The sequence below is a fragment of the Microbacterium hibisci genome (genome assembly GCF_015278255.1).
Classification (GTDB): Bacteria; Actinomycetota; Actinomycetes; order Actinomycetales; family Microbacteriaceae; genus Microbacterium; species Microbacterium hibisci.
This window is the reverse complement of the sequence record NZ_JADIJC010000001.1, coordinates 395,753-511,095: the sequence shown is the minus strand read 5'-3', so window position 1 is coordinate 511,095 and position 115,343 is coordinate 395,753. Positions and strand designations below refer to the sequence as shown.

98 protein-coding genes, 6 tRNA genes and 1 other RNA gene (2 of these 105 running past the window's edge) are annotated in these 115,343 nt (G+C 70.0%); 67 read left to right on the top strand and 38 right to left on the bottom strand.

Features of this window, described 5'->3' with window-relative positions:
• Positions 1-930 carry the 3' portion of a DMT family transporter gene (locus IM770_RS02430; protein ID WP_203579521.1) on the top strand. Its footprint begins 156 nt before the window's first position, so the window shows 930 of its 1,086 coding nt (coding positions 157-1,086); its start codon lies beyond the left edge, outside the window; it ends in the stop codon at positions 928-930.
• Positions 931-993: 63 nt separating this feature from the next.
• Here the strand turns inward: IM770_RS02430 and IM770_RS02425 are convergent.
• A tRNA-Ile gene (locus IM770_RS02425) sits at positions 994-1,067 on the bottom strand.
• Between the two features lie 158 nt (positions 1,068-1,225).
• Here IM770_RS02425 and nagE point away from each other — a divergent pair.
• Positions 1,226-3,163 (top strand): N-acetylglucosamine-specific PTS transporter subunit IIBC, encoded by a 1,938-nt coding sequence (gene nagE / locus IM770_RS02420; protein WP_203579520.1) that lies wholly within the window; start codon positions 1,226-1,228, stop codon positions 3,161-3,163.
• Between the two features lie 63 nt (positions 3,164-3,226).
• On the opposite strand, the gene IM770_RS02415 is transcribed toward nagE, so the two are convergent.
• Positions 3,227-5,233 carry a DUF262 domain-containing protein gene (locus tag IM770_RS02415; RefSeq protein WP_203579519.1) on the bottom strand — a complete coding sequence of 669 codons (2,007 nt, stop codon included), beginning with the start codon at positions 5,231-5,233 and terminating at the stop codon, positions 3,227-3,229.
• A gap of 162 nt (positions 5,234-5,395) precedes the next feature.
• Between IM770_RS02415 and IM770_RS02410 the strand changes: the two genes are divergently transcribed.
• Both IM770_RS02410 and IM770_RS02405 read left to right on the top strand, forming a co-directional pair.
• On the top strand, positions 5,396-6,169 hold the full coding sequence (locus IM770_RS02410; RefSeq protein WP_203579518.1) for a hypothetical protein: 774 nt from the start codon (positions 5,396-5,398) through the stop codon (positions 6,167-6,169).
• A gap of 154 nt (positions 6,170-6,323) precedes the next feature.
• Positions 6,324-6,827, top strand: coding sequence for a DUF3145 domain-containing protein (locus tag IM770_RS02405; RefSeq protein ID WP_203579517.1), 504 nt, complete (start codon positions 6,324-6,326; stop codon positions 6,825-6,827).
• 182 nt (positions 6,828-7,009) lie between these two features.
• Here IM770_RS02405 and IM770_RS02400 read toward each other — a convergent pair whose 3' ends face one another.
• From IM770_RS02400 to aceE, 6 genes are all read right to left on the bottom strand, one after another.
• Positions 7,010-8,248: a beta-ketoacyl-[acyl-carrier-protein] synthase family protein gene (locus tag IM770_RS02400; protein WP_203579516.1), complete on the bottom strand. Its 1,239-nt coding sequence runs from the start codon at positions 8,246-8,248 to the stop codon at positions 7,010-7,012.
• Between the two features lie 102 nt (positions 8,249-8,350).
• A complete protein-coding gene (locus tag IM770_RS02395) occupies positions 8,351-8,599 on the bottom strand; it encodes an acyl carrier protein (protein WP_013586517.1) in 249 nt (82 codons plus the stop codon).
• An 80-nt stretch (positions 8,600-8,679) separates the two neighbouring features.
• Complete coding sequence (locus tag IM770_RS02390; RefSeq protein ID WP_203579515.1) at positions 8,680-9,681, bottom strand: beta-ketoacyl-ACP synthase III; 1,002 nt, start codon at positions 9,679-9,681, stop codon at positions 8,680-8,682.
• Positions 9,682-9,694: 13 nt separating this feature from the next.
• Positions 9,695-10,603 (bottom strand): ACP S-malonyltransferase, encoded by a 909-nt coding sequence (locus tag IM770_RS02385; protein WP_203579514.1) that lies wholly within the window; start codon positions 10,601-10,603, stop codon positions 9,695-9,697.
• Positions 10,604-10,705: 102 nt separating this feature from the next.
• Positions 10,706-11,926 carry a PucR family transcriptional regulator gene (locus tag IM770_RS02380; RefSeq protein ID WP_372430627.1) on the bottom strand — a complete coding sequence of 407 codons (1,221 nt, stop codon included), beginning with the start codon at positions 11,924-11,926 and terminating at the stop codon, positions 10,706-10,708.
• Positions 11,927-11,933: 7 nt separating this feature from the next.
• Complete coding sequence (aceE, locus tag IM770_RS02375; protein ID WP_203579513.1) at positions 11,934-14,663, bottom strand: pyruvate dehydrogenase (acetyl-transferring), homodimeric type; 2,730 nt, start codon at positions 14,661-14,663, stop codon at positions 11,934-11,936.
• Positions 14,664-14,805: 142 nt separating this feature from the next.
• Between aceE and IM770_RS02370 the strand changes: the two genes are divergently transcribed.
• A tRNA-Val gene (locus IM770_RS02370) sits at positions 14,806-14,878 on the top strand.
• A 3-nt stretch (positions 14,879-14,881) separates the two neighbouring features.
• Here the strand turns inward: IM770_RS02370 and IM770_RS02365 are convergent.
• The gene (locus tag IM770_RS02365; protein ID WP_203579512.1) at positions 14,882-16,420 is read right to left on the bottom strand and encodes an amino acid permease; all 1,539 of its coding nucleotides are present in this window, start codon (positions 16,418-16,420) and stop codon (positions 14,882-14,884) included.
• 89 nt (positions 16,421-16,509) lie between these two features.
• On the opposite strand from IM770_RS02365, the gene IM770_RS02360 reads away from it, so the two are divergent.
• The 3 genes from IM770_RS02360 (at position 16,510) to rnpB (ending at position 19,444) form a co-directional block, all read left to right on the top strand.
• Positions 16,510-17,241: a zinc ribbon domain-containing protein gene (locus IM770_RS02360; protein ID WP_203579511.1), complete on the top strand. Its 732-nt coding sequence runs from the start codon at positions 16,510-16,512 to the stop codon at positions 17,239-17,241.
• Between the two features lie 38 nt (positions 17,242-17,279).
• The gene (locus tag IM770_RS02355; RefSeq protein WP_203579510.1) at positions 17,280-19,010 is read left to right on the top strand and encodes a bifunctional 3'-5' exonuclease/DNA polymerase; all 1,731 of its coding nucleotides are present in this window, start codon (positions 17,280-17,282) and stop codon (positions 19,008-19,010) included.
• 46 nt (positions 19,011-19,056) lie between these two features.
• Positions 19,057-19,444, top strand: an RNA gene (rnpB, locus tag IM770_RS02350) — RNase P RNA component class A.
• Between the two features lie 123 nt (positions 19,445-19,567).
• Here rnpB and ppgK read toward each other — a convergent pair.
• Positions 19,568-20,332, bottom strand: coding sequence for a polyphosphate--glucose phosphotransferase (ppgK, locus tag IM770_RS02345; protein ID WP_203579509.1), 765 nt, complete (start codon positions 20,330-20,332; stop codon positions 19,568-19,570).
• Positions 20,333-20,430: 98 nt separating this feature from the next.
• Between ppgK and IM770_RS02340 the strand changes: the two genes are divergently transcribed.
• Genes IM770_RS02340 through IM770_RS02330 form a run of 3 tightly spaced genes read left to right on the top strand, consistent with a single transcriptional unit; the run spans position 20,431 to position 25,072 of the window.
• Positions 20,431-20,658 carry an SPOR domain-containing protein gene (locus tag IM770_RS02340; RefSeq protein WP_203579508.1) on the top strand — a complete coding sequence of 76 codons (228 nt, stop codon included), beginning with the start codon at positions 20,431-20,433 and terminating at the stop codon, positions 20,656-20,658.
• Between the two features lie 60 nt (positions 20,659-20,718).
• Positions 20,719-22,056 carry a type I glutamate--ammonia ligase gene (glnA, locus tag IM770_RS02335; protein WP_203579507.1) on the top strand — a complete coding sequence of 446 codons (1,338 nt, stop codon included), beginning with the start codon at positions 20,719-20,721 and terminating at the stop codon, positions 22,054-22,056.
• 13 nt (positions 22,057-22,069) lie between these two features.
• Entirely contained in the window at positions 22,070-25,072 is a 3,003-nt protein-coding gene (locus tag IM770_RS02330) for a bifunctional [glutamine synthetase] adenylyltransferase/[glutamine synthetase]-adenylyl-L-tyrosine phosphorylase (protein WP_203579506.1), read from the top strand.
• A gap of 63 nt (positions 25,073-25,135) precedes the next feature.
• Here the strand turns inward: IM770_RS02330 and IM770_RS02325 are convergent, their stop codons facing one another.
• Complete coding sequence (locus IM770_RS02325) at positions 25,136-25,885, bottom strand: peptidase M23 (protein ID WP_203579505.1); 750 nt, start codon at positions 25,883-25,885, stop codon at positions 25,136-25,138.
• 573 nt (positions 25,886-26,458) lie between these two features.
• On the opposite strand from IM770_RS02325, the gene IM770_RS02320 reads away from it, so the two are divergent.
• From IM770_RS02320 to IM770_RS02305, 4 genes are all read left to right on the top strand, one after another.
• Positions 26,459-27,781 carry a tyrosine-type recombinase/integrase gene (locus tag IM770_RS02320; RefSeq protein WP_203579504.1) on the top strand — a complete coding sequence of 441 codons (1,323 nt, stop codon included), beginning with the start codon at positions 26,459-26,461 and terminating at the stop codon, positions 27,779-27,781.
• Between the two features lie 29 nt (positions 27,782-27,810).
• Positions 27,811-28,083 carry a hypothetical protein gene (locus tag IM770_RS02315; RefSeq protein ID WP_203579503.1) on the top strand — a complete coding sequence of 91 codons (273 nt, stop codon included), beginning with the start codon at positions 27,811-27,813 and terminating at the stop codon, positions 28,081-28,083.
• Between the two features lie 19 nt (positions 28,084-28,102).
• On the top strand, positions 28,103-28,741 hold the full coding sequence (locus IM770_RS02310) for a phage integrase central domain-containing protein (protein ID WP_203579502.1): 639 nt from the start codon (positions 28,103-28,105) through the stop codon (positions 28,739-28,741).
• A gap of 268 nt (positions 28,742-29,009) precedes the next feature.
• Complete coding sequence (locus IM770_RS02305) at positions 29,010-30,134, top strand: M24 family metallopeptidase (RefSeq protein ID WP_239065608.1); 1,125 nt, start codon at positions 29,010-29,012, stop codon at positions 30,132-30,134.
• A 62-nt stretch (positions 30,135-30,196) separates the two neighbouring features.
• On the opposite strand, the gene IM770_RS02300 is transcribed toward IM770_RS02305, so the two are convergent.
• Entirely contained in the window at positions 30,197-31,795 is a 1,599-nt protein-coding gene (locus IM770_RS02300; RefSeq protein ID WP_239065607.1) for an MFS transporter, read from the bottom strand.
• 226 nt (positions 31,796-32,021) lie between these two features.
• Here IM770_RS02300 and gadC point away from each other — a divergent pair, with 226 nt between their 5' ends.
• The 3 genes from gadC to IM770_RS02285 are packed head-to-tail and all read left to right on the top strand — an operon-like array spanning position 32,022 to position 35,217.
• Complete coding sequence (gene gadC / locus IM770_RS02295; RefSeq protein ID WP_372430632.1) at positions 32,022-33,425, top strand: glutamate/gamma-aminobutyrate antiporter GadC; 1,404 nt, start codon at positions 32,022-32,024, stop codon at positions 33,423-33,425.
• Entirely contained in the window at positions 33,422-33,871 is a 450-nt protein-coding gene (locus tag IM770_RS02290; protein WP_203579500.1) for a hypothetical protein, read from the top strand. Before gadC ends, IM770_RS02290 begins: the two co-directional genes overlap by 4 nt.
• Positions 33,868-35,217, top strand: coding sequence for a dipeptidase (locus IM770_RS02285; protein ID WP_307785348.1), 1,350 nt, complete (start codon positions 33,868-33,870; stop codon positions 35,215-35,217). Before IM770_RS02290 ends, IM770_RS02285 begins: the two co-directional genes overlap by 4 nt.
• A 14-nt stretch (positions 35,218-35,231) precedes the next feature.
• Here IM770_RS02285 and IM770_RS02280 read toward each other — a convergent pair whose 3' ends face one another.
• Positions 35,232-36,575 carry a threonine/serine exporter family protein gene (locus tag IM770_RS02280; RefSeq protein ID WP_203579499.1) on the bottom strand — a complete coding sequence of 448 codons (1,344 nt, stop codon included), beginning with the start codon at positions 36,573-36,575 and terminating at the stop codon, positions 35,232-35,234.
• Positions 36,576-37,131: 556 nt separating this feature from the next.
• Between IM770_RS02280 and IM770_RS02275 the strand changes: the two genes are divergently transcribed.
• Positions 37,132-37,683 carry a dihydrofolate reductase family protein gene (locus tag IM770_RS02275; RefSeq protein WP_239065715.1) on the top strand — a complete coding sequence of 184 codons (552 nt, stop codon included), beginning with the start codon at positions 37,132-37,134 and terminating at the stop codon, positions 37,681-37,683.
• Positions 37,684-38,012: 329 nt separating this feature from the next.
• Here the strand turns inward: IM770_RS02275 and IM770_RS02270 are convergent, their stop codons facing one another.
• Positions 38,013-38,540, bottom strand: a complete 528-nt coding sequence (locus IM770_RS02270) for a DUF1269 domain-containing protein (protein WP_203579497.1) — start codon at positions 38,538-38,540, stop codon at positions 38,013-38,015.
• Between the two features lie 169 nt (positions 38,541-38,709).
• Complete coding sequence (locus IM770_RS02265; RefSeq protein WP_203579496.1) at positions 38,710-39,372, bottom strand: DUF2238 domain-containing protein; 663 nt, start codon at positions 39,370-39,372, stop codon at positions 38,710-38,712.
• A 256-nt stretch (positions 39,373-39,628) separates the two neighbouring features.
• Here IM770_RS02265 and adhP point away from each other — a divergent pair, with 256 nt between their 5' ends.
• Complete coding sequence (gene adhP, locus IM770_RS02260) at positions 39,629-40,639, top strand: alcohol dehydrogenase AdhP (RefSeq protein WP_203579495.1); 1,011 nt, start codon at positions 39,629-39,631, stop codon at positions 40,637-40,639.
• A gap of 362 nt (positions 40,640-41,001) precedes the next feature.
• Here the strand turns inward: adhP and glnA (IM770_RS02255) are convergent, their stop codons facing one another.
• The gene (glnA, locus tag IM770_RS02255) at positions 41,002-42,426 is read right to left on the bottom strand and encodes a type I glutamate--ammonia ligase (protein ID WP_203579494.1); all 1,425 of its coding nucleotides are present in this window, start codon (positions 42,424-42,426) and stop codon (positions 41,002-41,004) included.
• A gap of 132 nt (positions 42,427-42,558) precedes the next feature.
• Between glnA (IM770_RS02255) and IM770_RS02250 the strand changes: the two genes are divergently transcribed.
• On the top strand, positions 42,559-42,951 hold the full coding sequence (locus IM770_RS02250; RefSeq protein ID WP_307785347.1) for an RDD family protein: 393 nt from the start codon (positions 42,559-42,561) through the stop codon (positions 42,949-42,951).
• 50 nt (positions 42,952-43,001) lie between these two features.
• Here IM770_RS02250 and IM770_RS02245 read toward each other — a convergent pair whose 3' ends face one another.
• A complete protein-coding gene (locus IM770_RS02245; RefSeq protein ID WP_203579492.1) occupies positions 43,002-43,712 on the bottom strand; it encodes a DUF4191 domain-containing protein in 711 nt (236 codons plus the stop codon).
• 124 nt (positions 43,713-43,836) lie between these two features.
• On the opposite strand from IM770_RS02245, the gene IM770_RS02240 reads away from it, so the two are divergent.
• Entirely contained in the window at positions 43,837-45,198 is a 1,362-nt protein-coding gene (locus IM770_RS02240) for a hypothetical protein (RefSeq protein ID WP_203579491.1), read from the top strand.
• A 19-nt stretch (positions 45,199-45,217) separates the two neighbouring features.
• Here IM770_RS02240 and sucB read toward each other — a convergent pair whose 3' ends face one another.
• The 3 genes from sucB to IM770_RS02225 form a co-directional block, all read right to left on the bottom strand.
• Positions 45,218-47,041 (bottom strand): 2-oxoglutarate dehydrogenase, E2 component, dihydrolipoamide succinyltransferase, encoded by a 1,824-nt coding sequence (gene sucB / locus IM770_RS02235; RefSeq protein ID WP_203579490.1) that lies wholly within the window; start codon positions 47,039-47,041, stop codon positions 45,218-45,220.
• Between the two features lie 62 nt (positions 47,042-47,103).
• Entirely contained in the window at positions 47,104-48,477 is a 1,374-nt protein-coding gene (gene lpdA, locus IM770_RS02230; RefSeq protein ID WP_203579489.1) for a dihydrolipoyl dehydrogenase, read from the bottom strand.
• Positions 48,474-49,961 (bottom strand): leucyl aminopeptidase, encoded by a 1,488-nt coding sequence (locus IM770_RS02225; RefSeq protein ID WP_203579488.1) that lies wholly within the window; start codon positions 49,959-49,961, stop codon positions 48,474-48,476. Before IM770_RS02225 ends, lpdA begins: the two co-directional genes overlap by 4 nt.
• 85 nt (positions 49,962-50,046) lie before the next feature.
• Here IM770_RS02225 and IM770_RS02220 point away from each other — a divergent pair, with 85 nt between their 5' ends.
• The 3 genes from IM770_RS02220 to IM770_RS02210 all read left to right on the top strand — a co-directional run bounded on the left by IM770_RS02220 (position 50,047) and on the right by IM770_RS02210 (position 53,248).
• Positions 50,047-50,967 carry a proteasome assembly chaperone family protein gene (locus tag IM770_RS02220; protein WP_203579487.1) on the top strand — a complete coding sequence of 307 codons (921 nt, stop codon included), beginning with the start codon at positions 50,047-50,049 and terminating at the stop codon, positions 50,965-50,967.
• 248 nt (positions 50,968-51,215) lie between these two features.
• Positions 51,216-52,556, top strand: a complete 1,341-nt coding sequence (locus IM770_RS02215; protein WP_203579486.1) for an RNA polymerase sigma factor — start codon at positions 51,216-51,218, stop codon at positions 52,554-52,556.
• A complete protein-coding gene (locus tag IM770_RS02210; protein ID WP_203579485.1) occupies positions 52,553-53,248 on the top strand; it encodes a coenzyme F420-0:L-glutamate ligase in 696 nt (231 codons plus the stop codon). Before IM770_RS02215 ends, IM770_RS02210 begins: the two co-directional genes overlap by 4 nt.
• 71 nt (positions 53,249-53,319) lie before the next feature.
• Here the strand turns inward: IM770_RS02210 and IM770_RS02205 are convergent, their stop codons facing one another.
• Positions 53,320-54,342 carry a sugar-transfer associated ATP-grasp domain-containing protein gene (locus tag IM770_RS02205; protein WP_203579484.1) on the bottom strand — a complete coding sequence of 341 codons (1,023 nt, stop codon included), beginning with the start codon at positions 54,340-54,342 and terminating at the stop codon, positions 53,320-53,322.
• Between the two features lie 45 nt (positions 54,343-54,387).
• Here IM770_RS02205 and IM770_RS02200 point away from each other — a divergent pair, with 45 nt between their 5' ends.
• Both IM770_RS02200 and IM770_RS02195 read left to right on the top strand, forming a co-directional pair.
• Positions 54,388-55,119 (top strand): alanine racemase C-terminal domain-containing protein, encoded by a 732-nt coding sequence (locus IM770_RS02200; protein WP_203579483.1) that lies wholly within the window; start codon positions 54,388-54,390, stop codon positions 55,117-55,119.
• Positions 55,116-56,165: an alanine racemase gene (locus IM770_RS02195; RefSeq protein WP_203579482.1), complete on the top strand. Its 1,050-nt coding sequence runs from the start codon at positions 55,116-55,118 to the stop codon at positions 56,163-56,165. Before IM770_RS02200 ends, IM770_RS02195 begins: the two co-directional genes overlap by 4 nt.
• 30 nt (positions 56,166-56,195) lie before the next feature.
• Here the strand turns inward: IM770_RS02195 and IM770_RS02190 are convergent, their stop codons facing one another.
• Complete coding sequence (locus IM770_RS02190) at positions 56,196-56,414, bottom strand: DUF7455 domain-containing protein (RefSeq protein ID WP_109212204.1); 219 nt, start codon at positions 56,412-56,414, stop codon at positions 56,196-56,198.
• 168 nt (positions 56,415-56,582) lie between these two features.
• Between IM770_RS02190 and IM770_RS02185 the strand changes: the two genes are divergently transcribed.
• Positions 56,583-58,664 carry a DNA gyrase/topoisomerase IV subunit B gene (locus tag IM770_RS02185; protein ID WP_372430626.1) on the top strand — a complete coding sequence of 694 codons (2,082 nt, stop codon included), beginning with the start codon at positions 56,583-56,585 and terminating at the stop codon, positions 58,662-58,664.
• A gap of 124 nt (positions 58,665-58,788) precedes the next feature.
• Here the strand turns inward: IM770_RS02185 and IM770_RS02180 are convergent, their stop codons facing one another.
• On the bottom strand, positions 58,789-61,245 hold the full coding sequence (locus tag IM770_RS02180) for a DNA gyrase/topoisomerase IV subunit A (protein WP_203579481.1): 2,457 nt from the start codon (positions 61,243-61,245) through the stop codon (positions 58,789-58,791).
• A gap of 68 nt (positions 61,246-61,313) precedes the next feature.
• Here IM770_RS02180 and IM770_RS02175 point away from each other — a divergent pair, with 68 nt between their 5' ends.
• Positions 61,314-62,435, top strand: a complete 1,122-nt coding sequence (locus tag IM770_RS02175) for an alkaline phosphatase family protein (protein WP_203579480.1) — start codon at positions 61,314-61,316, stop codon at positions 62,433-62,435.
• Between the two features lie 31 nt (positions 62,436-62,466).
• Here the strand turns inward: IM770_RS02175 and sepH are convergent, their stop codons facing one another.
• Positions 62,467-63,510 carry a septation protein SepH gene (gene sepH / locus IM770_RS02170; protein ID WP_203579479.1) on the bottom strand — a complete coding sequence of 348 codons (1,044 nt, stop codon included), beginning with the start codon at positions 63,508-63,510 and terminating at the stop codon, positions 62,467-62,469.
• Between the two features lie 261 nt (positions 63,511-63,771).
• Here sepH and IM770_RS02165 point away from each other — a divergent pair, with 261 nt between their 5' ends.
• A complete protein-coding gene (locus tag IM770_RS02165) occupies positions 63,772-64,065 on the top strand; it encodes a DUF4193 domain-containing protein (protein ID WP_109212200.1) in 294 nt (97 codons plus the stop codon).
• Here the strand turns inward: IM770_RS02165 and IM770_RS02160 are convergent.
• On the bottom strand, positions 64,040-64,543 hold the full coding sequence (locus tag IM770_RS02160; protein WP_203579478.1) for a DUF3093 domain-containing protein: 504 nt from the start codon (positions 64,541-64,543) through the stop codon (positions 64,040-64,042). The two genes, IM770_RS02165 and IM770_RS02160, sit on opposite strands and share 26 nt — an antisense overlap.
• Positions 64,544-64,555: 12 nt before the next feature.
• Between IM770_RS02160 and dut the strand changes: the two genes are divergently transcribed.
• From dut to dxs, 5 genes are all read left to right on the top strand, one after another.
• Complete coding sequence (gene dut / locus IM770_RS02155) at positions 64,556-65,074, top strand: dUTP diphosphatase (protein WP_203579477.1); 519 nt, start codon at positions 64,556-64,558, stop codon at positions 65,072-65,074.
• Positions 65,071-65,670: a DUF3710 domain-containing protein gene (locus tag IM770_RS02150; protein ID WP_203579476.1), complete on the top strand. Its 600-nt coding sequence runs from the start codon at positions 65,071-65,073 to the stop codon at positions 65,668-65,670. The genes dut and IM770_RS02150 overlap by 4 nt, the downstream gene beginning before the upstream one ends.
• A complete protein-coding gene (locus IM770_RS02145; protein ID WP_307785346.1) occupies positions 65,667-66,470 on the top strand; it encodes a DUF3159 domain-containing protein in 804 nt (267 codons plus the stop codon). The genes IM770_RS02150 and IM770_RS02145 overlap by 4 nt, the downstream gene beginning before the upstream one ends.
• 88 nt (positions 66,471-66,558) lie before the next feature.
• Positions 66,559-69,438 (top strand): aconitate hydratase, encoded by a 2,880-nt coding sequence (locus IM770_RS02140; RefSeq protein WP_203579475.1) that lies wholly within the window; start codon positions 66,559-66,561, stop codon positions 69,436-69,438.
• Positions 69,439-69,536: 98 nt separating this feature from the next.
• Entirely contained in the window at positions 69,537-71,495 is a 1,959-nt protein-coding gene (gene dxs / locus IM770_RS02135; protein ID WP_203579474.1) for a 1-deoxy-D-xylulose-5-phosphate synthase, read from the top strand.
• A 172-nt stretch (positions 71,496-71,667) separates the two neighbouring features.
• Here dxs and IM770_RS02130 read toward each other — a convergent pair whose 3' ends face one another.
• From IM770_RS02130 to IM770_RS02115, 4 genes are all read right to left on the bottom strand, one after another.
• The gene (locus IM770_RS02130) at positions 71,668-73,812 is read right to left on the bottom strand and encodes a 3-hydroxyacyl-CoA dehydrogenase NAD-binding domain-containing protein (protein ID WP_203579473.1); all 2,145 of its coding nucleotides are present in this window, start codon (positions 73,810-73,812) and stop codon (positions 71,668-71,670) included.
• Between the two features lie 7 nt (positions 73,813-73,819).
• On the bottom strand, positions 73,820-75,025 hold the full coding sequence (locus IM770_RS02125; RefSeq protein WP_203579472.1) for a thiolase family protein: 1,206 nt from the start codon (positions 75,023-75,025) through the stop codon (positions 73,820-73,822).
• Between the two features lie 72 nt (positions 75,026-75,097).
• Complete coding sequence (locus IM770_RS02120) at positions 75,098-76,297, bottom strand: ribonuclease D (protein WP_203579471.1); 1,200 nt, start codon at positions 76,295-76,297, stop codon at positions 75,098-75,100.
• Positions 76,290-76,880: a DUF3000 domain-containing protein gene (locus tag IM770_RS02115; protein ID WP_203579470.1), complete on the bottom strand. Its 591-nt coding sequence runs from the start codon at positions 76,878-76,880 to the stop codon at positions 76,290-76,292. Before IM770_RS02115 ends, IM770_RS02120 begins: the two co-directional genes overlap by 8 nt.
• Positions 76,881-76,905: 25 nt before the next feature.
• Between IM770_RS02115 and IM770_RS02110 the strand changes: the two genes are divergently transcribed.
• A complete protein-coding gene (locus tag IM770_RS02110) occupies positions 76,906-78,135 on the top strand; it encodes an alpha/beta hydrolase family protein (protein ID WP_203579469.1) in 1,230 nt (409 codons plus the stop codon).
• An 11-nt stretch (positions 78,136-78,146) separates the two neighbouring features.
• Here the strand turns inward: IM770_RS02110 and IM770_RS02105 are convergent, their stop codons facing one another.
• Together IM770_RS02105 and IM770_RS02100 are read right to left on the bottom strand one after the other, a co-directional pair.
• Positions 78,147-78,584: a SufE family protein gene (locus tag IM770_RS02105; protein ID WP_203579468.1), complete on the bottom strand. Its 438-nt coding sequence runs from the start codon at positions 78,582-78,584 to the stop codon at positions 78,147-78,149.
• A gap of 35 nt (positions 78,585-78,619) precedes the next feature.
• On the bottom strand, positions 78,620-79,525 hold the full coding sequence (locus IM770_RS02100; RefSeq protein WP_203579467.1) for a sulfurtransferase: 906 nt from the start codon (positions 79,523-79,525) through the stop codon (positions 78,620-78,622).
• Between the two features lie 202 nt (positions 79,526-79,727).
• Between IM770_RS02100 and zapE the strand changes: the two genes are divergently transcribed.
• The 3 genes from zapE to IM770_RS02085 all read left to right on the top strand — a co-directional run bounded on the left by zapE (position 79,728) and on the right by IM770_RS02085 (position 82,836).
• On the top strand, positions 79,728-80,756 hold the full coding sequence (zapE, locus tag IM770_RS02095; protein ID WP_203579466.1) for a cell division protein ZapE: 1,029 nt from the start codon (positions 79,728-79,730) through the stop codon (positions 80,754-80,756).
• A 181-nt stretch (positions 80,757-80,937) separates the two neighbouring features.
• Positions 80,938-82,206: an ammonium transporter gene (locus IM770_RS02090; protein WP_203579465.1), complete on the top strand. Its 1,269-nt coding sequence runs from the start codon at positions 80,938-80,940 to the stop codon at positions 82,204-82,206.
• Between the two features lie 90 nt (positions 82,207-82,296).
• Positions 82,297-82,836 (top strand): type II toxin-antitoxin system PemK/MazF family toxin, encoded by a 540-nt coding sequence (locus IM770_RS02085; protein ID WP_203579464.1) that lies wholly within the window; start codon positions 82,297-82,299, stop codon positions 82,834-82,836.
• Positions 82,837-82,899: 63 nt separating this feature from the next.
• On the opposite strand, the gene IM770_RS02080 is transcribed toward IM770_RS02085, so the two are convergent.
• A tRNA-Val gene (locus IM770_RS02080) sits at positions 82,900-82,972 on the bottom strand.
• Positions 82,973-83,129: 157 nt separating this feature from the next.
• Here IM770_RS02080 and IM770_RS02075 point away from each other — a divergent pair.
• The 3 genes from IM770_RS02075 (at position 83,130) to IM770_RS02065 (ending at position 83,431) form a co-directional block, all read left to right on the top strand.
• Positions 83,130-83,202: transfer RNA gene (locus IM770_RS02075), tRNA-Gly, on the top strand.
• Between the two features lie 53 nt (positions 83,203-83,255).
• Positions 83,256-83,329: transfer RNA gene (locus IM770_RS02070), tRNA-Cys, on the top strand.
• A 27-nt stretch (positions 83,330-83,356) separates the two neighbouring features.
• A tRNA-Val gene (locus tag IM770_RS02065) sits at positions 83,357-83,431 on the top strand.
• A gap of 41 nt (positions 83,432-83,472) precedes the next feature.
• On the opposite strand, the gene IM770_RS02060 is transcribed toward IM770_RS02065, so the two are convergent.
• Positions 83,473-83,688, bottom strand: a complete 216-nt coding sequence (locus IM770_RS02060; RefSeq protein ID WP_203579463.1) for a KTSC domain-containing protein — start codon at positions 83,686-83,688, stop codon at positions 83,473-83,475.
• 57 nt (positions 83,689-83,745) lie between these two features.
• Between IM770_RS02060 and IM770_RS02055 the strand changes: the two genes are divergently transcribed.
• The 3 genes from IM770_RS02055 (at position 83,746) to IM770_RS02045 (ending at position 87,166) form a co-directional block, all read left to right on the top strand.
• On the top strand, positions 83,746-84,447 hold the full coding sequence (locus IM770_RS02055) for a DNA alkylation repair protein (RefSeq protein ID WP_203579462.1): 702 nt from the start codon (positions 83,746-83,748) through the stop codon (positions 84,445-84,447).
• A 143-nt stretch (positions 84,448-84,590) separates the two neighbouring features.
• The gene (thrS, locus tag IM770_RS02050) at positions 84,591-86,585 is read left to right on the top strand and encodes a threonine--tRNA ligase (RefSeq protein WP_307785342.1); all 1,995 of its coding nucleotides are present in this window, start codon (positions 84,591-84,593) and stop codon (positions 86,583-86,585) included.
• On the top strand, positions 86,582-87,166 hold the full coding sequence (locus IM770_RS02045) for an HIT family protein (RefSeq protein ID WP_203579461.1): 585 nt from the start codon (positions 86,582-86,584) through the stop codon (positions 87,164-87,166). The genes thrS and IM770_RS02045 overlap by 4 nt, the downstream gene beginning before the upstream one ends.
• Positions 87,167-87,220: 54 nt before the next feature.
• Here IM770_RS02045 and pdxY read toward each other — a convergent pair whose 3' ends face one another.
• Both pdxY and IM770_RS02035 read right to left on the bottom strand, forming a co-directional pair.
• Entirely contained in the window at positions 87,221-88,072 is an 852-nt protein-coding gene (pdxY, locus tag IM770_RS02040) for a pyridoxal kinase PdxY (RefSeq protein ID WP_203579460.1), read from the bottom strand.
• A 7-nt stretch (positions 88,073-88,079) separates the two neighbouring features.
• Positions 88,080-89,423, bottom strand: coding sequence for an aminotransferase class I/II-fold pyridoxal phosphate-dependent enzyme (locus tag IM770_RS02035; protein ID WP_203579459.1), 1,344 nt, complete (start codon positions 89,421-89,423; stop codon positions 88,080-88,082).
• Between the two features lie 128 nt (positions 89,424-89,551).
• Here IM770_RS02035 and pdxS point away from each other — a divergent pair, with 128 nt between their 5' ends.
• The 11 genes from pdxS (at position 89,552) to IM770_RS01980 (ending at position 100,415) form a co-directional block, all read left to right on the top strand.
• Complete coding sequence (pdxS, locus tag IM770_RS02030; protein WP_203579458.1) at positions 89,552-90,445, top strand: pyridoxal 5'-phosphate synthase lyase subunit PdxS; 894 nt, start codon at positions 89,552-89,554, stop codon at positions 90,443-90,445.
• Positions 90,439-91,044 (top strand): pyridoxal 5'-phosphate synthase glutaminase subunit PdxT, encoded by a 606-nt coding sequence (gene pdxT, locus IM770_RS02025; RefSeq protein ID WP_203579863.1) that lies wholly within the window; start codon positions 90,439-90,441, stop codon positions 91,042-91,044. The genes pdxS and pdxT overlap by 7 nt, the downstream gene beginning before the upstream one ends.
• A gap of 37 nt (positions 91,045-91,081) precedes the next feature.
• On the top strand, positions 91,082-91,603 hold the full coding sequence (locus IM770_RS02020) for a hypothetical protein (protein WP_203579457.1): 522 nt from the start codon (positions 91,082-91,084) through the stop codon (positions 91,601-91,603).
• 74 nt (positions 91,604-91,677) lie between these two features.
• Complete coding sequence (locus IM770_RS02015; protein ID WP_203579456.1) at positions 91,678-92,439, top strand: YebC/PmpR family DNA-binding transcriptional regulator; 762 nt, start codon at positions 91,678-91,680, stop codon at positions 92,437-92,439.
• Between the two features lie 69 nt (positions 92,440-92,508).
• Entirely contained in the window at positions 92,509-93,087 is a 579-nt protein-coding gene (gene ruvC, locus IM770_RS02010) for a crossover junction endodeoxyribonuclease RuvC (RefSeq protein ID WP_203579455.1), read from the top strand.
• A gap of 83 nt (positions 93,088-93,170) precedes the next feature.
• Positions 93,171-93,797, top strand: coding sequence for a Holliday junction branch migration protein RuvA (gene ruvA, locus IM770_RS02005; RefSeq protein ID WP_203579454.1), 627 nt, complete (start codon positions 93,171-93,173; stop codon positions 93,795-93,797).
• Positions 93,790-94,815, top strand: coding sequence for a Holliday junction branch migration DNA helicase RuvB (gene ruvB / locus IM770_RS02000; RefSeq protein ID WP_203579453.1), 1,026 nt, complete (start codon positions 93,790-93,792; stop codon positions 94,813-94,815). The genes ruvA and ruvB overlap by 8 nt, the downstream gene beginning before the upstream one ends.
• Positions 94,816-94,899: 84 nt before the next feature.
• On the top strand, positions 94,900-95,355 hold the full coding sequence (locus tag IM770_RS01995) for a preprotein translocase subunit YajC (RefSeq protein WP_203579452.1): 456 nt from the start codon (positions 94,900-94,902) through the stop codon (positions 95,353-95,355).
• Positions 95,356-95,400: 45 nt separating this feature from the next.
• Positions 95,401-97,119, top strand: a complete 1,719-nt coding sequence (gene secD / locus IM770_RS01990) for a protein translocase subunit SecD (RefSeq protein WP_203579451.1) — start codon at positions 95,401-95,403, stop codon at positions 97,117-97,119.
• Positions 97,119-98,111 (top strand): protein translocase subunit SecF, encoded by a 993-nt coding sequence (gene secF, locus IM770_RS01985; protein ID WP_203579450.1) that lies wholly within the window; start codon positions 97,119-97,121, stop codon positions 98,109-98,111. The genes secD and secF overlap by 1 nt, the downstream gene beginning before the upstream one ends.
• Positions 98,112-98,165: 54 nt before the next feature.
• The gene (locus tag IM770_RS01980) at positions 98,166-100,415 is read left to right on the top strand and encodes a RelA/SpoT family protein (protein WP_203579449.1); all 2,250 of its coding nucleotides are present in this window, start codon (positions 98,166-98,168) and stop codon (positions 100,413-100,415) included.
• Here the strand turns inward: IM770_RS01980 and IM770_RS01975 are convergent.
• The 3 genes from IM770_RS01975 to IM770_RS01965 form a co-directional block, all read right to left on the bottom strand.
• Positions 100,402-100,950, bottom strand: a complete 549-nt coding sequence (locus IM770_RS01975; protein WP_203579448.1) for a type IV toxin-antitoxin system AbiEi family antitoxin — start codon at positions 100,948-100,950, stop codon at positions 100,402-100,404. The two genes, IM770_RS01980 and IM770_RS01975, sit on opposite strands and share 14 nt — an antisense overlap.
• Before the next feature lie 100 nt (positions 100,951-101,050).
• Positions 101,051-102,763, bottom strand: coding sequence for a DUF349 domain-containing protein (locus IM770_RS01970; RefSeq protein ID WP_307785341.1), 1,713 nt, complete (start codon positions 102,761-102,763; stop codon positions 101,051-101,053).
• A 109-nt stretch (positions 102,764-102,872) separates the two neighbouring features.
• Positions 102,873-103,193, bottom strand: a complete 321-nt coding sequence (locus tag IM770_RS01965; protein WP_203579447.1) for a dioxygenase — start codon at positions 103,191-103,193, stop codon at positions 102,873-102,875.
• Between the two features lie 214 nt (positions 103,194-103,407).
• Between IM770_RS01965 and IM770_RS01960 the strand changes: the two genes are divergently transcribed.
• The 11 genes from IM770_RS01960 to IM770_RS01910 all read left to right on the top strand — a co-directional run.
• Positions 103,408-104,706, top strand: a complete 1,299-nt coding sequence (locus IM770_RS01960; protein ID WP_239065702.1) for a replication-associated recombination protein A — start codon at positions 103,408-103,410, stop codon at positions 104,704-104,706.
• 185 nt (positions 104,707-104,891) lie between these two features.
• Positions 104,892-105,521, top strand: coding sequence for a 30S ribosomal protein S4 (gene rpsD, locus IM770_RS01955; RefSeq protein WP_018170803.1), 630 nt, complete (start codon positions 104,892-104,894; stop codon positions 105,519-105,521).
• A gap of 173 nt (positions 105,522-105,694) precedes the next feature.
• Entirely contained in the window at positions 105,695-105,991 is a 297-nt protein-coding gene (locus tag IM770_RS01950; protein WP_203579445.1) for an ATPase, read from the top strand.
• Positions 105,992-106,079: 88 nt separating this feature from the next.
• Positions 106,080-108,737 (top strand): alanine--tRNA ligase, encoded by a 2,658-nt coding sequence (gene alaS, locus IM770_RS01945; RefSeq protein ID WP_203579444.1) that lies wholly within the window; start codon positions 106,080-106,082, stop codon positions 108,735-108,737.
• A 14-nt stretch (positions 108,738-108,751) separates the two neighbouring features.
• Positions 108,752-109,219, top strand: coding sequence for a Holliday junction resolvase RuvX (gene ruvX / locus IM770_RS01940; RefSeq protein ID WP_203579861.1), 468 nt, complete (start codon positions 108,752-108,754; stop codon positions 109,217-109,219).
• Positions 109,219-111,072, top strand: coding sequence for an endolytic transglycosylase MltG (gene mltG / locus IM770_RS01935; protein WP_203579443.1), 1,854 nt, complete (start codon positions 109,219-109,221; stop codon positions 111,070-111,072). The genes ruvX and mltG overlap by 1 nt, the downstream gene beginning before the upstream one ends.
• Positions 111,042-111,917 carry a shikimate dehydrogenase gene (locus tag IM770_RS01930; protein ID WP_372430625.1) on the top strand — a complete coding sequence of 292 codons (876 nt, stop codon included), beginning with the start codon at positions 111,042-111,044 and terminating at the stop codon, positions 111,915-111,917. Before mltG ends, IM770_RS01930 begins: the two co-directional genes overlap by 31 nt.
• 30 nt (positions 111,918-111,947) lie before the next feature.
• Positions 111,948-113,177: a chorismate synthase gene (gene aroC / locus IM770_RS01925; RefSeq protein ID WP_203579441.1), complete on the top strand. Its 1,230-nt coding sequence runs from the start codon at positions 111,948-111,950 to the stop codon at positions 113,175-113,177.
• Positions 113,161-113,724: a shikimate kinase gene (locus IM770_RS01920; RefSeq protein ID WP_203579440.1), complete on the top strand. Its 564-nt coding sequence runs from the start codon at positions 113,161-113,163 to the stop codon at positions 113,722-113,724. The genes aroC and IM770_RS01920 overlap by 17 nt, the downstream gene beginning before the upstream one ends.
• Positions 113,721-114,797, top strand: a complete 1,077-nt coding sequence (gene aroB / locus IM770_RS01915) for a 3-dehydroquinate synthase (RefSeq protein WP_203579439.1) — start codon at positions 113,721-113,723, stop codon at positions 114,795-114,797. Before IM770_RS01920 ends, aroB begins: the two co-directional genes overlap by 4 nt.
• 34 nt (positions 114,798-114,831) lie before the next feature.
• Positions 114,832-115,343, top strand: the 5' portion of a protein-coding gene (locus IM770_RS01910) for a GNAT family N-acetyltransferase (protein ID WP_307785340.1). The gene runs 37 nt beyond the window's last position; 512 of the gene's 549 nt are visible here — the first part of the coding sequence; the start codon lies at positions 114,832-114,834; its stop codon lies off the right edge, out of view.

The following is a 115,343-nucleotide window of genomic DNA, read 5'->3' as shown; positions in this document are numbered from 1 at the left end:
GAGCGCATGAGCGGGGGGCACTCGGCGGAGGGCCTGGGCGTCAGTCACCTGCTCAAGCTGCTCGCGCGCCCCTCGTGGGTGATCGGCACGGTGATGCTGGGCCTCGCCATCGTGTGCCAGCTCTCGGCGCTCGCCTTCGCGCCCCTCATCGTGGTGCAGCCGCTGGGCGCGATCGCGCTCGTCATCACGACGCTGCTGAATGCCCAGATCAGCGGGCACAAGCCGACGAGGCGCTCGCTCACCGCGATCGGCGCCTGTGTCGGCGGCATCTTCATCTTCGTCACGATCGCAGCGCTCTTCGCCACCGAGAAGCCCGTCGCGAACTGGCAGCTCATCACGATCCTGGTGCTGCTGGCGGTGGTCACGCTCGTGTTCGCGGGGCTGTGGATCTGGTTCCGCACCCGAATGGGAGCCCTCTTCTACATCGTCGCCGCGGGAGTCATCTACGGCTTCGTGGCCACCCTCGCGAAGGTGGTCATCGAGCGCTTCAAGGAAGGCAACCTCAACTGGCTGACCTTCCTGTGCCTCGCCGCCCTCATCGGCGGGGCGATCGTGGGCGCGTACTTCGTGCAGAGCGCCTACGCCTCGGGTCCGCCGGATCTCGTCGTCGCCGGCCTCACCGTCATCGATCCGATCGTGGCGATCATCATCGGCCTGACCGTGCTGCAGGAGGCGGCGGGTGCGCCGCTGTGGGTCTACATCGCCTTCGGCGTGGTGGGGGCCATCGCGGTCTGGGGCGTGTTCCAGCTCGCGCGCCATCACCCTCAGGTGGTCAGCGAGAGCCAGGAGCTGCCTATCCAGCGGGGGAGCAGCGGGAAGACGGATGCCGCGCACCCGCACACCGCGTCCATCAAGGTCACCGAGGCCGTCGCGAAGGTCTGGCCCGAGCCGCCGGTCAAGGACCCGGCGGACGAGCCCGACAAGCGCTGACGCGCTGCGCCGGGACTCCGGAGGACCGCCGCGCCCGTCCGGGACGCGGCAGTCCTCCAGCGGTAGGGCGGGTGGGACTTGAACCCACGATCGTCGGGTTATGAGCCCGCTGCCTTGACCAGCTTGGCCACCGCCCCCTGCGCGCCGAAGCCGCGGAGAAGAGCCTACCCGCCCGGCGCCGTGGGCATGTTTCGTTCACACCCCTAACTTTCGGAGGGGAAACACCTGCGGACGCGCCCTGTTTGGCGGTAGCGTCATCGACGAATAGTGTCCCTGGTTCCTCGCGGAGGCGACGATGAAGTTCTTTCAGAGGCTCGGCCGATCGATCATGCTCCCGGTGGCTGTGCTGCCGGTCGCCGCGATCCTGTCGGGCATCGGCTACTGGATCAAGATGGCGGCGGGCGACAACCTCGCGTCCACATTCCTGGCGGCCGCGGGCGGCTCGCTCCTCGACAACATGGCACTCCTGTTCGCCGTCGGAATCGCGCTCGGCATGGCGAACAAGTCCGACGGCACCTCGGCGCTGGCCGGACTCGTCTCGTGGCTCGTCATCACAACGCTGCTGAAGCCCGAGACAGTGGCGCTCTTCACGGGCGTCGATGACGTCAACGAGGTCGACGCGGCCTTCCTGAAGGTGCAGAACGTGTTCGTCGGCATCATCTGCGGCCTCATCGGCGCGTGGTGCTACAACCGCTTCAAGGACACGAAGCTGCCCGATGCGCTCTCGTTCTTCAGCGGCAAGCGATCGGTCGCCATCGTCACCGCGGGCGTCTCGCTCGTGGTCGCGATCGTGCTGTTCTTCGTGTGGCCGTGGGTGTACGGCGGCCTGGTCGGGTTCGGCGAGTGGATCGTCACCCTGGGCGCCTTCGGCACGGGCATCTACGGCTTCCTGAACCGTCTGCTGATCCCGGTCGGCCTGCACCACGCCCTGAACTCCGTGTTCTGGTTCGACGTCGCCGGCATCAACGACCTGAACAACTTCCTCGCCGGCGAGGGCACGTACGGCGTGACCGGCCAGTACATGACCGGCTTCTTCCCGATCATGATGTTCGGCCTGCCCGGTGCGGCACTCGCGATGTACCTCACGGCCAGGACCACGCGCAAGAAGCTGGCGTACGGCATCCTCTTCTCGGGTGCGATCGCGTCGTTCTTCGTCGGCGTGACCGAGCCGCTCGAGTTCTCGTTCATGTTCCTCGCGCCGGTGCTCTACCTCGTGCACGCGGTGTTCACGGGCATCTCGATGGCGATCAGCCAGATCCTCCCGGTGCGGATGGGCTTCGGCTTCTCCGGCGGCTTCATCGACCTCGTGCTGGGCTGGGCGAATCCCATGGCGCAGAACCCCTGGCTCATCCCGGTCATGGGCGTGTTCTGGTTCTTCATCTACTTCGTGGTGTTCTACTTCTTCATCAAGCGCTTCAACCTGAAGACGCCCGGCCGCGAGGACGACGACATCCTCGGCGAGGGCACCGAGTACGACACCCACGTGGCCGACGACAAGTACCTCGTCACGGGCAGCCGCTTCATCGACGCGCTCGGCGGCAGAGACAACATCCTCGAGCTCGAGAACTGCGCCACGCGCCTGCGGATGGAGATCGACGACGTGAGCAAGGTCGACGACACCGCGCTGAAGCGCGCCGGTGCGGCGGGCACGATGAAGCCGGGCGGCAAGTCGGTGCAGGTCATCTACGGCACCAATGTCCAGTTCGTGAAGGACGCGATGGAGCAGATCATCTCGGGTCAGGTCGAGGCGCCGACCGGCGCCGCGCCCGAGCCCGCCGTGGCTCCGGCTGCGGGCGGCACCGGCGTGCTCACCGACGCGCCGGCCACCACCATCGTCACGCTGCGTCAGCCGCTCGCCGGCACCGTGGTGCCCCTGGCCGCGGTGCCCGACCCGACCTTCGCTCAAGGCATTATGGGCCCGGGCCTCGCGATCGAACCCACCGGCGACACCGTCGTGGCGCCGGCAGACGGCACCATCGGCGCCACCTTCGACACGGGCCATGCGGTCGCCCTCGTCCTCGCGGACGGCACGGAACTGCTGATCCACGTCGGCATCGACACCGTGGGCATGAAGGGCGACGGGTTCCAGACCCTCGTCGAGAAGGGGCAGAAGGTCACGGCCGGCACTCCGCTGCTGCGCTTCGACCTGGCGAAGATCCAGGCCGCCGGTCACCCCTCGATCACGCCCGTGATCGTGCTCAACAACGAGAACGCGGCGGTCGCCTTCGAGTGATGCCGGATCCTCACCGGTGAAGCGGTGACGGATGCCTCGGCCCGAGGCATCCGTCACCGCTTCTCACATCGCGTTGCCGATGTAGGAGTACTTCACGAAGACCTCCGGGGCGAGGCCCGCCTCTTCGAGCACGCCCTGCACCGCGCTCAGCATGTAGCTGGAGTCCCAGCCCATGTACAGCGAGTGGTCGTCGTCGAGGCGGTCCCACTGGCCGTTCCACGACTGCGCCGTGTACACAGGGCCGCCGCGGCGGGCGCTGTAGGCCACGACCGCCGCGCGGTCATCCGCCCACAGCCGCTTGAACACGCGGTTGAAGAGGTACTTGACGTCGGGCACCTCCCAGTGCTCGCCGCAGTACTCGACGTATGCCCACTCGCGGTGCCAGCCCGGCGGCCAGCCCCGGCGGCGCACCGCGTCGAGGATGGGCGTCAGCCCGTCGTCGTCGATCGCCGGACCGCCCGGGCGCTGCCACACCTCGACGAACCGCTCGGTGAGCCGCTTGGATCGCTCGGCGATCGCCGCGGTGCCCCAGGCGGGCAGCTCCGCCAGTTCGGCCGTCGTCGGTACGGCGCTGCGGGCGTAGAGCCGCTGCTTGTCGGGGAACGACCGGTCGAACGCGCGGAGCGCCAGATCTTCCTCCAGCACCGCGAGGTTGCCGATCGTGTGGGCGAGCGCGCGGTGGCTGTTCTGCTCGTCGTCGCTGTACGACGCCCACTCCCGGCGCCCGTCGCCCGTCCAGCCGTCGCCCGGTGAGAGCGGGAAGATGTGCTCGACGTCGAGCGCGCCGGCACCGTCGACACCGGCGATGCGCCCGAGAACATACCGGGCGTGGGGAAGGTCGGAGTACTTCAGCGCCACCGCGACGCGCTCGTCGGAGGGGGTGATGCGGGAGATGGCCGTCACGAACGCCTCGGGGCCCTCCTCGCGCGCGCGGCAGAGACGCGCCACCAGGCGATCGGTACCCGTGCCTACGACGGACCGGCGCACCAGCAGCGACTGCAGCATCTCCAGCGTGTCGAGCAGCTCGTCCCGCCCGATGACATCGAGCTCGAAATCGCGGTACGCGCGCATGACCAGCGGGTACATGCCGTTGCCGAACGTGCCCAGATACGTCAGGTGGCGCGCGATCCCGTCATCGGGCGCCTCACCCGGCTGCAGCAGGATGCGGTACACGTTGGAGAAGGACCGCCATTCGTCGGCGTAGCGCATGAGGTCGGCGAACTCCAGGCGGGGGAACTCCTGCCGGAACGCGTCGTAGACGCCGCGTCCGCCCACGACGGTCACCTCGCGGCCGGTCCGCATGACCAGGTACTGGCGCCAGAACTCGGCGATCGCCTCGCCGGTGTTCTGCTCGATGGGCTGCCAGTACTCGGCCTCGATCTCGCGCTGCTCGGCGTGCGTGAGTCCCATCAGCACGTAGTTGTGGATGAGCTCGTGGTCGCGCAGCGGTTCGCCGGTCGAGTTGAGGCTCTCGAAGATCTGCTGGGCGTTCGCCCCCGTCCCGAGGGTGATCGCGACGTGCTCCAGCTTCTGCAGTCCTCGCCAGATGTGCGGTGCCTCGTCGAGGCTGATCTGACTGCGGAAGAACGCGTAGTTGTCGTCGAACCGGGAGTCGCGTTGCTCTCCGGGCGGCAGCGGCAGGTCGAGGACGACGCGCTCGAACACCGACGCCCATGCGCGGTGCGGCCGGAGCTTCGTTCGCGCGGCATCGTGCGAGTGCACCAGCACACGCTCGAGGCGATCCGCAAGCTCAGGGTCGGTCTCGCGCACGGTGTGATGCAGCGCCGCGACGAGCAGCATCAGCGTCGTCGTGCGCTGCTGGCCGTCGATGAGCACCAGCTCGGCGTCCTCGCCCTCCCCGCTCGCGGAGGAGAGGATCGAGCCGATGAAGTGCATGTGCCGGTCGTCGAGCTCGGCGACGGCGCGGATGTCGGCGAGGAGCTGCTCGCAGCCGCCGATGTCCCACCGGTACTGGCGCTGGTAGACCGGGACGACGATCGTCCAGTCCGCGGCCGACAGCCACCCGATCGTGTTGACAGCGGTCGCATCGACGTTCGTGGCAGTGACCATGGCGCGTCCAGTCTATTCGCGCGTCTCCCCGTGCCGGCCCGGCGCGGAGGCCGTCGCGTTATTCACGGCCCGCCCTCTCGGGTGCTCGAAACCGCCGAGGTAGGCTTGCCTAAGTTGAGCCTGTTAAAACGTGCTGGCTCACTGACCGAAAGGCAATCCGTCATGGGTTACATCAAGTCCGCCGCTCTCGATGAGACCGGCTTCGTGGTGCTCGACTCCTACAACGAGGAGATCGACCCGCAGGAGTGGCTGTCCATCGAGTACGTCGACTGGAAGTCGTCGGGTGACACGCGCTTCGCGCCGCTGGCCTCGGCCAAGGGCGAGATCGAGTGCAACGGCTTCTGGAACCACACGCCGCCGCGTACCGACAAGGACGGCGTCTGGATCCCCGAGCAGACCGAGAAGGCGCCCACGCTGACGCGCCGCGCGCAGGAGCCCGGCGCGAACGTCGGCCGCTGCCGCATCATCGAGCTGCAGCCGAACAGCTACGCCGACGCGCTCTACAACCTGCACCAGGACGACAACAACCGTCTCAACCCGGACGGCACCGGCTGGGTCGTGCGCGGCTTCTTCAACCTGACCGACGACAAGACCAGCTACTTCGTGCTGCGCGAGAACCGCACCGACCCGAGCATCGAGTACCGCGTCGCGCTGCCCGCGGGCGCGCAGCTGATCGTCGACACGCAGCGCCTGTGGCACGCCGTGCACCACGACGGCACCGAGCCCCGCTACTGCCTCATCACGTCGTGGGAGTCGGGCCCCGAGCTCGACGCCTACATGGAGAAGTACCACGCCGTGCCGACCGCACCGCAGTTCGAGGTCGCGCAGGAGGTGCTCGACGCCGGTCAGGCCGAGCAGGCGCGCCGCGACGCCGCGCGCGCCGCGTACTACGCCGCGAAGGGCAAGACCGAGGTTCAGGCCATGAGCGAGGCCTGAGCCCCGCTGCTCCAGGCATACCGAGGGGGCGGGGGAATCACAGTCTTGTGATTCCCCCGCCCTCTCGGCGATAATGGCCGCAGCACAACCGAACAGCACGTCGTGACACCGTCACAGGTCGTAGGGGAAGACGCACCTGAAGAACGGAGAGATCATGGCGACACAAAAAGCGCGTGGGGTGATCTTCATCCACTCCGCGCCACGCGCGTTGTGCCCCCACCTCGAGTGGGCGGCAGGGCGAGCCCTCGGCCGGGCGGTCAGCTTCGACTGGGCCGATCAGCCGGTTCTCGCCGGAAGCCGTCGCGCCGAGTTCTACTGGGAAGGCCCCGCGGGCACCGGCTCGGCGCTGGCCACCGCCATCCGCGGGTGGGAGCATCTCCGGTTCGAGGTGACCGAAGACCCCACGCCGCGCAGCGACGGCGGCCGGTGGCTTCACACGCCCGGGCTCGGCATCCACTACGCGCAGACCGACACCGCCGGCAACGTCGTCATCGGCGAGGACCGCATCCGCTACGCGATGGAGATCGCAGGGGGAGACGCGTTCGAGCTGCAGCGCGAACTCGACGTGGCGCTCGGCGCCGCGTGGGACGAGGAGCTCGAGCCGTTCCGGCACGCCAGCGACGACGCTCCGGTCGTCTGGCTCCACAAGGTGGGATAGCCCCTCGCAGACACAGGCGGTGCGAGGCGCCACTACCGAGACTCGGAGGCCGTGAATCCCGGGTCGCGGGAACGCGAACCACCGCCTGGCACGACAGACGCCCCCGGTCTCGGTCCCTGAGCTTGTCGAAGGGACCCCGGGGGCGTCTTCGCGTGCCTGAGCGGTTCGCTGCGGCCGCGGCCTCAGACCGATGCGAACGCGGCGACGGCGTTGTGGCCGCCGAAGCCGAACGAGTTGCTGATCGCCAGCTGCGGACCGTCGCCGAGCGGGATCGGAGTGCCGGAGATGCGGAACGGCACCTCGGGGTCCTGCGTCGTCAGGTTTATCGTCGGGGGAGCGACGCGATTCTGCAGGGCGAGCACCGTGAAAATCGCCTCGAGGGCCCCCGTGCCGCCGAGCAGGTGTCCGGTCGATGCCTTGGTGGCCGACACCGGGATGTCGTCGATGCGGTCACCGAAGACGGAGCGCAGCGCCGTGTACTCGTTGGGGTCGCCGACGGGCGTCGACGTGGCGTGCGCATTGATGTGGGTGACGTCGTCGACCGACGCATCCGCCATCTCGAGGGCCAGGCGCACCGCGCGCGACGCGCCGAGACCCTCGGGGTCGTTCGCCGTGATGTGGTACGAGTCGGCCGTGACGCCACCGCCGACGACGGCCGCGTAGATCTTCGCGCCGCGCGCGCGTGCGTGCTCCTCGGTCTCGAGGATGAGCACGGCGGCGCCCTCGCCCATGACGAAGCCGTCGCGGTCGACGCTGCACGGGCGCGATGCGGTGGCGGGGTCGTCGTTGCGCTTGGAGAGCGCCTGCATCGACGAGAACGCCGCGATGGTGACCGGGTGGATGACGGATTCCGTCCCGCCCGCGATCACCACGTCGGCGTAGCCGGCGCGGATGTGCTCGATGGCGTTCACGATCGACTCGGTGCTGGACGCACAGGCGCTCGCGACCGTGCGCGCGTAGGCGCGCGCGTTGAAGTGGAGGGAGAGGTTGCCGGCCGCGGCGTTCGGCATGAGCATCGGGACCGTCATCGGCAGGACGCGCCGCGCGCCCTTCTCCCGCAGGGTGTCCCACCCGTTGAGGAGCGTCCACAGCCCGCCGATGCCCGTGGCGAAGTCGACGCCGAGTCGGTCGGGGTCGATCTCGGGGCTGCCGGCGTCGGCCCAGGCCTCCATCGCCGCGACGAGCGCGAACTGCGACGAGGGGTCGAGCCGCTTGGCCACGGGACGCTCGAGCACGGTGTCGGGCCGCACCTTCGCCTCGGCGGCGAAGGTCACGGGCAGCTGATACTCCTCGACCCAGTCGTACTCCAGGGTGCGGGCGCCGGAGACGCCCTCCAGGAGTGCGGACCAGCTCTCGGGTGCCGTGCCGCCCAGCGGCGACGATGCGCCGATGCCGGTGACGACGATGCGGGAGTTGCTCATGTCGGTCTGAATCCTCGTGGTGTGCCGGTGGGGGCCGCAGCCCCCACCGGGGTGGTCTCGCGTCGGCGAGCCAGGAGGCGGGCGAGGCCCGCGGGGAACTGCTTACGCCTGGTTCGACGTGATGAAGGTGACGGCGTCGCCGACGGTCTTGAGGTTCTTCACCTCGTCGTCGGGGATGGTGACGCCGAACTTCTCCTCGGCGTTGACGACGATCGTCATCATCGAGATCGAGTCGATGTCGAGGTCGTCGGTGAACGACTTCTCGAGGGCGACCTCGTCGGCCGAGATGCCCGTCTCGTCGGTGATGAGCTCCGCGAGTCCGGCAAGGACCTCGTCGTTGGTGAATGCCATGGGATTCTCCTGTTTTTCTTGGGGTACGGGGGTAGGACCCGAGCGGGCCGCGTCTCAGTCTAGGGTCGCGGTTCTCCGCGTCAGGGGAGGACGACCACCTGCGCGCCGAAGACCAGTCCGGCGCCGAACCCGATCTGCAGCGCCAGTCCGCCGCTGAGCTCGGGGTGCTCCTCGAGCAGGCGGTGCGTCGCGAGCGGAATGGAGGCGGCGGAGGTGTTGCCGGTGGTCTCGATGTCGCGCCCGATCAGGACGGTGTCGGGAAGGCCGAGCTGCTTGGCGAACTCGTCGATGATGCGCATGTTGGCCTGGTGGGGGATGAACGCGGCGAGATCGGATGCCTCGACCCCGGCGGCCTCGAGCGCCTGGCGCGCGACCTTCACCATCTCCCAGACGGCCCACCGGAAGACGGTGGGGCCCTCCTGGCGCAGCGTGGGCCACGGCGCCGCTCCGTCGCGGAAGTCCGTGAGCGTGTGGTTCATGCCGACAGCGTCGGCCTTGGATCCGTCCGAGCCCCACACGGTGGGGCCGATGCCGGCCGTGTCGCTGGGACCGATCACCACGGCGCCGGCGCCGTCGCCGAGGAGGAAGGAGATGCTGCGATCGGTCGGGTCGACGATGTCGCTGAGCTTCTCGGTGCCGATGACGACCGCATAGTGGGCCGCGCCGGCGCGGATGAGGGCGTCGGCCTGTGCCACGCCGTACGCGAAGCCGGCGCACGCGGCGTTGACGTCGTACGCGGCGGCCGGGTTCGCCCCGACGCGGTCGGCGACGATCGCGGACACCGAGGGCGTCTGCTTCGGGTTGCTGATCGTCGCGACGATGACGGCGTCGACCTGGGACGCGTCGACGCCGGATCGCTCGATCGCCTCGCGCGCGGCATCCGTCGCCAGATCGATCGCGTCCGTCTCGGCGACCGCGCGCATGCGCGTCACGATGCCCGTGCGCTGGCGGATCCACTCGTCGCTCGAGTCGATCGGACCGACGAGGTCTTCGTTGGGCACGGCGATCTCGCCGCGTGCGGCGCCGTAGGCGTAGATGCGCGTGTGGGCGGCGCCGGTGGGCTGGACAAGGCTGCGGCTCATGGGAGTACTCCGATCAGGCGGCGGCGGCCAGCACGGTGGCGGCCTCCAGGTCGGCGGGTGTCTTGACGGCGACAGCCGGAACGCCGCGCAGGGCCCGCTTGGCGAGCCCGACCAGCGTCCCCGCGGGGGACAGCTCCACGATGCCCGAGACGCCCGCGGCGGCGAACGACGACATGCAGAGGTCCCAGCGGACCGGCGAGGCCACCTGGTTCACGAGCAGGTCGACGAAAGCGCGTCCCGATGTCACCGCAGAGCCGTCGCGGTTGGTCCAGAGGGTGACGCCGGGGTCGGACACGTCCACGTCGGCTGCGGCGGCGCGCAGCTTCTCGACGGCCGGCGCCATGTAGTCGGTGTGGAACGCGCCGGCGACCTGCAGCGGGATCACGCGCGTGCCCGCGACCGGCTCGGCAGCCAGCGTCTGAAGGGCCTCGAGCGCGCCCGCGACGACGAGCTGCCCGCCGCCGTTGTAGTTCGCGGGTGAGAGGCCGAGTTCTTCGAGGCGGGCGAGGACGGATGCCTCCTCCCCGCCGATCACTGCGCTCATGCCGGTCTCGGCCGCCGCGGCGGCTTCGGCCATCGCGCGGCCCCGGATGCCGACGAGCGTGAGCGCGGCCTCCTCGCTGAGGACACCGGACGCCGCCGCTGCGGCGAACTCGCCCACGGAGTGGCCGGCGACGCCCGCGAACGCCGCGCGTTCGGGCAAGGCGTTCCAGGACAGCAGGCTGGCCGCCACGATGAGCGGCTGGGCCACCTGGGTGTCGCGGATGCGGTCGGCATCCCACTCCGTGCCGGCGGCGACGAGGTCGACCCCCGACCACTCGGAGTACTGCGCGAGGCGATCGGCAGCGCCGTCGGATTCGAGCCAGGGAGCCAGGAAGCCGGGGGACTGGGAGCCCTGACCGGGGAAGACAGCGATCGTCACCGTTCCATCCTGCCAAGGATCACCCGGGGGCTTCTGGCGACACCGTCACAAGAATCCCGCCGTGCTTTGTGCGGGGCCCACACCGGCGACGGCCTGGCGGCCTCAGGCGGACGGCCGTCGAGTCGCCGACGGGCGCCGCCGTGAGGCATCCGTTCCCACCGATCCGAGGATCAGCGCCGTCTGCAGGATGAGCGCCTCGCGCGGGCCGGTGGCGTCCCACCCGATGACCTCCGACACGCGCTTGAGCCGATAGCGGACGGTGTTCGGGTGCACGAACAGCTCACGCGCGGTCGCCTCCAGCGACCGGCCGTTGTCGAGGTAGGCCCACAGCGTCGAGACGAGGTCGGCGCTGTGCGACTGCAGCGGGCGGTAGATGCGCTCGACGAGCGTCAGCTTGGCCAACGGGTCGCCGGCCAGCGCGCGCTCGGGCAGAAGGTCGTCGGCCTCGACCGGACGCGGTGCATGCCGCCACGCGCGGGCCACCGCGAAGCCGGCGAGGGCGGCACGAGCGCTCTGGCTTGCGTCCACGAGCGCAGGAACCGTCGGGCCGAGCACGAGGTAGCCGGTGCCGAAGCCCGGTTCGAGACGCCGTGCGATCTCGGCGAAGGGCAGGTCGGCCACCGCCTCGTCGGTGACCGCCGACGGCTCGGAGCGCCCCACGACGAGCACCAGGCGCGAGCCCTGTACGCCGATGAGCACGTCCACGCCGAGCTTTCGTGCCGTCCGCCGGAGCTGATCGACGTCGAACTGCGGGGGAGTGGTGCCCACGAGCACCGCGACCTCGCCGTGGCCGTGCCAGCCGAGCGCCGCGATGCGGCTCGGCAGCTCCTCGTCGGCCTCGCCGGTCAGGATCGAGTCGACCACCAGCGCCTCGAGGCGCGCATCCCACAGACCGCGCGCCTCCGCGGCGCGGGCGTAGACGTCGGCCGCGGCGAAGGCGACTTCGCGCGAGTAGAGGAGGATCGCCTCGCGCACATCCTCGCCCTTGCCGGCGACGCGCTCCTCGGTCACCTCGACGGTGACGCGGATGAGCTGCAGCGTCTGCTGCAGGCTCACGCTTCGCAGCAGCTCCCGCGGAGCCGCAGCGAAGATGTCGGACGCGATCCACGGCGTGGAGCCGGGGTCGTCGTACCACTGGATGAAGGATGTGATGCCGGCCTGGGCCACCAGCCCGACGGCGGAGCGTCGGGCCGGTGGCATCTCGGCGTACCAGGGCAGCGTCTCTTCGAGGCGCTTGATCGTGACGGTGGCGAGATCACCCGAGATGCGTCGCAGCCAGGCGAGCGTCTCGGGCTTGTCCATCACCTCGGCGGACTTGCCCATCGGAGGGTCAGCTCTCGCCGCCCGCGTTTCCGCTCGTACCGGCGGTCACGTCGTGCAGACGGTACTTCTGGATCGCCTGCGCGGAGAGGCTGCGGTCGACCGCCCCCTCCTCGGCGAGGGCCTGGAGCGTGCGGACCACGACCGACGGACCGTCGATCTTGAAGAACCGGCGTGCGGCCGCGCGGGTGTCGGAGAACCCGAAGCCGTCGGCGCCGAGGGTTGCGAAGCGATTCGGCACCCACGGACGGATCTGGTCCTGCACCGCGTGCATGAAGTCGCTCACGGCCACGACCGGGCCGTCCGCGCCCTGCAGCTTGGTGGTCAGGTACGCCGTCCGCGGCTCCTCCTCCGGGTGGAGGAAGTTGTGCTCGTCGGCGGCGAGACCGTCGCGACGGAGCTCGCTCCACGAGGTCACCGACCACACGTCCGCCTGCACGCCCCAGTCGTCGCGCAGCAGCTGCTGCGCCTCGAGCGCCCACGGCACGCCCACGCCCGAAGCGAGGATCTGCGCACGGGGCCCTTCGCCCTCGGACGTCGAGACGCGGTGGATGCCACGCACAATGCCGTCGACGTCCACATCCGCCGGCTCCGCAGGCTGCACGAGGGGCTCGTTGTACACGGTGAGGTAGTACATCACGTTGGGGTCGGGGTGGTTGCCGCCGTACATGCGCTCGATGCCCGAGCGGACGATGTGCGCGATCTCGTAGCCGTAGGCCGGGTCGTACGACACCGTCGCCGGGTTGGTCGAGGCGAGCAGGAGCGAGTGTCCGTCGGCGTGCTGGAGACCCTCACCGGTCAGCGTCGTGCGACCGGCCGTGGCGCCGATGATGAAGCCGCGCGCCATCTGGTCGCCGGCCGCCCACTGCGCGTCGCCGGTGCGCTGGAACCCGAACATCGAGTAGAAGACGTACACCGGGATGAGCGGCTCGCCGTGCGTGGAGTACGACGTGCCGGCGGCGGTGAACGCCGCCACGGCGCCGGCCTCGTTGATGCCGACGTGGAGGATCTGGCCCTGCGGGCTCTCCTTGTAGGCCAGGAGCAGCTCGCGGTCGACCGACGTGTAGTTCTGGCCGTGCGGGTTGTAGATCTTCGCGGTCGGGAAGTACGCGTCCATGCCGAACGTGCGCGCCTCGTCGGGGATGATCGGCACGATGCGGTGGCCGAAGTCCTTGGCTCGCAGGAGGTCCTTCAGGAGTCGGACGAACGCCATGGTGGTGGCGATCTCCTGCGTGCCCGAGCCCTTCTTCGGGAGCGCGTACGCCTCGTCGCCCGGCAGCTGCAGGCCGACGTGGTGCGAGCGCCGCTCGGGCAGGAAGCCGCCCAGCGCGCGACGGCGCTCCAGCATGTACTGGATCGTCTCGTCGTTGCCGCCGGGGTTGTAGTACGGCGGCAGGTAGGGGTTCTCCTCGAGCTGCGCGTCCGACACGGGGATCCGCATCGAGTCGCGGAAGTACTTGAGGTCCTGCAGCGTCATCTTCTTCATCTGGTGGGTCGCGTTGCGGCCCTCGAAGTGATGCCCCAGCCCGTAGCCCTTGATCGTCTTGGCGAGGATCACGGTCGGCTGGCCCTTGTGCTCGGAGGCGGCCTTGTAGGCGGCGTACACCTTGCGATAGTCCAGACCGCCGCGGCGGAGCTTGCCCCAGATGTCGTCGTCGGACCAGTCCTTCACGAGCGCGGCGGTGCGCTCGTCGCGCCCGAAGAAGTGCTCGCGGATGAAGGCGCCGTCCTCGGCGCGGTACGTCTGGAAGTCGCCGTCGGGCGTCGTGTTCATGAGGTGCACGAGCGCGCCGTCGGCATCCTGCGACAGCAGCTCGTCCCAGCCGCTGCCCCAGACCACCTTGATGACGTTCCAGCCGGCACCGCGGAAGAAGCTCTCGAGCTCCTGGATGATCTTGCCGTTGCCGCGCACCGGACCGTCGAGACGCTGCAGGTTGCAGTTGACGACGAAGGTGAGGTTGTCGAGTCCCTCGTTCGCCGCGACCTGGAGCTGGCCGCGGCTCTCGACCTCGTCCATCTCGCCGTCACCGAGGAAGGCCCACACACGCGAGTTGGAGAGGTCCTTGATCCCGCGGTTCGTGAGGTACTTGTTCGACATCGCCTGGTAGATGGCGTTGATCGGGCCGAGGCCCATCGACACCGTCGGGAACTGCCAGTACTCCGGCATGAGCCGCGGGTGCGGGTACGACGGGAGGGCGTTCGGCGCCTTCGACTTCTCCTGGCGGAAGCCGTCGAGCTGATCCTCGCTCAGGCGGCCCTCGAGGAAGGAGCGGGCGTAGATGCCGGGGGAGGCGTGGCCCTGGATGAAGATCTGGTCGCCGCCGGTCGGGTCGTCGAGACCGCGGAAGAAGTGGTTGAAGCCCACCTCGTAGAGCGAGGCCGACGAGGCGTACGTCGAGATGTGGCCGCCCACGCCGATGCCGGGGCGCTGCGCGCGGTGCACCGTGATCGCGGCGTTCCAGCGGATCCACCGGCGGTACCGGCGCTCGAGCTCCTCGTCGCCGGGGAACTCCGGCTCGTTGTCGGGGGCGATCGTGTTGATGTAATCCGTGGTCGGCACCTGCGGCACGTTCAGCTGCAGCTCGTGGGAGGTCTGCAGCAGGCTCAGCATGATCTCGCGGCCACGTCCGTGGCCCTTCGCCTGCACGAGCTGCTGGAGGGACTCCCGCCACTCGGAGGTCTCATCGGGATCGCTGTCGAGGGGTTCCTGCGAGTACGGATCCTGATCGTTGACAGTCACAGAAGACCTTTCGTCGTCTGGCAGATCGTGCCAGGGAATCGCTACCGGAGCGGCGCGGGCTTTGTCTGCCCTGCACAAACGCACCATCTGCCAGCCTAGCGAGTTCGGGAGGCTCCGGACGCACCTCGTAGACTGGCGGCGAGGGCCTTTAGCTCAGCTGGTAGAGCGCCACGTTTACACCGTGGATGTCGTCGGTTCGATCCCGGCAGGGCCCACCGTCATCCTCGCCGCGAGCGCGAGCGCGGGTCGTCGTCGCTGTCGTCGCGCTCGTGCGACACGACGTGCGGCAGCGCGAACTCCTCATACCCCGGCTGGCCGATCTTCGAGTGCCGCCGCGAGTAGGCGAAGTAGATGACGAAGCCGACCGCCAGCCACACCAGGAAGCGCAGCCACGTCTCGACCGTGAGGTTCAGCATCAGGTAGATGCACACGGCTGCTGAGAGCCCCGGCAACCAGGGATTGAGCGGCACCCGGAAGGTGCGCTTCAGATCCGGGCGCTTGCGCCGCAGGACGATCACCCCGATCGAGACCAGCACGAACGCCGACAGCGTGCCGATGTTGACCATCTCCTCCAGCAGGCCGATCGGCGTGAATCCGGCGACGACCGCGACGATGATCGTGACGACGATCGAGATGACCCACGGCGTGCGGAACCGCGGGTGCACCTTCGCCAGGCGCGCGGGCAGCAGCGCGTCGCGCGACATCGCGAAGATGATGCGCGTCGCGCCGATCAGGAGCGTGAGCACGACGGTCGTCAGACCCGCGACGGCGCCCGCCGAGATGAGCGTGGCCATCCAGGTCGCGCCGTGGAAGGCGAACGCGTTCGCGAGGGCGGCGGCGGGGTCGAGGTCCTGGTACGGCACCATGCCGGTCACGACGAAGGCGACGGCGCAGTACAGCAGGGTGCAGATGGCCAGCGAGGCGATGATGCCGATCGGCATGTCGCGCTGCGGGTTGCGCGTCTCCTCGGCGGTCGTGGCGACCACGTCGAACCCGATGTACGCGAAGAACACGAGGGCCGCGCCGGCGAAGATGCCGCCCACGCCGAACGCCGTCGGCTCGATGCCGGAGAAGAACTGCAGGAGGGGCTGGCTGAGCCCGGTCGCCGACTCCCGGGGAGCGGGTGCGGGAACGAAGGGAGACCAGTTCGCCGGGTTCACGAACAGCAGACCGGCGACGATCACGAACAGCACGATGAAGAGCTTCACGGCGACCAGCACCAGGTTGACCCGCAGCGACTCCTTGATCCCGAAGGTCATGAGGCCGCCCAGGACGAGCACCAGCAGGATGGCCATGAGGTCGACGGTGCCGCCGTATCCGATGGCGGCCGGGATCGGCATCCCGAGCTGCTCGAAGAGCGTCCCGAGATATGCGCTCCATCCCTGCGCGACGACACTCGCCCCCAGGAACATCTCGAGGATGAGGTCCCACCCGATGATCCAGGCGAACAGCTCGCCGAGCGACGAGTACGAGAAGGTGTACGCCGATCCCGACACCGGGACGGTCGAGGCGAACTCCGCGTAGCACAGCGCCGCGAGCGCGCAGGCGATCGCGGCGACGACGAAGCTCAGCACGATCGCGGGGCCGGCGACCTCGTGCGCCGCGCGCCCGGTGAGCGTGAAGATGCCGGCGCCGATGACGACGCCGATCCCGAACACCGTGAGGTCGAGGGCGGTCAGGGATTTCTTGAGTCGGAACTCCGGTTCGTCGGTGTCGGCGATCGATCGCTCGACGGACTTCGTACGCATGACGCTCATCGTTCGCGCCTCTCGTCGTCGGAAGGGCCGGTCGTCGAATGGTAGTCCTCGACGCTCGCCGCGTCGATGCCCCGCGATAGGTTGGTCACGTGAACGCCAGCCCTGCAGACCAGCGCCGCCTCGTCGAGGTGGCCCAGCTCGACGCCCGCATCCGCCAGGCCGACAACGCCCGCAAGAACCCCCCGCAGGCAGGCCGCGTGCAGGAGCTGCTCGGGCGCCGGCAGGAGCAGTCCCAGGAGCTCGGCATCCGCCTCGGCGCTCGCGACGACCTGCGCACCGAGCTGTCGCGCATCGAGTCCGATGTCGCGGTCGTCGACGCCCGCGCGGCGCGCGATTCCGAGCGCCTCGCGGCCTCCACCAACTCGAAGGAGGCGCAGGGGTTCGAGAGCGAGCTCGCGGCCCTCGCCCGGCGCAAGAGCGACCTCGAGGACGCCGAGCTGGCCGTCATGGAGCGGCTCGAGATCGCCGATGCGGCGGTCGCCGAGCAGGAGGCCGTCATCGCCGCGACGAACGCCGAGGGCGCCGAGCTCAGCGCCGAGGGCAAGCGCTCGGTCGCCGAGGCGACCGCCGCCTTCGACGCCGCGACCCGCGACCGCGCCGCGATCGCCGGCTCGCTCCCCGCGGATCTGATCGCCCTCTACGACCGTCTCTCCTCCCGCAGTGCCGGCGCCGCGCTGCTGCGGGCCCGCACGTGCGAAGGGTGCCACATGGTGCTGGCCGGCACCGACCTGCAGGTGCTGCGCCAGGCGGCCGAGGACGCCGTGGTCACGTGCCCCGAGTGCGGCTGCATCCTGGTGCGCGACGGCGAATCCGGGCTGTGACCCGCCACGCCCGATGAAGCGAACCGGGCGGTGCCGCGTTGGACGCCGGTGAAGCCCCCGCGTGGATCGTCCTCGGCCGCGACGACGGCTCGGTCACTGCGGTCCGGCTGAACGGCGATGCGAACGAGGAGGGCCGCGACGAGATCCCGGCGTCTGGGCTGACGACCTGGATCGCCGATGCCGAGGCACGCTGGGCGCCCCGGTGGGTGTGGCACGACACGCCGCAGTGGTACGCGGGTCTCCTCGCCGAGGGAGTGCGCGTCGCCCGCTGCCACGACCTGCGGCTGTGCCACGCGATCCTCCGCGATTCGGTGCTGGTCGCCGACACGGCAGCAGTCAAGCGTTCGCACGAGTGGGATGCCGCTCCACACGTCGACGCCGAGCCGGACACGCCCGCGCTGTTCGAACTGGACGACGCGCACCACGCGGTCGGACCACCCGCGGATGCCGACGCCGCACTCGCCGAGTTCGCGCGGCAGCGGTCCGCGATCCTCGCCGGTCCGCAGCCGGGCCGCCTGCGACTCCTGACGGCGGCCGAGTCGGCGGGCGCGCTGGTGGCGAGCGAGCTGCGCGCGGCGGGACTGCCGTGGGATGCCGAGGTTCATGACCGCATCCTGGTCGAGACGCTCGGCGACCGTCCTTCCTCCGGCGGTCCGCCGGCGAAGCTCGCGGCGTCGGCGGAGCGCGTGCGGTCGGCGCTCGGCGACCCGGCCGCGAGCCTCGACTCGCAGCCGAAGCTGCTGCGGTCGCTGCACCGCGTAGGTGTGCTGGTGGAATCCACCAGCCGGTGGGAGCTCGCCGAGCAGCGCCATCCCGTCATCGAGCCGCTGCTGGAGTACAAGAAGCTGTCTCGTCTGCTCTCGGCCAACGGCTGGGCCTGGCTGTCCGAGTGGGTCGCAGACGGACGGTTCCGCCCCGTGTTCGTCCCGGGCGGGGTCGTGACCGGCCGGTGGGCGTCCTCCGGCGGCGGCGCGCTGCAGCTCCCGCGGCAGCTGCGCGAGGCGGTGCGCGCCGACCCCGGCTGGCGACTGGTGGTCGCCGACGTGGCGCAGCTCGAACCCCGCGTCCTGGCGGCGATGTCAGGCGACACCGCCCTGGCGGCCGCCGCGCGCGGCCGTGACCTCTACGCCGGGATCGTCGAGAGCGGCGCCGTGGCCACCCGGCAGGAGGCGAAGATCGCGCTGCTGGGCGCGATGTACGGTGCGACCACCGGGGAGTCCGGCCGTCTGGTGCCGCGGCTCCGCCGCGCCTATCCGCGCGCCATGGGGCTCGTCGACGACGCCGCGCGCACGGGGGAGGACGGCGGGGTGGTCTCCACGTGGCTCGGCCGCACGTCGCCGCCGCCCTCTGAGGCGTGGACCGCGGCGCAGTCCCGTGCGACCGAGGCCGAGGCATCCGGAGCCGATGAGACGCGCGCGAGGCGCTGGGCCCGTGACCGCGGCCGGTTCACGCGCAACTTCGTCGTGCAGGGCACGGCCGCGGAGTGGGCACTCGCGTGGCTCGCCGATCTTCGCACCCGGCTGACGGCACTGCCTCCCGTGGACGCTGCGCAGTCCGCTCCTCGCTCGGGGCCGGCCTTCCAGCGGCAGCCCCATCTGGCGTTCTTCCTCCACGACGAGGTGATCGTGCACACGCCGCAGGAGCACGCGGATGCCGCGGCGCAGGCGGTGACGGATGCCGCGGCCGCCGCCGGGCGGTTGCTGTTCGGCGACTTCCCCCTCGATTTCCGGCTCGACGTGCGCGTGGCCGACACCGCGCTGAAGGACTGACGCGGAGCCGGCGTCCAGGACGCGGCGATAGACTCGCGGACGCGAATGGGTCGGCTGGACGGTCGCGTCGCGGGCGGTTCGCCGCCGCGCGCCGAGGAACGTCCGGGCTCCACAGGGCAGGGCGGTGGGTAACACCCACCCGGAGCGATCCGCGAGACAGTGCCACAGAGAGCAGACCGCCTCTCGGTTCCTGAGCTTGTCGAAGGGCCGAGAGGTAAGGGTGAAAGGGCGGTGTAAGAGACCACCGGGGTCGTGGTGACACGACCCGCACGGCAAACCTCGCCCGGAGCAAGGCCAGACAGGGGATGACGACGCGGCCCGCCGAGTCCCCGGGTAGGCCGCTGGAGCGGCACGGCAACGTGTCGCCGAGAGAGATGACCGTCCACGGGGCTCGCGCCCCCGGACAGAACCCGGCGTACAGGCCGGCCCATTCGCGCCCTCCGCCGCAGGTGAGCGCCGCAGCGCGAGTCCACGACCACGCGCGGACGGCGGGCGGCGCGGGATCCGCCTCAGCACGGGCTCAGCCGCAGTGTGGGCTCCGCCGCGGGCGAGCGCCCTCAGCCGCGCGCGAGCGCCGCGGCCCCGATGATCCCCGCGTTGTTGCGGTGCACCGCCGGCACGATCGGCGTCTTGAGGTCGAGCAGGTGCAGGAACTTGTCGGAGTGCTTCGACACGCCGCCCCCGACGACGAAGAGGTCGGGGCTGAAGAGGAACTCGATGTGGCTGTAGTACCACTGCAGCCGCTCGGCCCACTGCTCCCACGTCAGGCTGTGGCGCTCCATCGCCGAGTACGCGGCGTACGCCTCGGCGTCCTTGCCGTGCTTCGCGCGCTGAACATGACCGAGCTCCGAGTTGGGCACGAGCACGCCGTTGTAGAGGAGCGCCGAGCCGATCCCGGTGCCGAGCGTGGTGAGGATCGTGAGTCCCGCCTGATCCTTCGCGGCGCCGTAGCGGACTTCGGCGACCCCCGCGACGTCGGCGTCGTTGGCGAAGTGGATATCGCGACCGAGTCCCTCCTCGAAGAACTTCTCGGCCTCGAAGTCGATCCAGTCGTGCGAGACGTTCGCCGCCGAGAGCGTGCGGCCGTTCTTGACGATGGCCGGGAACGCGACGCCGAGCGGCACCGACGAGTCGTCCGCTACGCCGAGCGTCGAGAGCACCTCGGTGACCGCGGCGAGCACGTCCGGGGGGTGCGCGCCCTCCGGCGTGGCGACTTTGACCCGGTCACTGACCAGTTCGCCCCGCTCGAGGTCCACGATGCCGGCCTTGATGCCGGTGCCGCCGATGTCCACGCCGACGGCGCGTGCCGCGTCAGATGCCATGTCGACCAGCCTACCGACGACGGCCCGCGCCGCTGCGGAGCGCCGCGTCAGTAGGATCGTGCTGACGGCCACCGGCGACGCGATCCGAGGAGCGGGCGATGAGCAGCGGCAACGACAAGTACTGGTACAACCTCAAGACCGGCGAAGTCGAGAAGGGCTTCGAGTCACCGGCCCCCGACCGCGCGGGCCCGTTCGACACCCCCGAAGAGGCGGCGAAGGCTCCCGACGTCATCCGGGAGCGGTCGCGCGCCTGGGCCGCCGAGGAGGCCCGCGAGGACGCCTGGGGGTCCGACACGGTGTCCGAGGAGCCTCGCGACGACCAGTAGTCTGGCTTCGACCGCGATCGTACGGACACCTCGGGCGTAGGCGGCACCGGAGAGGACGCGATGGACAAGCAGCGTGACTTCGTTCTGAGGACCATCGAAGAACGAGGCGTGAAGTTCGTACGGCTGTGGTTCACAGACGTGATCGGCACGCTGAAGTCCGTCGCCATCGCGCCGGCCGAGGTCGAAGGCGCATTCAGCGAAGGGCTCGGCTTCGACGGCTCGGCGATCGAGGGCCTGACCCGATCGTACGAGTCGGATCTGCTGGCCCACCCCGACCCGACGACGTTCCAGATCCTCCCGTGGCGCGGCGAGATCGACCCCACGGCGCGCATGTTCTGTGACATCACGACGCCGGACGGCCAGCCCGCGGTCGCCGACCCGCGTCACGTACTCAAGCGCACCCTCGCGAAGGCCGCAGACGCCGGGTTCACGTTCTACACCCACCCCGAGATCGAGTTCTACCTGCTGAAGTCCTCGTCGTTCGGCACCGAGGGTCCCGAGCCGGTCGACTCGGCGGGCTACTTCGACAACGTGCCCGGAGGCACCGCGCACGACTTCCGCCGTCGCTCGGTCCGCATGCTGGAAGATCTCGGCATCTCGGTCGAGTTCAGCCACCACGAGGGCGGCCCCGGCCAGAACGAGATCGACCTGCGCTACGCGGACGCCCTCACCACCGCCGACAACATCATGACGTTCCGCACGGTGATCAAAGAGGTCGCGATCGAGCAGGGCGTCTACGCGACCTTCATGCCGAAGCCGATGACCGGCAAGCCGGGCAGCGGCATGCACACGCACATGTCGCTCTTCGAGGGCGATGTCAACGCCTTCTACGAAGAGGGCGCTCAGTACCAGCTGTCGAAGGTCGGTCGTCACTTCATCGCCGGCCTGCTGCGTCACGCGAACGAGATCTCGGCGGTCACCAACCAGTTCGTGAACTCGTACAAGCGCGTGTGGGGCGGCGACGAGGCCCCCAGCTTCATCTGCTGGGGCCACAACAACCGCTCGGCGCTCGTGCGCGTTCCGCTCTACAAGCCGAACAAGGGTCAGTCGTCGCGCGTGGAGTATCGCGCGCTGGACTCCGCCGCCAACCCCTACCTCTCGTACGCCCTCATGCTGGCCGCGGGTCTCAAGGGCATCGAGAACGAGTACGAGCTGCCTCCCGAGGCGGAGGACAACGTCTGGTCGCTGACGGATGCCGAGCGCCGGGCTCTCGGCTACGCACCGTTGCCCGCGAGTCTCGATCACGCGCTCGAGTACATGGAGGAGTCGGAGCTCGTCGCCGAGACGCTGGGCGAGCAGGTGTTCAACTACGTGCTCCTCAACAAGCGCCGCGAGTGGCAGGAGTACCGCTCGCAGGTCACCCCGTTCGAGCTCAAGAGCAACCTCGAGATGCTCTGAGACCGGCTGACGCATGACCGCGAGCGAAAGGCCGGGTTCCCTCACCCCGCTCGCACGCCTGGGCTTCAGCCGCCTCGCCGACGCCGAGGATCTCCTCGACGAGCTGTCGGCACTCATCGGCGCGCCGCGCGAGACGCTGCTCGACGCGGTCGCGGTGGCCGCCGACCCGGATGAAGCGCTGCACGCGCTCACCCGGCTGGCACGTCGCGACGCCGCTCCCGTCCGCCGGGCCCTGTCGCGGTCGTCGGCCTGGCGGGCACTGTGGGCCCTGCTGGGGGCGTCCACGGGATTCGGCGAGTTCTTCTTCCGGCACCCGTCCGAGGTCGATCAGCTCGGCGACGCGGGCGAGCGCCTGCCCACCGACGCGGAGCTCCGCAGCGAGCTGCTCGAATCCGTCGGCGCGGTCGAGGGCTTCGCCGCCGAAGGCGGTGAGAGCGCGTGGGTGGCGCTGCGGGTGCGCTACCGGCGGATGCTGGCGCGCATCGCCGCGTACGACCTCCTCAGCGGCTCTCCGGTCGACGAGATCGCGGCCGTCTCGGCGGCGCTGGCGGATGCCGCGGGCGCTGCCCTGGAAGCCTCGCTGGCGGTCGCCCGCACCCGTGTCTCGGGCGGCGCCGTCGGCGCCGGGCTCTTCCCGCGCGACCAGGTGGCGGCGACGAAGCTCTCGGTCATCGGCATGGGCAAGACGGGTGCGCGCGAACTGAACTACGTGAGCGACGTCGACGTCATCTTCGTCGGCGGGGGAGAGGACGCCGCGATCGAGGAGGTCGGCGAGAGCCGCATCGTCGACATCGCCACACGCCTCGCCGTGCAGACCATGCGCGGCATCTCGGGCGTCGAGATCGAACCGCCACTGTGGGAGGTCGACGCCAACCTGCGTCCGGAGGGCAAGCAGGGCGCCCTCGTCCGCACGCTCGACTCGCACCTGGCCTACTACGACCGGTGGGCCAAGAGCTGGGAGTTCCAGGCCCTGCTCAAGGCGCGCCCGATCGCGGGCGACGAAGAACTCGCTCAGGCCTACATCGACGCCGTCCAGCCCAAAGTGTGGACGAGCGCCGCCCGCGAGAACTTCGTCGACAGCGTGCAGCGCATGCGCGAACGCGTCACCGAGCACATCCCCGCCGCGGACGTGCCCTACCAGCTCAAGCTCGGCCCGGGCGGCATCCGAGACATCGAGTTCACGGTCCAGCTCCTCCAGCTCGTCCACGGCCTCTCCGACGACCGCATCCGTCAGCGCGGCACTCTCGCCGCGCTCGAGGCGCTGGTCGCCGAGGGGTACATCGGCCGGGCCGAGGCATCCGCCTTCTCACGCGACTATCGCGTGCTGCGCCTGCTCGAGCATCGCGTGCAGCTGCGTCAGCTGCGTCGCACGCACCTGATGCCCGCGCGCCCCGAAGACCTCCGGGTCCTCGCGCGGGCCACCGGTCTCGCCGAGACGGCCGAGGGCGTGTGGAACCTGTGGGAGTCGGTCAAGCGCGAGGTCCGCGACATCCACGTGCGGCTCTTCTACCGACCGCTGCTGTCGGCGGTCGCGGCGCTCCCCGCCGACGAGCGGCAGCTGTCGACCGAGCAGGCGCACGACCGCCTCGCCGCGATCGGCTTCGCCGACCCCGCCGGTGCCCTGCGGCACATCGCCGCCCTGACGACGGGCCTCAGCCGCAAGGCGACGATCCAGCGCCACCTGATGCCCGTCATGATCCGATGGTTCGCCGATGGCGTCGACCCGGACTACGGACTGCTGGCATTCCGCCGACTCAGCGAGCGCCTGGGCGACACCCACTGGTTCCTGCGCATGCTGCGCGACTCGTCCGGCGCCGCGGAGAGCCTTTCGCGGGTGCTGTCCGGCTCGCGCTACGTCGGCGAGCTCATCGAGTGGATCCCTGAATCGGCGGCCTGGCTCGACGATCCCGAGCTGCTGCGGCCGCGCTCGGGCACCGCCCTGCAGCAGGAGGCGCGGGCGATCCAGACCCGCCACCAGACCATCACCGACGCGATGCGCTCGGTGCGCGCGCTGCGCCGGCGCGAGCAGCTGCGGATCGCGATGGCCGCCATCCTCGGCAGCGTCACGATCGAAGAGGTCGCCGAGGCGCTGACGACCATCACCGAGGTGACGATCCAGGCGACGCTGCGTGCGGTGCGGCGCGAGGTCGTGCCGCCGGAGGATGCGGCACTCGACTTCTCGGTGATCGCGATGGGACGCTTCGGCGGCGCCGAGCTCGGGTTCGGCTCCGACGCCGACGTCATGTACGTCTACCGCCCGAACGGCGTGGACCCGCAGCGGGCGCACGAGCTCGCGCTCAAGCTGGTCGCCGCGTTGCGCACCCACTCGGAGGACCACCGCGTGCCGCTCGAGCTCGACGCCGACCTTCGCCCGGAAGGGCGCAACGGCCCCCTCGCGCGCTCCCTGGACGCGTACGCGGAGTACTATCGCCGGTGGGCGCTGTCGTGGGAGGCGCAGGCGCTGCTGCGCGCGCGCGGCGTCGCAGGCAGTGTCAAGCTCATCGGCGACTTCATGCGGCTCGCCGACCAGGTGCGCTACCCCGAGAAGGTGGATCTCGCGGCCACCCGCGAGATCAAGCGGATCAAGGCCCGCGTCGAGAGCGAGCGGCTGCCGCAGGGCGTCGACCCGTCGCGTCACCTCAAGCTGGGGCCCGGATCTCTGAGCGATGTCGAGTGGCTCGTGCAGCTGCTCCAGCTGCAGCACGCGCACGAGGTGCCGGGCATGCGCACGACCTCGACCCTCGACGCGCTGCGCGCCGCCGTGGACGCCGGCCTCCTCCCCGCGAGCTCCGCGGACAGGCTCGCCGAGGCGTGGCGGCTCGCGAGTCGCCTGCGCTCGGCCAACACGCTCCTGTCGGGGCAGACGAGCGATGTGCTCCCCGTCGACCGCAAGAAGCTCGACGGCATCGGCCGGCTGCTCGAGTACCCGCCGCGGTCGGCGACGCAGGTCGAGGAGGACTACCTCGGAGCGACGCGCCGCGCCCGCCGCGTCTTCGAGAAGCTCTTCTACGGATAGACGGATGCCGCAGCCCGGCGGGTCACCGCTCGCCGCGGTGTCGGACGACTCCGGCCGCGCGGGTCAGGCGGCAGGGCAGAGGGGGATGCCGTCGGTGCGGTCGCCCTCGAGCGGCGCCCCCGACACCGCGGCGACGACCCGCACTGCGCGGTCCCAGTACCGCGCGTAGTGATACGGGTCGGCGTTGATCTGGGTGTGGTGGGCGACGAGCGTGGGCTCCATCGCGGCACGGTCCGGCACCCGCTCCGCCATCGCCCGGTAGAACACGCTCGCGGCCGTGTAGGGGTCCAGGCGCGCTTCGCGCGGGCCCCACGAGTCCTGCTGCTGGAAGAGGCCGATCGACGTGGTGCGCGAGCCGTCCGGATTGGTCACGGCGCTCGTCTCCCAGTCGCCGTAGTCGATGTTGCGCAGCGACGACTCGCCCATCGCCGTCATCACCGCGATGGTCTGGTCCCGCTGGTCGAACCCCAGGTCCCTGCCGGCGGCGAGGATCGTGCACGCGTGGGCGAGCTGCTCGACGCCGTAGCCGGAGATTCGCGATTCGAGGATCGGCGGGGGAGGCTGCACGATCGGCTCCGCCGAGCGGAGGGAGAAGTCGCTCTCGAGAACACCGCGAAGTGCGCCGGCCAGGAGTGCGCCCCCGAGCAGGAGCGCGGCCACCTGTGCGACCGGCACCGCGATCGCGGCGATGACGAGACCCCCACGACGCGACTGACGCGCCCGTCGTGGCTGCGGCTTCCGGCCCCGCGATCCCGCCGGCCTCGCCCGGCGCGCGCGACGGGGTCGTGTCGTCGCGGCGGTTCGCGCGGGCATGCCGGGCTCGCTTTCGATCGGTCGGGGCGCGCAGGCGCCCGTACAGCATAGGCGCCCGCGCTGGGGCGCGCCCGGGGTGGCGGCATCCGTCAACAGGAAAGGGCCCTGGTCACCCAGGGCCCTTCCTCATGCCGGAACGTCAGACGCCGAAGTACAGCTCGGCTTTAGGATCTGAGATTCGGAGGGTGTTCCACAGGATCGTACTCCCTTGCAAACTCAGGGAAGTGCGATGCTGAGCATGGGGTGGGTCGCTGCTGCGGCTGTCCGAGAACCTGTCCGTTTTGCCGATTCTTGGCCGTCCTACGGGTCTTCCTGGGGGTCTACGGGAGGTGCCGCCTACCTGTTTGATATGAGCGCTGACCGCCCTCGCCTCTGGACTGCCCAGGAGCTTGCCGACTATACGGGCATCCCCATCAGGACGCTCGCTGACTGGCGGACGGAGCGCGCGCGCAGCCGAGGTCTCGGATTGCCGTTCGTCGCACTCTCGGCGCACAACGTCCGCTACCGCGATGAGGATATCGAGGCGTTCATCGCAGGGCGGATCGTGGCTCCGATGGATAGGGCGGCCGACTGATGGCGCGGCCGAAGCGCGCGCTCGGCGAACTCGGCAAGGTGACGTACACCGTTGAAGGGAGCGGTCTGGTCATCGCGCGAGGACGCGTCCACGACGGCAACGGGCGCGAGCGTCGTCCGAGCGGCAGCGGAGCGACCGAAGCCGAGGCGCTGGCCGCATTGCAGGAAGCGGCCGATGTTGCCGTCGGTCGAGTCCTGGCACGACGCACGCAGCTCATGACCGTCGCGGAGTTGGCGACGGCGTGGCTGAAGACGGCGTATCACGACGACGACCCGCGAGTGCTGCGCCAACGCCGCGAGCAGACCGTCGATGGCTACGCATCGGTGGTCCGAGCGCATGTCACCCCGCGCGCCGGAGCCATCCGTATCGCCGACATCACCGCTGATCGCGCCGACGGGCTGCTCATGGACATCGCACGGGAGAAGTCGGTGACGACCGCGAACAAGGTACGTAACGTGATGTCGCTCATGTTCGATTGGGCGATCCAGCAGGGACATTTCTCGGCTGCCGGGTCGATCCAGCAGACACGGTACGGAGCGGTTGTCGTGGCGAACCCCATCCGTGCGACCCGGCGAGCGGATGAGCCGAACACGGTGTACTTCGAACTTGACGCGGTGCAGGTCAAGTACATCCTCCACCTCATCCGCGACGTGTGGCCGGCGCGACACCGGGCGCGGTATCCGGTGGGCCGGCGGCCCAACTACAAGCTGCTCGCCGACTACATCCTCATCACGCTCGGCACTTCCGAGAGAACCGCGGAGCCGATTGCGATCCGGTTCCAGGACGTGCGGTTCGAGGCGGTGGAGCAGCCGGATGGAAGCCTCACGATGGAGGCGCTCGTCTGGGTCGGGGGGACGATGGTTCGCACGAAGTCCCGCGGCCTGTTCCGCCAGGACTCGCCCAAGGCGGAGCGGCAGAAGCGTTGGGTTCGCGTTCCGAAGTTCGCGGCCAAGGTGCTGAGCGAACTCATGGCCAGCCACGTTCCCGATCCAGAACGGAATCCCGACGACGTGCTGTTCACCACCGAGCGCGGCCGTCCGCGCGACCCCAGCGCAATCGGGGAGCTGCTACGGATGTTCCGCCGCGAGTTCCAACCGGAGCTCTTGGCTATTGGGGTCGACGCCGAGCACCTCACCTTCCGCAGCCTCCGCAAGGCCGTCGCCGCGGCGGTATCGAACACGGCCGGCGTCGAGGTCGCACGCGATCTGCTCGGGCACAGTGACGCGGCGATCACCGAAGGCCACTACGCGAAGCGCCCCGACCTCATTGTCGAAATCGCGGCCGACGCGCTCGATGAGGTGTTCGCGGGCATTGACGCATGAAAGGCCGCGAAGAGGAGAACTGACAACGCATGATTGTGAGCAACTACGAGCCGCTGCTGCGCACGTTCGTCGACGACAACGCTGCGGCTCTCACCACCCGGGGTGTCGATGTGGACGACTTCACGACACACCTGTATCGGCGCGCGACGGCGACATTCGTCGAGCGCCCCGCCGGAATCAGACTCGCTTCGCGGCTGCTCGGCCACGCGAACGAGCAGATCACGTGCGCGAGCTACGTCGTCTGCGCCGTCGAAGTCGACCCGATCACGATCGACATCCTCGACGAAGTTCTCGGATCCTGACAGTCAGGGAAGGTGCAACATGCGAACAGGGCGACCGCCGCTCGAACTCGGCACACACGGCACGATCACCACCCGCTCCGTCGGCACTGGGCGCACATGCGCCATCGCGCGACTGCGGCTGTGGGATGGAGAACTCCACCGAGTCACAGCCACCGCAGACACCGCGACGGACGCCCGCGCACGGCTGGAACTCCGAATCGCGGAGCGACTCCGGCTGTCGGAGCTCGATGCCTGGCGTTATCTCACTCCCGACGACCCCTTCGACGAACTCGCCTACGTGTGGCTCGGCGACCTCGCGTGGCTCTCCGATGTGAGCGAGGCTACGTACGCGCGGTGTGAACGGCTGGTTCGAACGCAGCTCACGCCGGCGTTCGGCGATTTGACGATCGGCGAGATCACCGCGGACCGGATCGAACATCACTTGGCTGCTCAGCGGGCCGCATCAGAGGAGGCCGCCGCCTCCTCGCGCGCCGCGATCCAGTTGCTTCTCGACTTTGCGGTCGGCGAGGGCGTGATCCGCTCGAACCCGATGGAGGTTGCGGCGGCAGATGGAGTGCCTGGGCGTCTCGGCGATCTGAGCGTCTACAGGGAGCTTGTTCGTGGACGCATAGAACTGCGCCGCGACGAGCGTCGGCGCGATGTGGGACATGACCGCTGACGGAGCTCGTCGCGGAACGCGCGGCTTCTTCGATACGGGCGCGCGCCGACCTCGGCGATGAAGCGCCAGCCGCTCCTTTAGCGCAGCACGAGAATTGAACCGGCATCAGGGGGTCAGAGGTTCGAGTTCCCTCAGGTCCACCAAAACTCCCGGTAAAGCCACGATTGAGACGATCCTCTTGCGCGTCCCCGCTCCCCACGGTCGAATGGAGCCGCGAGATCGAGCACGGATGTGCTCGATCGCTGCGCTCGGACCCGAGGGAGGCTCCATGGAAGCCATGGCCGTTCCGTTCACCCGTGAGGATTACCGGCACCGGATGCAGAGGGCCGCGGAGGACGCTGCGGCGGAGGGCCTCGACGGTCTTCTCGTGACTCCGGGACCCGACCTGCTGTGGCTCACGGGCTACCAACCCACGGCGATCACCGAGCGGCTCACCCTCCTCGTCCTCCGCGGCGACGCCGATCCTGAGTTGCTGGTGCCGAGGCTGGAACGCCCGGATGTCGAGTCCGCGGCAGGCGCGGAGGCCCTGGCGATCAGCGATTGGCGCGACGGCAGCGATCCTTACGAATCCGCGGCCGCGCTGCTGCGGGAGGAGGGGGCCTACGCCGTGTCCGACTCGGCCTGGGCGATGCACCTGCTCGGCCTGCAGAGGCGACTCCCCAAGAGCGGCTACTGGTCGGTTACCGATCGACTGCCGATGCTGCGTGCGGTGAAGGACGCCAACGAGCTCGCGCGAATGGAGTCGGCCGCCGAGGCCGCGGATGCCACGTTCCGCGAGATCGTGAAGGTGGCTTTCGCAGGGCGCAAGGAGACGGATGTCGCCGCCGACCTCGCACGCCTGCTGCATGAGTTCGGGCACGAGCAGGTCGACTTCACGGTCGTCGGTTCTGGGCCGAACGGCGCCAACCCGCACCACGAAGCGGGCGACCGTACGATCCTTGCGGGGGATATGGTCGTGCTCGACTTCGGCGGGCTGATGCAGGGGTACGGATCCGACACGTCGCGCACCGTCTGCGTCGGAGAACCCACGTCTCAGATGCGCGAGGTGCACGACATCGTGCGCACCGCCCAGCAGACGGCGTTCGAGGCGGTGCGCCCCGGCATCGCCTGCCAAGAGGTCGATCGCACTGCGCGCCGCGTCATCACGGAGGCCGGTTACGGCGATCATTTCGTTCATCGCACCGGCCACGGGATCGGAATGACCACGCACGAGCCGCCTTACATGGTGGAGGGCGAGGTCCGGCCTACAGTGCCCGGAATGTGCTTCTCGATCGAACCGGGGATCTATCTCGCCGGGCAATTCGGCGTCCGTATCGAGGACATCGTCACCGTCACCGAAGACGGCGGGCGTCGGTTGAACAACACGGACCGCCGGCTGGTCATCGTCGAGTGATGCCGGCCACGCCGCGAAGTGGGGCGTGCCATTCTTCGCACGCGGGCGTTGCAGACTCGGGCCTAGCCGATCTCTCCTGAACCGGAGGCGGTCGTCGGCAGTGTGTGGGCAAGAGCCGCGGCGGAAGCCGCGGCATCCTGCAGAGTCCCACGTGCCATTCGATGACGCTTCATGAGCACGGCCATGACCACGCCGGCGAAGCTCAGTCCCGCCATGACCCAGGAAGCGGTGGCCAGTCCGGACGCCAGCGCGTCGGACATCGGCGCGCCCGCATCGCTGTCCGTCTCGATCACGGACGCGTTGATGGTCGCCACGAGCGCCGTGGCGACGGCTGCGCCGATGTACCGGGCCATGTTGGAGACTCCCGAAGCCGATCCGACCTGTTCCTGGGGTACGGACGCGGTGGCGGCGGAGGATGAAGGGCCGTTGGACAGACCCATGCCGACCGCGATCGCAACCAGAGGCAGCACGAACGCGGCATAGTTCCATGACGACTGGACGAAGCCGACGACGGCGAACCCGATCGCGGTCACCAGGAATCCGAGACCGACGACCTGTCGGCCGCCGATCCGTGCGGCGAACTTCGGTACCAGGGGGGCGACGAGAACGAGACCGACGGTCGCGGGGAGCATGGCCAGTCCCGCCTGGAACGGCGTCAGCCCGAGCGCGTCGGGGTTCTGGAAGTAGAGGCTGAGGAGGTACATCAGCCCGTTGATCGTGCCGGATCCGATCAGGATGGCCACTGTCGACGCCACGAGCACCACGTTGCGCAGCAGAGCGAGGTCCAGCAGCGGGACCGCGACCCGCCGTTCCACCGCTACGAACGCGATGGCGCTGAGGATCGCCACCACGACGCATCCGAGGGTGGGGAGCGAAACCCATCCCCACTGCGCCCCCAGACTGGTGGCGAGGATGACGGGGGTCAACGTCAGGGCGATGAGAGCGGCGCCGAGGTAGTCGATCGACCGGGGGCGATTCTCATCGCGCGATTCGCTGACGCCCCTGGCGGTGAGCAGCACGCAGGCCAGGGCAACCGCCGCGTCGATCCAGAACAGCCCTTGCCAGCCGGTCACGTCCACAAGCACGCCGCCCAGCAGCGGCCCGACCGCGGCGCCGACGGCGGCGGCTGCTCCCCACAGCGACACCGCGCGCAACTGATCCTGGCCGCTATTGGCCACTGTGAGCAGGCTGAGCCCGCACGCCAGGATGGTGGCGCCCGCGGCTCCCTGGATGATCCGTCCGGCGATCACGGCGCCGCCCGTCGTGGACAGAGCGATGAACACGCATGAGGCGATGAAGAGGAGCAGCCCGAGTTGGAAGACCCGCTTGCGACCGAACACATCGCCCATCGCGCCCGCCGTGACGATGACCGCGGCGCCCATCAGCGAGTATCCGGTCACCGCCCACTGCAGCGTGTCGACGGACGTTCCGGTGTCTTCGCTGATCGCCGGCAGCAGGATGCTGACCGCTGACGTATTGGCGTTCACCACCAGTGTCGACAGGCACGTGGCCACCAGGACGGCGGTCCCGCCGGGGGCGGTGACGGCGTCCGCAGCTGTCGAATCACGCGCCACCGGCATCCTCCTGCGGCTATTGGTGTTCGCCGCAAAGCTATCCATGAGCGTGGTACACCGCAATGCTCTGTCCACGAGAGAACGCATGCCGGCACGGCCAATTCATTGCGCGAGGGATCCCTGATGATCGCCTATACCGCGCGCAGTCATACAGCGCTATCTTCAGGATTAATTCAATTCTGTATTGGTCTCGCCGCCAGCGACGGAAGGGATGCGCGATGCTGCAATCATCGACTTACCGAGGTGATCCCCGATGAGCGCGGCGGAAGGATCGAGTCGAGGACGGGACGCGGTTCGGGCCTCTGCGAAGGCGATCCCAGCGCCGGTCTGGATCTCTTGGATCGCGCTCGCGCTCATGACCACGAGTTCGGTCGCGAGTCTGCGACCGGCGCCCACGATGGCCGTGTACGGTCTCGCCGCGGTCTTCCTCTACCTGGTCCCGGCGATCGTGTTCCTGCTACCGACGTCGCTCGTCGCGGCGGAGCTTGCGTCCGGCTGGAAGGGTGGTGTCTACAAGTGGGTCTCCGAGGGAATCTCGAAGCCCATGGGGTTCCTGGCGATCTGGTGTCAGTTCGCGATGACGATCTTCTACTATCCGACGCTGCTCGGGTTCGTCGCGTCAACCCTCGCGTACGTCATCAACCCGGATCTCGCGTCGAACGGTGTGTGGACCGCCCTCGTGATCATGGTCTGCTACTGGGCGGGCGTGTTCGTGTCCTCTCGAGGCACGAAGGGTGTGGCAGGTCTCGCGAGCTGGGGTCTGATCATCGGCACGCTCATCCCCGGCGCCGTGCTGGTGATCCTCGGCGCGCTGTTCCTCGGGCAGGGCAACCCTTCGGCCGCGCCGATGACCGTCGACAATCTGCTGCCGCAGTGGGCGGGCCTTGCCAGCCTCGTGCTCATCGTGAACAACTTCCTCTCCTACAGCGGCATGGAGATGAACGCGGTGCACGTGTCGTCGCTGAAGAACCCGGGTAAGGAGTACCCGAGGGCGATCTTCCTCGCTATGGGGCTTGTGCTGCTGATCTTCATCCTCCCGGCGCTCGCGATCAGTTGGGTGGTTCCGGCCGAGCAGATCTCGCTGACGGCCGGCATCATGCAGGCGTTCGAGGCCGTGTTCGCGACGTTCGACATCTCGTGGCTGACCCCGATCGTCGGGATCATGCTCGTCGCGGCTTCGCTGGGTGGCATGCTCACGTGGCTGGCGGGGCCGTCGAAGGGTCTGCTGCTCATCTCACGCGAGGAGGGCTACCTGCCGCCGTTCCTGCAGAAGCTCAACAAGAACGGGGTGCAGCAGAACCTGCTGGTCACGCAGGGCATCATCACGTCGATTATCGCCCTGGGGTACGCGCTCATCCCGAACGTGTCGAGCGCGTACTGGATCTTCTCCGTCATCACGACGCAGGTGTACCTGATCATGTACCTGCTCATGTTCGTCGCGGCAGTGCGGTTGCGTCGCCTGCATCCCGACCACCCGCGCGGATACCGCGCCCCGATGTTGGTCGCGCTGTGCGGGGTCGGCTTCGCCGCGTCGCTCGCCGCGCTACTCGTCGGATTCATCCCGCCGTCGCAGTTCGGCGACAGCAGCCCCTGGATCTACCTGGTGATCGTCGGCGGAGGCGCCCTCGGGCTCGGCCTGCTCGTGCCGTTCCTCTTCTACCGGTTCCGCAAGCCCTCCTGGAAGCAGCCGGCTGCGACATCCGGAGGTGAATCATGAGCACGGACCTCGAAACGCAGAGCGGACGCGAACGAACGATCATCTCCCTCGTCGCCGTCACCATCCTCATCGTGCTCGCCGTGATCGCGACCGTCATGTTCGTCGGGGCCCGACAACAGGCCAAGGATGTCGACAAGGCGCAACAGTTGCTCGACGCGTTCGCCGACGCCGGCATCGCGGTCAGTTTCACCCCGGAGCAGGTCGCGGAGGTGCTCGGCGACGACGGTGGGGCGACCTGCGCCGACCCGAACTCCGCGCTCGCGCGCTCGACGCTGCTCGCCGGCCTGTCCAACGGCGCCGGCGGACCAGGCCTGCGCCCGACGCTGGTGGAATCCAGGCTGCTGCAGGGACAGCTTCTGATCATCCAGACCTACTGCCCGGACGAGGCCAAGGAGTTCCAGGAATTCGTGGACAGCCTCAACACGGTCGACGGCGACGGCTCGTGAGCGACGACATCCGCACGCGCGTCCGCGCGATGATGCCCGCCGCCCGCGGCGAGCTCGCCGAGCTCGTGGCTCTTCGATCCGTCGCCGACCCGCGGCAATTCCCCCCGGAGGAGTGCGCCAAGGCGGCCGAATGGGTTCGCGAACGATTCGCCGAGCTCGGTTTCGGTGACGCCCGGCTGGAGCGCACACCCGACGGCAGCGACGCCGTCATCGGCAGCCGCCGCGCGACGGACCCGGACGCGCCGACAGTCCTGCTGTACGCGCACTACGACGTCCAGCCTCCCCTGGAGGAATCGGCGTGGCGAACGCCGCCGTTCGTGCTCACCGACATCGACGGCCGATGGGCGGGCCGCGGAGCCGCGGATTGCAAGGGCAACATCCTGATGCACCTTCTCGCGCTGCGCGCCCTGCAGGGCGAGATCCCCGTCCATCTGAAACTCGTGGTCGAGGGCAGCGAAGAGCAAGGCACAGGCGGGCTGGAACGGTACGTCGCGGCGAACCCGGACGTGCTCGCCGCGGATGTGATCCTCGTGTGCGACACGGGCAACGCCGCTGTCGGCCGCCCCGCGGCGACAGTCTCGCTGCGCGGCTTCGCGAACGTCGTCGTCCGCGTCGAGACTCTCGCGTCGGAGATCCACTCCGGGATGTTCGGCGGTCCCGCACCTGATGCGCTTGCCGCGCTCGTCGAGGTCCTCGCCTCGTTGCGCGACGACGCCGGCAGCACGACGATCGACGGGCTTCCCCACGACGGGACCTGGACGGGCGAACCCTATGACGCCGGGCAGTTCCGCACCGACGCGGGCGTGCTCGACGGCGTCCGCCTCCTGGGCGACGGCACCGTGGCCGACGAGCTGTGGGCCCGGCCGGCCCTCACCGTGCTCGGCATCGACTGTCCGCCGGTGGTCGGCTCATCAGCATCCATCGTCCCGCGCGCGGCGGCGCGACTGAACTTGCGTATTCCACCTGGAGTGCGCTCGGAAGACGCGCACGATGCGCTTGTCGCGCACCTGCGCGATCATGCCCCGTGGGGCGTGCGGGTGGACGTCGAGACCGAGGCCGTGGGAGAACCGTTCCGCGCGGCCACCGACGGCCCCGCCTACCGTCGCTTCGCCGACGCGATGCACGCCGCGTACGGGATCGACATGACCCTGCTCGGGCAGGGCGGATCGATCCCCCTGTGCAATGTCTTCGCCGACACATACCCCGGCGCGGAGATAATCCTCATGGGCGTCGAGGAGCCCCTCGCCCTCATCCACGCACCCAACGAGAGCGTCGACCCGAGCGAGATCCAGAATCTCGCGATCGCCGAGGCGGCATTCCTCCGCTCGTTCGGAACCGCGCGGTGACCGCACGAGCCCGGTCAACGTGACTCCACGGGAGTGTCGTCCATCCAGTCCGCGGCGGGAGAATTGCGGAAGCCACGCACCGAGCCGGACGCGACCAACCCCACCAGCACTCCGAGCGCGATCGAGACCATCGTGGCGATCGTGGAGATGATCGTGTTCATTCCGGACGATCCGCCTTCGAGCACGCTCGCGACGCCGATGAGTCCGAGCGCGCCGGGCACCAGCAGCCAGAACGCGGGAAGGAAACTCACCAGGGCCGGGGGTCCGCTTCGCTGGCGTGCCACCACGACGGCCACCGGGGTCATCGCCGCAGCGCCCACGAGCGCCGACAGCACACCGTCGAAGAACACGTCTCCGATCACCTGAGCGCCATATGCGACGTAGAGGACGATCAGGATCCAACCAACGGATGAGGGTCGCGCGCACTGGTAGACGCTGATGCCGACGCCGAACACAGCGACGGCGACCCATGGGGCGACAGGGCCCAAGGGCCAGTGGGTCGCGGTGATCGCGGGGACACCGATGAGTGCGGCGGCCGCGACGATGCCAGTGGCGAGCAGGAGCAGCCGGATCGCGCCTGCAGCCAATCGAGCGGCTCCAGACACGATGTGGCCCGTGGCGAGTTCGATCACCGCGATCGTGAGCAGACCTCCCGGCAGCAGCATGATCAAGGGCGCGACGATCGCCGGCAGCACCCCCGGATCGACCAGATGCGCCACCGCGAGCACGGACAAGCCCACACCCAGCGAGGCGGCGACGACGACCAACGCCTGATACGCGGGCTCGAGTCGCTCAGTCGCGAGCAGCAGCGCCCCGACCCCCAGGCCGAGCACGCCAGCGACGACCACTCCCGGCCACGAGGACCCCAGCAGCACGCTCAGCGCAGCAGACAGAAGCGCGTAGGCGCCGATGCGCTGGGCACTCGTGAACGGCGGCGGCAACTCGGGGACGCGCGCGAGTTGCCGGCGCACCCAGTTCGCGCTGTTCGGTCGAGTTCGGGCGACGCCCGCGATCCGATCGACGGCGTCGACCTGGTAGAGCAGCGCGACGCTGTCGCCAGCGGCCACGGCGCGGGTCTGAGCGGAACCGGCATCGCCCGATGAGACGAGTATGGATGTCGGGAAAACCACGGCCTCCGCAGATGTCAGACCATTCGCTCTTGCCGTGTCATCGAGGGCGCTGCGGACCAGCCCGACGGGGTAGCCGCTGTCGATCATCGCCGTGCCCAGGGCCGCCATCGCGTCCAGCACGACGGGTGTCGCATTCTGGGCGACCTGGTCCGACACGGGTGGGGGTTCGCTTCGCGGGACTTCTCGCCGCAGCAATAGCCAGATCAGCACGCCCGCGGCGATCAGCACGCCGAGCGCGAGCGCCAGCGTCGGCCAGGCGATCGTCGAGCTGGTCACCGCCGGTGGGATGGCAGGCACCGTCGTCATCGTCGGCTCAGGAGTCGCGGTCGGTCCAGGCGTCGCCGTGGTCACCGGGGTCGGCGTCGCGTCGGGAGACCCTGTCGGCTGAGGAGTCGGCGTCGAGGAGTCGGAAGGCGTAGGTGTGGGAGTCGGTGTCGACGTCGGCGTAGGCGTAGGCGTCGGTTCGAACGGCGTCGGCGTGGGCGAATCGTTCGGCAGATCGGGAACCGCGAACGCGACCAGTTCGAGCGTGCCCGCTGGGCCCTGGATCGTCGACACATGTCCAACGGCACCCAGCAACGCGAGTACTGCGGTGCTCACCACAGCGCGCGACAGCGTGCCACGCCACCCGCGCCCCGCTGTCGTGCGCATCCACCCCATCAATCACACATGTTGGCACCCGAAGACAGCACGGCGGTAGGGTCAGCGCGCCGTTGGCCGTGCATCAACTTGCTCAGCCACCCGTATCGACGCGAAGGCAGTAGCGTACGGAGTTGTGGGCTCGATGATCTATTTCAACTCCTCCTCGCTCGACGGCTACATCGCGGGTCCTGATTTCGGATGGGAGTGGGCGACCCGCGATCAAGAGGTCCACTCCTTCGTCGACGAGCTCCTCGCACCCGTTCGTACTCACCTGTACAGCAGGAAGGTCTACGAGGCGCTGAAGATGTGGGACGACGTCCCGCTCGAGGATCTGTCGACTCCTGACCGCGAGTTCGCGCTCCGGTGGCGCAGTGTCGATAAGGTCGTCTACTCGCGCCACCTGAGGTCCGTCTCCACTCGCCGGACAGAGTTGCGCGACACATTCGACGCCGATGAGGCCCGCCGCATGAAAGACGCCTCGCGTGCGCCGCTTGCGGTGGGTGGTGGGCAGTTGGCGTCCATAGCCGCACGCGCCGGTGTGCTCGACGAGGTTCACGTCGTGGTGGCGCCCGCCGTCGTCGGTGGGGGCATCCGGCTCTTCGACAAGACGCTTCAGCTCGATCTTGAGCTGTTCGACGAGCACAGATTCGCATCCGGATTCGTACACCTCGGCTACCGAGTTCTCCACAGGTGATCCGCCGAGGCCGATCGGGTCATTGATGGCCTCCTCGGCGATGCGGGTCGGCCACGACGTTGCGTGGGAACGCCGTGATGCTCGGAGGTCTGATCCTTGATTCCGCGACGCGGGGTTTCGGTGCTCCACGCGCTGAGTAAGGAGAGGGGTCTTGCCCCTATGCTCGACAGTCACCGCCGGTCTCGGGCGAGGTTCCGGCGGTGAGGCCCGGCGCTCGCCCGCCGGGCTGCTCCCTCGGTGAACTGCGCCGCGAGTCGCAGCCCGGGCGGTGCGGCGGCGCCCCGCATGTCGTCGCGGGGCTCCACCGTTCTCTTGCCCGCGTCGGAAGGCTAGGAGTTGATCTGCTCGACGACGTCGTCGGCCGACTTCTCGATCGCCTCGCGAAGCTTCTCGTAGTCGTCGGAGTCGATCGCCTTGCTGATCCGCTTGTCGGCTCGCGCTAGTGCCTTTTCGACATTGTCGGCCCACCGGTCGTCGACGACCGCCACGACGGCCGAGGTCCCCCGAGCGAGGTACTCGTCGACGTCGACGCCGAACTGCTTCTCTTCTCGGTTCTTCTTGATCTTTCCGAGGATCGCGCCGATGCCCGCGCCGACCGCCGTCGCCGCCAACAGTGGCGGTGCGAAAAGCCCGACGACGACGCCCGCGCCGGCCCCCCAGGCCGCGCCATGGCCGACGGACTTGTCGCCGTGCTCCTTGACCTGGACCTTGCCGTCCTTGTCACGGACGAGCACGACCGCGCCGATGACCTCGTAGCCTCCCGCGTCCTGTCCGCTGCGGAGGGCCTGGTAGTCGTCCGACGCAGATTCGGTGTCATCGTACGAGCCGACCACCAGTGCGAGGTTCTTCGTAGCCATCGATATCTCCTTCGATATGTCTCGCGGCCTGGCAATCAGGTCGTCCGCGAGATCCGGGTCATCACGGTGCTGCGATCCTACGGCGCGTACTGCTCGCGGAGCGAGCGCGGGGTCCGACGCGTCGACTGCGATCTCGAAGCATCGTTGCTGCTCGGCGAAATGCGGAGCGTCAGCGGCGACGGCCGCCGCGAAGCAGTGACAGGGGTGCAACGGTGCGTGGTCGGCGGGCGACCATCAGCAGCGCGATCGCCAACAGCCCGCCGGCCGTGCCCGCGACGATGTCGAACATCGTGTCCTCGAGGCCGCTTTGAGAAGTTGTGCCGAGGACGACGTCGCTGACGAACTCGGAGATCTCCCACGCCCCGGCGAACGCCATCGGGATCGCCATCACGATGGTCAGCCCGAACCAGACGGGCAGCGGGACTCCCGCACGTTCTTCGGCACGCCGCACCGCGAGCATGCCGAGCCACGCGAGCATGACGCCCGAGTCGAAATGCACATACGCATCCCATCGGGGGATGGCGCTGTACACGTGCAGCACGCTCCCGGCCAGCGGACCGGCAACGATGAAGATCAGGTAGTGCAGCTGCAGTGCGCGGGGGATGGATGTGCGCAGAACGATCTCGACAAGGGCGGGGACGAACACCGTGCCGGCGAGGACGACTCCGAGGAGCGTCTCGACCTCGAAGCCCAGACCAGCCAGACCGAACACGACGAGGAGACTGGCAATCGCGAACGGAAGAGCGAACAGCGTCGAGGCGCGAGCCGAGCGTTGGGTCGATCGGTGGTCGTCGACCGACGGCAGTGGATGCCCTATGCCAGCGTCGCTCATACACGCTCCTGTTCCCCGGTCATAAGTCGATGCCAGAGTATCCCCCGGGGATGTGCCGGCGGCTCACGTCGGGTGCGTTCGAGCCCAGGCCCCGGGAAGATGGGGATCGTGCCGGCGACGGCTCAGATGTTCCGTCGGCGTTCCCGCAGGGGAGAGGCTGGCGGATGGCGCGGCGGGATGGAATGGTGACAGTGCGCAGGGAGTGCGCGGACCCTCGCCAAGGTGAACCGCCGCGCGACGATCTGAAGGATGCATCATGAAGGCCGCAGTCGTTTCATCGTTCACCTCACCGCTCGAGATCCTGCAGCGCGACATTCCGGTGCCTGATCCGGGCCAAGTTCTCGTCCGCCTCGAGACCTGCGGCTTGTGCCACACCGATATCCACGCCGCCCATGGCGACTGGCCGGTCAAGCCCGGACTCCCTTTCGTTCCCGGTCATGAAGGCGTCGGCATCGTCGAGCGTGTGGGCGCGGGTGTCGAGAACCGGTCCGTCGGTGACCGGGTCGCGATTCCGTGGCTCGGCTATGCGTGTGGCCATTGTCGCTACTGCATCGACGGGCGAGAGACGCTGTGCGAGCAGCAGCAGAACAGCGGCTACTCGGTCGACGGGGGATTCGCCGAGTACGCGGTCGCGAGCGCTTCGCATGTCGTGGAGGTCCCAGATGGGGTCACCCCGCTGGATGCTGCGCCCCTCACCTGTGCGGGTGTCACGACCTACAAGGCGCTGAAAGTCGCGTCCATCGTGCCGACGGAGAAGGTGGCGATCTTCGGCATCGGCGGTCTGGGCCATCTGGGCGTTCAATACGCGCGCATCATGGGCGGCTCAGTGATCGCCGTCGACGTCGAGGACGACAAGCTGGAACTCGCGAAGGAGCTCGGTGCCGAACACGTCGTGAACGCGGCCAGGGTCGATCCGGTCGCCGCTATCCAGTCGCTTGGCGGAGCCGATGTCGCCCTGGTCCTCGCGGCGTCGCCGAAGGTGTTCGAGCAGGCGTTCGCTTCACTCGCGCGTGGCGGCCGACTCATCTGCGTCGCCCTGCCCAAGGACCAGGAGATGAGCGTGTCGATCTTCGAGACCGTTCTGAAGGGTATTTCCATCATCGGGTCGATCGTCGGCACGCGGCAGGACCTAGGCGAGGTGTTCGCGCTGCACGCCGCCGGACACACGCGGATCATCGCCGAGGGCCGCAAGATCGAGCAGGTCAACGAAGCCATCGACGAGGTGCTCTCCGGCAAGGTGCTCGCCCGGCTGGTCTTCGAATATTAACCCAGACAGAGCGTCGCTCGGTTCGGCGGTCGGATGGTCACCGTGCGCATGAGCTTCCTCGCCGGGCGCGGGGGCGTACGACAGTGGGCAGCATGCCCACCTCACGAGCTGTGAGCGGGGAGTGCGTCGAGCCCATCAGTTGGTCTTGGTGAGTCACCAGGCCGCCGCCTGTGCCTCTCGCCGTCGCTGCGCGTGAGCGGAAGCGGTCATCCGCACACCGTCCGAAAACCTGTCCGTCTACTCCCCGTAGCCGTCCGTAAACGACCAGAGATAGACTGAGCCCCAGACGGCAGATGCCGCCTGGGGCTCAGCAAATGGCTGGCCTCGGAAACCGGGAGTGCGGTCCTCAAGACCCCTCGGAATCAGACGCCGAAGTACAGCTCGTACTCGAACGGGTGCGGACGCGCGTTGAGCGGCTGGATCTCGTTCTCGATCTTGTACTCGATCCACGTCTCGATGAGCTCGGGCGTGAAGACGCCGCCCTTGAGCAGGAACTCGTGGTCGGCGCGCAGCGCCTCGAGCGAGTCGAGCAGCGAGTTCGGAACCTGCGGGATGTTCTTCGCCTCCTCGGGGGGAAGCTCGTACAGGTCCTTGTCGACGGGCTCGTGCGGCTCGATGCGGTTCTGGATGCCGTCGAGGCCGGCCATGAGCTGGGCGGCGAAGGCGAGGTACGGGTTGCCCGAGGCATCAGGCGCGCGGAACTCGATGCGCTTGGCCTTGGGGTTGGAGCCCGTGATCGGGATGCGGATGGCCGCCGAGCGGTTGCCGGCCGAGTAGACGAGGTTGACCGGAGCCTCATAGCCCTTGACGAGACGCTTGTACGAGTTGAGCGTCGGGTTGGTGAACGCGAGCAGCGCCGGCGCGTGCGCCAGGATGCCGCCGATGTACCAGCGGGCCAGGTCGGAGAGCTGCGCGTAGCCCTTCTCGTCGTAGAACAGGGGCTTGCCCTCGAGCCACAGGGACTGGTGGGTGTGCATGCCCGAGCCGTTGTCGCCGAAGAGCGGCTTCGGCATGAAGGTCGCGACCTTGCCCCACTCGTTCGCCACGTTCTTGACGATGTACTTGAACTTCAGGATGTCGTCGGCCGCGTGGACCATCGTGTCGAAGCGGTAGTTGATCTCCTGCTGGCCGCCCGTGCCCACCTCGTGGTGCGCGCGCTCGAGCTGGAGGCCCGACTCGATGAGCCGCAGGCTGATGTCGTCACGCAGATCGGCGGTCTTGTCGACCGGCGAGACGGGGAAGTAGCCGCCCTTGTACGGGGTCTTGTTGGCGAGGTTGCCGCCGTCCTCGGCGCGGCCCGTGTTCCACGCGCCCTCTTCGGAGTCGACGGAGTAGAAGCTCGAGTTCTGCTTCACCTCGTAGCGGACGTCGTCGAAGATGTAGAACTCGGCCTCGGGGGCGAAGAACGCGGTGTCGGCGATGCCGGTCGAGGCGAGGTACTTCTCAGCCTTCTTGGCGACCTGGCGCGGGTCCTTCGAGTAGATCTCGCCGTTGCGCGGGTTGTAGATGTCGAAGACCATGATCAGGGTCTTCGCCTCGCGGAACGGGTCGAGGTACGCCGTCGACACATCCGGGATGAGCTGCATGTCCGATTCGTGGATGTTCGCGAATCCCCGGATGGAGGAGCCGTCGAACAGCTGGCCGACCGTGAAGAACTCTTCGTCGACGGTGGAGGCCGGGATGTTGAAGTGCTGCTGCACGCCAGGAAGGTCCGTGAAACGGATGTCGAGGAACTTGACGTCCTCGTCCTTGATGAACTTCAGCACCTCGGATGAATCTTTGAACATGAAGACTCCAGAGGTAGGGCATTCGGATCCGCCCGTGCGGGTCGGGCTCTCTGGCAAAGTACCCGCAGGGGATTGCCCGGGGGTATCTCTTGTGTTTCCGGGATGTTACGACGACCTGGATACGCTGGAGGGGTGACGCAGAGCACGCAGGACTACCCCGGAGAGCGACTCGGACGACCCCGCGAAGGCGCCGGATCGATCGGCCGGCTGGGCCGCCGAGTGGGCGCTCTCTTCGTCGACTACGGCGCCGCCTACCTGATCTCGGGCTTCTTCGGCTGGGATCCGCTCGCGATCCTCGCCATCTTCGCAGCGATCCAGCTCGTCTTCCTGCCGACCCTGCAGGGCAGCCCGGGCCACCGGCTGTTCGGCCTGCGACTGGTCCGCCTCGACGGCGCGTGGGTCGGGCTGTGGCGACCGATCGTGCGCACGGCGCTGCTCATCGTCGTGATCCCGGCGGTCATCTGGGACGCCGACCAGCGCGGACTGCACGACAAGGCCGCGGGCACGGTGCTCATCCGCTCCTGACAGACCAGTCGGGCCGCCCATGCGGACGGCCCGAGGTTCGAGGATTAAGGTCAGCGCGGTCGCGGCGCTCGCACCTTCGTGGGATCGATGCCCTTCGGGATGGGAAGCGACGTCAGTGACTGCGAGACGGAGTCGATGCGCTTGATGACGGCGGCCATCGTCGCGCGATCGATCTTCTTCGGCAGCGCCTTGATGGTCGAGGCGAGCTTGGCGATCGGAACTTCGCCCTCGCCGTGGCCGATGTAGATCACGGTGACCGGCACACCCGACGCGACGCGCTGCGCCTTCGAGCGCTCGTCATTCACCAGCCGGGTGAGGCGCCCACGGGCGCCCTCGCCCACGATCACGATGCCGCCTCGGCCGATCGCGCGGTAGACGGCCTCCTGGGTCTTGGGGTTGATGCCGACGGGCATCTCGCTCGCCTGCCACTTGCGGCCGAGCGACGTCGACAGGACGTGACCGGTGGCTCCCGGCATCCCGTCGATCTTCTTGTACATCGCGCGGGTCGACAGCCTCGTCATGGTCATCATCGAGGCGAGCACACCGAGCATGAGGCCCGTGAGGCCCCAGAGGATGATGCTCCACACGGCGATCGGCGGGATCGCGAAGCCCACGCCGACACCGGCGGCGATGCCGAGGAGGAGGATGCCGATCAGCAGGAACGGCAGCCAGCGGAACTCCTTCTGCGTGAAGGTGTACAGAGTGCGGATCTGGGAGAAGAATCCCGGTCGTTTCTCGGGGGCGGAACTGCGCGCGGCCATGCCTTCCAGACTACCTTTCCGACGGGTGCTCCTTGGTTCCTCCACAGCCCCGAGCGGCGCCGGGTGATCCACAGAGCTCCGGTGTGGGCCTCAGAGCCCGCTCGCGGCCGCCCACACTGGCGTGATGACGACGGACGACACGGCGCTGGGCCGACCGTACCGCGAGATCCGCAGCGTCCGCGCACGCGAAGACGGACCGTGGGCGGGCCTCCTCGTGCGGACGTCGGGCGGTGCTCGGGTGCTCGTCGACGCCGAGACCGTGGGGCCCGACTGGGCCGGGTGGGATGCCCCGGCCGACGGTCATGTGCTGGCACCGCTCGACGTCGCCCGCCACCCCGCCGGGCACCACGTCGTGCTGCCGGTGTGCACCGAGCGCGTGGAGGACTTCGTCCGCAGACGTGCCGGACGCATGCCGCTCTCACTGGGCGAGGCCGTGACCCTCGCCGTCAGCCTGCTCCGCGGCTGCGGCCAGCTGGCGCTCGCGCCCGAGACGCAGGGGGAGTGGTGGCTGGACGATTCCGGAAGGCCGGTGCTGGCGACGGATGCCGCATCCCGGCGCGCACGCGATGAGGCCGCGTCCGTCCTGAACCTGGTGGCCGTCGAGCCTCACGCGCAGCGCACGTGGGGCACCGCGCTGCGCGCGCTGGAGGCCGAGCGGCTGTCGGTCCACGAGCTGACCGCCGCGGAGGAGGCGCTCTTCGCGATCGCAACGCCGGAGCCGCTGAGCACCGTGATCCTCAGTCCGCGCAGCGCGTCCGAGAGCGCCGCCGGCACCGAGGCCGCCGCGCGCACCAGCTCGAGTCACGCGGCGGATCCGGCGCCCTCGTCGATGTGGCGGGCGCTCATCGCCGGAGTCGACGATGACCTGGCCGATACGGTCTCGCGGGCTACGACAGCGGTGTGGCGAGGGCTGCGTCGCCGTGAGTCGCCTGCCGCCGAGCGGCGCCGCCGGCGCGCGCCGTGGCTCGTGGGCGGCACGGTCGCGGCCGCCGTGCTGACCGGCGGTGCGCTCTGGCCCGCCGCGGGCGGCGTCGCCACGGAGGACTCGCCTGCGGCGTCGGTACAGACCGGGGCGGAACCGCCGGCGTCGAGAGCCGCGCCGACCGGGGAGGCGGAGTCGGACGCGCCGTCCGACACCGACGCGACCGCGCCGTCCGCAGAGGCGGAGTCCGAGGCGTCGTCCGGCGGCGAGGCGCCGACGGACCTCGCCCGCGTCACGGAAGCGCTGCTGGACGTGCGTCTGGCCTGCGCCGCAGACGCTGCCTGCCTCACGGGCGTCGTCGTCGACCCCGCTGCCCTCGCTCCCGGGGCGGTCGACCTGCCCGCGGCGCAGCGCACGGTCACGCTCCTCGACGAGTTCGGAGACCTCGCAGTGCTGCGCCTCGATCCGCAGGACGCCTCATCGACCCCTCAGATGATCGTCATCCTGCTCCGGGACGGAAAATGGCTGCTGCGCGACGTCTATGACGTCGCGCAGCAGCCGTAGGAGCAGAGGTGGCTCGAGATCAGATGCCGAGGTTCCCCTCGAACGACGCGGCCTCCAGGCGCGTCTTCACGGCGCCGAGGAAGCGGGCCGCATCGGCACCGTCGATCACGCGGTGGTCGTACGACAGCGCGAGGTAGACGTACGAGCGCACCGAGATCGCGTCCTTGCCGTCGACCGTCACGATGCCGGGGCGCTTGACGACGACGCCCGTGCCGAGGATGGCGGTCTGGGGCAGGAAGACGACCGGCGTGTCGAACAGCGCACCACGCGAACCGGTGTTGGTCAGCGTGAAGGTGCCGCCCGCCAGCTCGTCCGGCTTCAGCTTGTTGTCGCGCGTGCGCGCGGCGAGGTCGGCGATCTCGTGCGCGATCTGCGCGAGGTTCTTGCTCGCGGCGTCACGCAGCACCGGCGTCAGCAGGCCACGCTCGGTGTCGACCGCGATCGAGAGGTTCTCCGTCGCGGGGTACACGATCTGGTCGCCGTCCACCGTCGAGTTGATGACGGGGTAGGCCTGCAGCGCCTCGGCGGCAGCCAGTGCGAAGAACGGCAGGAACGACAGCTTGTCGCCGGTCTTGGCCTGGAAGTCGCCCTTCACCTGGTCGCGGAAGGTCGCGAGCTTCGTGACGTCGACCTCGACGACCGACGTCAGCTGGGCGGTCGACTGCATCGACTCGACCGCGCGCTGTGCGAGCACCTTGCGCAGACGCGACATCGGCTGGGTCGTGCCGCGCAGCGGCGAGACCTCGAGCGGGGCCGGGGCGGCGGCGGCAGCCGGAGCGGCGGGAGCCGATGCGGCCTCAGCGGCCTTCAGCACGTCCTCCTTGCGGATGCGACCGCCCACGCCGGTGCCCTTCACCGACGCGAGGTCGACGCCCTGCTGCTGCGCCAGGCGGCGGACCAGCGGCGTCACGTACGTGACGCTGTCGTCGTCGGCGCCTGCGGCCGGAGCCGGGGCAGCGGCCGGAGCAGGGGCGGCGGCCGGAGCCGGGGCAGCGGCCGGAGCAGCGGCCGGAGCCGGGGCAGCGGCCGGAGCCGGGGCAGCGGCCGGAGCAGCGGCCGGAGCCGGGGCAGCGGCCGGCGCAGGAGCGGCCGCCGGAGCCTCAGCGGGAGCGGCAGCCTCAGCGGGAGCGGGAGCCTCAGCGGGAGCGGGCGCCTCAGCGGCGGGAGCCGCAGCACCGGCCTCGCCGATGCGTGCCAGCGGTGAGCCGACCTCGACGGTCTCGTCCTCCTGGACGAGGATCTCCTGCAGCACCCCGGCGAACGGCGACGGAATCTCGGTGTCGACCTTGTCGGTGGAGATCTCGAGGAGCGGCTCGTCGACCGCGACCTCGTCGCCGACCTGCTTGAGCCAGCGGGTCACGGTGCCCTCCGTGACGCTCTCACCGAGTTCGGGAAGGACGACGTCCTTGCCGCCGGCGGCGGGCGCAGCGGAAGCCTCGGCGGCGGGCGCTGCGGACTCGGGCGCGGCGGGGGCTTCGGCGGCCGGAGCGGCGGGAGCCTCAGCCGCCGGGGCGGCAGCCTCAGCGGCGGGAGCCTCAGCCGCGGGGGCGGCCGGTGCCTCGGCCGCGGCGGCCTCGGGAGCCGGTGCGGCATCGGACGAGCCCGAGCCGTCGCCGATCTTGGCCAGCACGGCGCCGACCTCGACGGTCTCGTCCTCCTGGACGAGGATCTCCTCGATGACGCCGCTGACCGGCGAAGGGATCTCGGTGTCCACCTTGTCCGTGGAGATCTCGAGCAGGCCCTCGTCCGCCTGGACCGTATCGCCGACGTTCTTGAGCCAGCGGGTGACCGTTCCCTCGGTCACGCTCTCACCGAGAGCGGGGAGGACCACGGATGTGCTCATGAGGATGTCTCCTTCTGAAGAAATATCGGATCTAGCTTAGTGATGGGGGGCGGGCCGAAGGGTCACAGGGCGTGCAGCGGCTTGCCCGCGAGGGCGAGGAATGCTTCGCCGAGGGCCTCGGACTGCGTCGGGTGCGCGTGGATGAAGGGCGCGATGTCTTCGGGGTGGGCTTCCCAGCCCACGGCGAGCTGTCCTTCGGTGATGAGCTCGCCGACGCGGTCGCCGATGAGGTGCACGCCCAGGACGGGGCCGTCCTTCGCCCGCACGACCTTGACGAGGCCGCCGGCCCCGAGGATCTCGCTCTTGCCGTTGCCCGCCAGGTTGTACTCATAGGCGGCGATGGCGTCGGCGCCGTGCGCGTCAGCGGCCTGGGCTTCGGTGAGCCCCACCGACGCGACCTCGGGGTGGCTGTAGGTGACCTTCGGGATCTGGGAGTCGGGGATCACGACGGGGGAGAGCCCGGCGATCTCCTCGGCCACGAAGATGCCCTGCTGGAATCCGCGGTGGGCGAGCTGCAGGCCCGGGACGATGTCGCCCACGGCCCACACGTGCGCCACGCCGGTGCGCAGCCGCTCGTCGGTGATCACGAAGCCGCGATCGATCGTGACGCCGGCCTCCTCGTAGCCCAGCCCTGCGGTCGCGGGACCGCGCCCCACCGCCACCAGCAGATAGTCGGCGGTGAAGGTCTTGCCGTCCTCGAGGGCCACGGTCACGGCATCCGTCGTCTGCGTCGCGCTCTGGAAGCGCACCCCGAGCGAGTACTGGATGCCGCGGCGCCGGAACGCCCGCTCGAGGCCCTTGCTCAGCGCGATGTCCTCGTTGGGGACGAGGTGATCGAGCGCCTCGACGATCGTGACCTCGGCTCCGAACGAGCGCCACACGCTCGCGAACTCGACGCCGATGACGCCGCCGCCCAGGATCACGACGCTGGCGGGAACCTCGTCGAGCTCGAGCGCGTGCTCGCTGGTGAGGATGCGGCCGCCGATCTCCAGCCCCGGCAGCGTCCGGCTGTACGACCCGGTCGCGAGGATCACGTCGGCGCCGCGGAAGACGTCGTCCCCGACCCGGACCGCCGGCCCCTCCTCGAGGCGTCCCTCGCCGTTCACGACGGTGATGCCGCGCGCCTTCACGAGGCCTTCCAGCCCCTTGTACTTCTTCGCGACGATGCCCTCGCGGTAGGCGCGGACGCCCGCCGGGTCGACGCCCTCGAACGTGGCGCGGATGCCGGCGGACGCGGCATCCCGCGCCGTGTCGGCCACCTCAGCCGCGTGCAGCAGCGCCTTCGTCGGGATGCAGCCGCGATGCAGGCAGGTGCCGCCCACCTTGTCCTTCTCGATCAGCGCGACGGACTTGCCGAGCTCCGCAGCGCGCAGCGCCGCGGCGTAGCCGCCGCTGCCACCGCCCAGAATGACGAGATCGAAGGTGTGGTCGGTCATCGTGCCTCCTCATCGAGGTCTGCCAGGACGAAGCGGATCAGGCTGCGGACGGTGGCCGCAGTCGGTCCCTTGTCGGTGTAGCCGTACGGCGCGCCCTTGTGGGTCCCGCTGCCGGCGATGTCGAGATGCACCCACGGGATTCGTGGGGCATCGGCGTCGTCGGCGGTGCGGCCGACGAAGTGGCGCAGGAACAGTCCTGCGAAGAGCGAGCCGCCCGCGGGATCGCCGATCTTGGCGTTCTGCAGGTCGGCGATGGGGGAGTCGAGCTCCTCCACCATGTGCGGCGGAAGCGGCAGCTGCCACGCCGGCTCGCCGGCCTCGGCGGCCGCGGAAAGATACGCGGCGACGGCCTCGTCGTCACCCATGACACCGGTGTGCCGGGTGCCGAGGGCGATGAGGATCGCGCCCGTGAGGGTGGCGACGTCGACGATCACGTCGGGCTGCTCGCGGCTGGCCGCGACGAGGCCGTCGGCGAGGACCAGCCGGCCCTCGGCGTCGGTGTTGAGCACCTCGACGGTCGTGCCGTCGAGCAGACGCAGGACGTCACCGGGGCGGGTGGCGCGGCCCGACGGCATGTTGTCGGCGAGGCACAGCCACGCGGTGACCTTCACCGGTGCGCCGACGGATGCCGCGGCCCGCAGCACGGCGAGCACCGTGGCGGCGCCCGCCATGTCGTACTTCATGCCGACCATCGACGCGGCGGGCTTCAGCGACAGTCCGCCGGTGTCGAAGGTGATGCCCTTGCCCACGAGGGCGACGTGGCGCGCGGCATCGGCCGGCGCGTACTCCAGACGCACCAGCCGCGGCGGTCGGTCCGAGCCCTGCCCGACGCCGAGGATGCCGCCGTAGCCCTGCTCGCGCAGCGCCGCTTCATCGAGGATCTCGACGGTCACCGGCAGATCCGCGACGGCCTCGGCGGCCCGCTCCGCGACGTCCGCCGGTCCGAGCCACTCGGCGGGAACGTTCACGAGATCCTTCACGAGGGCGACGGATGCCGCGGTCTCGGTGACGAGCTTCAGCGCGGCGTCGTCGGCGTCCGCGGTGCCGTGCACGACGACCTTCGCCGCGCGCGCCTTGGGCGGGTCGGACTTGTAGCCGTCGAAGCGGTAGCCGCCGAGCGCGGCTCCCTCGGCGAGGGCCGGCCACAGCGCGGGGTCCGCGAACGGTGCGGCGACAGCCACCGTCGCGAAGCCGGTCAGCGAGCGGATCGCCGCACCCGCCGCATCGCGGAGCGCCGTCGCGTCCGGAGCGCCGCCCGTGCCGATGACCGCCAGCGGAAGCTTCGTGCTCTCGGGCGCGTACACACGCACGAGAGCGCCGGCGCCGCCGGTGAATCCGACCGCCGTGAGCGCGTCGCGCAGGCCGGGCCAGTCGGCGAGGTCGGGGGCCCCGTCACCGTCGAGCGGCGGAAGAGCGAGGAGGAGGAGGTCGGCATCGGACTCTCGGACGGGTGCAGTGCGGTACTCGAGGTCGGGAAACGACATGGTCTCCATCCTAGGGACGACCGCTGTTCGCTCTGAGCGCGACCGACGCGACCCGGCGTGCGCGGACGGCTCGTAGCATGGACCCATGCCCCTTCCCGGTCCGCTGTTCGAGCGCGCGGCTTCTGCGCCGCCCGTCCCGCGCGGACTGCCGCTGGTGATCGCCTTGACCGGGTTCACCGATGCCGGCAGCGCCGTGAGCCGTGTGATCGACTACTTCCGCGACGACCTCGACCCGTCGCCGCTGGCGGTCTTCTCCAATGACACGCTGCTGGACTACCGCGCCCGGCGGCCGATCGTCTCGTTCGAGAAGGACCATCTGACCGACTACCGCCCGCAGCGGCTGGAGCTCTCCTTCGCCCACGACGCGCTGGGCCAGCCGTTCCTGCTGCTGGCGGGCTACGAGCCCGATTTCGCGTGGGATGCCTTCGCCGAGGCGGTGCTCGATTTCACCAATATCTACGGCGTGTCGACGGTGACCTGGGTGCACGCCATCCCGATGCCCGTGCCGCACACGCGTCCCATCGGCACCACCGTGAGCGGCACGCGCGCCGAGCTGACGGAGGCGCACTCGGTGTGGCAGCCCCACACGCAGGTGCCCGCCACCGCGGGACACCTGCTCGAGTACCGGCTCGCCGCCGCCGGCGTGCGGATCGCCGGCTTCGTGCTGCTGATTCCCCACTACCTGGGCGACACCGAGTACCCCGCCGCGGCGCTCGCGGCCCTGGACAGCCTCACCGTGGCGACCGGCCTCGTGTTCGCCGGCGACGAGCTCCGCGACGAGAACCGGGACTACCTCGACAAGGTCGCCGAGCAGATCGAGGGCAGCGACGAACTGGCACGCATGGTCCAGGGCCTCGAGGAGCGCTACGACGCGTATATGGCCGGTTCGACGCTCGCGACCCCGATGATCCACACCGGCGATCTGCCCAGCGCCGACGAGCTCGCCGCCGAACTCGAGCGATTCCTCGCCACGCGACCCGCCGACGACGACAAGCGCGGCGCCTGACGGCGCAGATCCGTCGCCGCGCGGAATTCCCCCCGGCACCGGCGCGTTGATCTCTGTGATGGAGGTGCGCCCGACTCCGCGGGGCGATGCTGGCGGCGCACGGCAAGTATGAGATACTAGACGCTCTGACCCGTTGTCAACCGTCTTCGCAGGGCTCCCCTTCGAAGATCGGGACTTGACAAGGGTCTTACTAGTGTCCGAAACCGACCGGAGACGCGCAGGGCGCGTCGACCGGTGAAAGGCGAAACGTGACTCCAGGCACGAACACCAAGGCTCGCTCGGCCGCGAAGGACACCGAGACGGACGAGGCGAAGGCTCCGGCCACCAAGAAGGCTCCCGCGGCCAAGGGCGCGAAGGCGAAGGCCGCGCCCAAGACCGCGTCCAAGCGCGCGAAGAAGTCGGACGACGACTTCGAGGACGACGTCGAGGAGCTCGACGACGACGTCGAACTCGAGGGCGACATCGACGAGGACGCGTCGGACGACGCCGCCGAGGGCGCCGCCGCCAAGGACCCCAAGGCTGCGGGCACCGAGGAGACCGCTGCCGCCGAGGAAGAGGACGAGGAGGAGGAGAGCACCAAGCCCGCCTTCACCGAGCCGCTCCCGACCGGCGCGATCGTCATCTCGTCCAGCGACGAGGACGACGTCCCCGTCTACTCGACGCAGATCACCGGCGCCACGGCCGACCCCGTCAAGGACTACCTGAAGCAGATCGGCAAGGTGCCGCTGCTGAACGCGGCCGAAGAGGTCGAGCTCGCGATGCGCATCGAGGCGGGTCTCTTCGCCGAAGAGAAGCTGTCGCACATGTCGGCTGCGGAGAAGACCTCGCAGCTCGGCCTCGACCTGCAGTGGGTCGCTCGCGACGGACAGCGCGCGAAGAGCCACCTGCTCGGCGCCAACCTGCGTCTGGTCGTCTCGCTCGCCAAGCGCTACACCGGCCGTGGCATGCAGTTCCTGGACCTCATCCAGGAGGGCAACCTCGGTCTCATCCGCGCGGTGGAGAAGTTCGACTACACCAAGGGCTTCAAGTTCTCGACGTATGCGACGTGGTGGATCCGTCAGGCCATCACGCGCGCGATGGCCGACCAGGCGCGCACCATCCGCATCCCGGTGCACATGGTCGAGGTCATCAACAAGCTGGCTCGCGTGCAGCGTCAGATGCTCCAGGACCTCGGCCGCGAGCCCACGCCCGAAGAGCTCAGCCGCGAGCTCGACATGACCCCCGAGAAGGTCATCGAGGTGCAGAAGTACGGCCGCGAGCCGATCTCGCTGCACACACCCCTCGGCGAGGACGGCGACAGCGAGTTCGGCGACCTCATCGAAGACACCGAGGCCGTGGTCCCCGCCGACGCGGTGGGCTTCACGATGCTGCAGCGTCAGCTCGAGTCGCTCCTCGACTCGCTCTCCGAGCGCGAGGCGGGCGTCATCCGCATGCGCTTCGGTCTGGGCGACGGCCAGCCGAAGACGCTCGACCAGATCGGCGACACGTTCGGGGTGACCCGTGAGCGCATCCGCCAGATCGAGTCGAAGACGATGGCCAAGCTGCGGCATCCGTCCCGCTCGCAGTCGCTGCGGGACTACCTCGAGTGAGCGAGGCGAACGCCGGCAAGGCGCTCACCGTCCAGGTCGAGGGCTCGTCGTTCGCCCGCATCCCGATCCGCACGCGGGTCGTGATGCCGGGCGACGACCTCGACGAGTTCATCCGCGAGAACGCCGCTGATGTCGTGCGTCCCGGCGATCTGCTGTTCGTGACCGAGAAGATCGTGGCGATCACGCAGGGCCGCTCCTACCTCGTGGAGGACATCAAGCCGCGCAAGCTGGCGTTCTTCCTCTCGAAGTACGTCACGCGCACGCCGTACGGCATCGGACTCGGCATGCCCGAGACGATGGAGATGGCGTTGCGCGAGTGCGGCACGATCCGCATCCTGTTCGCCGCCGCGGTCTCGGCCGTCACCAAGCTGTTCGGGCGAAAGGGCGACTTCTACCGCATCGCCGGCGACAAGGCCCGGGCGATCGACGGTCCCACCTCCGGCACCATCCCGCCGTACAACAAGGCGGTCGTGCTCGGACCGGAGCGTCCCCGCGAGGTCGCTCAGCGTGTCAAGGCGCTGCTCGGCGACGTGCCCGAGGTGGCGGTGGTCGACATCAACGACCTGGGCGGCAACATCCTCGGCTCGACGCTCGACAAGAGCGGTGAGAAGCGGCTCGTCTCGATCCTTAAGGACAACCCGCTCGGACAGGGGCACCAGTCGACTCCGCTCGGCATCGTCCGCGCGGTCTGAGAACACGACACGATGGAGAAGGCGCGGCACCCTCGGGTGCCGCGCCTTCTCCGCAGGGGTCAGGTCTCGCGTCAGAAGCCGATCGCGGCGCGATAGCGCGCTTTGTGACCGGTGCGGATGCCGGTGACGCTCGGCTTGTTCTCGTAGACGCCGGCCCCCCAGTTGCCCTCGACGAGCACCGGCCCGTCCGGGGAGACGACGATGTCCCAGCCGACGTACTGCACCTGCGGCACGACACGGGCGACCTGGTCGACGAACTCCTTGACCTGCTCGACCATGGGCAGCTGGAAGTCGGCGATCACGAAGCCGCTGTCGGGGTGCTTCTCGTGCACGTGGCCGTGGGAGTCGTAGCCGGGGCCGAGAGCGTGCCCCTCCTCGTCGAGCATCGTGTAGAAGCCGCCGAAGGTCATCTGGTCGCTCACCGCACCGCGGCCGAACTTCTGAGCCATGGCGAGGATGTGCGTCTTCTCGCCGTCGAAGAATGCGGTCACCCGCGTGGTGTTCACCGTCCCCGGGCAGACCGCCGCGAGATCAGCGTGCTGGCGGATGACCTCCTCGATGAGGAGCTCACCGCGGGCGAGCAGCCCGCGGTGGAACTCGTGCCAGTCGTTCACCTCGGCCGCGTGGTAGCGGTGGACGCCGGTGCCCGCCTGGCCGACGGGCTCCTTGGTGACGATGGTGCCGTGCTTCTCGGCGAAGGCGCGCACCGCCTCGGCGTTGCCCTCCTCGACGACCATCCAGTCCCGACGAAGGAACTCGCCGAACGTGCGGTCGAACTCCACCTTGTCCTGGAACAGGCCGCGGAAGTCGGGGTGGTCGTACTTCTGCGACAGCTCGTTCGAGACCGGGTGCGTCATGTATGTCGCGCGCTCGGCGCGATTCAGGATCGCGAAGTCGTAGTCCACGTAGTCCTGGAAGCCCACCTGCCGGAAGCCCGCCGACCACAGCATGTCGACCACGACCGCCGGGGTCCACTTCCCGTGCTCGCGTGCGGTCTCCTTCGCGCGCTCCAGCACGGAGCCGACGTCGATGCGACGGACGCGCCAGGCGAGGTAGCGAAGACGATTCGAGAGGGCGAGGCCCTGAGAAGACATGCGTGCTCCGGGGTCGGGTTCGGGGGACCCCGATAGTCTAGAGGCGTGAGTTCGTCGATCCCTGGGCACGACATCGCCGTGCCGGGATCGCATCCCCGCAGCACGCCGGTCGCTCGGATCTCACGGGGCGCACTGACCGCGAATGCGCGCGCTGCCGGTGAGCGCGGCATCCGTTCGTTCGATCCGTCGATCCTGCGGGCGGATGCCTGGGGCCACGGTGCGCGGCTCGTGCAGGAGGTGCTCGACGCCGAAGGATTCCTGCGCGCGGAGGGCCATCGGGTCGGGCGCCGCGAGGACTCCGAGTCGCGGGCGATGCCCGGCCGCGCGCACACGCTTTCGGCGACTCAGCTCTTCGGGCTGCCCGGTTCCGAAGACGCCGTCGCACCCGCTCTGCGGCTCACGGGCACGGTGCTGTCGGTGAAGGACCTCCGCGCGGGCGAGGGCGTGTCGTACGGGTACGCGTTTCGCGCGGCCGCCGACACGCGCATCGCGCTGGTGACCGGCGGATACGCACAGGGGGTCGTGCGAGCGCTCGGGGGCTCCGTCGACGTGGCGATCGCGGGGGAGCGGCGGCCCATCGTCGGTCGCGTCGCGATGGACGTGTGCGTGGTGGAGATCGCGGATGCCGCCGTCCGGCGTGGCGACGAGGTGCTGTTCCTCGGCGACCCGGCGCGCAGCGAGCCGTCTCTCGGCGAGTGGGCGCGGGTGACGGGACTGACCGCCGGAGAGCTCGTCACCACGGTGGGGCTTCGCGCGATCCGCGAGGAGGCCCCGTGACCGCCCGGCTGCGGGTGGACCTCGAGGCCCTCGCCGCGAACATCGAGCGCGTGCGCGACACCGTGGCGCCGGCGGAGCTGATGCTCGTGGTCAAGGACGACGCCTACGGGCACGGCCTGGCACCCGTGGTGCGCGCGGCTTCCGCCGCGGGCGTGACGTGGTTCGGCGCGTTCGACGCGCGGACGGGGTGCGCCGTGCGCGACGTGGTCGGCGACGATGCCCGCATCTTCGCCTGGATCGCCGCGTCACGCGACGATCTCGACGCCGCGATCGCCGCGCGGGTCGACGTGGGCGTCGGCGATGCCGAGCTGCTGGAGGAGCTCGCCGAGGCTGCGCGGGACAGCCGCGCGCTGGCACGCGTGCACCTCAAGATCGACACCGGCCTGCACCGCAACGGGGTACGGCCGGAGGCGTGGCCGGGCTTCGTGGCGCGGGCGGCGGCGATCGAGGCCGCAGGCGTCATCGAGGTGGTCGGGGTCTGGAGCCACATCGCCGAGGCCTCCGACGCCGAGGACGACGACGCGCGGCGCATCTACGAATGGGCGCTCGAGCAAGCCGCCGCCGCGGGGCTCCGGCCCGCCATGCGCCATCTGGCTGCCAGCGCGGCCTCCTTCGCCCGCCCCGAGTTCCGGTACGACATGGTTCGCGTGGGCGCGTTCTGCTACGGCATCCGCTCCGCCGGGGGACCGTCCGCCCGGGAGCTCGGCCTGAGGCCCATCGGCACGCTCGAGGCGGACGTCCTCCGGGTAGACGGAGCAGCCGTTCGGATCGAGCTGGGAGCGCTCGACGGTCTTCCGTCGTCGCTGCGGCTGCGCGCTACGGTCGGGACGCCCGCGGGAGGCAGACAGCTCCTGTCCGTGGGCGACTCGGAGTCGCTGGTGGCCGCGTGGCCCGACGCCGCCGCCGGGGACGTCGTCACGATCTACGGCCCGGGCGCACAGGGCGAAGGCACTGCGACGGATCTGGCCGAGCTCGTCGGCACGATCGGCGAGGAGATCGCGCTCAGGGTGTCGCCGCTCGTACAACGCAGCTACACCCGCCGCTGATGCGACGGGTGCGGGTCTGCGAGACGGGGCCTACTCGGCCAGGCGGGCGGTCTCGTCGTGCCACGAGGTGGCGACGGCGCGCAGCTTCTCTTCGTACTTGCGGCCGTGGTGCGCGCAGAACAGAAGCTCGCTGCCGTTGACCTCGGCGGCGATGTAGGCCTGGGCTCCGCACGAATCGCAGCGATCCATGGCGGTGAGGCGGTACTCGAGGACGGCGCCGGTCTCGGTGGGTGTCGATAGCGTGGTCATTTCGGTGCCTCCTCGTATGCGTAGAACTCACTCGCGGTCATGAAATACAACCACGCCGATGTTCCAAGAATGCCGCGAACGGATGACATTTCGCTGTGCGCGTAGCGCTACTCCGCCCGACGCGTGTCTGCCAGGGCGTGTCGGGCACCGCGATTACGATGGGAGATTGTGACCGCCGAGTACTCCGCCCATCATCTCCAGGTGCTCGAAGGGCTCGAGGCGGTCCGAAAGCGCCCCGGCATGTACATCGGGTCGACCGACTCGCGCGGTCTGATGCACTGCCTCTGGGAGATCATCGACAACTCTGTCGATGAGGCTCTCGCCGGCCACGGCTCGCGCATCGACATCGTGCTGCACGCCGACGGCAGCGTCGAAGTGCGCGACCGCGCCCGCGGCATCCCCGTCGACATCGAGCCGCGCACCGGGCTGTCGGGTGTCGAGGTGGTCTTCACCAAGCTGCACGCCGGCGGCAAGTTCGGCGGCGGTTCCTACGCCGCCTCCGGCGGCCTCCACGGCGTCGGCGCGTCGGTCGTGAACGCCCTGTCGGAGCGGCTCGACGTCGAAGTCGATCGCGGCGGCAAGACATGGGCGATGTCGTTCCATCGAGGCGAGCCGGGGATCTTCTCCAACGGCAGCCCGGACTCCGCGTTCACGGCATTCGAGGACCGCAGCGAGCTCCGCGTCGCGGGGCGCGCGCCGAAGGGCGCCACCGGCACCCGCATCCGGTACTGGGCTGATCGGCAGATCTTCACGAAGGACGCCGCGTTCAATCTCCAGGAGCTGGAGCAGCGCGCGCGGCAGACGGCCTTCCTCGTACCGGGGCTCGAGATCGTCATCCGTGACGAGCGGCCGGGCACCGAGACCGGTGAGCCCGTCGAGACCAGCTACCGCTTCGACGGCGGCATCTCCGAGTTCGCCGACTTCCTCGCGCCCGACTCCGGCGTCACCGACACGTGGCGGCTCAGCGGATCGGGCAGCTTCACCGAGACGGTGCCGGTGCTGCAGCCGTCCGGCGCGATGGTCCCCACCGAGGTCCAGCGCGAATGCGAGGTCGACATCGCGGTGCGCTGGGGCACGGGCTACGAGACGGTGTCGCGCGCGTTCGTCAACATCATCGCCACCCCCAAGGGCGGCACGCATCAGCAGGGCTTCGAGCAGGGGCTCATGAAGGTGCTGCGCGAGCAGGTCGCCGCGAACGCGCGTCGGCTCAAGGTCGGCAACGACAAGCTGGAGAAGGACGACATCCTCGCCGGCCTCACCGCGGTGCTGACGGTCCGCCTTCCCGAACCGCAGTTCGAGGGGCAGACCAAAGAGGTGCTCGGCACGCCGGCGGTCCGCCAGATCGTGTCGAACGTCGTCTCGAAGGAGCTGACCGCCCGGTTCACGTCGCCCAAGCGCGACGACAAGGCGCAGACGGCGCTCCTGCTCGACAAGGTCGTCTCCGAGATGAAGGCGCGCATCTCCGCGCGCACCCACAAAGAGACGCAGCGCCGCAAGAACGCCCTGGAGTCGTCGTCACTGCCCGCGAAGCTGGCCGACTGCCGTTCGAACGACGTCGGCGAGTCCGAGCTCTTCATCGTGGAGGGCGACTCGGCTCTCGGCACCGCCAAGCTCGCCCGCAACAGCGAGTTCCAGGCGCTGCTGCCGATCCGCGGCAAGATCCTCAACGTCCAGAAGGCGTCGATCAGCGACATGCTGTCCAACGCCGAGTGCGCCGCGATCATCCAGGTGATCGGCGCCGGTTCGGGTCGCTCGTTCGACCTCGACACGGCTCGCTACGGCAAGATCATCCTGATGAGCGACGCCGACGTCGACGGCGCGCACATCCGCACCCTCCTGCTCACGCTGTTCTTCCGGTACATGCGGCCGCTCATCGAAGAGGGCCGCGTCTTCGCGGCCGTTCCGCCGCTGCATCGGGTGGTCGTGATCAACCCCGGCTCGAAGCCCAACGACACCATCTACACGTACTCCGAGGCCGAGCTGCACGGGCTGCTGACGAAGCTCACCAAGGCGGGGAAGCGCTGGCAGGAGCCGGTGCAGCGCTACAAGGGTCTGGGCGAGATGGACGCCGACCAGCTGGCGACGACGACGATGGATCGCGCCGGCCGCACCCTGCGGCGCGTGCGGATGCAGGATGCCGAGGCCGCGGCATCCGTCTTCGAACTCCTCATGGGCAACGACGTCGCGCCGCGCAAGGAGTTCATCATCGACTCCAGCGACCGCCTGGCGCGCGAGCGCATCGACGCCTGACGCGGGGCGCATCAATGCGAGCGAAGCCCGCGTTGATGTGCGCCGGGTCGAGGTTGAGCGAGCGGAGCGAGTCGAAACCCGGCTGAGACCGAGGCGCGAAGCCTCGCCCACTCGGCGAACGTGCTCAGCGGACGCCGGTGCCGACCGCGCCGACGACGCCGTCCAGCGGCGCCCCCGACGCGTCTCGCTTCGCCCCGGCTTCGGGCAGCGCGCGCGTGGTGCCGTCGCTGCCGAGCGCGCGCGGCGCGGTGCCGACCCACGCGAGGGTGAGCGCGTCTTCGCCCTTGAGGAACCGGTGCGCCCGGACGCCGCCGGTCGCACGCCCCTTCGCAGGGAACTCGCTGAAGAGCGACACCTTCGCACTGCCCGCGTCGGTGCCGGCGATCGCCGTCGTCGACCCCGCGATCGTCACGACGACGGCATCGAACTCGGAGGGTCCGACCACGTCGAACGCGATGACCTGGGCGCCGTCCGTCAGGCGGATGCCGGCCATACCGCCTGCCGAGCGGCCCTGCGGCCGCACCGACGACGCGTCGAAGCGCAGCAGCTGCGCATCGCTGGCGACGAACACCAGCTCGGCGGCGTCCGAGGCCGGGGCGGCGCCGACCACGCGGTCGCCGTCCTTGAGGGCGATGATCTCGATGTCGTGCTTGTTGCCGAGCTCGCTCGCGGCCACACGCTTGACCACGCCCTGAGCGGTGCCCAGAGCGATCGGCGAGGTGCCCGTGAGCGGCACGATGGCGACCAGGTGCTCGCCGCCGGAGAGACCGAGGTACTGGTCCGCGCGTGTCCCGGCCGCCAGCTGGACCGAGTTGGCCGGCACGGACGGCAGGTCGACGGGGGAGAAGCGGACGAGCCGGCCGTGACTGGTGACCGCGCCGAGGTCGCCGCGGGTCGTGGTGTCGACGGCCGAGCGGATCGCATCGTGCTTGGAGCGGCGGGCGGGGGCCACGATGCCGCCGCCAGGGGCGTCGGCCACGAGCTCCGCGCGGACCATGCGGCCCGTCGCCGACAGGAACACGCGGCATGGGGCGTCGGCGATCTGCAGATCGGCGGCGGCCGCCGCGGCGCGGGAGCGCGGCTGCACCGGCCCTCCGTTGAGCAGGAGGGTGCGCCGGGGCGTGCCGAAGGCCTCGGACGCGGCATCCAGTTCGTGCGCCACCTGCGCCCGCAGCAGCACATCGCTGCCGAGCAGCTCCTCGAGCTGGGCGATCTCCTTCTTGAGGTTGTCGCGCTCGGTCTCGAGCTCGATGCGCGAGAACTTGGTGAGGCGTCGCAGGCGCAACTCGAGGATGTACTCGGCCTGCGGCTCGGACAGATCGAAGACGCTCATGAGGCGACCGCGCGCCTGCTCGCCGTCGTCCGAGGTGCGGATCACCTGGATGACCTCGTCGATGTCGAGGATCGCGATGAGCAGTCCCTCGACGAGATGCAGGCGCTCGTTGCGACGCGCGAGCCGGTAGCGGCTGCGGCGCGTGACGACGCTGATGCGGTGATCGAGGTACACCCGCAGCAGCTCGCGGAGGCCGAGCGTCTGCGGCTGGCCCTCGACGAGCGCGACGTTGTTGATGCTGAACGAGTCCTCGAGCGGGGTGAGCCGGTAGAGGTGCTCGAGCACCGCCTGGGGGTCGAAGCCGGTCTTGATGCCGATGACCAGGCGGAGTCCGTGGTGCCGATCGGTGAGATCGGTGACGTCGGCGATGCCCTGCAGCTTCTTCGCGTTGACCGCGTCCTTGATCTTCTCGATCACGCGTTCCGGGCCGACGAGGTACGGCAGCTCGGTGACGATGAGACCGGTGCGGCGCGGCCCGAGGGATTCGATCGACACCTTCGCGCGCGTCCGGAAGCTGCCACGGCCGTTGGTGTAGGCGTCCTTGATGCCGTCGAGGCCGACGATGATCCCGCCGCCGGGCAGGTCGGGGCCGGGCACGAACTCCATGAGCTCTTCGACGGTCGCCTCGGGGTTCTCGAGCAGGTGCGTGGCCGCGCCCACCACCTCGATGAGGTTGTGAGGCGCCATGTTCGTCGCCATGCCCACCGCGATGCCCGTCGTGCCGTTCACCAGCAGGTTGGGGAACGCGGCCGGCAGCACCTCCGGCTGCTGGAACTGGCCGTCGTAGTTCGGGATGAAGTCGACGACGTCCTCGTCGAGGTTCTCGGTCAGCGCGAGGGCGGGAGCGGCCAGCCGCGCCTCGGTGTAGCGGGGAGCAGCGGGGCCGTCGTCGAGCGACCCGAAGTTGCCGTGCCCGTCGACCAGAGGGACGCGCAGCGAGAAGGGCTGTGCCAGCCGCACCAGCGCGTCGTAGATCGGAGCGTCGCCGTGGGGGTGCAGCTTTCCCATCACCTCGCCGACGACGCGGGCACTCTTGACGTGACCGCGGTCGGGACGCAGGCCCATGTCCGCCATCTGGAAGAGGATGCGGCGCTGCACCGGCTTCAGCCCGTCGCGGGCGTCGGGGAGCGCGCGCGAGTAGATGACCGAATACGCGTACTCGAGGAAGGACGTCTGCATCTCCGAAGAGACGTCGACGTCTTCGATGCGTCCGTGGTCGGCGGGGGAATCGGTGCGGGAAGCGGGCATGTGACGATGAAGCCTCGGGTGACGGCGGGAGCGGTGGGGTGAGCCCGCGGTGTGCGAGACTGGCCCCGATGTCCCTCAGCCTACCCGCGGACCCGCCGCGCGCCCGGAGCCTCACCCGTGTCGTGACGGAGATGTCGGCGGCTCTGAACGGCGGCTCGGAGTGGTTCGCGCCGGCGCGCAGCGCCATCGTGTGGGTGCTCGACGGCCTCGGCGCGCACAACCTGTCGGCCCGCGCCGGCCACGCGCGGTTCCTCTCCGAGGCGAGGGCGAAGAAGGATGTCGCGCGCACCGTCTTCCCGTCGACGACTGCCGCCGCCCTCACGAGCCTCCTCACCGGTGCGCTCCCGGGAGAGCACGGGATCGTCGGCTATCGCGCGCGGATCCCGGGCACCGACGACGTCGTCAATCAGCTGCGCGGGTGGGACACCGACGGGCTGCCGCGGGAGTTCCAGCGGGCGACGCCGCTCTCGGCCACGCTGGGGCGCCCGTTCTTCGCGGTCTCCCGCGACGAGTACGCACGCACCGGGTTCACCGCCGCGACTCTCGGTGATGCGGTGTTCCACGGCGCCGACGACCTCGACGAACGCGTCGAGCTGGCCGCCGACCTCGCGGCACGGCATCCGGGCTCCCTCACGTATCTCTATGCCCCCGAACTCGACGGCATCGGCCACAAGCGCGGCTGGCAGTCCGACGAGTGGGTGGCTGCGCTGGAGCGGGTGGATGCCGCGGCCCGCCGGCTCGCTTCGGCCCTGGATGCCCGGACCGGCGTCGTGGTCACGTCCGACCACGGGATGATCGACGTGCCGCGGCACCGCCACATGCTCCTCGAGGACGGCGACGCGCTGCTCGAAGGGGTGCGGCTCATCGGCGGCGAGCCCCGCATGCTGCACCTGTACGCCGAGCCCGGACAGGCGCAGGCGGTGCTCGCGCGCTGGCGCGAATCCGAGGCGTCCCGGTCGTGGGTCATGTCACGCGACGAGCTCGAGGCCTCCGGCCTGGTGGGCGCCGTCGATCCGGCGGTCGCCGGCCGACTCGGGGACGTCATCGTGGCCCCCCGCGCCGGGATCGCGTACTACGACGACCGTCTGGCCGACAAGGCGCCGCAGAAGATGATCGGACAGCATGGTTCGCTCACGGACGAGGAGCGGGTCGTGCCGCTCATCCGGCTCGGCGCATTCGCCGGAGCATGACGGTCGGGCGCGCCGGCCCGGCCGTTCGCGCTCAGTCGTCGGACCGGGCCCCGAAGACGATCTCGTCCCACGACGGCATCGAGGTGCGTCCCTTGCGGCGGCCCGCCTCGGCCACGGCGGCGGGAGTCGGCGCCTGATAGTCGGGCGCCGGGGGCTCGTCCTCGGCGGGTGACTCGTCGTAGCCCGGCTCGAGGGCGTCGAAGAGCGCGACCGGAGCGGAGCTGCGTGCGGACGCTGCCGCTTCTTCGGCACCGGGCAGCGGCTCGCGCTGACCGCGCCGCCGACGCAGCGCCTCGAGCAGGTCGGCCGTCTCGGCGGACGTCGCCAGGGGCGGGTCGCTCGCGCGCTTGATCGCCGCCTCCTGCACCGCCGGAGCGGCGGGCGCCGGGATCTCGGGGGACTCGATGTCGGCGTCGGGCAGCCGGCGCGGACCGAACGCGCCGCTGTCGAAGCGCGAGTCGTCCTGTGGGGCGACCGAGTCCAGGGCGCGGAGGCGCGGGATCAGCCCTTCGGGCAGCGAGCCCTGGCGCGACAGCTGGATGGCGTCGGCGTTGAGGGGCGACAGCGTGCTGCGGCGCGGGTCGAAGCCCCAGCGCGCATCATGTCCGATGTCGTTCGAGGTGAACTCGAGCTTGACCGTCCAGCCGGTCGGCTCCTTCCAGCTGGTCCACCGCTCGCCGATCGCGCCGGCCTCGGCGAGCTTCGCGCGCACCGCCGAGCCGAAGGTGGTCTGGCCGTCGCCCTCGAAGTCGCCGCCCAGCAGCACGGGCACCGCCAGCGCCTGGCCCACGATGTGCTCGCGCTCGGCCAGCACGGGGCCTTCGAACCGCACCACGTCCTCCACGCGCGCGCCGAGGAGCTCCGCCACCTCGCGCGCCGACAGACCGGACCGGATGTGCGCCTGGATCTCACGCGGGCTGGGCCGCGGCGTCTGAGGCTCGGGTTCGCGCTCGCGCCGCGCCTTGCGCAGTTCGACACGCAGCACGTCGTCGACGTCGAGCGAGAATCGCTCGCCCGACTCGGTCGCCAGGATGAGCTTGTCGTCCTCGGTTCCGATGACCTTGAGCTGTTCCATGCGGACGCTCCCTGCTTCTCGTGCCGGCGCTCGGCTGCGCGTGTCGAGCGGACTCAGGCTTGCGAGCCCGCCTGTCCGCCCCATGGTGTCACAGGGCGGCGGAAGGGCCGGGAATATCCGGCGCGTGCCGCGAGTTTCACGCGAACGCACGGCCCGGAACACGTCCGATCGCATTTGCGAAAAGAGGAGCCGTCGTGCAAACTATCGCCGCCCGCAAGGGCGAGCGCAACCGCGAATACCCGGAAGTTGAGATCTTCACGCATGGCCACCGATTACGACGCCCCCCGCAAGACCGAGGACGACAGCGAGTCGATCGAAGCGCTCAAGGAGCGCGTTCCCGACAAGCTCTCGGGCGCGGTCGACGTGGAGGACGCCGACAACCCGTCGGGCTTCGAGCTGCCCGGTGCCGACCTGTCGGACCTCGAGCTCGACGTCGTCGTTCTGCCCGCCCAGGAAGACGAGTTCACCTGTTCGAACTGCTTCCTCGTGAAGCACCGCTCGCAGCTCGACCACGAGACGGCCGACGGCCCTATCTGCTCGGAGTGCGCCGCGTGAGCTGAGCCCGCCGCACGGCGGCGGCCAGTCGATCCGGCGTCCGCGAGGAGATCACCCACGCGGTCGTCGGATCATCCTCGTCCGTCACGGGGATGACGACGACTCCGTCGATCCCGCCCCGGATGAGGTGCCACGACCGCGGGTGAAGCCCCGCACCGCGCGCATGGCGCGCGTCGTCCCCGACATGCACTTCGGGAGCCCCGAGCAGATCCACGTCGATGTGCGCCCGTCCGGCGCGGAGTTCGCCGTCGCGCACTGCGACGACGGGCGCCGCGGCGATCATGAGGGCGATCAACAGGATGCCGACGCCCGCGCCCACGACGAGCGCCACCGTCGTGTCGATCGGGGTGACCACCAGCGCCGCCATCGGCGCCGCGACGGCGGCCGCCACGAGGATCCACAGCGACGGCCCGAGCCGCTCGCGATAGCCGTCGGTGCGGCCGCTGCGAGCACCGGTATGACGCGTTGAGTTCTGCATTACCCTCGTTGGGTGACTGAAACGGTGGACGTCCCCATTATCGCCCCCGACGTTCCGGTGTACGCGCACCCGGGGGACGCCGGGGCCGACCTGGTCGCCGCCGAGGCGGTGCGCCTCGAGCCCGGCGATCGGGCTCTCGTCGGCACCGGCGTGCGCATCGCGCTGCCCGAGGGGCACGTCGCCTTCGTCGTGCCGCGCAGCGGCCTGGCCGCCAAGCACGGCATCACCATCGTCAACGCGCCCGGCACCATCGATGCCGGCTACCGCGGCGAGATCAAGGTGATCCTGCTCAACACCGACCGCGAGCACGCGCACGAGATCTCGGTCGGCGACCGCATCGCCCAGCTCATCGTGATGCCGGTGCCGCGCGCCGTCTTCCTCCCCGTGGAAACCCTGCCCGACAGCGTGCGCGGCGAAGGCGGCTTCGGCTCCACGGGCTACCAGGGGGGCGCGGCGCAACCGACGAACGCCGGCGAGCTCTCGCGGGAAGCTTCCCGCGACCACGACAAGAAGGACGGAGTCCTGGCATGACCGATGCCTCCACCCCCGAAGGCCCTCGCAAGGTCGCACCCGACGACCGCGCGACCACCGGACCGTTCGACGAGTCCGAGGCCAACCCCGTGCGGCCGTACATCGACCTCGGCGGCATCAAGATCCTGCCGCGCGAGGGTCTGAACCTGCGCCTCGAGGTCGAGGAGCAGACCAAGCGCATCGTCGCGGTCGGGCTCGACTACGCCGGCTCGACCCTGCAGGTGCAGCCGTTCGCAGCGCCGCGTTCGGCCGGGCTGTGGGACGAGACCCGCGAGCAGATCCGCCAGCAGATCCGCCAGCAGGGCGGCCGGGTCGAGGAGCGGGAGGGACCGCTCGGTCCCGAGCTGCTCGCCGAAGTCCCCGTGGTCGCGGGGCCCGACGGCACCGCGGGCAAGCGCCTCGCGCGCTTCGTCGGCGTCGACGGACCCCGCTGGTTCCTGCGCGGCGTGATCGGCGGTTCGGCCACGGCCGACGTCGAGGCGGCGACCGCGGTCGAGGACCTCTTCCGCTCGATCGTCGTCGTGCGCGGCGCCTCCCCGATGCCGCCGCGCGACCTCATCCCGCTGCGGATGCCCGCGACGCCTGGTACGGCGTGAGCGACGATCACCCGGCCCCGGACGCCGCCCCCGACACGCCCGCCGGTTCGAAGGACGCACGCCCGTCGAACGAGCCGCCCGCGCCGGCGGATCAGGCCTCGGCGTCGGAGCTCCTCGGCGCAGCCCTCGGGGACGCCGCGCGCCGGGCCGGGATGGACCCTGCCCAGGGGAAGAGCACCGGTCACGTCGTCTGGTCCGCGATGGGCGGCTGGCGCGGCATCCTGGAATCCGTCCTCCCGGGTGTGGTGTTCCTCGTCGCCTGGACGGCCACGTACAACCCCGACCCCGAGGTGCGCTCAGGCAACCTGCTCCTGAGCCTCGGCCTGTCGGTCGGCCTCGCCGCGGTGTTCACGATCGTCCGCCTCGTCCAGCGCCAGTCCGCGAGTGCCGCGATCGGCGGCCTCATCGCGGCGGCAGCGGCAGCGGGCCTGTCGCTGTGGACCGGCAGGGGAGAGGACAGCTTCATCCCGGGCTTCCTCACCAACACCCTCTACGGCACCGCGTTCCTCGTGTCGGCGCTCATCGGGTGGCCGCTGATCGGTCTCGCGGTCGGATTCCTCATGGGGGAGGGCACCGCGTGGCGCGCCGACAAGCGCAAGCGACGCGTCTTCTTCTGGTTGTCGATCGCGTGGGCCGGGCTGTTCGCACTGCGCCTGATCGTGCAGGTGCCGCTCTACTTCGCGGGCGACGTCACCGCTCTCGGGACGCTGAAGCTGATCATGGGGCTTCCGCTGTTCGCACCGCTGGTGGCCGTCACGTGGCTCGCCGTGCGTGCGCTCTACCCTCGCGCTCCGAAGTGATACATTTATCTCGACATCAAGATAAATTTCTCCCGATCCGTTAGGTCGACCTCACTAGCCGAGGGCTTCGGGGCGGGGGAAGATGGGGATGCCGGACTCCGGCACGATCCCGCCGCCGACGAAGGAGACAGACGTGTCCACGGTTGACAGCTTCGGTGCGAAGAGCACCCTGACGGTCGGCAGCACCGACTACGAGATCTTCCGCATCGACACGGTCGCGGGCTACGAGAAGCTCCCCTTCAGCCTCAAGGTGCTGCTCGAGAACCTGCTGCGCACCGAGGACGGCGCGAACGTCACCAAGGAGCAGATCCAGGCCCTCGGCTCGTGGAAGCCCGACGCCGAACCCGACACCGAGATCCAGTTCACGCCGGCGCGCGTGGTGATGCAGGACTTCACCGGTGTTCCCTGCATCGTCGACCTCGCCACGATGCGCGAGGCCGTCACCGCCCTCGGCGGCGACCCCAGCAAGATCAACCCGCTCTCGCCGGCCGAGATGGTCATCGACCACTCGGTCATCGCCGACCTGTTCGGACGCGAGGACGCCCTCGAGCGCAACGTCGAGATCGAGTACGAGCGCAACGGCGAGCGGTACCAGTTCCTCCGCTGGGGCCAGACGGCCTTCGACGACTTCAAGGTCGTGCCGCCCGGCACCGGCATCGTGCACCAGGTTAACATCGAGCACCTCGCCAAGGTCATCTACGACCGGGAGGTGGAGGGCGTGCTGCGCGCGTACCCCGACACCTGCGTCGGCACCGACTCGCACACCACGATGGTCAACGGCCTCGGCGTGCTCGGCTGGGGCGTCGGCGGCATCGAGGCCGAGGCCGCGATGCTCGGCCAGCCCGTGTCGATGCTGATCCCGCGCGTGGTCGGCTTCAAGCTCACCGGCTCGATCCCCGCCGGCGTGACGGCCACTGACGTCGTGCTCACGATCACCGACATCCTCCGCAAGCACGGCGTGGTCGGCAAGTTCGTCGAGTTCTACGGCGAGGGCGTCGCCTCGGTGCCGCTCGCGAACCGCGCCACCATCGGCAACATGAGCCCCGAGTTCGGCTCGACCGCCGCGATGTTCCCCATCGACGACGTCACGCTCGACTACCTGCGCCTCACCGGTCGCGACGACGAGGCGGTCGCGCTCGTCGAGGCGTACGCCAAGGAGCAGTCGCTCTGGCACGACCCGGCCCGCGAGCTCGTCTTCAGCGAGTACATGGAGCTCGACCTGTCGACGGTCGTCCCGTCGATCGCCGGCCCGAAGCGCCCGCAGGACCGCATCCTCCTCTCAGAGGCCAAGTCGCAGTTCGAGAAGGACATCGTCAACTACGCGACCGCGTCCACCTCGGACGACATCGTCGACCTCGAGTCGAAGCACTCGTTCCCGGCGTCCGACCCCGGCGCGGTCCCCGGCGAGGAGGAGCCGACCACACGGCCCGTCCACATCAACAGCGGCGCGCCGGCATCCGCCTCCAAGCCCGTCAAGGTGACCACGCCCGACGGCGAGGCCTACATCCTCGACAACGGCGCGGTGACGCTCGCGGCGATCACGTCGTGCACCAACACGTCGAACCCGTCGGTCATGATCGCGGCGGGCCTGCTCGCCAAGAAGGCCGTCGACAAGGGCCTGAAGCGCAAGCCGTGGGTCAAGACGACGCTCGGCCCCGGCTCGAAGGTCGTCACCGACTACTACGAGAAGTCCGGCCTCGACAAGGCGCTCGAGGGCCTCGACTTCTTCACGGTGGGCTACGGCTGCACGATCTGCATCGGCAACTCCGGTCCGCTCATCGAAGAGGTCTCCGAGGCGATCAACGAGAACGACCTCGCCGTGACGGCGGTGCTCTCGGGCAACCGCAACTTCGAGGGCCGCATCAGCCCCGACGTGAAGATGAACTACCTCGCGTCGCCGCCGCTGGTTGTCGCCTACGCCCTCGCAGGCTCGATGAACTTCGACTTCGAGACCGACGCGCTCGGCAAGGACCTCGACGGCAACGACGTGTTCCTCAAGGACATCTGGCCCTCGCCTGAGGAGGTGCAGCAGATCATCGACACGTCGATCTCGCGCGAGCAGTTCATCACCCAGTACGCCACGGTCTTCGAGGGCGACGAGCGGTGGAAGAACCTCCCCACCCCCACCGGACCGGTCTTCGAGTGGGATGAGGACTCGACCTACGTGCGCAAGGCGCCGTACTTCGACGGCATGCAGATGGAGCTGACCCCGGTCACCGACATCACCGGCGCACGCGTCATGGCGACCCTCGGCGACTCGGTCACGACCGACCACATCTCGCCCGCGGGGAACATCAAGGCCGGCACGCCCGCCGCGCAGTACCTCACCGAGCACGGCGTCGGGCAGAAGGACTTCAACTCCTACGGCTCGCGCCGCGGCAACCACGAGGTCATGATCCGGGGCACGTTCGCGAACATCCGCCTGAAGAACGAGCTGGTGGCGGCGGTCAACGACGGTCAGATCGTCGAGGGCGGCTTCACCCGCGACTTCACCCAGGCGGGCGGCCCGCAGTCGTACATCTACGACGCCAGCGAGAACTACCAGGCGCAGGGCACGCCGCTCGTTGTCTTCGGGGGCAAGGAGTACGGCTCGGGCTCGTCGCGCGACTGGGCGGCCAAGGGCACCAGCCTGCTGGGCGTGAAGGCGGTCATCACCGAGAGCTTCGAGCGCATCCACCGCTCGAACCTCATCGGCATGGGCGTCGTCCCGCTGCAGTTCCCCGCCGGCGAGAGCTGGAAGTCGCTGGGACTCGACGGCACCGAGATCGTCTCGATCGAGGGTCTGGAGCAGCTCAACGAGGGTGTCACGCCGAAGACGGTGCGCGTCACCGCCGAGCCGAGCGAGTTCTCTCCCGAGGGCAAGCAGACGGTGGCGTTCGACGCGGTCGTGCGCATCGACACGCCCGGCGAGGCGGACTACTACCGCAACGGCGGCATCCTGCAGTACGTGCTGCGCTCGCTGGTCTGACAGCTGATTCACGGGGGGCCGGATGCCGCGGCATCCGGTCCCTCCGTCATGCCGCGGGTAGACTTGCAGAGCCCTTCCGGGGCCGGAAAGGAGCGGGGATGTCGTTGCTGTCGTCCATCACCGGACCCCGCGACCTCGACGCGTTGAGCACCGCTCAGCTCGAGGAGCTCGCGGAAGAGATCCGCGGCTTCCTCGTCGAGAACGTCGCACGCACAGGCGGTCACCTGGGCCCGAATCTCGGCGTCGTCGAGCTGACGATCGCGCTGCATCGCGTGTTCGACTCGCCTCACGACCCCATGATCTTCGACACCGGGCACCAGTCCTACGTGCACAAGCTGCTGACGGGCCGCCAGGACTTCTCGAACCTCCGGGCACGTGACGGGCTGGCCGGCTATCCGCAGCGATCGGAGAGCCCGCACGACGTCGTCGAGTCCTCGCACGCGTCGAGCTCGCTCAGCTGGGCGGATGGCGTGTCGCGCGCGCTGACGCTGACGGGCCGCAAGGACCGGCACGTGGTCGCCGTCGTCGGCGACGGCGCCCTCACCGGCGGCATGACGTGGGAGGCGCTCAACAACATCTCCGACGACAACGACCGAAACCTCGTCATCGTCGTGAACGACAACGGGCGCTCGTACGCCCCGACGATCGGTGGAATGGCGCGCTACCTCAACCGCGTGCGCACCGCCGACTCGTACCGCAACCTCCACCGCGGATCCGACACGCTGTTCCGCAAGCTCGGTCCTGCCGCCCGCGCCGTCTACCGCGGCGTGCGAGGGGGCACCCACGGCTTCCTGTCGCGCTTCACCAACAACGCCGCGCTGTACTCGAACCTCGACATCAAGTACCTCGGCCCCGTCGACGGGCACGACCTGCCGACACTCATCGAGACCCTCGAGCTGGCCAAGGAGTACGGCGCGCCGGTGATCGTGCACGCCATCACCGAGAAGGGCCGCGGCTACGCCCCCGCGCTCTCGGACGAGGCCGACCAGTTCCACGCCGTCGGCAAGATCGACCCGATCACCGGCGAAGCGCTGGGTTCGTCGGGCGGCCTCGCGTGGACCGACGTGTTCGCCGACGAGCTCGTCGCCGTCGGCGAGGGCCGCGACGACGTCATCGCCATGACCGCCGCGATGCTGCGTCCCACGGGACTGCTCCCGTTCGCACAGCGATTCCCCGACCGCGTGTACGACGTCGGCATCGCCGAGCAGCACGCCGTCGCCTCGGCCGCCGGGCTCGCCTTCGGCGGCCTCCACCCGGTCGTCGCGATCTACGCGACGTTCATGAACCGCGCGTTCGATCAGGTGCTGATGGATGTCGCGCTCCACCGCGCCGGCGTCACCTTCGTGCTCGACCGTGCGGGGGTCACCGGGCCCGACGGTCCGAGCCATCACGGCATCTGGGACCTCGCGATGCTGCAGATCGTGCCGCACATCCGCATCGCGGTGCCGCGTGACGAGGTGCGCCTGCGCGAAGAGCTGCAGGAGGCCGTCGCCGTCGACGACGCGCCGACGGTGATCCGCTTCCCCAAGGGCGGCGTGAGCCCGGAGCTGCCCGCCGTCGACCGCCTGGAGGACGGCGTCGACGTCCTCGTGCGCTCCGACGCCCAGGACGTGCTCCTCGTCGGCATCGGTCCGATGGCGCACATCGCCGTCGACGTCGCCGAGCGCCTGCGGGCGCAGGGGATCGGCGCGACGGTCGTCGACCCGCGGTGGGTGGTGCCCGTGCAGCCGTCGATCATCGAGCTGGCGGCATCCCACCGCCTCGTCATCACGATCGAGGACGGCATCCGCGTCGGCGGGATCGGCACGCGCGTGCGCCAGGTGCTGCGCGAGGCCGGCGTCGACACGGCCGTGGATGAGCTGGGTGTGCCCGACGAGTTCATCGACCACGCGAGCCGGGAGCAGATCCTGGAGGATGCCGGGCTGACGGCGGCGAAGATCGCCCAGGATGTGGTGGCACAGGTGCTCGGCACGCGCATCCCGGTGGCGCGCGGCGCCCACACCAGCGAGATCCCGACGCTGCCCGACCTCGCCCGCTCGCGCGACGAGCGCCGCTGACGCAGGACCTCGTCGCGGGTCCGGGCCAGAGAGTCGGCATCCGTTCGCGGCGAAGGATCCGGCCGCTGATCGTTCGGTCGTCCCGAGGTGCGGGCCTACGCCCGCCGACGACGACAGGAGTCGGGCGCACCCTCCGAGGAGGGTGCGCCCGACGAACGCGCTGTCGAGGTGATCAGCCGCCGATGCCCTTGATGACCGGGTGGTGGAACGTGTCGCCGAAGACGCGCTCCGATGCCCCCTCCCGGTCGAGGTACGGCGAGGCGCCGCCGTCGATGAACGGCCAGCCGGCACCGAGGATCAGGCAGAGGTCGATGTCCTCCACCTCGGGGACCACGCCCTCGTCGAGCATGACCCTGATCTCCTGAGCCAGGCCGTCTTGCACGCGGCGGAGGATCTCGTCGGCCTTCGCCGGCGACGAGCCCACGGCGGGCTTGAGGACCTTCTCGGCCGCCTTGGTCCAGCCTGTGACGCGCCCGCCCTTGTCCTTCTCGACGACCTCGGGCAGCTCTGCGAGGGCGTGGAAGTTGTCGTTGGCGTAGAACCGCTCGGGGAACGCCCGCACCATCGTGTCCTGGACGTGGGCGGCGACCTTCCAGCCCACGAGGTCGATGAGCTGGAACGGCCCCATCGGAAGGCCGAGCGGTGCGAACGCCTTCTCGACTTCGACGACCGGCGTGCCCTCGTAGACGGCGCGCGCGGCCTCGCCCATGACCTTCGCCAGCAGGCGGTTCACCACGAAGCCCGGCGCATCGGCGGTGAGGACCGCGTTCTTGCCGAGGCTCTTCGCCACGACGAACGCCGTCGACAGCGCGGCCTCCGACGTCGCAGGGGTCTTCACGATCTCGATGAGCGGCATGACCGCCACCGGGTTGAAGAAGTGGAAGCCGACGAGTCGCTCGGGGTGGGCGAGCTTCGCACCGATCTCCTCGACCGACAGCGACGAGGTGTTGGTGGCGAGGATCGCGTCTTCGGCGATGATCGCCTCGATCTCGCCGAACACCTGCTGCTTGACACCGACCTCTTCGAACACGGCCTCGATCACGAAGTCGCAGTCCGCGTACAGGCTCTTGTCGGTCGTGCCGGTGACGAGCGCCCGCAGCCTGTTGGCCGTGTCGCCGTCGAGCCGGCCCTTGGCCTCGAGCTTGCCGATCTCGTCGTGGATGTAGGCCACGCCCTTGTCGACGCGCGCCTGGTCGAGGTCGGTGATGAGCACGGGCACCTGCAGCTTGCGCACGAACAGCAGCGCGAACTGGCTCGCCATGAGTCCGGCGCCGATGATGCCGACCTTGGCGACCTTCTTGGCGAGCGCCTTGTCGGGCGCGCCGACGGGACGCTTCGCGCGCTTCTGGACGAGGTCGAACGCGTACATGGATGCCGCGAACTGATCGCCCGTCACGAGCTCGGCAAGGGCCTCGTCCTCGCGCGCGAAGCCCTCGGCCTTGGTGCCGCCCTTGGCCTTCTCGAGTAGCTCGAGCGCCGCGTACGGCGACTTCGGCACGGTGCCGATCTTGGACTCGAGCATGCCGCGCGCCATCTTGATCGCGATCGGCCACTTGGTGAGGCGCTCGATCTTGCCGGGCTCGTTCTTGCGGTCGACCTTGATCTTGCCGCCCAGCACACGGTCGGCCCAGGTGAGCGAGTCCTCGAGATAGTTCGCCGCCGGGAAGATCGCGTCGACGATGCCGTAGTCGAACGCCTGCTGCGGCTTCAGCATGCGGTTCTGCTTCAGCGGGTTCGAGATCACGACCTCGAGGGCGTTCTCGATGCCGATGAGGTTGGGCAGGAGGTAGGCGCCGCCCCAGCCCGGGATGATGCCGAGGAACACCTCGGGCAGCGCGATCGCGGCGGCCGAGGCATCCACCGTCCGGTAGGTGCTGTTCAGCGCGATCTCGAGCCCGCCGCCGAGCGCGAGGCCGTTCACGAACGCGAACGACGGCACTCCGAGCTCGGAGAGCTGACCGAACACCTTGTGGCCGAGCTGGGCGACCAGGCGCGCGTTGTCTTTCGAGCCGACCTTGCTGATGTCGGACAGGTCGGCGCCGGCGGCCAGGATGTACTGCTTGCCGGTGATGCCGACAGCCTGGATCTCGCCCGCCGTGGCGCGCGCCTTCAGCGCGTCGAGCGTCTGGCCGAGCTGGAACATCGTCGCCGGCCCCAGGGTGTTGGGGCGCGTGTGGTCACGGCCGTTGTCGAGCGTGACGAGCGCGAGCACCTTGCCGGACGGGAGGCGGATGTCGCGCACCCGCGAGTGCGTGATCACCTCCCCGTCGGTCATGGCGAGGATGGGAGAGAAGTCGATGTCGTCGTAATTCGTCATGCCGCGCCTACTTCCGCTTCTTTCCGTCGAAGTGGGGGTTCTCCCAGATGACCGAGCCGCCCTGGCCGAGGCCGACGCACATCGCGGTGAGGCCGTAGCGGACGTCGGGGCGCTCGGCGAAGTGCGCCGCGAGCTGGATCATCAGGCGCACGCCCGAGGCGGCGAGCGGGTGGCCGAAGGCGATCGCGCCGCCCCACGGGTTGACGCGCGGGTCGTCGTCGGCGATGCCGAAGTGGTCGAGGAGCGAGATCACCTGGATCGCGAAGGCCTCGTTCAGCTCGAACAGGCCGATGTCGTCGATCGTGAGGCCGGCCTTCTTGAGGGCCTTCTCGGTCGAGGGGATCGGGCCGATGCCCATGATCTCGGGCTGCACGCCCGCGAAGGCGAACGAGACGAGCTTCATCTTCGGCGCGAGGCCGAGCTCCTTCACGGCACCGCCGCCGGCGAGCAGCGACATCGTGGCGCCGTCGGTGAGCGGCGAGGAAGTGCCCGCGGTCACACGGCCATGCGGGCGGAACGGCGTCTTCAGCGCCGCCAGGTCTTCCATCGTGGTCTGCGGGCGACGGCCCTCGTCCTCGGTGGCCAGACCCCAGGAGCCCTCGGCATCCTTGACGGCCACGGGCACCAGGTCGGGCTGGATCCTGCCGGCGTCGTAGGCGGCCTGCACCTTGTGCTGGCTCAGCATGCCGTAGCGGTCGGAGCGCTCCTTGGTCAGGTGCGGGAAGCGGTCGAAGATGCGCTCGGCGGTGACCCCCATGTTGAGGGCACCGGGGTCGACCATCTTCTCCGCGACGAAGCGCGGGTTGGGGTCGGCGTTGCCGCCGATCGGGTGGTGGCCCATGTGCTCGACGCCGCCGGCGAGGGCGAGGTCGTACATGCCCATGCCGATGGACCCCGCCATGGTCGTGACGCTCGTCATGGCACCCGCGCACATGCGGTCGATGGCGAACCCGGGCACGGTCTGCGGGAGACCGGCGAGGATCGCCACGCTGCGGCCCAGGGTCAGCCCCTGGTCGCCGGTCTGGCTCGTCGCGGCGATGGCGACGTCGTCGATGCGGTCCCTGGGAACGTTCGGGTTGCGCTCCATGAGCCCGATCGTCGCCTTGACGGCGAGGTCGTCCGCGCGGGTGTTCCAGTACATGCCCTTCTCGCCGGCGCGCCCGAACGGGGTGCGCATGCCATCGACGAAGAAGACGTCCGAAATCTCGGCCACTCTGCCTCCAAAAGTTGGGATGACGCCAGCCTAGGAGGGCCGCGGAAACGGCTGGAATCGGGTGGCGGAAACCTACGAAGCGGTTTCGGACGCCTCCGACGGCACTTGCACGGATCCCACAAAGGCATCGGCGATCAACTGTGCAGTCTGCGCAATCTGCCAGGAGCGCGCGCCGAGCGCGGCGAGGGCCTCGCCGACGGATGCCGCGGTCACCGGCTCGGGGGGAGCCCACGCGACGCGGCGCAGCAGCTCGGGGGTGAGCAGGTTCTCGGTCGGCATGTGGAGCTCTTCGGCCCGCTGCTCCACGACAGGACGCGCCGCCTTGAGCCGCGCGTCGGCCTCGGGGTTGCGGTCGACCCAGGCGCGCGGCGGGGGCAGTGTGTCGCCACCGCTCGCGCGCTCGAGGGGAAGCTGCGTCACCGCGCGGCCCGCCTCGATCGCCGCCCACCATCGGTCCAGCTGTGAACGGCTGGCACGGCCGTTGAACTCCTTCACGGCGGCGAGGGCGCTCTTCGACTTCGGGTCGGCCAGCACGGCCGCGACGAGGGCGCGATCGGGCACGAGACGCCCGGGGGCGACATCCTCTTCGCGTGCGAACTCCTCGCGCGCCGTCCACAGCTCTCGGGCGATCGCGAGCGCCTTGCGGCCGCGCACGGTGTGCAGGCCCGACAGGCGGCGCCACGGCTCCTCGCGCGGCGGCTTGGGCTCACGCTCCAGCACCGCGCGGAACTCCTCCGCGGCGAACTCGGTCTTGCCCTGCTCGGCCAGTTCGTCGACCAGCTTGTCGCGGACGTCGACGAGATGCTCGACGTCCAGCGCGGCATACTCCAGCCAGGACTGCGGCAGCGGCCTCGTCGACCAGTCGGAGGCGGAGTGCGCCTTGGCCAGCGTGATGCCGAGTGTGTCTTCGACGACAGCGCCGAGCCCCACGCGTTCGTGGCCGAGGAGCCGCGCAGCGAGTTCGGTGTCGAAGATCGTCGACGGCGCCAAGCCGAGCTCGCGCAGCGAGGGCAGATCCTGGCTCGCCGCGTGCAGCACCCACTCATGGGTTCCGATGGCGTCCGCGAGAGCGCGGAAGTCGCCGATCGGCGGCGGATCGAAGAGGAAGACGCCGGCGCCCCGGCGATACACCTGCACGAGGTACGCGCGCTGCGAGTACCGGAAGCCCGAGGCGCGTTCGACATCGACGGCGACCGGGCCCTCTCCGTCGGAGAGCCGGCGCGCGGCCTCGGCGACCCCGCCGACCTCGTCGATCACGTCGTAATCAGCCACGTGGCGACCTGCGAGAACCGAGCATCGCGATCCCTTCCGAGCCGGGCGGGAGTCCCGCCAGCATGCAAACCAACTCCGCCCATGCTTCCACGTGCGGAGCGATCGCGCCTTCCGGCGACCATGAGGCCCGCAGTTCTATCTGCGCTCCGTCGCCCTCCGCGGCGAGGCTGCCGAACCCCTTCGACAGGGTCTTGGTCGCGGTTCCGGATGCCGAGTGGAAGCCCGCCTGCCGCGACTCCAGCGCGTCGGTCAGCCACGTCCAGGCGACGTCGGCGAGCAGCGGGTCCACGCCGATCTCCGGCTCGAGCGGAGCCTGTGCGAAGCACACGATGCGCCACGGCCCGTTCCAGGGAGCGGGCTCATCGGGGTCGTGCAGCAGGACGAGCCGTCCGGTGCCGTAGGGCGAGGTCGCATCGTCGGGGGAGGAGCGCACATCGCCGGCGATCGCCAGGGCGTCCGGTGCCAGCCCCTGCGGCGCGGCGATCTCGCGGACCGTGAGGTCGTCGCGGAAGCGGATCTCGCGCACCGCCTCGGCGGCCTGCTCGAACGAGCCCGGGGCCGCGGGGGGACGCTGCTCTGCCACGCGGACAGACTAGAGTGATGCCTCGATGGTCGACTCCAGGCGCGCCGCGATGCGCGGCGCAACCCGCAGTCCTGCACGGGGGTCCAGGACTCCCGCTCTCGTCGCCGGGGTGAAGGCCGCGCTCACCGTGCTGAGCGTGGCCCTGGCCGGCGTGCTCGGCGCCCTCGCCGCCGGCTCCGTGCTCATGGCGCGCAAGGTCGTCACGCCCGCACGTCGCGAGCACGACACGCGCATCCTCGCGCTCGACACGGCGGCGCAGACGATCACGCTGTCGCGGACGCCCGACACCGGGCTTCCGGGACGCTACGGCCTCTTCACCAGCGGCACGTCGGACTACATCAAGCTCGGCTCGGTGCTGTCGGAGGACGCGACGAGCGTCAAGCGCAAGCTGCTGACCCACATCGGGTCGGACGCCCGGCTGGAACCCGAAGCGGCCTTCAGCGGCTGGTACTACGACCGTCCCGAGCAGCTGCACCTGCCGTTCACGCCCGAGCTCATCGGGTCGACCGTCGGCCCGTGCCCGGCCTGGCTCTTCGCCGCGGGCGAGGGAGACACCTGGGTCATCCAGGTGCACGGACGCGGCACGACGCGCGCCGAGTGCCTGCGCGCGGTTCCCGTCTTCCACGCTCTCGGCATCACGTCCCTCGTCGTCTCATACCGGAACGACGGCGAGGCGCCTCGGAGCCGCAGCGGCACGTACGCGCTCGGCGCCACGGAATGGCGCGACGTGGACGCCGCCGTGGGATTCGCCCGTCGGCGCGGCGCACGCCGCATCATCATCATGGGCTGGTCGATGGGCGGCGCGATCGCGCTCCAGCTCGCGCTCAACTCCGCGCACGGCGACGCGATCGCCGGGCTGATCCTCGAGTCGCCGGTCGTCGACTGGCGCGTGGTGCTGGCCTACCAGGCCCGCGTCGAGCGCGTGCCCCTTCCGGTCAGCCGGCTCGCGATCGAGGCGCTGCAGAACGAATGGGCCGCCCCGCTCACGCGCACCGGCGCGGCGATCCGGCTGGATCAGCTCGACGTGGTGGCGCGTGCCGCCGAGCTGCGGCATCCGGTCCTCATCCTCCACAGCGACGACGACGGCTTCGTGCCCTCGGATGCCTCGCACGACCTCGTCGCGGCCCGGCCCGATCTCGTCGAGATGCAGGTGTTCGAGGTGGCGCGGCACACCAAGCTCTGGAACTACGACCAGGAGCGCTGGAGCGAGAGCATCGGCGACTGGGTCCGCGCGCACGGGATCGTCCCGGCGTAGCGGCAGCCGCGTCAGGCCGACTTCGCGCGCACCTGGCGCTGTGCGCGCAGCAGCATGCCGGTCATGCCCGAGATCCGCAGCGGCGAGACCACCCGGGTGAGCCCCAGGGTCTGGGGGTAGTCGCCCGGCACCGCGAGGACCTCGCCCGCCGTCAGGCCGGTGAGCCCCTGCGCGAGGATGCTGGCGAACCCGCGGGTGGTGGGCGCCTCGGGGGGCGCCGTGGCGTGCATCGCGACGATGCCGTCCGCGTCCACGTCGACCACGATGTACACCGGGGACTGGCACTCGACGACGCGCTCGCAGAGCTCCGGGTGGCCCTCGTACTCCGCCGGGATGGGCGGCAGCTCGTACGAGTACTCCAGCAGGAGCTGCAGACGGTCGGGCTCGGGCAGCTCGAGGAACTCGTCGCGGATCTCGGCGAGACGGTGGGGGAGGAGGGCGTCGGTCATCCCCGCCATTTTCCCACGCGAACGGATGCCGCGGCTCAGCGCGCGGGCGCCTCGCCGGGCTCGGCGCCCGAGACGATCGGCACACGGACGGCGCTGCCCCATTCGGTCCACGAGCCGTCGTAGTTGCGCACGTCCTCGAACCCGAGGAGGTGCTTCAGGACGAACCAGGTGTGACTCGACCGCTCCCCGATGCGGCAGTACGCGACGATCGCATCGCCGTCGGCGAGGCCGACCTCCTCGCGGTAGATGGCGTCGAGCTCGGCGCGCGTCTTGAACCCGCCGTCGGCGGCCACGGCGCGCGCCCACGGCACGCTCTGCGCAGACGGGATGTGGCCGGCGCGGAGCGCCCCCTCCTCGGGGTAGGCGGGCGCCGAGGTGCGGGTGCCGTCGTACTCCTCGGGGGAGCGGACGTCGATGAGCGGTCCGCGGCCGAGGTGGGCCAGCACGTCGTCCTTGTAGGCGCGCAGCGCGGTGTCGTCGCGCTCCACCACCGGGTACTCGGTCGGCGCCGGGGCCGAGGCATCCGTCGTGATCGGCCGCCCCTCCGCGATCCACTTGTCGCGCCCGCCGTCGAGGAGACGCACATCGTCGTGACCGAAGAGCGAGAACACCCAGAGGGCGTAGGCGGCCCACCAGTTGTTCTTGTCGCCGTAGATGACCACGGTGTCGTCCCGCGAGATGCCCTTTCGGCTGAGCAGTGCGGCGAATCCCTCGCCGTCGACGTAGTCGCGCACGACCGGATCATTGAGCTCGGTGTGCCAGTCGACCTTGACCGCCCCGGGGATGTGTCCCGTCTCGTAGAGCAGCACATCCTCGTCGGACTCCACCACGACGAGGCCCGGCTCGCCCAGGCGCGCCTCGAGCCAGTCGCCGGTGACGAGCCGTCCGGGCTCGGCGTACTCGGCGAACTTCTCGGACGAGGTGTCGTTCTCGATGGGCATGGCATCTCCTGGATTCGGGTGCGAGGCGCGCGCTGTCAGCCGCTGTCACGCGGACCGGCCGCACGCGGGCGACGGTTAGGGTTGAACCGTCGCCTCCGACCCTAGATTCCCGGGCGGGCGAGCACACCTCTCGAGTAAGACTCCGTCACAGCCCGCCCCGTCACTCCGCCGCCGGCGGGCCCCACTCCGACACAGGATCCGCATGACCGTCTCCGCCACCCGCACCGGCATCGTCCACCTCGCGGAGCGCTCGCCGCAGCTCGCCGGCGCCGACATGGTCGCAGCGCTCGTGCCGCCGCCGCAGTTCGCCGACGCGACCTTCGACACGTACCGCGCCGACCCGGCGTACCCGTCGCAGCAGGCGGCGAAGGATCTGCTGCAGGCCTTCTCGGGCACCGCTGCGCCGGTCAAGGGCGGACTGTTCCGCCGTGCCAAGCGACCGGAGCTCAAGCCCGGCGTCTATCTCGACGGCGGCTTCGGCGTCGGCAAGACCCACCTGCTCGCGGCCGTCTACCACGCGATGTCGGCGCGCAGGAAGTACTTCGGGTCGTTCATCGAGTACACCGCGCTGGTCGGTGCGCTCGGCTATCAGAACACCGTCGAGCTGTTCCGCGGCGCCGACCTGCTCTGCATCGACGAGTTCGAGCTCGACGACCCAGGCGACACGATGGTCATGACCCGGCTGCTGGGCGAGCTCGTCGCCACGGGCACGCGGCTGGCAGCGACATCCAACACCCCTCCCAACGCGCTGGGCGAGGGACGGTTCGCCGCACAGGACTTCCTCCGCGAGATCCATGCGATGGCGGCGAGCTTCCAGACCGTCCGCATCGACGGCACCGACTACCGGCATCGCGCCGTCGACGGTCACGCCGCCGTGCTCGAATCCCCGCAGTACGAAGCGGCCATTGCGGATGCCGCGGCCGTGGGCCTCGCGTCGGACGACACGTTCGACGCGCTCATCGCCCACCTGGCGCAGGTGCACCCGTCGCGGTACATCCGCCTCATCGAGGACCTGTCGCTCGTCGGCCTGCGCGACGTCGCGCCGTTCACCGATCAGTCGGCGGCGCTGCGATTCGTCGCGTTCATCGACCGCGTCTACGACGCGCAGCTCCCGATCCGCGCGACCGGCACGTCGCTCGACCTGGTCTTCCCCGAGGAGATGCTCGCCGGCGGCTACCGCAAGAAGTACCTGCGCGCGATCTCGCGTCTCGTCGCGTCGACACTCGCCTGACCGGGCGACTCGCGCCGGATTCGCAGGGCGCGTTCGGCGCGCCGAAACACGATGTTTACGTACGCACGCCTCGCGTAACGAAGGAGAAACACGGCTCGTCCCGCTGCCGAAACGGGGCGTCGTCACACTGAGGGGACCCGACGCTACACCTGCGTCACCCGCAGAGAGGTTCTCCACCGAGATGGATCAAGGCAACACCGCATTCATGCTCATCGCGGCCGCGCTCGTCTTGTTGATGACGCCCGGTCTCGCGTTCTTCTACGGCGGCCTGGTCAAGGCCAAGAGCGTCATCAGCATGATGATGCTGAGTTTCGGAGCACTGGGGCTCATCGGCGTGCTGTGGGTGATCTACGGCTACGCGATCGCCTTCCCCAGCGCCGACGGACTCGTCGCACCCTGGTCGATCGACTGGTCGGCCATCGGCCTCACCAGCCTGCTCGAGGTTCCTGAGGGGGCCGCGTACCCGCCGCTGGCCTTCGTCGCCTTCCAGGCCACCTTCGCCATCCTCACCGTCGCGCTGGTCTCCGGCGCCATCGCCGACCGCGCCAAGTTCGGCGCGTGGATGATCTTCGCCGCGATCTGGGCGACGATCGTCTACTTCCCGGTCGCCAGCTGGGTGTTCAACTTCGGCCTCGCCGAGGACGGCAGCTTCGCGTACGGCGGCTGGATCACCTACGGCATGCAGGAGTGGTTCGGCGTCGGGGCGATCGACTTCGCCGGCGGCACGGCCGTCCACATCAACGCCGGTGCCGCAGCGCTCGCCCTCGCCCTGGTCCTCGGCAAGCGCCTCGGCTTCCAGAAGGGCGTCCACGTCCCGCACAACCCGCCCTTCGTGCTGCTCGGCGCGGGCCTGCTGTGGTTCGGCTGGTTCGGCTTCAACGCCGGCTCGGAGCTCGCCGCTGACGGCACCGCTGCGCTTGCGTTCGTGAACACCATCGCCGCGCCCGCCGCCGCACTGCTCGCGTGGCTCGTCGTCGAGAAGATCAAGGACGGCAAGCCCACGTCGGTCGGCGCCGCCTCGGGTGCCGTCGCGGGTCTCGTCGCCATCACCCCGGCCTGCGCGTCGCTCACGCCGATCTGGGCGATCGTCCTCGGCCTCGTCGCCGGTGCGGTCTGCGCCCTGGCGATCGAGCTCAAGTACAAGTGGGGCTTCGACGACTCGCTGGACGTGGTGGGCATCCACCTCGTCGGCGGTCTCATCGGAACGCTCTACCTCGGCTTCTTCGCGAACTCGACGGGCCTCATCTACAGCGGCAACCTCACGCAGCTCCTCGTGCAGGCGATCGCCGCGGTCGCGGTGCTGGTCTACTCGTTCGTGCTGGCCTACGGCATCGGCTTCGTGATCGAGAAGACCATCGGCTTCCGCGTCAAGAACGAGGACGAGGTCGCCGGCATCGACACGGTCGTGCACGGCGAGGAGGGCTACGTGCTCGAGGGCGCGCGCGCCTGACGCATCCGGCTCGGCCCGAAGGGGCGTCGCGGTTCCCCCCACCGCGGCGCCCCTTCGCCGTGTCCGAGCCCGCCGCCCGACGCTCCTAGGATGACGTCTGTGACTCAGCAAAAGGGCCTGCGCGGCATCCTGAAGGGCTTCTTCCGGCCGCGAGGTGCGTCAGGTCCCTCTCCGTCCACAGACGTGCTCAGCGCACCGCTCGAGGGTCGTGGCGGCCGCGCGGCCACCGTCGAGGTGAGCCCGCCCAGGAAGGATGCGCTGCGCATCACGTACGCGCCCGATCACGACGGCGACCCCGACGCCGGCGAGATCATCTGGACGTGGGTCCCGTACGCCGAGAACGACGGCCGCGGCAAAGACCGCCCCGTGCTGGTGATCGGCCGGCAGAGCGACGAGCGGGTGTACGCCGTCCGGCTCACGAGCAGGTCGCATGACGGCGATCGCGATTTCCTGGGCCTCGGCACGGGCGACTGGGATGCGCAGGGCCGCCCGTCATGGGTCGACGTCGAACAGCTGTACAGCGTGCACCGCGACGGCATGCGCCGCGAGGCGGCGGCGCTCGACCTGGACCGGTTCGTGCGCGTCGCCGATGCCCTGCACCGCCGCTACGGCTGGGCGGTCGGCAGCTGACGCTCCTTCGGCGTGAGGACGAAGAAAGACCCGGCCACCGAGGTGGCCGGGTCTTCGTCGCGGTGGGCGATACCAGACTCGAACTGATGACCTCTTCCGTGTGAAGGAAGCGCGCTACCAACTGCGCCAATCGCCCGCACCCCCGAGGGGGACGAGTATCGATACTAGCGGATGCCGGAGGGTGGCTCGAACCACATCGGCGTGACACGCGCGGGGTGCGCCCGGTTTTGCACTCGCGGATTAGTGGGATAAAGTCTTTCAAGTGCCCGGGATGCGAATCCCGGAAACGAAATGCGGATGTAGCGCAGTTGGTAGCGCATCACCTTGCCAAGGTGAGGGTCGCGAGTTCGAGTCTCGTCATCCGCTCGAGTGCAGGGATCCCTTCCGGGGATCACGGCACGTGGGGTCAAACCACACGCGGTGGCGTGGCCGAGCGGCTAGGCACCGGCCTGCAAAGCCGTTTACACGGGTTCGAATCCCGTCGCCACCTCCACTCCCGGTCCCGACCGGAGTTCGACTCGGGCGATTGGCGCAGCGGTAGCGCGCTTCCCTGACACGGAAGAGGTCACTGGTTCGATCCCAGTATCGCCCACCACCTGAAACCCCCGGCTCGCCGGGGGTTTCGTCGTTCCCGGCTCAGCTGCGGAGGTGCTCGTCGGGATAGACGTGCCGGATGCGCTCGGCGAAGAATCGTCCCGCGCTCTCCGCGGCGAGCAGTCCTCGATGGATCGAGGGCGGCACCGCGTAGTAGCGGTACACCTCGCCCGATGTGAACGCGATCTCGAGCACGGCGGTGCCGGGGTCGTACCCGACCGAATCGATCGCCGACGAATCGACGTGCACGCGTCTCATCTCCTCGACCCTACGTCGGGCCTGTGCTTTCCCCGGCGGACCGCTAGCGTGTCGGGCATGAGCACAGCGCTCGCGGGCGATATCCGAGCGCACCTGCGCGCGGCCGCCGACCCTTCGCGGGCGGCCGGCCAGCAGGCGTACATGAAGTCGTCCATGCCGTTCCTCGGCGTCCGTGTTCCCGACGCACGCCGCGTCGCGAAGAACGCCGCGAAGGGGATGACGGATGCCGCGGCCCTGCGCGACACCGCCCTCGAGCTGTGGGATGCCGCCGCCCATCGCGAGGAGCGGTACGCGGCGATGGCGCTGCTCTCTCTCCGCCCCCTGCGCGGCGACCCGGCGCTCGTCCCCGTGATCGAGCACATGGTGCGGACCGGCCAATGGTGGGATTACACCGATGAGCTCGCGCATCGCCTCGCCGAGCTGCACGACGCCCACCCGGAAGGCACGGTCGCCCTCGTCCATGCGTGGGCCCGCGCCCACGATCTGTGGATCCGGCGCATCGCGATCCTGTCGCAGCTGGGCCGCGGCATCCGTCTCGATCGTGCGGTGCTGGTCGACGCCATCGAGCCCAATCTCATCGATCGCGAGTTCTTCATCCGCAAGGCCATCGGCTGGGCTCTGCGCGAGTACGCCCGGGTCGCGCCCGAGTGGGTGCGCGAGTACGTCGCACGCCGCCCGCTGAGCCCGCTGTCCCGGCGGGAGGCGCTCAAGCATCTGCCCGCCGACCAGGCGTCGAGCCGTGAGAGCGTCCGCGGCTAGACTCGGAGGGTGGAACTCGTCTGGTCGACCGCTGCGGCGGCACTCACGACCGGCACGCGAACGCTCGGTGCCTGAGCGGGCGGGGCGCGTCGTGCGCCCGAAGCTGAGTAGCCTTGATCCGAGCCATTCCCAGGAGAGTTTCCGTGACTGACGCTGTGTCCTATCCCGCCGACGGCTTCGCCCTGTTCCCCGACCGCTCCGTGGTCGCGCTTCGCGTGAACGGCGAGCTCAAAGACCTCGCGACGGTGGTGGAGCAGACGGATGCCGTCGAGCCCGTCACCATCGACAGCCCCGACGGCCTGTCGATCCTGCGCCACTCGACCGCCCACGTGCTGGCACAGGCGGTGCAGCGCATCAACCCGCAGGCGAACCTCGGCATCGGTCCGCCGATCACCGACGGCTTCTACTACGACTTCGGCGTGGAGCACCCGTTCACCCCCGAGGACCTCAAGGCCATCGACAAGGAGATGGCGCGCATCATCCGCGAGGGCCAGCGCTTCGTCCGCCGCGTCGTCAGCGACGAAGAGGCGCGCGTCGAGCTGGTCGACGAGCCCTTCAAGCTCGAGCTCATCGGCCTCAAAGGCGGGGGAGCGGAGAAGACCGAGGGCGCCTCGGTCGAGGTGGGCGCGGGCGAGCTCACGATCTACGACAACGTCGACCGCGACGGACAGACCGTGTGGAAGGACCTCTGCCGCGGTCCGCACCTGCCGAACACCCGCATGATCGGCAACGGCTGGGCGCTGCAGCGCATCGCCGGCGCGTACTGGCGCGGCAGCGAGAAGAACCCGCAGCTTCAGCGCATCTACGGCACTGCGTGGCCCAGCAAGGACGAGCTGCGCGCGTACCAGACCCGACTCGAAGAGGCCGCCAAGCGCGACCACCGCAAGCTGGGCAAGGACCTCGACCTGTTCTCGTTCCCCGACGAGATCGGCTCCGGCCTGTCGGTGTGGCACCCGCGCGGCGGCGTCGTCCGCGGCGAGATGGAGCAGCACGCGCGTCGCCGCCACATCGAGGGCGGCTACACCTACGTGTACACGCCGCACATCTCGAAGGAGGACCTGTTCCTCACCTCGAACCATCTCGTCACGTACAAGGAGGGCATGTTCCCGCCCATCGTGATGGACGAGGAGCGCGACGAGCACGGCGAGATCACCAAGCACGGCCAGGACTACTACCTGAAGCCGATGAACTGCCCGATGCACATCCTCATCTACAAGGAGCGTGCGCGCAGCTACCGCGACCTTCCGATGCGCCTGGCGGAGAACGGCACGGTCTATCGCAACGAGCTGTCGGGAGCGCTGCACGGCCTGACCCGCGTGCGCGGCTTCACCCAGGACGACTCGCACCTCTTCGTCACCCCCGAGCAGCTCGAAACGGAGACCAGCCGCGTCCTCGATTTCGTCATCTCGATGCTGCGCGACTTCGGCCTCGACGACTTCGAGCTCGAGCTGTCGATGCGCGACGACGAGAAGGACAAGTGGATCGGCTCGGACGAGTTCTGGGACTACTCCACGAACGCGCTCCGCAACGTCGCCGTCGCGAGCGGCCTGAAGCTCACCGAGGTCCCCGGCGAGGCCGCGTTCTACGGCCCGAAGATCGACCTCAAGACCCGTGACGCGATCGGTCGCACCTGGCAGTTGTCGACCGTCCAGGTCGACCCGAATCTGCCGGAGCGCTTCGAGCTGGAGTACACCGATCGCGACGGCCAGAAGAAGCGGCCGATCATGATCCACCGCGCGCTGTTCGGCTCGATCGAGCGCTTCTTCGCGATCCTGCTCGAGCACTACGCCGGAGCGTTCCCGGTGTGGCTGTCGCCGGTGCAGGTGGTGGGCATCCCCGTCGCCGAGGACTTCGCGGACTACCTGGGCGAGGTCATCGACCGGTTGAAGGCCGAGGGCGTGCGCGCCGAGCTCGACCACTCCGACGATCGCATGCAGAAGAAGATCCGCACGCACACCACCCAGAAGGTGCCGCTGCAGCTCATCGCCGGCGCGCAGGACCAGTCGGCCGGCACGGTGTCTTTCCGCTTCCGCGACGGCACCCAGGAGAACGGCGTCCCGATCGCCGACGCGGTCCGCCGCGTCCGCGAGGCGATCGCGTCGCACGCACTGGTGAACACCGCCGAGGACTTCGCGTGAGTCACGTCGACGACGCCGGGTCGGGCACTCCGGAGACGGATGCCGTCGACCCGGCGCTCGTCGACGCTGCGACGCTCCCCGGCGTGCCCGACGAGTTCCAGCGCCTGTGGACCCCCCACCGGATGGCCTACATCCAGGCGGGCCCCGAGGTGCTGCGCAAGGAGTGCCCGTTCTGCGAGGCCCCGCGCAAGTCCGACGAGGACGGTCTCATCGTCTTCCGCGGGCGCACCGCGTACGCGCTGCTGAACCTCTTCCCGTACAACTCGGGCCACCTGCTGATCTGCCCGTACCGCCACATCGCGACGTACGACCAGGCGACCGACGACGAGGTCGCCGAGATCGGCCTGCTCACCCAGCAGGGCATGCGGGTGCTCCGTGAGGTCTCCCGCTGCGACGGCTTCAACATCGGCATGAACCAGGGTCACGTCGCGGGGGCCGGTGTCGACGAGCACCTCCATCAGCACATCGTGCCGAGGTGGGGTTCCGACGCGAACTTCTTCCCGATCATCGCCAAGACCAAGGCGCTGCCGCAGCTTCTCGGCGACGTGCGGCGCGTGATCTTCGACGCCTGGAACGCCTGACGCCGCGGAGGATGACGGATGCCGCGGCCCGCGGCATCCGTTCGGTTCCGGCTCTCACCTGACCCGGGTGACCTCGAACTGCAGGCGGGGATTCGCGTAGGCGTCCTGCGACTCGACGAGCTGCAGCTCGCGCTCGCCCGATGCGTGGGTGCGCTCGAGCAGGTCGTAGACGCTCGAGGTGGTGCGCGCCAGCGCGTCGGCGGCGTCGCCGGTGCGGCGGAAGTGCGCGGTGAACAGCGCCGCCGTGACGTCGCCCGAGCCGTTGGCCTTCATCGGGATGTGGGGGGTCTGCACGATCCACGCCCCGGCGTCGGTCACCGCGAGCATCTCGATGGTGCCCGCGGGGCGGTCGGGCCGCTCCACGCTCGTGACCAGCACCGTGCGCGGACCCATCTCGCGGGCGAGATCGGCCGAGGCGAGCGTCGACTCGAGGTCGGACGGGTCGGTCTCGGTGAGGAACCCGAGCTCGAACTGGTTCGGGGTGATGATGTCGGCGGCGGGCACGACACGGTCGCGCAGCAGCACCGGGATCGCCGGCGCCACGAAGCAGCCGGACTTCGCGTTGCCCATGACCGGGTCGCACGCGTAGATCGCCGAGGGGTTGGCCTGCTTGACCTTCGCGACGGCCTCGAGGATCACATCGGCGATCCCCTCGCCGCCCTGATAGCCCGAGAGCACCACGTCGACCCGCGGGAAGACACCGCGCTCCTCGATGCCGGTGATGACGTCGCGGACGTCGTCGGGGCTGATGAGGGGGCCGCGCCATGCGCCGTAGCCGGTGTGATTCGAGAAGTTCACCGTGTACACCGGCATGACCTCGACGCCGATGCGCTGGAGCGGGAAGACGGCGGCGGAGTTGCCGACGTGACCGTAGGCGACCGCGGACTGGATCGAGAGGATCTTCACCGCTCGATCATGCCACTTCCCGCCTGGCGAGCCGTCCACCGGCGGCGCGCACGGCCGCGGCGACGTCGTCGGCGAGCCGGGCGGCGTCGTCGGCGTCGAGATCGTGCACCGTGAGCCGCAGACGGTGCGACGGCCCGTCGTCGCCGAGCACGAACTCGTCGCCGGCGCGCGGCAGCCACCCGCGCCGCATCAGCTGCTCCGACACCGCACGGGCGGGCACCGGCAGCGGTATCCACAGGTTGAGACCGTCGCCGGCATCGGCAGGCACCCCCGCCGCCGTGAGCAGGTCTACGAACGCCGCGTTGCGCTGCGCGTAGCGGACACCCGCGCGCTCGATCGCGGCCATGGTCGCGGCATCCGTCACCAGCGTGTGGGTGAGCCGCTGCAGCAGGTGGCTCACCCAGGTCGTGCCGGGCGTGAGGCGCATCGCGAGCCGCTCCGCCGTCTCGGGGTCGGATGCCGTCACTGCCAGGCACATGTCGGGGCCGAGGAACTTCGAGACCGACCGCACGAGTGCCCAGCGGCGGTGCGCGGCGCTGATCAGCGAGTGGAACGGCTGCTGCGACAGGAGAGAGAAGTGGTCGTCCTCGATGACGAGGACGTAGGGGTGCGCGCGGAGCACGGCACGGAGGTCTTCGGCCCGCCGCGCCGACAGGCTGGCGCCCGTCGGGTTCTGGGCGCGGGGGGTGTGCACGACGGCGCGCACGCCCGAGTCCAGCGCGGCACGGAGACCCTCGACCGTCATCCCCTCGTCGTCGACGGGGACGGGAACGGGCCGATAGCCGCCGATCCGCACGGTGTGGATGCTCGTCAGGAAGCACGGGTCTTCCAGGGCGACCGCGTCGTCGCGGGTGAGCGCCTGCGCCAGCAGCCGCTCCACAGCGTCGGCCGCGCCGCTGGTGATCGTCAGGCGCATGTCGACCTCGGGCGCGAGATCTTCGCGCATCCACCCGCGTGCCCAGGCCTCCAGCCCGGGATCGATCACGGGCTCGCCGTAGAGCACGGGACGCCCCGCCATTCCGGCCAGCGCGAAGGACGGGTCGGGGATCAGCTCCGCGTCGGGGTTGCCCGTGCCGACGTCGCGCAGCACGCTGCCGGCGGCGAAGCCTTCCTGCGCGACGGGGGAGAGGTCGGCGACGCGCGTGCCGCCTCGTCCGCGCGTGACGACGACGCCCGCCTGTGTGAGCTGGCGATAGGCGGCGACGACGGTGTTGCGATTCACGCCGAGCTGGTCTGCCAGAGCGCGCACCGGCGGGATCGCGTCGCCGGGATGCAGGTCGCCGCGCTCGATGAGACCGCGAAGGCTCTCCGCGATCTCCGCCGCGGATCGCCCGCTGATGTCGAGATCCATGCCCGCCCCTCCGTCGCTTCCCGCCCTCGCCCGAGTGTAGGTCCCAGCACATGCTATCTTTTGGCCTAGGCCAATACCCGCATTGTCCTCACTCGTTGCGCCGCGCGCGCCGATCGAAGGGAAAGCTCGTGACCACTGCTGCCGACACGGGAACCGACCGCGTCAAGCGCGGACTCGCCGAGATGCTCAAGGGCGGCGTCATCATGGACGTCGTCACCGCCGACCAGGCCAAGATCGCCGAAGACGCCGGCGCCGTCGCCGTCATGGCCCTCGAGCGCGTGCCCGCCGACATCCGTGCGCAGGGCGGCGTCGCGCGCATGAGCGACCCCGACCTCATCGACGACATCGTCGCGTCGGTCTCCATCCCCGTCATGGCCAAGGCGCGCATCGGGCACTTCGTCGAGGCGCAGGTGCTGCAGGAGCTCGGCGTCGACTACATCGACGAGTCCGAGGTGCTCTCGCCGGCCGACTACGTCAACCACATCGACAAGTGGAAGTTCACCGTTCCGTTCGTGTGCGGCGCGACCAACCTCGGCGAGGCGCTGCGCCGCATCAACGAGGGCGCGGCGATGATCCGCTCCAAGGGCGAGGCAGGCACGGGCGACGTGTCGGAGGCGACGAAGCACATCCGCAAGATCTCCAGCGAGATCAACGTGCTCCGCTCGATGACCAAGGACGAGCTGTACGTCGCCGCCAAGGAGCTGCAGGCGCCGTACGACCTGGTCGCAGAGATCGCCGAGACCGGCAAGCTCCCCGTGGTGCTGTTCGTGGCGGGTGGCGTGGCGACGCCCGCCGACGCGGCCATGATGATGCAGCTCGGCGCAGACGGCGTCTTCGTCGGCTCGGGCATCTTCAAGTCGGGCAACCCCGCCGAGCGCGCGGCCGCCATCGTGAAGGCGACCACCTTCTACGACGACCCGAAGGTGATCGCGGAGGTCTCGCGGGGCCTCGGCGAGGCGATGGTCGGGATCAACGTCGCCGATCTCGCCGCCCCGCACCGGCTGGCCGAGCGCGGCTGGTGACCACGACGCGGCCCAGGGTCGGAGTCCTCGCGCTGCAGGGCGACGTCCGTGAGCACGCGCGCGTGCTCACGGACCTCGGGGCGGACGTGACGACGGTGCGCCGGCCCGCGGAGCTCGCGGCCGTGGACGGGCTGGTGCTGCCGGGCGGCGAGTCGAGCGTGATCGACAAGCTGTCGCGCGCCTTCGGCATGCGCGAGCCCGTCCGCGACGCGATCGCCGGCGGCCTGCCGGTCTACGGCACGTGCGCCGGCCTCATCCTCCTCGCGGACCGCATCACCGACGGCATCGAAGGGCAGCGGACGTTCGGCGGGCTCGATGTCAGGGTGCGCCGCAACGCCTTCGGCAGTCAGGTCGACTCGTTCGAGGTCGATCTCGACGTGCCCGTGCTCGACGACCCGCCGGTCCACGCCGTCTTCATCCGCGCGCCGCTCGTCGAGGAGGCCGGCGACGGCGTCGAGCGGCTCGCGACACTGGACGACGGCCGGATCGTGGCTGTGCGCCAGGGCGCTCTGCTGGGCACCGCGTTCCACCCCGAGGTCAGCGGCGAGCACCGCTTCCACGCCCTGTTCCTCGACATGGTGCGCGAGCGGAGCCGCTGACCCGGGTCGACGGGCGCGGCGGGGTAGATTCTGACTCATGACGATCAACGACTGGTGGCGCGAGCATCCCGAGGAGCGCTACTGGATGATCGCGCCTTCTCGCGGCGTCGTCGGCGACGCCCTGTCGGCGCCCAAGGCCGCGGAGGAGCGCCGCTTCGAGTGGTCGCACGAGCTGGTCGGATTCACCGAACCCGGCGACACGCTGTTCGTATGGGACCGCACGCTGCCCGTGCCCGGCATCGCCGCGTGGGGCCGCGTGCTCGGCCCCCTGGGCGAGGAGCAGCGAGACCGCCGCGGCGACGACCTGCCGCACTGGCGAATGCCGATCAGCGACACCCTGCGCCTCGCCTCGCCGATCACGCTCCCGAACCTGCGGCGCGTCGGCGGCGAGATCGTCGCGGTGCGCGACCGCGTGGAGCAGCTGACCGAGGGGCCCGTGTACTTCCCCTTCATCGGGTCCGCCGAGACACTGGCGCCCGCGCCTGCGTATCTGACGAAGGTGCCGCGTGACCTCGTGGCACTGCTGTCGTCGCGCTTCGGCTTCGAGTTCGCCCTCTAGGGCAGGGATAAACTAGTCCGTCGGGGTGAGGCGTTCGAGCGCCCGCACCCGACGAGCGTGAATTCAGGAGGACCATGTCCGGGCATTCCAAGTGGGCGACGACCAAGCACAAGAAGGCCGTCATCGACGCGCGCCGTGCGAAGTCGTGGGCCAAGCTCATCAAGAACATCGAAGTGGCCGCCAAGCTCGGCGGACCCGACCTGCAGGGCAACCCGACCCTCTTCGACGCCGTGCTCAAGGCGAAGAAGACCTCGGTCCCGAAGGACAACATCGACCGCGCGATCAAGCGCGGCGCGGGCATCGGCGGCGAGTCCGTCGAGTACTCGTCGATCATGTACGAGGGGTACGGCCCCAACGGCGTCGCGCTCATGATCGAGTGTCTGACCGACAACAAGAACCGCGCGGCGGCCGAGGTGCGCACCGCGCTCACGCGCAACGGCGGCACGCTGGCCGACCCGGGCAGCGTCGCGTACAACTTCACCCGCAAGGGCGTGATCGTCGTCGGCGGCGAAGGCACCAGCGAGGACGATGTCATGCTGGCGGTGCTCGAGGCCGGCGCCGAAGAGGTCGAGCCGCACGCGCAGGGCTTCGAGGTCATCACCGAGGCCTCCGACCTCGTGACGGTCCGCTCCGCACTGCAGGATGCCGGGATCGACTACGAGTCCGCCGACGTGGAGTTCGTGCCCAACCTCAAGGTCGAGGTGGACGCCGACACCGCTCGCAAGGTGTTCCGCCTGATCGACGCCCTCGAGGACAGCGACGACGTCCAGAACGTCTACAGCAACTTCGACCTCACCGCCGAGGTGCAGGCCGAGCTCGAGGACGACGAGGACTGATTCGACGACGGATGCCGCGGCCAGGCGCGCCTGGCCGCGGCGTCCGTCGTCCTCGCCTAGCGTGGGGGAGTGCCCACCGGAACCTCTCGCGGTCGTCTTCGCGTACTCGGCGTGGACCCCGGGCTCACGCGCTGCGGCGTCGGCGTCGTCGACGTCGCGCCCGATCGCTCGGCGAGCCTCGTGCACCTGGGCGTCGTGCGCTCGGATCCCGGCGCTCCGATCGAAGAGCGCCTGGCGGTGATCGCGGCGGGGCTGCGCGCCGTGCTCGACGCGCACCGTCCCGACGTCGTCGCGGTCGAGCGCGTGTTCGCCCAGCACAATCGCCAGACCGTCATGGGCACCGCGCAGGCGAGCGGCATCGCGCTGCTCGTGGCCGGAGAGCGCGGGCTCTCCGCGGCCACGCACACGCCGTCCGAGGTGAAGGCCGCGATCACCGGATACGGCAACGCCGACAAGCGGCAGGTGCAGACCATGGTCGCGCGGGTGCTGCGCCTGGACGAGCTGCCCAAGCCCGCCGACGCCGCGGACGCGCTCGCGCTGGCGCTGTGTCACGCGTGGCGCGGCGCACCGACCGCAGCGAAGTCGTCGGGCTCGCTCACCCCCGCGCAGCGCGCGTGGGCGGACGCCGAGCGACTCGCGCGGCGCTGAGGCGGAGCGACTCGCTCGGCGCTGCCCCTCGACCGGCGCGTGTCGCTCGAACAAACGTCCGAACCGCCCCGTAGGCTCGAGGCATGATCTCCTCAGTCCGCGGCACCGCCGTGCACGTCGATGCGGATGCGGTCGTGGTCGAGGTGGGAGGCGTCGGCCTCCACGTCGCCGTGACACCGCAGGTGGCACGCACCACGCACGTGGGCGATGCGCTCACGCTGCACACCTCGCTCATCGTGCGAGAGGACGCGCTGTCGCTGTTCGGCTTCGAGTCGAGGGAAGAGCTCGTGGTCTTCGGACTGCTTCTGGGCGTCACCGGTGTGGGGCCCAAGTCCGCGCTCGGCGTACTGGCGACGCTCACGGTGCCGCAGATCGCAGATGCGGTGGCCGCCGACGACGACGCCCCGTTCCGACGGGTGTCGGGGATCGGTCCCAAGACGGCCAAGCTGATCGTGGTCCAGCTCGCCGGCAAGATCGCTGCGACCCGTCCGGCGGGTGCGACCGGATCGGATGCCGCGGCCGCCGCGGGCGTCCCCGCACAGGTCGTGCAGGCCCTGGTGAGCCTCGGCTGGTCCGAGCGCCTGGCGGCCGAGGCGGTCGACACGGTGGCCGGCGAGGCGTCGGAGGCGGAGCGCGCCTCGGTGCCCGCGCTGCTGCGCCGCACGCTCGCGGCACTGGGCCCCGCACGCAAGGAGACCGTCGGTGGCTGACGTCCGCGAGGCCGGCGAGCCGGTCGACGAGAGCGAGCTCGCGATCGAGGGCGCCCTGCGACCGACGTCGCTGGCGGAGTTCGTCGGCCAGCAGAAGGTGCGCGGCCAGATGCAGCTGCTGCTCGACGCGGCGCGGATCCAGCAGCGCCCCGCCGACCACATCCTGCTCTCCGGCCCTCCCGGGCTCGGCAAGACGACGCTCGCCATGATCGTGGCGCACGAGAGCGGCCGCCCGCTGCGGCTGTCGAGCGGCCCGGCGATCCAGCACGCGGGCGATCTCGCGGCACTCCTGTCCAGCCTCACGCCCGGCGAGGTGCTGTTCATCGACGAGGTGCACCGCATGGCGCGCTCCGCGGAAGAGATGCTGTACCTCGCGATGGAGGACTTCCGCATCGACATCATGGTCGGCAAGGGCGCCGGCGCGACCAGCATCCCGCTGGATCTGGCGCCGTTCACGCTGGTCGGCGCGACCACGCGGTCGGGGCTGCTGCCCAACCCGCTGCGCGACCGCTTCGGCTTCACGGCGCACCTGGAGTTCTACGAGCCGGAAGAGCTCGAGCGCGTGATCGAGCGATCCGCCGTCATGCTCGGGGTGACCCTTCCGCCAGCCGCACGCGCCGAGATCGCCCGGCGTTCGCGCGGCACGCCGCGCATCGCCAACCGCCTGCTGCGGCGCGTGCGCGACTACCTCGTGGTCCATGGCCGGACGGGCGCCGACATCGCCGCGGTCGACGCGGCCCTCGACCTGTACGACGTCGACCGCATCGGCCTCGACCGGCTCGACCGTGCCGTGCTCGACGCCCTCGTGCGCCGATTCCGCGGCGGACCGGTGGGCCTCAGCACCCTCGCGGTCGCGGTCGGCGAGGAGCCCGACACGATCGAGTCGGTCGTCGAGCCCTACCTCGTCCGCATCGGCTTCATGGGGCGCACTCCGCGTGGCCGCATCGCGATGCCCGAGGCGTACGGCCACCTGGGGGTGCCGCTGGTCGACTCGGTGCTGGGATTCGATGACCTATAATCGCTGGAGGCTTTCGCCCACCCTCCTCCTGCAAGGCAGCGCCGCCCCGGCGCTCGCCTGACCCGAAAGGCGCTTCCGGCTCCCATGGACCTCGCTACCTTCCTGAGCAACTACGGCCTCATCATCCTGCTGGTCGTGCTCCTCGTCTTCATGTTCTGGAGCTCCCGTCGCCGCATGCAGAAGCAGAAGCTCGAGCAGGAGGAGAAGGCCCGTCAGACGGTCCCCGGCTCCGAGGTGCTGCTGCAGGGCGGCCTCTACGGCACGATCGTCGCGTACGACCCCGAGAACCTGGACCAGCCCGCCATCGTCGAGCTCGCGCCGGGCGTCGAGATCAAGGTCCACAGCCAGGCGATCCTGCGGGTCGTGACGCCGGGCGCGGGCGCGGTCACCGAGGACGAGTACCTCGCCGCCGAGGAGAGCCACGCCGAGTACGCCGAGGGCGTCGCCAACGGCGACATCACCTCGATCAGCGACGACCAGAGCGCCGCCAAGGACAAGAGCGACCCCGACACCGAGTCCGGCACCAAGTCGCAGGGCTGAGGCCCTTTCCCTCCGCCCGCTCGGGCGTCTCGAGAAAGCACAAACGTGGCGACATCCACTCCCGTCCGGCATGCATGGCGCGCGCTGACCGGACTCCTCGCGATCACCGCGCTGCTGTTCGGCATCAACGCCCTGGGCGTCTACGTCTTCGGACAGAGCTCGTGGACCCCGGCACTCGCCCTCGACCTCCAGGGCGGTACGCAGATCGTCCTCGAGGCGCAGACCGAGGACGGCGCCGACCCGTCGGCGGAGCAGATGCAGCAGGCTGTGACGATCATCCGTCAGCGCGTCGACGCCTCGGGCGTCGGCGAGGCCGATGTCACCACGCAGGGCGGCAACCAGATCGTCGTGCAGATCCCCGGCCAGGCCGACGAGGAGACGCGCAACCGCATCGAGGCGTCGGCGCAGCTCCAGCTGCGCGCGGTGCTCTACGCGGGCGACCCGGCGACCGAGTTCGTCGGCGAGGACGGCAACGCCACCCCGTACCCGACGCCCGACCCGTCGCTGCAGGCGACGCCGACGACCGCGCCGACCGACGGCAGCGACACGGCGTGGATCACCCCGGCGCTGCAGGCCGAGTTCCTCGCGTACGACTGCGCCGACCCGAGCAACGACCCGGCGAACGCCCCGGCCGACGAACCGCTCATCACGTGCGACGCCGAAGGCACCGTCAAGTACATCCTCGGCCCCGTGGAGCTCGACGGCTCGTCGATCGATGACGCGACCTTCGGCATCCAGCAGAACAACGGCCTGTGGGCGGTGAACCTCTCGTTCGACGCCGAGGGCACCACCACCTTCGGCGAGATCAGCCAGCGCCTGTACGGCGCGAACCCGCCGCTCAACCAGTTCGCGTTCGTGCTCGACGGCTACGTGCTCTCGGCGCCGTCGATGAACGGCGTCATCATGGACGGCAAGCCGAGCATCACGGGCAGCTTCACCCAGGAGACCGCCAAGGTGCTCGCCGACCAGCTGAAGTACGGCGCCCTGCCGCTGAGCTTCACGGTCGAGAGCTCCAACTCCATCTCGGCCACGCTCGGCTCGCAGCAGCTGCAGATCGGCCTGATCGCCGGCCTCATCGGTCTCGCGCTCGTCGCGATCTACTCGCTCATCGTGTACCGCGCGCTCGGCTTCATCATCATCGCGTCGCTCGCCGTGATGGCGGTGCTGACTTACATCACGCTGTGCATCCTGGCGTGGCGCATGGGCTTCCGCCTGTCCCTCGCGGGCGTCGCCGGCCTCATCGTGACGATCGGCTTCACGGCCGACTCGTTCATCGTGTACTTCGAGCGCATCCGCGACGAGCTGCGCGACGGCAAGTCGATCACCGCTGCCGTCGAGGACGGCTGGGGCCGCGCGAAGCGCACGATCTACATCTCGAAGTCGATCAACATCCTCGCGGCGGTGGTGCTGTACATCCTCGCCGACTCGACGGTGAAGGGCTTCGCCTTCACGCTCGGTCTCACGACGGCGATCGACGTCCTCATCTTCGTGCTGTTCACGCACCCGGTGCTGCAGCTGCTGGCGCGTACGCGGTTCTTCGGGTCGGGGCATCCGCTGTCCGGTCTCGATCCGACCGCGCTCGGCGCCGTCTACCGCGGCCGCGCGCAGTTCCGCGACCCGGTGCTCGCCTCGGGCGCAGCCAGCCGCCGCAGCGCCAAGGCCCGCGGCGAGGCCGCGCGGCGCCAGACGATCGCCGAACGCAAGCAGGCCGAACTGGCGGCCGCCGACAAACCCGGCACAACCGCCAAGGAGGGAGACGACTGATGCGCTCCATGAGCCAGTTCGGCAACGACCTCTACACCGGCAAGACGTCCTTCCCGTTCGTCGGCCGTCGCAACCTGTGGTTCCTCATCGCGGCGATCCTCGTGATCGGCTCGGCGCTGGTGCCGCTCCTGCGCCCGATCCAGTTCTCCATCGAGTTCACGGGCGGCTCGCAGTTCACGGTGAACGGCGTCGCCGCACCGGTCGACCAGTCGCTCGCGACGGACGCGGTGCTGTCCGTCGTGCCGGAGGCCACCACCAAGGTGGTCACGATCGGCGAGGACGCCGTCCGCGTCCAGACCGATCAGATGACGGATGCCGAGAGCCGCGAGGTCTCCGCGGCCCTCGCCGAGGCCTACGACGTGCCCGAGAGCGAAGTCAGCTACGCCTTCATCGGCCCCAGCTGGGGTGCCGACGTCACCCGCCAGTCGCTGTGGGGCCTGGCGATCTTCCTCGCGCTGACGGCCATCATCCTGGCGCTGTACTTCCGCACCTGGAAGATGTCGCTCTCGGCGATCATCGGCCTGGTGGACGTGCTCATCATCACGATCGGCATCTACGCCCTGTTCGGGTTCGAGATCTCGCCGGCCGCCGTCATCGGCTTCCTCACGATCCTCTCGTATGCGCTCTACGACACGACTGTCGTGTTCGACAAGATCAGGGAGAACACCAGCGAGGACGGCGAGGTATCCGGCCGCACGTTCGGCGAGTCAGTGAACCTCGCGGTGAACCAGACGCTCGTGCGCTCGATCAACACCACCGTCGTGGCGATCCTGCCCACCGGCGCGATCCTGTTCATCGGCCTCATCTGGGTCGGCGCGCAGACGCTGACCGACCTATCGCTCTCGATCTTCGTGGGAACGATCGTGGCCGCATACTCGACGATCTTCGTCGCTGCGCCGCTCTACTCGCTCCTGCGCGAGCGGGAGCCGTCGATCAAGACGCGCGACGCGCGCGTGCTGGCGGCGCGCGAGCTCGCCGGCACCCCGGCGTGAGCGTACGGGGCGCGGGCGTAGGATTGTGAGGTCCGGCGGAGGGGAGGGGATCGTATGACCGAGACCGTCCCTCCCGCCCAGTCCTCGTCTCTGCGGCGCCTGGTGCCGCGGATCTTCTCGCGGTCCGCGCGACGCGACGACGTCGAGCAGCTGCTCCGGACGGTGCGCACGCACCACCCCAAGGGCGACCTGTCGATCATCGAGCGCGCCTACTCGGTCGCCGAGAACGCGCACTCGGGGCAGGCTCGCCAGAGCGGCGAGCCTTACATCACGCACCCGCTCGCGGTCGCGCAGATCCTGGCGGACCTCGGCCTCGGGCCGCGCGCGATCGCCGCCGCGCTGCTGCACGACACCGTCGAAGACACCGACTACTCGCTCGACATGCTGACGAGCGAGTTCGGCGACGAGGTCGCGATGCTCGTCGACGGCGTGACCAAGCTCGACAAGGTCAAGTACGGCGAGAGCGCTCAGGCCGAGACGGTCCGCAAGATGATCGTCGCGATGTCGCGCGACATCCGGGTGCTCCTCATCAAGCTCGCCGATCGTCTGCACAACGCGCGGACGTGGGGGTTCGTTCCGCCCGAGAAGGCGCGCAAGAAGGCGACCGAGACCCTCGAGATCTACGCGCCGCTCGCGCACCGCCTCGGCATCCAGGCGATCAAGTCCGAGCTCGAAGACCTGTCGTTCGCCGTCCTGCACCCGAAGCTGTACGCCGAGATCGACAGCCTGGTCAAGCAGCGCACACCGCAGCGCGAGCAGTACGTGCACAACGTGATCGACGCCGTCGACAGTGACCTGCGCGAGCTCCGCATCCGGGGCCGGGTCATGGGCCGGCCGAAGCAGCTGTACTCGGTGTACCAGAAGATGGTCGTCCGCGGCCGCGAGTTCGACGACATCTACGACCTCATCGGCATCCGCGTCCTCGTGGGCAGCGTGCGCGACTGCTACGCCGTGCTCGGAGCCATCCACGCCCGATGGACGCCGCTGCCCGGTCGCTTCAAGGACTACATCGCGACGCCGAAGTTCAACCTGTACCAGTCGCTGCACACCACGGTGATCGGCCCGGGCGGCCGCACGGTCGAGATCCAGATCCGCACGCACGAGATGCACCAGCAGGCCGAGTACGGTGTCGCGGCGCACTGGAAGTACAAAGAGCAGCTCAACGGCGGCAAGGCCGACTCCAAGTCCGTCGACACCGATATGGCGTGGCTCGCGCACATCTCGGACTGGCAGGCCGAGACGGCCGACCCGGGGGAGTTCCTTGACTCCCTGCGCTTCGAGATCGGTGCCAAAGAGGTCTACGTCTTCACGCCGAAGGGCCGCGTCATCGGATTGCCCTCGGGCGCGACCCCGGTCGACTTCGCCTACGCGGTGCACACCGAGGTCGGCCATCGGACGATGGGCGCCAAGGTCAACGGCCGACTGGTGCCGCTGGAGTCCGAGCTCAAGAGCGGCGACGTCGTCGAGGTGTTCACCTCGAAGAACCCCGACGCGGGTCCCAGCCAGGACTGGCTCGGCTTCGTCCGCAGCACGCGCGCGCGCAACAAGATCCGTGGCTGGTTCACGAAGGAGCGTCGCGAAGAGGCCATCGAGCAGGGCAAGGAGTCCATCGCCCGCGCGATGCGCCGGCAGAACCTGCCGCTCCAGCGCCTGATGAACCAGGACTCGTTCACCGAGGTCGCGCACCATCTGCGGTACGAGGATGTCTCGGCGCTGTACGCCGCGGTGGGCGAGGGACACGTCTCGACCCAGTCGGTGATCGAGAAGGTCACGGCGCTCGTCGCCGCGAACGACACGGCGACGGGCCCGATCGATCTGCCTGTCGTCGGCAGGACCCGGGCTCCGCGGAACGGCGACTCCGGGGTGCTGGTGCGCGGCGCTCCCGACATCCTGGTGAAGCTGGCGAAGTGCTGCACCCCCGTGCCGGGCGACCAGGTCGTCGGCTTCGTGACGCGCGGCAGCGGCGTGTCGGTGCACCGCGCCGACTGCACGAACGTCAAGTCGCTCATGGAGGATCCCGAGCGCCTCATCGAGGTCGAGTGGGCGCCGACGACGAAGAGCGTCTTCCTCGTGCAGATCCAGGTCGAGGCGCTCGACCGCTCCGGCCTGCTGAGCGACGTGACCCGCGTGCTCAGCGAGCACCACGTCAACATCCTCTCGGCCACCGTCTCCACGTCGAACGATCGCCTGGCACTCAGCCGCTTCGTCTTCGAGATGGGCGACATCGTGCATCTCGACCGTGTCCTCAACGCCGTGCGCCGGATCGACGCCGTCTACGACGTCTACCGCGTCACGTCGTCCTGACGGCCGGCTGCAGCGACCGCAGCAGCACGAGTGCCGCCCTCTTGTGGGGGAGCGCACCCGCTTCGAGCGCCGCGATCGCCCGGGCGACGGCATCCGGATCCGCGTCCGCCAGCAGCCGCAGCGCCGTCGTGTGATCGGCGTCGCCCACGCGTGCGAGGTCGGCGAGCGTACGCGCCGGCGTCGTCACGAGCACTCCGCCCACCCGCTGCAGATCGGCCTGGCCCACTTCGAGGTCCCGGTAGACGAGCCGGCGATCGGGCACGACGCTCAGACGGCGGGGAACGGCGCGCTGCACCGTGTGGCGCGCCGGTGGCGCCGGCAGCGCACCGTGCACCCACGCCGCGGACAGGTGCGTGGCGGCGAGGGTCTCGCCGACGATGGGCGCGAGCGACCCGGCGCGCAGGGCGGGGGTCTCGATCGCGTCGGCGGGCATGTAGGCGTCGTCGAGCGCGACGAGGTCGCCGTCGAGACACGCCGCCGTCAGCTCGGCCCGCGAGAGCCGATCGCCTGCGAAATAGAGGAAGGGGGAGGCCACGGGGGCAGTCTGCCGCACACGAGAACATCGACGGATGCCGCCTCGCGCCGCCTGTGGAGAAACCCGGCCGCCGACAGAGCGACGGCCGGGCGCAGAGGAATCAGCCGCCGAGCGCCTTGAGCCAGGACTTGCGGGCCTCGAGCGCCTCGCTCGCGGCCGCGATCGCCCGCTTGTCGCCCGACTTCTTCGCCTCTTCGAGCTCGTCCTCGAGCTTCTGGATCGCGTCGGTCAGCTGGCGCGTCATGTCGTTCGCACGCGCCTTCTGCTCGGGGTCGTTGCGCTTCCAGTCGGCGTCCTCACGCGACCGGAGGGCGGTCTCGATGCGTCGCAGCTCGTCGTCCAGCGAGCGCTCCGTGTCGCGCGGGAAGATGCGGCCGATCTCGTCCCAGCGGCGCTGAACGCCGGTGAGGATCGAGCGCGCCTTCGCGAGGTCGCGCTCGTCGGCGACGACCTTCGCCTCCTCGAGCAGCGCGCGCTTCTGGTCGATCTTCTCGCGCGAGGCCTCGGCATCCGCCGCCTCGCGCTCGATCCGGGCGCCGTACAGGGCGTCGCCGGCCGCCTTGAAGCGCGCCCACAACGCATCGTCGACCTTCTTGCCGGCGCGGCCGGCGGTCTTCCACTGGTCGAGCAGCTCGCGGTACGCGGGGATGCCGTCCTCGCCCTTCGACGCGAGCGCCTCGGCCTTCTCGACGAGACGCGTCTTGCGGTCGCGGACCGACTTGTGGGCCTCGTCGAGTTCGGCGTAGAAGGCGCGGCGGTGCTTGTCCACCGTGGCGCGCGCGTCGCGGAACCTCTTCCACAGCTGCTGCGCCGTCGACTTCGGCAGGCGCGGACCGTTCTGCTGCTGCGACTGCCACTGGTCGAACAGTGAGTTGAGCTCAGCCGTGGCCTGCTTCCACTGCACCGTGCGCGGGTCGCGAGCGGCGAGAGCCTCGGCCTTCTCGACGAGTTCGGTGCGAGCCTTCACGGCATCGTCGACCGCCTCACGGGCGGCGAGCGCCTCGGTCTCGGACTCGGCGGCGAGCGTCTTCGTCAGCGCCGCGACACGCGCGACGAGGCTCGCGAGGTCGCCCACCGCGGCAGCGCCCTCGAGCTTGCCGTTGACGGTGCGGGCCGTCGAGCGCAGATCGGAGGCGGACGCGCCGCCCCGGCGGTGGCGCACCTCGAGCAGCGTCACCTCGCTGGCGAGGTCGGTGTACTTGCGCTCGAAATAGGCGAGCGCCTCTTCGGGCGAGCCGTCGGGGTACTGGCCCACGACGCGCCAGCCGTCGGCCTCGCGGACCGAGACGGTTCCGTCGTCGTCGACGCGCCCCCAGGGCTCGTCGGCAGACGGGGCATCTGCCACCACGATCTCGACCACCTCGACGGCGGTGACGCCGGACTCGTCGATGACTTCCACGACGTCGGCCTCGACGACCTCGACCTCGACGCCCTCAGCCGAATCGGCGGCGGGCTCTGCGTCGTCGGCCGCGACCTCCGGCGCCTCGGCGGGCGCGTCGTCGGCGCCGGCCTCCGGTGCCTCGGCGGGCGCTTCGTCGGTGCCGGCGTCCGGCGACTCTGCCGGCGCGTCGTCCGCGCCGGTGCCGGCCTCCGTGGCCTCGGCGTCCGCGCCGGGTGCGCCGGTGCGGGCCTCCGTGGCCTCGGCGTCCGCGCTCTCGACGGGCGATGCGTCGTCGGCGCTCTCGGCGCTCTCGGTGCCCTCCACGGCCGACGAGTCGTCGTCGTCGACGGGAGTGGCCGGGGTCTGGTTGTCGTCGCTGCCGAACGCGTCGGGAGCGTCGGTCTCGGGCTGGGAGTCTGCTGCGGCAGTCACGGGATGCACCTCATCGCGGCTCGCGCCGTCTGTAGGGAGTAGGACGGCTCACAGCCTAGTACGGCGGATGCCCCGACTCCGATGCCCTTGCGCCGGGAATCGGCAGATGTCAGGGAGCGGGCGTCGGGGTCGGCTCGAGGGTGGGAGCCGGCTCGCCCGTCGTGGTGGGCGTGGGCGTCGGGGCGGGCATCGTGCCGGTGGGCGTGGGGGTCGACGAGGGCGCCGGGGCCGGCGCACCGGGGCCGGCGAGGAAGTAGGCCGTCTGCGAACCGATGAGCCCGAGCACGAGCACGCCGCCCACGATGCCGGCGATCAGATTGTCGCGCGTGCGACGTCGCGCCTGGCCGTCGTGGAACTGACGTCGCGCCTCGTACAGACGCGAGCGCTCGCGCGCGGCCCGCCCATCGCGATTCTTGCCACCGGTCGCCACGTGACCTCCTGATTACGCCCGCGCACGCCGCCGTGGTCCGGTCAGGCTCCGGCGGGGGTGCGGTCCGGGTCGGCGCCCGGGCGGCTTGATCCTACGGGGCGGCGAGGCGGGGGCCAAAACTCGCTCCCGATCCGGTGTCGCGACCGCGGGATAGCCTGGTGGGGTGACGAGTCCGACCGCGCTCTTCCAGGGGCTGACGCCGCTGGCCGTGCGCATGCGTCCCACCTCACTGGACGAAGTCGCCGGCCAGTCCCATCTGCTCCGCGCCGGTTCGCCGCTGGTGACTCTCGCGAATCCGGATGCCGCGGCCCGGGCCGCCACCTCGGTCATCCTGTGGGGGCCGCCCGGCACCGGCAAGACCACGCTCGCGCAGGCCATCGCACGTTCATCGGGCCGACGGTTCGTGGAGCTGTCGGCGGTCACGGCGGGCGTGCGCGACGTCCGCGAGGTGATGCAGGAGGCGCTCACCCAGCGCGATCTCTACGGCCAGTCGACGATCCTCTTCCTCGATGAGATCCACCGGTTCACCAAGGCACAGCAGGATGCGCTCCTTCCGGGTGTCGAGAACGGCTGGGTGGTCCTCATCGCGGCCACCACCGAGAACCCGTCGTTCTCCGTCATCTCGCCCTTGCTCTCGCGCTCGCTGCTGCTGACGCTCAAGCCGTTGACCGATGACGACCTGCGGATGCTGCTGGACCGAGCCGTCGCCGATGCCCGAGGTCTCGCGGGTGCCGTGGCGCTCGGCGACGAGGCTCGCGACGCACTTGTGCGGCTCGCGTCGGGCGACGCGCGCCGCGCGCTCACCGCGCTCGAGGCCGCGGCATCCCTCGCCATCCCCGAACAGGTGGACGACGACGCAGACGGCCCGGCCGGCGTCGCCGAGATCACGTCGGAGCACGTCGCGCAGGCCGTCGACCGCGCGCTGCTGCGCTACGACCGCCAGGGCGACGAGCACTACGACGTCATCAGCGCGTTCATCAAGTCGATCCGCGGATCCGACGTCGACGCGGCGATGCACTACCTGGCCCGTATGGTCGAGGCGGGGGAGGACCCGCGCTTCATCGCGCGGCGCCTCATCATCTCGGCCGCGGAAGACATCGGACTGGCCGACCCGCAGGCGCTCCCGATCGCCGTGGCAGCCGCGGACGCGGTGCAGTTCATCGGCATGCCCGAGGGCCGCATCCCGCTCGCCGAGGCGACGGCGTACCTCGCCACGACGGCCAAGTCGAATGCGGCCTACCTCGCCATCGACGCCGCGATCGCCGATGTGCGCTCCGGGGGCTTCGGTCGCGTGCCGATCCATCTGCGCGACGCCCACTACCCGGGCGCCAAGCGCCTGGGCCACGGCAAGGGCTACGTGTACCCGCACGACGCGGAGATCGGCGTCGCGGCCCAGCAGTACCTCCCTGACGAGCTGCGAGGACGCCGCTACTACCAGCCGAAGGCGCTCGGCGCCGAGCGCGACGTGCAGGCCCGCCTGGAGAAGATCCGCCGCATTCTGGACGGCACGTGACGCCGGTGGGTCGAAAACCCCCGGTCTGATAGACTTGACCGGCTCGAAACGCAGTTTTCGGGCATCCCCTCTCTTCTTCACCTACCTTCCGGCATGCCCCGGCGTGCAGTCCGGACAGGGCGAGGACAGGGCGATACGTCCGCGAGCCGTGAAAGACACGGCAGCGTCATCGAAAGGAACACTTCGTGGCAACGAAGTCCCAGGACCGCCGCAAGGTCCGTCTCTCCCGCGCCCTCGGCGTCGCGCTGACCCCCAAGGCAGCCAAGTACCTCGAGAAGCGTCCGTACGCGCCGGGTGAGCACGGCCGCACCAAGCGCAAGCAGGACAGCGACTACGCCGTCCGCCTCCGCGAGAAGCAGCGTCTGCGCGAGCAGTACGGCATCCGCGAGAAGCAGCTGCGCATCCAGTTCAACGAGGCCCGCCGCACCCAGGGCCTGACGGGTGAGAACCTCGTCGAGCAGCTCGAGATGCGTCTGGACGCCCTCGTGCTTCGTGCCGGCTTCGCCCGCACCACGGCGCAGGCGCGCCAGCTCGTCGTGCACCGCCACATCCTCGTGGACGGCCAGCTCGTCGACCGCCCGTCGTTCCGCGTGAAGCCGGGCCAGCTCATCCACGTCAAGGCCAAGAGCGAGGGCATCGAGCCCTTCCAGGTCGCAGCTCTGGGCGGTCACGCCGAGGTCCTGCCGCCGGTTCCGGGCTACCTCGAGGTCGAGCTCGACAAGCTCCAGGCCCGTCTCGTGCGTCGCCCCAAGCGCGCCGAGGTCCCCGTGGTCTGCGACGTCCAGCTCGTCGTCGAGTACTACGCAGCGCGCTAAGGCGTTTCGTCTCGCTTCGCTCGCTCGACGACCGAAGCCGAAGGGCGCCGGGATCATCCCGGCGCCCTTCGTCGTTCCCGCCGGCGACCGGATGCCGGGTTCGGCATGGGCGACCGGTTTCCGCATACGATGGGGGGATGCCGCGCCCCGGCGGCCCGCGAGGAAGTGGTGACATGAAGAACCTCCTGTGGTTCCTGCTCGGCATCGCCGGCGGATTCGTGCTCGCGCACCTGGTCAACAAGGACCCGCGCGGCCACGAGCTGCTCGCCGACGTCGACGCCCGCATCACGGAGTTCACCGACCGGATGGGCGACGCGTACCGCGAGCAGGAGGCACGATTCGCGGGGCTCGTCGACGATGTGCGGGATGCCGCCGCCGACGCCGCCTCGAGCGCCCTGGCCGCGGCATCCGACGCCGCCGGCAACGTCGCCGACACGGTCGGCGACGCGGCCCGCAAGCTCGCCGACTGATCCGCCGCCGCCCGCTCGCCCCGGGCCCGCGCCGCTCAACGACACACCCCGAACACGCACGCATTCGCACGCACACGCAAGGATCCGCATGAAGACCGCCGAGATCGCCCAGCGCTTCCTCGATTACTTCGAGAAGAACGGCCACACCATCGTCCCCTCGGCATCGCTGGTGACCGACGATCCCGCGCTGCTCTTCACCGTGGCCGGCATGGTGCCGTTCATCCCGTACCTGTCCGGCGATGTGCCCGCGCCGTATGCGCGCGCCGCCGACAACCAGAAGTGCATCCGCACCAACGACATCGAAGAGGTCGGCAAGACGCCGCGCCACGGCACGTTCTTCCAGATGCTCGGCAACTGGTCCTTCGGGGACTACTTCAAGGAAGGTGCGATCCGCTACGCGTGGGATCTGCTGACCAGTCCCGAGTCGGAGGGCGGCCTCGGCTTCGACCAGAAGGATCTGTGGGTCACCGTCTACGAAGAGGACGACGAGGCGCACGACCTCTGGCTGGAGCTCACCGAGCTGCCCGCCGAGCGCATCCAGCGGCTGGGCAAGGACACGAACTACTGGAGCACCGGCCTGCCCGGTCCCGCCGGCCCCTGCTCGGAGATCTTCTTCGACCGCGGCCCCGAGTACGGCATCGACGGCGGTCCTGCGACCGACGACGACCGCTACGTGGAGATCTGGAACCTCGTGTTCATGCAGTACGAGATCACCAACGTGCGGTCGAAGTACGACTTCGACATCGTCGGCGAGCTGCCGAACAAGAACATCGACACCGGCATGGGCCTCGAGCGCATCGCGTTCATCAAGCAGGGCGTCGACAACATGTACGAGACCGACCAGGTGCGCCCGGTGCTCGACAAGGCCGTGGAGCTGTCGGGCCGCACGTACGGCGCGAACCACGACGACGACGTGCGCTTCCGCGTGGTCGCCGACCACGTCCGCTCGTCGCTCATGCTCATGTCGGACGGCGTCACGCCCTCCAACGACGGCCGCGGCTACATCCTGCGCCGTCTCATGCGCCGTGCGATCCGCTCGATGCGCCTCCTGGGCGTCGACGGGCCCACCTTCGAGGTGCTGTTCACCGCTTCGCGCGACGCCATGAAGGAGGCGTACCCGGTCGTCGAGGCCGACTGGGCCCGCATCTCGCAGTACGCGCTGGCGGAGGAGTCGACCTTCCTGCGTACGCTCGCAGCGGGGGAGTCGATCCTCGACGAGTCGCTCGCCGAGACCAGGGGCTCCGGCGGCACGACGCTCGCGGGCGCCGAAGCGTTCCTGCTGCACGACACGTACGGCTTCCCGATCGACCTCACCCTCGAGATCGCCGAAGAGGCGGGCCTCACGGTCGACCGTGCGGCGTTCGACACGCTCATGCAGGAGCAGCGCGCCCGCGCGAAGGCCGACGCCCGTGCCCGCAAGCGCCAGCTGGCGGACACCAGCGTGTACCGCGACCTCCGCGCGCAGGGCGAGACCGTCTTCACGGGCTACACCGATCTCGAGACGGAGTCGCGCGTGCTCGGCATCCTGGTCGACGGCGTGTCGGTCGACCGGGCCAGCGCGGGGCAGATCGCCGAGGTGATCCTGGCAGAGACCGCGCTCTACGCCGAGTCGGGCGGCCAGGTCGCCGACAAGGGCGTCATCGTCGGCCCCGGCTACGAGCTCGAGGTCCTCGACGTCCAGAAGCCCGTGCCCGGACTGGTGAGCCACACCGTCGAGGTGTCGACCGGCGAGGTGGGCGTGGGCCAGCCGGCGACGTCGGTCGTCGACGCCGCCAACCGGCGCTCGGCCCGGCAGGCGCACTCGGCCACGCACCTCGTGCACGCGGCCCTGCGCGACACGCTCGGCAAGACCGCGACACAGGCGGGTTCGCTCAACCGCGCGGGCTACATGCGCTTCGACTTCTCGTGGGGCCAGGCGCTGTCGGACGACACCAAGTCCGAGATCGAAGAGATCGCCAACAATGCGGTGCGCGACAACCTCGAGGTGACCACGCGCGTGCTGCCGCTCGACGAGGCGAAGACCCTCGGCGCGATGGCGCTCTTCGGCGAGAAGTACGGCGACACCGTGCGCATGGTCGACATCGGCGGCCCGTGGTCGCGTGAGCTCTGCGCCGGCACGCACGTGTCGACCAGCGCCGAGATCGGCCTGATCAGCCTCGTCGGCGAGTCGTCGGTCGGCGCGTCGAACCGCCGCGTCGAGGCACTCGTGGGCCTGGACGCATTCCGGTCGCTGGCCGCCGAGCGCGCGCTCGTGTCGCAGCTCACCACGTCGCTCAAGGCGCCGCGCGAGCAGCTTCCGGCGCGCATCGCCGAACTCCAGGCCAACCTCAAGGCCGCCGAGAAGAAGATCGCCGCCTTCGAGGCGAAGGCCCTCGGCGACCGGCTGCCCGCACTGGCGGCCGGCGCGACTCGCGTCGGCGACACGCTGGTGGTGGCCGAGTCGCTCGGGGCCGCGGCATCCGCCGACGACGTCCGTTCGCTGGCGCTGCAGGTGCGCGAGCGGCTGGGATCCGAGGCGGCGGTCGTCGCACTCGGCGCCGTCGTGGGCGACCGCCCCGTGGTGATCGTGGCAACCAACGATGCGGCGCGCGCGGCCGGCGCCAAGGCGGGCGTCCTCGCCAAGGGCGCGGCGGGTGTGCTCGGCGGCGGGGGCGGTGGACGCGACGACGTCGCGCAGGGCGGCGGGACGGATGCCTCGGCCCTGCCCGCTGCGCTCACTTCGGTGAAGGACGCGCTCGGCGCGTGAGCCAGGCGGTGCCGATGAGCGGATGGCGCCGGGGCGCGCGGCTGGGCATCGACGTGGGGAAGGCCCGCGTCGGCGTCGCGAAGTGCGACCCCGACGGACTGCTGGCGACGCCCGTGGAGACGGTACCGCGCGACGACGGCTCCGTCGCGCGCATCGTCGAGCTCGCCGACGAGTACTCGGCGATCGAGCTGCTCGTCGGCCTGCCGATGAATCTGCGCGGCGAGGACACGGCCTCGACCCAGGACGCCCGCGACTTCGCGGCGGCGCTGGCCGCGGCATCCGCTCTTCCCGTCCGGCTCGTCGACGAGCGCCTGTCGACCGTCTCGGCACACGCGGCGCTGCGCAGTTCGGGCAGATCCCAGCGATCGTCGCGTAGCATCGTTGACCAGGTCGCCGCGGTGGTCCTGCTCCAGCAAGCGCTCGACGTCGAGAAGAGCACCGGACGGCCGCCCGGAACCCCCGTCCCCCAGGAGCCCGCCTGATGCCCGACTCAACGCCCGACGGCGAAGCACGGCCTTCGTCGCGTCGCGCCGCCCGCGAAGCGGCGGCCCGGCTGGCGGCGACGGGGGAGACGCCGACGGCGTCGGCGCCGCCCGCATCGCCGTCGGCGCCCGGATCGCAGCAGGTGCCCGGCGCGGCCGCGGGCCTCCCGCAGGCGGTACCGCAGACGCCCGAACCGCAGGCGCCCGTCGCGGTCCCCGCCGCGCCGCAGACATCGGCCCCCGCAGCCCCGCGGGCATCGGCGCCCACACCGCAGGCGCCCGCCCCGCAGCCCGCCGATCGCGCCGCGCAGTGGGAGGCGCTGATCACCGGCTCGACGCCGATCATCGGGAGCGGTCCCGCCGGAGCCCCCGCTCCGCCCCCGGCCGACGAGCCCGTGTCCGCCGAACCCGCTCCCGGCAGCGGCTTCCAGCCCGTGCCCCTGCGAACCCCGCGTCCGACCCAGCCGGTCGACCTTCCGGAGCCGGCCGCAGACGAGGACTCCTGGATCTTCGCGGGCGCGGCGGTGAGCCCGGCGATGCCGTACAGTCGCGGCGCCGCGCCGGCCACGGCAGCGGCCGCAGCCGCCCCCTCGGCGGCCCGTGCCACCGTCTCGTCCCGGCTGCTCGACGACGCCGACGATCAGCCGGCGGCGCGCACGCCGAGCGCCACGCTCGACGACCTCTTCAGCGGCTCGAGCTCGACGGAGGACATCGGAGACGTGCCCCCGCCCCCCAACAAGAAGCGCCGCCGCATCGGCGGCTGGATCGCGCTCGGCATCGTGCTGCTGTTCCTCGGCGGCATCGCGGCCGGCACGCTCTACGTCTGGAACACCTACGAGGACAAGATCCGCGAGGTCATGGGCTGGGAGGAGCCGAAGGACTACGAGGCAGGGCTCGCCAACGGCGAGGTGTTCGTCAGGATCGCGCCCGGAGACACCGGGATGCCCATCTCGGAGTCACTGCACGAAGCCGGCGTCACGAAGGCCGCCGACGCGTTCTACGACTACCTCATCGAGTCGGGTCAGAATCCCACCTTCCAGCCGGGCGTGTACAAGCTGCAGCAGCAGATGACGAGCGAAGCGGCGCTGGCCGCGCTCATGGACCCGGCCAACAAGCAGGAGTACACGGCGCAGATCCCCGAGGGCTTGACCGTCGACGGCACGCTCGAGCGCATCTCGGAGGGCACCGGCATCCCGCTCGACGAGCTTCAGGCGGCAGCCGCCGACGCGTCGGCGTACGGCGTCCCCGTCGACCCGGCGATCGTCGCGGCCGGTGGAGACCCCCTCGAAGGCTGGCTGTTCCCGGCGACGTACACCTTCGACCCGAGCGTCACCGCGCAGTCCGCCATCCAGACGCTGGTGGACCGCACGAAGGAGTCGCTCGATGCGGCAGGGGTGCCGGAGGAGCGGCGCCACGAGATCCTCACGCTCGCCTCGATCATCCAGCGCGAGGCGCGCTCGGGCACCGACATGCAGAAGGTCTCGCGGGTCATGCAGAACCGTCTCGACCCGAACAACCAGGAGACGTTCGGCCTGCTGCAGATGGACTCGACGGCGCAGTTCGGCTACGGCGAGCTCCACGCGGGATCCGCGAGCACCTCGGAAGAGGCGCAGTACGACCCCAACCCGTGGAACACCTACGTGCACGCGGGCCTGCCGATCGGCCCGATCGCCAATCCCGGTGACGTCGCGATCGACGCGGCGATGCACCCGGCCGACGGGCCGTGGCTGTACTTCGTCACCGTCAACATGGACACCGGCGAGACGCAGTTCACCGCGACATACCGCGAGCACCAGCGATACGTCGAGCAGATGCAGCAGTGGTGTTCCGAGCACCCGGACTCGGGGTGCTGACGCCGCACGGCACGCGGCTGGAGGTCTGGGGCGATCCCATCGCCCACAGTCGTTCGCCGCAGCTGCACGCCGCGGCGTACGAGCTCCTCGGCTTCGACTGGACCTACGGACGCCGACGCGTCAGCGACACGTCGTTCGGCGACGAGCTGGCCTCCCTCGACGGCGCGTGGCGGGGTCTCTCGCTCACGATGCCGCTCAAGGGCGTCGCGTTCGCGTCGGCATCGTCGCTCGATCGGCGCGCCGAGTTGACGGGCGCCGTGAACACCTACCTGCTCGACCCCGCCGGGCCACAGGGCTTCAACACGGACGTGGGCGGCATCGTCAGAGCCCTCGCCGCCGACGGCATCGCCGAGGTCGAACGCGCCCGCATCGTCGGGGCCGGTGCCACGGCCACCTCGGCGCTCGTCGCGCTGGGAGAGCTCGGTGCGCGCGAGATCGATGTGGTCGCCCGGCGCCCCGAGGCGGTCACCCCGCTGGCCGACCTCGCGCGGCACCTCGGCATCGTGGTCACGACCACGCCGTTCGCGGCATCCGTCCTCTCCGACGTGCCGCTCACGATCGCGACCCTGCCGGGTGACGCGCCGGTTCCGGATGCCGCAGCCGACGCCCTCGCCGACGCCGGCGGACTGCTGCTCGACGTCGCGTACGGCCACTGGCCGACGGCGTTGTCGGCGGCGTGGGAGCGGGCGGGCGGCACGGCGCGCTCGGGACTGGGGATGCTGCTGCATCAGGCGCTGCTCCAGATCCGGATCTTCCGCCACGGCGACCCCGAGGCCCCACTCGACGACGAGGCGCGAGTGCTGCGGGCGATGCGCGAGGCGCTGGAGAGACCCACGGCGGCGTAACCGCCGCGCGGCGCGTGGGAGACTGGACCAATGCTCCGCGTGCTCACGGCCGGCGAATCGCACGGCCCCGAACTCGTCGCCGTCATGGAGGGCCTGCCTGCGGGCGTCCCCATCTCCCGCGCCGCGATCCAGGCGGATCTCGCGCGCCGCAAGCTCGGCTACGGCCGCGGGTCGCGGATGAAGTTCGAAGAGGACGAGTTGACCATCTCGTCGGGCGTGGTGCACGGCACCAGCCTCGGCAGCCCCATCGCGCTGCGCATCGGCAACACCGAGTGGCCCAAGTGGGTCGAGGTGATGAGCCCCGAGCCGATCGAGCTCACCGACAAGTCGCGCGGCCGCGGAGCGGCGCTCACCCGGCCCCGCCCCGGCCACGCCGACCTCGTCGGCATGCAGAAGTACGGCTTCGACGAGGCCCGGCCGATCCTCGAGCGCGCCAGCGCCCGCGAGACGGCCGCGCGAGTCGCGCTGGGTGCCATCGCGCGCGCGTTCCTCGCCGAGCTCGGCATCCGCCTCGTCAGCCACACCCTCTCCATCGGGCCGGTGCGGGTTCCCGAAGGAACAGCGCTGCCGACCCCGGACGACGTCGACGCGCTCGACGCCGATCCGCTGCGCTGCTTCGACCCGGCCACGAGCGAGGCGATGGTCGCCGAGGTCGACGATGCCCGCAAGGACGGCGACACGCTCGGCGGCATCGTCGAGGTGCTCGCCTACGGGCTGCCGCCGGGGCTCGGATCGCACGTGCACTGGGACCGCCGGCTGGACGCCAAGCTCGCGCAGGCCCTCATGAGCATCCAGGCTATCAAGGGCGTCGAGGTCGGCGACGGCTTCGAGACGACCCGCCGTCGCGGCTCCGCCGCTCACGACGAGCTGTTCGTCGCGGGAGAGGGCATCACGCGCTCGAGCGACAAGGCCGGCGGCACCGAGGGCGGCATGTCGACGGGGACGGTGCTGCGCGTCCGCGCCGGCATGAAGCCGATCGCGACCGTGCCGCGTGCCCTCCGCACCGTCGACGTCTCGACCGGAGATGCGGCCTCCGCGCACCACCAGCGCTCGGACGTCTGCGCGGTCCCCGCGGCCGGCGTCGTCGCCGAGGCCATGGTCGCGGTCGTGCTCGCGGACGTCGTGCTGGAGAAGTTCGGCGGCGACAGCGTCACCGAGACGCGACGCAATCTCGAGGGGTATCTCGCGGCGATCCCCGACGCGCTGCGCACCGCCGCGGAGAGCGACGCCGGCCTCGCCGACCATGACCTCGCCCTCTGACGCCGTCGTGCTGATCGGCCCCATGGGGGCCGGCAAGACCAGCATCGGCAGGAAGGCGGCACGCGCCCTCGGAGTGCCGTTCTTCGACACCGACGCGGCGGTCGTCCGCGACCACGGGCCGATCGAGCAGCTCTTCGTCGAGCACGGCGAGGCGCGGTTCCGCGCCGCCGAGCGAGCGGCGGTCTCCGAGGGACTCGCGACCGGCGGCATCGTGTCGCTCGGCGGCGGCGCGGTCATGAACCCCGAGACGCGGGCTGATCTGGCCGCGCACCGCGTCGTGCTGCTGACGGTGTCGCCGCGGGTCGTCGCCGGACGCGTGCGGGACTCGAATCGGCCGCTGCTGCAGGGCGCCGACGCCGTCGAGCGGTGGACCGCGATCTTCGAGGAGCGCCGCCCCGTCTACGAGGAGCTCGCGGACGTCACCTTCGACACGTCGAGCGGTCCCGTGCAGGACGTCGTCGACGCGCTCGTGGCGTGGATCCGCGGCGGGGTCGCCGGGCAAGCGGAGACGCGTACGGACGAGAGCAAGCAGGAGGAGACGGCATGACGGATGCCACGACCATCACCGTGCGGGGAGACGCGAGCTACGGGATCACCGTGGGGCGCGGCATCCTGTCGCCCCTGGGCGAGGCGCTGCCGCCCGCCGCCCGCAAGGTGCTCGTGATCCACCCGCCGACGCTCGCGGAGCAGGCCGAGCGCCTGCGCTCCCAGCTCGTGGGCGACCGTGAGGTGCTGCTCGCCGAGATCCCCGACGCCGAGGCCGGCAAGCGGATCGAGGTGGCCGCGTTCTGCTGGCAGGTCATGGGAAAGGCGGACTTCACCCGCACCGACGCCGTCGTGGGCTTCGGCGGGGGCGCGGTGACGGACCTCGCCGGCTTCGTCGCCGCCACCTGGCTGCGAGGCGTCGAGGTCGTGCAGGTGCCGACCACGGTGCTCGGCATGGTCGACGCGGCCGTGGGCGGAAAGACCGGCGTCAACACCGCCGAGGGCAAGAACCTCGTCGGCGCGTTCTGGGCGCCGCGCGCGGTGATCTGCGACCTCGACCTGCTCGACACGCTGTCGCGCAACGAGCGCGTCGCGGGCTACGCCGAGGTCGTCAAGGCCGGGTTCATCTGGGCGCCCGAGATCCTCGACCTCGTCGAGGCGGATCCCGAGAACGCCGTCGATCCGCAGAGCGCCGCATTCCGTCGGACCATCGAGCTCGCGATCGAGATGAAGGCCCGGGTCGTCGGGGAGGACCTGCGCGAGGCGGGGCTGCGCGAGATCCTCAACTACGGGCACACCCTCGGCCACGCCATCGAGCACGCCGAGCGCTACCGGTGGCGCCACGGCGCCGCCATCTCGGTCGGCATGGTGTTCGCCGCCGAGCTGTCGCGCCTGGCGGGACGGCTTCCGGATGCCGCGGCCCAGCGTCACCGCGACATCCTCGAGTCCCTCGGCCTGCCGACGAGCTACCGCCCCGGCGCGTGGCCGCAGCTGCTGTCGACGATGCAGCGAGACAAGAAGAGCCGCGGCGGCATGCTGCGCTTCATCGTGCTCGACGACATCGCGAAGCCGACAGTGCTGCAGGCCCCCGACGAGTCGCTGCTGTTCGCGGCGTACCAGGAGGTCGCCGGCTGATCCCGGTCCCCGCACCGAGCGGTAGGGTGCTCGGGTGACCGCATCGCCTGATCCGCGCGTGACCGTGCGCCGCGTCCGCGCCGACGAGTGGCAGGCCGTGCGCGAGCTGCGGCGCGAGTCCACGAGCGATCCGGATGCCGCCATCGCCTTCCTCGAGACGCCCGCGCAGGTCGAAGCCCGGCCGGACTCGTTCTGGATCGAGCGCGCCGCGCTCGCGTCCGAAAGCGAGACGACGGCGCAGCTCGTGGCCGAGGTCGACGGCGAGTGGGTGGGCAGCCTGTCGGTGCTGATCCGCGCCACCGGTCAGACCGACCATCTGGGGCGCTTCGTCGATGACCGCCGTGCGGACGTCGTGGGCGTCTACGTCAACCCGGCCCACCGCGGCACCGGAGCGGTCGATCTGCTGCTCGCGGCAGCCGCGCACTGGGCGGCCGGCCTGGGACTCACCCGCCTCCACCTCGACGTGCACCGCGACAACCTCCGCGCCCAGCGCGCCTACCGACGGGCGGGCTTCGAGCCGACCGGTGAGACGTACACGAGCTCGAT

What these genes read in the sequence shown, in the direction of transcription:
- nagE (WP_203579520.1), top strand. Translation starts at nt 1,226, where the DNA reads ATGAAGTTCTTTCAGAGGCTCGGCCGATCGATCATGCTCCCGGTGGCT.
- IM770_RS02415 (WP_203579519.1), bottom strand. Translation starts at nt 5,233, where the DNA reads ATGGTCACTGCCACGAACGTCGATGCGACCGCTGTCAACACGATCGGG.
- IM770_RS02410 (WP_203579518.1), top strand. Translation starts at nt 5,396, where the DNA reads ATGGGTTACATCAAGTCCGCCGCTCTCGATGAGACCGGCTTCGTGGTG.
- IM770_RS02405 (WP_203579517.1), top strand. Translation starts at nt 6,324, where the DNA reads ATGGCGACACAAAAAGCGCGTGGGGTGATCTTCATCCACTCCGCGCCA.
- IM770_RS02400 (WP_203579516.1), bottom strand. Translation starts at nt 8,248, where the DNA reads ATGAGCAACTCCCGCATCGTCGTCACCGGCATCGGCGCATCGTCGCCG.
- IM770_RS02395 (WP_013586517.1), bottom strand. Translation starts at nt 8,599, where the DNA reads ATGGCATTCACCAACGACGAGGTCCTTGCCGGACTCGCGGAGCTCATC.
- IM770_RS02390 (WP_203579515.1), bottom strand. Translation starts at nt 9,681, where the DNA reads ATGAGCCGCAGCCTTGTCCAGCCCACCGGCGCCGCCCACACGCGCATC.
- IM770_RS02380 (WP_372430627.1), bottom strand. Translation starts at nt 11,926, where the DNA reads ATGGGCAAGTCCGCCGAGGTGATGGACAAGCCCGAGACGCTCGCCTGG.
- IM770_RS02365 (WP_203579512.1), bottom strand. Translation starts at nt 16,420, where the DNA reads ATGAGCGTCATGCGTACGAAGTCCGTCGAGCGATCGATCGCCGACACC.
- ppgK (WP_203579509.1), bottom strand. Translation starts at nt 20,332, where the DNA reads ATGGCATCTGACGCGGCACGCGCCGTCGGCGTGGACATCGGCGGCACC.
- IM770_RS02340 (WP_203579508.1), top strand. Translation starts at nt 20,431, where the DNA reads ATGAGCAGCGGCAACGACAAGTACTGGTACAACCTCAAGACCGGCGAA.
- glnA (WP_203579507.1), top strand. Translation starts at nt 20,719, where the DNA reads ATGGACAAGCAGCGTGACTTCGTTCTGAGGACCATCGAAGAACGAGGC.
- IM770_RS02330 (WP_203579506.1), top strand. Translation starts at nt 22,070, where the DNA reads ATGACCGCGAGCGAAAGGCCGGGTTCCCTCACCCCGCTCGCACGCCTG.
- IM770_RS02325 (WP_203579505.1), bottom strand. Translation starts at nt 25,885, where the DNA reads ATGCCCGCGCGAACCGCCGCGACGACACGACCCCGTCGCGCGCGCCGG.
- IM770_RS02320 (WP_203579504.1), top strand. Translation starts at nt 26,459, where the DNA reads ATGGCGCGGCCGAAGCGCGCGCTCGGCGAACTCGGCAAGGTGACGTAC.
- IM770_RS02315 (WP_203579503.1), top strand. Translation starts at nt 27,811, where the DNA reads ATGATTGTGAGCAACTACGAGCCGCTGCTGCGCACGTTCGTCGACGAC.
- IM770_RS02310 (WP_203579502.1), top strand. Translation starts at nt 28,103, where the DNA reads ATGCGAACAGGGCGACCGCCGCTCGAACTCGGCACACACGGCACGATC.
- IM770_RS02305 (WP_239065608.1), top strand. Translation starts at nt 29,010, where the DNA reads ATGGAAGCCATGGCCGTTCCGTTCACCCGTGAGGATTACCGGCACCGG.
- IM770_RS02300 (WP_239065607.1), bottom strand. Translation starts at nt 31,795, where the DNA reads ATGCGTTCTCTCGTGGACAGAGCATTGCGGTGTACCACGCTCATGGAT.
- IM770_RS02290 (WP_203579500.1), top strand. Translation starts at nt 33,422, where the DNA reads ATGAGCACGGACCTCGAAACGCAGAGCGGACGCGAACGAACGATCATC.
- IM770_RS02275 (WP_239065715.1), top strand. Translation starts at nt 37,132, where the DNA reads ATGATCTATTTCAACTCCTCCTCGCTCGACGGCTACATCGCGGGTCCT.
- IM770_RS02270 (WP_203579497.1), bottom strand. Translation starts at nt 38,540, where the DNA reads ATGGCTACGAAGAACCTCGCACTGGTGGTCGGCTCGTACGATGACACC.
- IM770_RS02265 (WP_203579496.1), bottom strand. Translation starts at nt 39,372, where the DNA reads ATGAGCGACGCTGGCATAGGGCATCCACTGCCGTCGGTCGACGACCAC.
- adhP (WP_203579495.1), top strand. Translation starts at nt 39,629, where the DNA reads ATGAAGGCCGCAGTCGTTTCATCGTTCACCTCACCGCTCGAGATCCTG.
- glnA (WP_203579494.1), bottom strand. Translation starts at nt 42,426, where the DNA reads ATGTTCAAAGATTCATCCGAGGTGCTGAAGTTCATCAAGGACGAGGAC.
- IM770_RS02245 (WP_203579492.1), bottom strand. Translation starts at nt 43,712, where the DNA reads ATGGCCGCGCGCAGTTCCGCCCCCGAGAAACGACCGGGATTCTTCTCC.
- IM770_RS02240 (WP_203579491.1), top strand. Translation starts at nt 43,837, where the DNA reads ATGACGACGGACGACACGGCGCTGGGCCGACCGTACCGCGAGATCCGC.
- sucB (WP_203579490.1), bottom strand. Translation starts at nt 47,041, where the DNA reads ATGAGCACATCCGTGGTCCTCCCCGCTCTCGGTGAGAGCGTGACCGAG.
- lpdA (WP_203579489.1), bottom strand. Translation starts at nt 48,477, where the DNA reads ATGACCGACCACACCTTCGATCTCGTCATTCTGGGCGGTGGCAGCGGC.
- IM770_RS02225 (WP_203579488.1), bottom strand. Translation starts at nt 49,961, where the DNA reads ATGTCGTTTCCCGACCTCGAGTACCGCACTGCACCCGTCCGAGAGTCC.
- IM770_RS02220 (WP_203579487.1), top strand. Translation starts at nt 50,047, where the DNA reads ATGCCCCTTCCCGGTCCGCTGTTCGAGCGCGCGGCTTCTGCGCCGCCC.
- IM770_RS02205 (WP_203579484.1), bottom strand. Translation starts at nt 54,342, where the DNA reads ATGTCTTCTCAGGGCCTCGCCCTCTCGAATCGTCTTCGCTACCTCGCC.
- IM770_RS02190 (WP_109212204.1), bottom strand. Translation starts at nt 56,414, where the DNA reads ATGACCACGCTATCGACACCCACCGAGACCGGCGCCGTCCTCGAGTAC.
- IM770_RS02180 (WP_203579481.1), bottom strand. Translation starts at nt 61,245, where the DNA reads ATGCCCGCTTCCCGCACCGATTCCCCCGCCGACCACGGACGCATCGAA.
- IM770_RS02175 (WP_203579480.1), top strand. Translation starts at nt 61,314, where the DNA reads ATGTCCCTCAGCCTACCCGCGGACCCGCCGCGCGCCCGGAGCCTCACC.
- sepH (WP_203579479.1), bottom strand. Translation starts at nt 63,510, where the DNA reads ATGGAACAGCTCAAGGTCATCGGAACCGAGGACGACAAGCTCATCCTG.
- IM770_RS02165 (WP_109212200.1), top strand. Translation starts at nt 63,772, where the DNA reads ATGGCCACCGATTACGACGCCCCCCGCAAGACCGAGGACGACAGCGAG.
- IM770_RS02160 (WP_203579478.1), bottom strand. Translation starts at nt 64,543, where the DNA reads ATGCAGAACTCAACGCGTCATACCGGTGCTCGCAGCGGCCGCACCGAC.
- IM770_RS02150 (WP_203579476.1), top strand. Translation starts at nt 65,071, where the DNA reads ATGACCGATGCCTCCACCCCCGAAGGCCCTCGCAAGGTCGCACCCGAC.
- IM770_RS02140 (WP_203579475.1), top strand. Translation starts at nt 66,559, where the DNA reads ATGCCGGACTCCGGCACGATCCCGCCGCCGACGAAGGAGACAGACGTG.
- dxs (WP_203579474.1), top strand. Translation starts at nt 69,537, where the DNA reads ATGTCGTTGCTGTCGTCCATCACCGGACCCCGCGACCTCGACGCGTTG.
- IM770_RS02130 (WP_203579473.1), bottom strand. Translation starts at nt 73,812, where the DNA reads ATGACGAATTACGACGACATCGACTTCTCTCCCATCCTCGCCATGACC.
- IM770_RS02110 (WP_203579469.1), top strand. Translation starts at nt 76,906, where the DNA reads ATGGTCGACTCCAGGCGCGCCGCGATGCGCGGCGCAACCCGCAGTCCT.
- IM770_RS02105 (WP_203579468.1), bottom strand. Translation starts at nt 78,584, where the DNA reads ATGACCGACGCCCTCCTCCCCCACCGTCTCGCCGAGATCCGCGACGAG.
- IM770_RS02100 (WP_203579467.1), bottom strand. Translation starts at nt 79,525, where the DNA reads ATGCCCATCGAGAACGACACCTCGTCCGAGAAGTTCGCCGAGTACGCC.
- zapE (WP_203579466.1), top strand. Translation starts at nt 79,728, where the DNA reads ATGACCGTCTCCGCCACCCGCACCGGCATCGTCCACCTCGCGGAGCGC.
- IM770_RS02090 (WP_203579465.1), top strand. Translation starts at nt 80,938, where the DNA reads ATGGATCAAGGCAACACCGCATTCATGCTCATCGCGGCCGCGCTCGTC.
- IM770_RS02085 (WP_203579464.1), top strand. Translation starts at nt 82,297, where the DNA reads ATGACGTCTGTGACTCAGCAAAAGGGCCTGCGCGGCATCCTGAAGGGC.
- IM770_RS02060 (WP_203579463.1), bottom strand. Translation starts at nt 83,688, where the DNA reads ATGAGACGCGTGCACGTCGATTCGTCGGCGATCGATTCGGTCGGGTAC.
- IM770_RS02055 (WP_203579462.1), top strand. Translation starts at nt 83,746, where the DNA reads ATGAGCACAGCGCTCGCGGGCGATATCCGAGCGCACCTGCGCGCGGCC.
- IM770_RS02035 (WP_203579459.1), bottom strand. Translation starts at nt 89,423, where the DNA reads ATGGATCTCGACATCAGCGGGCGATCCGCGGCGGAGATCGCGGAGAGC.
- IM770_RS02020 (WP_203579457.1), top strand. Translation starts at nt 91,082, where the DNA reads ATGACGATCAACGACTGGTGGCGCGAGCATCCCGAGGAGCGCTACTGG.
- IM770_RS02015 (WP_203579456.1), top strand. Translation starts at nt 91,678, where the DNA reads ATGTCCGGGCATTCCAAGTGGGCGACGACCAAGCACAAGAAGGCCGTC.
- ruvA (WP_203579454.1), top strand. Translation starts at nt 93,171, where the DNA reads ATGATCTCCTCAGTCCGCGGCACCGCCGTGCACGTCGATGCGGATGCG.
- IM770_RS01995 (WP_203579452.1), top strand. Translation starts at nt 94,900, where the DNA reads ATGGACCTCGCTACCTTCCTGAGCAACTACGGCCTCATCATCCTGCTG.
- secF (WP_203579450.1), top strand. Translation starts at nt 97,119, where the DNA reads ATGCGCTCCATGAGCCAGTTCGGCAACGACCTCTACACCGGCAAGACG.
- IM770_RS01980 (WP_203579449.1), top strand. Translation starts at nt 98,166, where the DNA reads ATGACCGAGACCGTCCCTCCCGCCCAGTCCTCGTCTCTGCGGCGCCTG.
- IM770_RS01960 (WP_239065702.1), top strand. Translation starts at nt 103,408, where the DNA reads ATGCGTCCCACCTCACTGGACGAAGTCGCCGGCCAGTCCCATCTGCTC.
- IM770_RS01950 (WP_203579445.1), top strand. Translation starts at nt 105,695, where the DNA reads ATGAAGAACCTCCTGTGGTTCCTGCTCGGCATCGCCGGCGGATTCGTG.
- alaS (WP_203579444.1), top strand. Translation starts at nt 106,080, where the DNA reads ATGAAGACCGCCGAGATCGCCCAGCGCTTCCTCGATTACTTCGAGAAG.
- ruvX (WP_203579861.1), top strand. Translation starts at nt 108,752, where the DNA reads ATGAGCGGATGGCGCCGGGGCGCGCGGCTGGGCATCGACGTGGGGAAG.
- mltG (WP_203579443.1), top strand. Translation starts at nt 109,219, where the DNA reads ATGCCCGACTCAACGCCCGACGGCGAAGCACGGCCTTCGTCGCGTCGC.
- aroC (WP_203579441.1), top strand. Translation starts at nt 111,948, where the DNA reads ATGCTCCGCGTGCTCACGGCCGGCGAATCGCACGGCCCCGAACTCGTC.
- IM770_RS01920 (WP_203579440.1), top strand. Translation starts at nt 113,161, where the DNA reads ATGACCTCGCCCTCTGACGCCGTCGTGCTGATCGGCCCCATGGGGGCC.
- aroB (WP_203579439.1), top strand. Translation starts at nt 113,721, where the DNA reads ATGACGGATGCCACGACCATCACCGTGCGGGGAGACGCGAGCTACGGG.